Annotated in this window: 111 protein-coding genes, 1 tRNA gene and 2 pseudogenes (1 of these 114 running past the window's edge); 50 read left to right on the forward strand and 64 right to left on the reverse strand. The window is 67.8% G+C overall.

Annotation, left to right across the window (positions count from 1 at the left end):
• Positions 1 to 344, reverse strand: the 5' end (the start) of a protein-coding gene (locus C6A87_RS23790; protein WP_311114489.1) for a response regulator transcription factor. It extends 451 nt beyond the left edge of the window; the window shows 344 of its 795 coding nt (coding positions 1-344); the start codon lies at positions 342 to 344; its stop codon lies beyond the left edge, outside the window.
• Positions 345 to 522: 178 nt separating this feature from the next.
• Between C6A87_RS23790 and lmeA the strand changes: the two genes are divergently transcribed.
• From lmeA to C6A87_RS23855, 14 genes are all read left to right on the forward strand, one after another.
• Positions 523 to 1,317: a mannan chain length control protein LmeA gene (lmeA, locus tag C6A87_RS23795; protein WP_311114490.1), complete on the forward strand. Its 795-nt coding sequence runs from the start codon at positions 523 to 525 to the stop codon at positions 1,315 to 1,317.
• The gene (locus tag C6A87_RS23800; RefSeq protein WP_311114491.1) at positions 1,314 to 1,745 is read left to right on the forward strand and encodes a thioredoxin family protein; all 432 of its coding nucleotides are present in this window, start codon (positions 1,314 to 1,316) and stop codon (positions 1,743 to 1,745) included. Before lmeA ends, C6A87_RS23800 begins: the two co-directional genes overlap by 4 nt.
• A gap of 71 nt (positions 1,746 to 1,816) precedes the next feature.
• On the forward strand, positions 1,817 to 1,867 hold the full coding sequence (locus tag C6A87_RS29235; protein ID WP_396837116.1) for a hypothetical protein: 51 nt from the start codon (positions 1,817 to 1,819) through the stop codon (positions 1,865 to 1,867).
• A gap of 89 nt (positions 1,868 to 1,956) precedes the next feature.
• Entirely contained in the window at positions 1,957 to 2,412 is a 456-nt protein-coding gene (locus tag C6A87_RS23805) for a DUF4395 domain-containing protein (RefSeq protein WP_311114492.1), read from the forward strand.
• A 20-nt stretch (positions 2,413 to 2,432) separates the two neighbouring features.
• Entirely contained in the window at positions 2,433 to 3,266 is an 834-nt protein-coding gene (locus C6A87_RS23810; RefSeq protein WP_311114493.1) for a sulfurtransferase, read from the forward strand.
• A gap of 1 nt (position 3,267) precedes the next feature.
• Positions 3,268 to 3,570, forward strand: a complete 303-nt coding sequence (locus C6A87_RS23815; RefSeq protein ID WP_311114494.1) for a DUF1416 domain-containing protein — start codon at positions 3,268 to 3,270, stop codon at positions 3,568 to 3,570.
• 249 nt (positions 3,571 to 3,819) lie between these two features.
• A complete protein-coding gene (locus C6A87_RS23820; protein ID WP_311114495.1) occupies positions 3,820 to 4,140 on the forward strand; it encodes a DUF732 domain-containing protein in 321 nt (106 codons plus the stop codon).
• A 179-nt stretch (positions 4,141 to 4,319) separates the two neighbouring features.
• The gene (locus C6A87_RS23825) at positions 4,320 to 4,949 is read left to right on the forward strand and encodes an FABP family protein (protein WP_311114496.1); all 630 of its coding nucleotides are present in this window, start codon (positions 4,320 to 4,322) and stop codon (positions 4,947 to 4,949) included.
• 11 nt (positions 4,950 to 4,960) lie between these two features.
• Entirely contained in the window at positions 4,961 to 5,209 is a 249-nt protein-coding gene (locus C6A87_RS23830; RefSeq protein ID WP_396836936.1) for a hypothetical protein, read from the forward strand.
• A gap of 140 nt (positions 5,210 to 5,349) precedes the next feature.
• Entirely contained in the window at positions 5,350 to 6,135 is a 786-nt protein-coding gene (locus tag C6A87_RS23835; protein WP_311114498.1) for an SDR family NAD(P)-dependent oxidoreductase, read from the forward strand.
• Between the two features lie 170 nt (positions 6,136 to 6,305).
• Positions 6,306 to 7,496 (forward strand): lipid-transfer protein, encoded by a 1,191-nt coding sequence (locus C6A87_RS23840; RefSeq protein ID WP_003930387.1) that lies wholly within the window; start codon positions 6,306 to 6,308, stop codon positions 7,494 to 7,496.
• Complete coding sequence (locus C6A87_RS23845) at positions 7,493 to 7,942, forward strand: MaoC family dehydratase N-terminal domain-containing protein (protein ID WP_311114499.1); 450 nt, start codon at positions 7,493 to 7,495, stop codon at positions 7,940 to 7,942. Before C6A87_RS23840 ends, C6A87_RS23845 begins: the two co-directional genes overlap by 4 nt.
• Positions 7,939 to 8,355, forward strand: coding sequence for a MaoC family dehydratase (locus C6A87_RS23850; RefSeq protein ID WP_311114500.1), 417 nt, complete (start codon positions 7,939 to 7,941; stop codon positions 8,353 to 8,355). The genes C6A87_RS23845 and C6A87_RS23850 overlap by 4 nt, the downstream gene beginning before the upstream one ends.
• A 697-nt stretch (positions 8,356 to 9,052) precedes the next feature.
• Positions 9,053 to 9,664: a helix-turn-helix domain-containing protein gene (locus tag C6A87_RS23855; protein WP_311114501.1), complete on the forward strand. Its 612-nt coding sequence runs from the start codon at positions 9,053 to 9,055 to the stop codon at positions 9,662 to 9,664.
• 22 nt (positions 9,665 to 9,686) lie between these two features.
• Here C6A87_RS23855 and C6A87_RS23860 read toward each other — a convergent pair whose 3' ends face one another.
• Complete coding sequence (locus C6A87_RS23860) at positions 9,687 to 10,178, reverse strand: flavin reductase family protein (protein WP_311114502.1); 492 nt, start codon at positions 10,176 to 10,178, stop codon at positions 9,687 to 9,689.
• A 116-nt stretch (positions 10,179 to 10,294) separates the two neighbouring features.
• Entirely contained in the window at positions 10,295 to 11,236 is a 942-nt protein-coding gene (locus C6A87_RS23865; protein WP_311114503.1) for an alpha/beta hydrolase, read from the reverse strand.
• Between the two features lie 164 nt (positions 11,237 to 11,400).
• Here C6A87_RS23865 and C6A87_RS23870 point away from each other — a divergent pair, with 164 nt between their 5' ends.
• On the forward strand, positions 11,401 to 12,228 hold the full coding sequence (locus C6A87_RS23870; protein ID WP_311114504.1) for an SDR family oxidoreductase: 828 nt from the start codon (positions 11,401 to 11,403) through the stop codon (positions 12,226 to 12,228).
• Positions 12,229 to 12,252: 24 nt separating this feature from the next.
• Here the strand turns inward: C6A87_RS23870 and C6A87_RS23875 are convergent, their stop codons facing one another.
• The 12 genes and pseudogenes from C6A87_RS23875 to C6A87_RS23930 form a co-directional block, all read right to left on the reverse strand.
• Complete coding sequence (locus tag C6A87_RS23875) at positions 12,253 to 12,738, reverse strand: CAP domain-containing protein (RefSeq protein ID WP_311118062.1); 486 nt, start codon at positions 12,736 to 12,738, stop codon at positions 12,253 to 12,255.
• Between the two features lie 38 nt (positions 12,739 to 12,776).
• Entirely contained in the window at positions 12,777 to 13,106 is a 330-nt protein-coding gene (locus tag C6A87_RS23880; protein WP_311118063.1) for a DUF732 domain-containing protein, read from the reverse strand.
• Positions 13,107 to 13,123: 17 nt separating this feature from the next.
• Positions 13,124 to 13,696: a hypothetical protein gene (locus C6A87_RS23885; protein WP_311114505.1), complete on the reverse strand. Its 573-nt coding sequence runs from the start codon at positions 13,694 to 13,696 to the stop codon at positions 13,124 to 13,126.
• A complete protein-coding gene (locus tag C6A87_RS23890) occupies positions 13,693 to 14,232 on the reverse strand; it encodes a mammalian cell entry protein (protein WP_311114506.1) in 540 nt (179 codons plus the stop codon). The genes C6A87_RS23885 and C6A87_RS23890 overlap by 4 nt, the downstream gene beginning before the upstream one ends.
• Positions 14,196 to 15,629: an MlaD family protein gene (locus C6A87_RS23895; protein ID WP_311114507.1), complete on the reverse strand. Its 1,434-nt coding sequence runs from the start codon at positions 15,627 to 15,629 to the stop codon at positions 14,196 to 14,198. Before C6A87_RS23895 ends, C6A87_RS23890 begins: the two co-directional genes overlap by 37 nt.
• Position 15,630: 1 nt before the next feature.
• Positions 15,631 to 16,749, reverse strand: coding sequence for an MCE family protein (locus C6A87_RS23900; RefSeq protein WP_311114508.1), 1,119 nt, complete (start codon positions 16,747 to 16,749; stop codon positions 15,631 to 15,633).
• Positions 16,750 to 16,778: 29 nt separating this feature from the next.
• Positions 16,779 to 18,053 (reverse strand): MCE family protein, encoded by a 1,275-nt coding sequence (locus tag C6A87_RS23905; protein ID WP_311114509.1) that lies wholly within the window; start codon positions 18,051 to 18,053, stop codon positions 16,779 to 16,781.
• Complete coding sequence (locus tag C6A87_RS23910) at positions 18,053 to 19,363, reverse strand: MCE family protein (RefSeq protein ID WP_311118064.1); 1,311 nt, start codon at positions 19,361 to 19,363, stop codon at positions 18,053 to 18,055. The genes C6A87_RS23905 and C6A87_RS23910 overlap by 1 nt, the downstream gene beginning before the upstream one ends.
• Positions 19,360 to 20,403, reverse strand: a complete 1,044-nt coding sequence (locus C6A87_RS23915) for an MCE family protein (RefSeq protein WP_311114510.1) — start codon at positions 20,401 to 20,403, stop codon at positions 19,360 to 19,362. Before C6A87_RS23915 ends, C6A87_RS23910 begins: the two co-directional genes overlap by 4 nt.
• 16 nt (positions 20,404 to 20,419) lie before the next feature.
• Positions 20,420 to 21,758 (reverse strand): annotated as a pseudogene (locus C6A87_RS23920) (MCE family protein).
• Positions 21,759 to 21,762: 4 nt separating this feature from the next.
• A complete protein-coding gene (locus C6A87_RS23925; protein WP_396836937.1) occupies positions 21,763 to 22,557 on the reverse strand; it encodes an ABC transporter permease in 795 nt (264 codons plus the stop codon).
• Between the two features lie 56 nt (positions 22,558 to 22,613).
• Positions 22,614 to 23,324 carry an ABC transporter permease gene (locus tag C6A87_RS23930; protein ID WP_003930405.1) on the reverse strand — a complete coding sequence of 237 codons (711 nt, stop codon included), beginning with the start codon at positions 23,322 to 23,324 and terminating at the stop codon, positions 22,614 to 22,616.
• Between the two features lie 727 nt (positions 23,325 to 24,051).
• On the opposite strand from C6A87_RS23930, the gene C6A87_RS23935 reads away from it, so the two are divergent.
• The 6 genes from C6A87_RS23935 to C6A87_RS23960 all read left to right on the forward strand — a co-directional run bounded on the left by C6A87_RS23935 (position 24,052) and on the right by C6A87_RS23960 (position 33,071).
• Complete coding sequence (locus C6A87_RS23935; protein WP_311114512.1) at positions 24,052 to 25,506, forward strand: cytochrome P450; 1,455 nt, start codon at positions 24,052 to 24,054, stop codon at positions 25,504 to 25,506.
• 5 nt (positions 25,507 to 25,511) lie between these two features.
• Positions 25,512 to 26,513: a PDR/VanB family oxidoreductase gene (locus C6A87_RS23940; protein ID WP_311114513.1), complete on the forward strand. Its 1,002-nt coding sequence runs from the start codon at positions 25,512 to 25,514 to the stop codon at positions 26,511 to 26,513.
• Between the two features lie 223 nt (positions 26,514 to 26,736).
• Positions 26,737 to 27,789, forward strand: a complete 1,053-nt coding sequence (locus C6A87_RS23945; RefSeq protein WP_311114514.1) for an LLM class F420-dependent oxidoreductase — start codon at positions 26,737 to 26,739, stop codon at positions 27,787 to 27,789.
• Positions 27,786 to 29,714, forward strand: coding sequence for an NAD(P)/FAD-dependent oxidoreductase (locus C6A87_RS23950; protein ID WP_311114515.1), 1,929 nt, complete (start codon positions 27,786 to 27,788; stop codon positions 29,712 to 29,714). The genes C6A87_RS23945 and C6A87_RS23950 overlap by 4 nt, the downstream gene beginning before the upstream one ends.
• Positions 29,707 to 30,918, forward strand: coding sequence for an acetyl-CoA C-acetyltransferase (locus C6A87_RS23955; protein WP_311114516.1), 1,212 nt, complete (start codon positions 29,707 to 29,709; stop codon positions 30,916 to 30,918). Before C6A87_RS23950 ends, C6A87_RS23955 begins: the two co-directional genes overlap by 8 nt.
• A gap of 5 nt (positions 30,919 to 30,923) precedes the next feature.
• Positions 30,924 to 33,071, forward strand: a complete 2,148-nt coding sequence (locus C6A87_RS23960) for a 3-hydroxyacyl-CoA dehydrogenase NAD-binding domain-containing protein (protein ID WP_311114517.1) — start codon at positions 30,924 to 30,926, stop codon at positions 33,069 to 33,071.
• 58 nt (positions 33,072 to 33,129) lie between these two features.
• Here C6A87_RS23960 and C6A87_RS23965 read toward each other — a convergent pair whose 3' ends face one another.
• On the reverse strand, positions 33,130 to 34,677 hold the full coding sequence (locus C6A87_RS23965) for a long-chain-fatty-acid--CoA ligase (RefSeq protein ID WP_311114518.1): 1,548 nt from the start codon (positions 34,675 to 34,677) through the stop codon (positions 33,130 to 33,132).
• Positions 34,678 to 34,843: 166 nt separating this feature from the next.
• Between C6A87_RS23965 and C6A87_RS23970 the strand changes: the two genes are divergently transcribed.
• The gene (locus C6A87_RS23970; protein WP_311114519.1) at positions 34,844 to 36,043 is read left to right on the forward strand and encodes an acyl-CoA dehydrogenase family protein; all 1,200 of its coding nucleotides are present in this window, start codon (positions 34,844 to 34,846) and stop codon (positions 36,041 to 36,043) included.
• Here the strand turns inward: C6A87_RS23970 and C6A87_RS23975 are convergent.
• Both C6A87_RS23975 and C6A87_RS23980 read right to left on the reverse strand, forming a co-directional pair.
• Positions 36,022 to 37,572 (reverse strand): histidine phosphatase family protein, encoded by a 1,551-nt coding sequence (locus C6A87_RS23975; RefSeq protein ID WP_311114520.1) that lies wholly within the window; start codon positions 37,570 to 37,572, stop codon positions 36,022 to 36,024. The genes C6A87_RS23970 and C6A87_RS23975 overlap by 22 nt on opposite strands.
• A gap of 161 nt (positions 37,573 to 37,733) precedes the next feature.
• Positions 37,734 to 38,630, reverse strand: a complete 897-nt coding sequence (locus tag C6A87_RS23980; protein ID WP_311114521.1) for an alpha/beta hydrolase — start codon at positions 38,628 to 38,630, stop codon at positions 37,734 to 37,736.
• A gap of 167 nt (positions 38,631 to 38,797) precedes the next feature.
• Here C6A87_RS23980 and C6A87_RS23985 point away from each other — a divergent pair, with 167 nt between their 5' ends.
• Complete coding sequence (locus C6A87_RS23985) at positions 38,798 to 40,924, forward strand: acetate--CoA ligase family protein (protein WP_311114522.1); 2,127 nt, start codon at positions 38,798 to 38,800, stop codon at positions 40,922 to 40,924.
• 79 nt (positions 40,925 to 41,003) lie between these two features.
• Here the strand turns inward: C6A87_RS23985 and C6A87_RS23990 are convergent, their stop codons facing one another.
• Positions 41,004 to 42,851 carry an acyl-CoA dehydrogenase gene (locus tag C6A87_RS23990; RefSeq protein ID WP_311114523.1) on the reverse strand — a complete coding sequence of 616 codons (1,848 nt, stop codon included), beginning with the start codon at positions 42,849 to 42,851 and terminating at the stop codon, positions 41,004 to 41,006.
• Positions 42,852 to 43,095: 244 nt separating this feature from the next.
• On the opposite strand from C6A87_RS23990, the gene C6A87_RS23995 reads away from it, so the two are divergent.
• On the forward strand, positions 43,096 to 44,334 hold the full coding sequence (locus C6A87_RS23995) for a TetR/AcrR family transcriptional regulator (protein WP_311114524.1): 1,239 nt from the start codon (positions 43,096 to 43,098) through the stop codon (positions 44,332 to 44,334).
• 4 nt (positions 44,335 to 44,338) lie between these two features.
• On the opposite strand, the gene C6A87_RS24000 is transcribed toward C6A87_RS23995, so the two are convergent.
• The 10 genes and pseudogenes from C6A87_RS24000 to C6A87_RS24045 all read right to left on the reverse strand — a co-directional run bounded on the left by C6A87_RS24000 (position 44,339) and on the right by C6A87_RS24045 (position 53,437).
• Positions 44,339 to 44,743 carry a hypothetical protein gene (locus C6A87_RS24000; RefSeq protein WP_311114525.1) on the reverse strand — a complete coding sequence of 135 codons (405 nt, stop codon included), beginning with the start codon at positions 44,741 to 44,743 and terminating at the stop codon, positions 44,339 to 44,341.
• Position 44,744: 1 nt separating this feature from the next.
• The gene (locus tag C6A87_RS24005; RefSeq protein WP_311114526.1) at positions 44,745 to 45,815 is read right to left on the reverse strand and encodes a phosphotransferase family protein; all 1,071 of its coding nucleotides are present in this window, start codon (positions 45,813 to 45,815) and stop codon (positions 44,745 to 44,747) included.
• A gap of 19 nt (positions 45,816 to 45,834) precedes the next feature.
• On the reverse strand, positions 45,835 to 46,485 hold the full coding sequence (locus C6A87_RS24010; protein WP_311114527.1) for an SDR family oxidoreductase: 651 nt from the start codon (positions 46,483 to 46,485) through the stop codon (positions 45,835 to 45,837).
• Between the two features lie 22 nt (positions 46,486 to 46,507).
• Positions 46,508 to 46,609 (reverse strand): annotated as a pseudogene (locus tag C6A87_RS24015) (oxidoreductase); the annotation flags it as partial.
• On the reverse strand, positions 46,609 to 47,748 hold the full coding sequence (locus tag C6A87_RS24020; protein ID WP_311114528.1) for an acyl-CoA dehydrogenase family protein: 1,140 nt from the start codon (positions 47,746 to 47,748) through the stop codon (positions 46,609 to 46,611). The gene C6A87_RS24020 and the pseudogene C6A87_RS24015, both read right to left, overlap by 1 nt.
• Positions 47,741 to 49,144 carry an AMP-binding protein gene (locus tag C6A87_RS24025; RefSeq protein WP_311118065.1) on the reverse strand — a complete coding sequence of 468 codons (1,404 nt, stop codon included), beginning with the start codon at positions 49,142 to 49,144 and terminating at the stop codon, positions 47,741 to 47,743. The genes C6A87_RS24020 and C6A87_RS24025 overlap by 8 nt, the downstream gene beginning before the upstream one ends.
• A 169-nt stretch (positions 49,145 to 49,313) precedes the next feature.
• Complete coding sequence (locus C6A87_RS24030; protein ID WP_311114529.1) at positions 49,314 to 50,297, reverse strand: hypothetical protein; 984 nt, start codon at positions 50,295 to 50,297, stop codon at positions 49,314 to 49,316.
• Positions 50,298 to 50,319: 22 nt separating this feature from the next.
• Positions 50,320 to 51,174, reverse strand: coding sequence for an enoyl-CoA hydratase-related protein (locus C6A87_RS24035; protein ID WP_311114530.1), 855 nt, complete (start codon positions 51,172 to 51,174; stop codon positions 50,320 to 50,322).
• Between the two features lie 11 nt (positions 51,175 to 51,185).
• The gene (locus C6A87_RS24040) at positions 51,186 to 52,013 is read right to left on the reverse strand and encodes an SDR family oxidoreductase (protein WP_311114531.1); all 828 of its coding nucleotides are present in this window, start codon (positions 52,011 to 52,013) and stop codon (positions 51,186 to 51,188) included.
• Positions 52,014 to 52,555: 542 nt separating this feature from the next.
• A complete protein-coding gene (locus tag C6A87_RS24045) occupies positions 52,556 to 53,437 on the reverse strand; it encodes an aminodeoxychorismate lyase (RefSeq protein WP_311114532.1) in 882 nt (293 codons plus the stop codon).
• A 53-nt stretch (positions 53,438 to 53,490) separates the two neighbouring features.
• Between C6A87_RS24045 and C6A87_RS24050 the strand changes: the two genes are divergently transcribed.
• Positions 53,491 to 54,576: a folate-binding protein YgfZ gene (locus C6A87_RS24050; RefSeq protein WP_311114533.1), complete on the forward strand. Its 1,086-nt coding sequence runs from the start codon at positions 53,491 to 53,493 to the stop codon at positions 54,574 to 54,576.
• 146 nt (positions 54,577 to 54,722) lie between these two features.
• On the forward strand, positions 54,723 to 54,908 hold the full coding sequence (locus C6A87_RS24055) for a DUF3073 domain-containing protein (RefSeq protein WP_003930430.1): 186 nt from the start codon (positions 54,723 to 54,725) through the stop codon (positions 54,906 to 54,908).
• A 27-nt stretch (positions 54,909 to 54,935) separates the two neighbouring features.
• Here the strand turns inward: C6A87_RS24055 and purM are convergent, their stop codons facing one another.
• On the reverse strand, positions 54,936 to 56,009 hold the full coding sequence (gene purM, locus C6A87_RS24060) for a phosphoribosylformylglycinamidine cyclo-ligase (protein ID WP_311114534.1): 1,074 nt from the start codon (positions 56,007 to 56,009) through the stop codon (positions 54,936 to 54,938).
• 122 nt (positions 56,010 to 56,131) lie between these two features.
• Between purM and C6A87_RS24065 the strand changes: the two genes are divergently transcribed.
• Positions 56,132 to 57,112 carry an NAD(P)H-binding protein gene (locus C6A87_RS24065; protein WP_311114535.1) on the forward strand — a complete coding sequence of 327 codons (981 nt, stop codon included), beginning with the start codon at positions 56,132 to 56,134 and terminating at the stop codon, positions 57,110 to 57,112.
• Here the strand turns inward: C6A87_RS24065 and purF are convergent.
• Together purF and C6A87_RS24075 are read right to left on the reverse strand one after the other, a co-directional pair.
• Positions 57,109 to 58,647 carry an amidophosphoribosyltransferase gene (gene purF / locus C6A87_RS24070; protein ID WP_311114536.1) on the reverse strand — a complete coding sequence of 513 codons (1,539 nt, stop codon included), beginning with the start codon at positions 58,645 to 58,647 and terminating at the stop codon, positions 57,109 to 57,111. The genes C6A87_RS24065 and purF overlap by 4 nt on opposite strands.
• Positions 58,648 to 58,759: 112 nt before the next feature.
• Positions 58,760 to 59,158 carry a sterol carrier family protein gene (locus C6A87_RS24075; RefSeq protein ID WP_311114537.1) on the reverse strand — a complete coding sequence of 133 codons (399 nt, stop codon included), beginning with the start codon at positions 59,156 to 59,158 and terminating at the stop codon, positions 58,760 to 58,762.
• A gap of 160 nt (positions 59,159 to 59,318) precedes the next feature.
• On the opposite strand from C6A87_RS24075, the gene C6A87_RS24080 reads away from it, so the two are divergent.
• A complete protein-coding gene (locus tag C6A87_RS24080; RefSeq protein WP_311114538.1) occupies positions 59,319 to 59,753 on the forward strand; it encodes a PPOX class F420-dependent oxidoreductase in 435 nt (144 codons plus the stop codon).
• On the opposite strand, the gene C6A87_RS24085 is transcribed toward C6A87_RS24080, so the two are convergent.
• From C6A87_RS24085 to C6A87_RS24105, 5 genes are read right to left on the reverse strand one after another with little or no spacing between them, the layout of a single operon-like run.
• Entirely contained in the window at positions 59,677 to 60,351 is a 675-nt protein-coding gene (locus tag C6A87_RS24085) for a CPBP family intramembrane glutamic endopeptidase (protein ID WP_311114539.1), read from the reverse strand. The two genes, C6A87_RS24080 and C6A87_RS24085, sit on opposite strands and share 77 nt — an antisense overlap.
• Positions 60,351 to 62,072: an alpha/beta hydrolase gene (locus tag C6A87_RS24090; protein ID WP_311114540.1), complete on the reverse strand. Its 1,722-nt coding sequence runs from the start codon at positions 62,070 to 62,072 to the stop codon at positions 60,351 to 60,353. The genes C6A87_RS24085 and C6A87_RS24090 overlap by 1 nt, the downstream gene beginning before the upstream one ends.
• Positions 62,069 to 64,402 (reverse strand): phosphoribosylformylglycinamidine synthase subunit PurL, encoded by a 2,334-nt coding sequence (gene purL / locus C6A87_RS24095; protein WP_311118066.1) that lies wholly within the window; start codon positions 64,400 to 64,402, stop codon positions 62,069 to 62,071. The genes C6A87_RS24090 and purL overlap by 4 nt, the downstream gene beginning before the upstream one ends.
• A 43-nt stretch (positions 64,403 to 64,445) precedes the next feature.
• Entirely contained in the window at positions 64,446 to 64,787 is a 342-nt protein-coding gene (locus C6A87_RS24100) for a VOC family protein (RefSeq protein ID WP_311114541.1), read from the reverse strand.
• Between the two features lie 15 nt (positions 64,788 to 64,802).
• Complete coding sequence (locus tag C6A87_RS24105; RefSeq protein ID WP_311114542.1) at positions 64,803 to 66,065, reverse strand: M18 family aminopeptidase; 1,263 nt, start codon at positions 66,063 to 66,065, stop codon at positions 64,803 to 64,805.
• A 50-nt stretch (positions 66,066 to 66,115) separates the two neighbouring features.
• Between C6A87_RS24105 and C6A87_RS24110 the strand changes: the two genes are divergently transcribed.
• Positions 66,116 to 67,141 (forward strand): Dyp-type peroxidase, encoded by a 1,026-nt coding sequence (locus C6A87_RS24110; RefSeq protein ID WP_311114543.1) that lies wholly within the window; start codon positions 66,116 to 66,118, stop codon positions 67,139 to 67,141.
• Complete coding sequence (locus C6A87_RS24115) at positions 67,138 to 67,935, forward strand: family 1 encapsulin nanocompartment shell protein (RefSeq protein ID WP_311114544.1); 798 nt, start codon at positions 67,138 to 67,140, stop codon at positions 67,933 to 67,935. Before C6A87_RS24110 ends, C6A87_RS24115 begins: the two co-directional genes overlap by 4 nt.
• A 31-nt stretch (positions 67,936 to 67,966) precedes the next feature.
• On the opposite strand, the gene purQ is transcribed toward C6A87_RS24115, so the two are convergent.
• The 3 genes from purQ to C6A87_RS24130 are packed head-to-tail and all read right to left on the reverse strand — an operon-like array spanning position 67,967 to position 69,587.
• Complete coding sequence (purQ, locus tag C6A87_RS24120) at positions 67,967 to 68,641, reverse strand: phosphoribosylformylglycinamidine synthase subunit PurQ (RefSeq protein WP_311114545.1); 675 nt, start codon at positions 68,639 to 68,641, stop codon at positions 67,967 to 67,969.
• Positions 68,638 to 68,880, reverse strand: coding sequence for a phosphoribosylformylglycinamidine synthase subunit PurS (purS, locus tag C6A87_RS24125; RefSeq protein ID WP_311114546.1), 243 nt, complete (start codon positions 68,878 to 68,880; stop codon positions 68,638 to 68,640). Before purS ends, purQ begins: the two co-directional genes overlap by 4 nt.
• Positions 68,881 to 68,915: 35 nt before the next feature.
• Positions 68,916 to 69,587 (reverse strand): ATPase, encoded by a 672-nt coding sequence (locus tag C6A87_RS24130; protein ID WP_311114547.1) that lies wholly within the window; start codon positions 69,585 to 69,587, stop codon positions 68,916 to 68,918.
• 36 nt (positions 69,588 to 69,623) lie between these two features.
• Between C6A87_RS24130 and C6A87_RS24135 the strand changes: the two genes are divergently transcribed.
• Positions 69,624 to 70,274 carry an MBL fold metallo-hydrolase gene (locus C6A87_RS24135; protein ID WP_311114548.1) on the forward strand — a complete coding sequence of 217 codons (651 nt, stop codon included), beginning with the start codon at positions 69,624 to 69,626 and terminating at the stop codon, positions 70,272 to 70,274.
• A gap of 58 nt (positions 70,275 to 70,332) precedes the next feature.
• Here the strand turns inward: C6A87_RS24135 and C6A87_RS24140 are convergent, their stop codons facing one another.
• From C6A87_RS24140 to C6A87_RS24165, 6 genes are all read right to left on the reverse strand, one after another.
• A complete protein-coding gene (locus tag C6A87_RS24140) occupies positions 70,333 to 71,967 on the reverse strand; it encodes an FAD-binding dehydrogenase (protein WP_311114549.1) in 1,635 nt (544 codons plus the stop codon).
• 26 nt (positions 71,968 to 71,993) lie between these two features.
• The gene (locus C6A87_RS24145; protein ID WP_311114550.1) at positions 71,994 to 72,698 is read right to left on the reverse strand and encodes a DUF2334 domain-containing protein; all 705 of its coding nucleotides are present in this window, start codon (positions 72,696 to 72,698) and stop codon (positions 71,994 to 71,996) included.
• A 67-nt stretch (positions 72,699 to 72,765) separates the two neighbouring features.
• Complete coding sequence (locus C6A87_RS24150; protein ID WP_311114551.1) at positions 72,766 to 73,263, reverse strand: glutathione peroxidase; 498 nt, start codon at positions 73,261 to 73,263, stop codon at positions 72,766 to 72,768.
• A gap of 10 nt (positions 73,264 to 73,273) precedes the next feature.
• Positions 73,274 to 73,855 carry a TetR/AcrR family transcriptional regulator gene (locus tag C6A87_RS24155; protein ID WP_311114552.1) on the reverse strand — a complete coding sequence of 194 codons (582 nt, stop codon included), beginning with the start codon at positions 73,853 to 73,855 and terminating at the stop codon, positions 73,274 to 73,276.
• The gene (locus C6A87_RS24160) at positions 73,852 to 75,975 is read right to left on the reverse strand and encodes a S9 family peptidase (RefSeq protein ID WP_311114553.1); all 2,124 of its coding nucleotides are present in this window, start codon (positions 75,973 to 75,975) and stop codon (positions 73,852 to 73,854) included. Before C6A87_RS24160 ends, C6A87_RS24155 begins: the two co-directional genes overlap by 4 nt.
• Positions 75,972 to 76,877 carry a phosphoribosylaminoimidazolesuccinocarboxamide synthase gene (locus C6A87_RS24165; protein ID WP_311114554.1) on the reverse strand — a complete coding sequence of 302 codons (906 nt, stop codon included), beginning with the start codon at positions 76,875 to 76,877 and terminating at the stop codon, positions 75,972 to 75,974. Before C6A87_RS24165 ends, C6A87_RS24160 begins: the two co-directional genes overlap by 4 nt.
• Positions 76,878 to 76,929: 52 nt before the next feature.
• Between C6A87_RS24165 and C6A87_RS24170 the strand changes: the two genes are divergently transcribed.
• Positions 76,930 to 77,562: a hypothetical protein gene (locus tag C6A87_RS24170; protein WP_311114555.1), complete on the forward strand. Its 633-nt coding sequence runs from the start codon at positions 76,930 to 76,932 to the stop codon at positions 77,560 to 77,562.
• A gap of 21 nt (positions 77,563 to 77,583) precedes the next feature.
• Here C6A87_RS24170 and C6A87_RS24175 read toward each other — a convergent pair whose 3' ends face one another.
• Genes C6A87_RS24175 through purB form a run of 3 tightly spaced genes read right to left on the reverse strand, consistent with a single transcriptional unit; the run spans position 77,584 to position 80,827 of the window.
• Entirely contained in the window at positions 77,584 to 78,156 is a 573-nt protein-coding gene (locus tag C6A87_RS24175) for a DUF1707 domain-containing protein (protein ID WP_311114556.1), read from the reverse strand.
• A gap of 11 nt (positions 78,157 to 78,167) precedes the next feature.
• Entirely contained in the window at positions 78,168 to 79,400 is a 1,233-nt protein-coding gene (locus C6A87_RS24180; protein WP_311118067.1) for a cytochrome P450, read from the reverse strand.
• 8 nt (positions 79,401 to 79,408) lie between these two features.
• Complete coding sequence (gene purB / locus C6A87_RS24185) at positions 79,409 to 80,827, reverse strand: adenylosuccinate lyase (protein ID WP_311118068.1); 1,419 nt, start codon at positions 80,825 to 80,827, stop codon at positions 79,409 to 79,411.
• Between the two features lie 66 nt (positions 80,828 to 80,893).
• Between purB and relZ the strand changes: the two genes are divergently transcribed.
• A complete protein-coding gene (gene relZ, locus C6A87_RS24190; RefSeq protein ID WP_311114557.1) occupies positions 80,894 to 82,612 on the forward strand; it encodes a bifunctional ribonuclease/(p)ppGpp synthase in 1,719 nt (572 codons plus the stop codon).
• Here the strand turns inward: relZ and C6A87_RS24195 are convergent.
• Both C6A87_RS24195 and C6A87_RS24200 read right to left on the reverse strand, forming a co-directional pair.
• The gene (locus tag C6A87_RS24195; protein WP_311114558.1) at positions 82,609 to 84,045 is read right to left on the reverse strand and encodes an APC family permease; all 1,437 of its coding nucleotides are present in this window, start codon (positions 84,043 to 84,045) and stop codon (positions 82,609 to 82,611) included. The two genes, relZ and C6A87_RS24195, sit on opposite strands and share 4 nt — an antisense overlap.
• Positions 84,046 to 84,218: 173 nt before the next feature.
• Positions 84,219 to 84,818: a TetR family transcriptional regulator gene (locus C6A87_RS24200; protein ID WP_311114559.1), complete on the reverse strand. Its 600-nt coding sequence runs from the start codon at positions 84,816 to 84,818 to the stop codon at positions 84,219 to 84,221.
• 101 nt (positions 84,819 to 84,919) lie between these two features.
• Here C6A87_RS24200 and C6A87_RS24205 point away from each other — a divergent pair, with 101 nt between their 5' ends.
• Positions 84,920 to 85,750, forward strand: a complete 831-nt coding sequence (locus tag C6A87_RS24205) for an alpha/beta hydrolase (RefSeq protein WP_311114560.1) — start codon at positions 84,920 to 84,922, stop codon at positions 85,748 to 85,750.
• A 5-nt stretch (positions 85,751 to 85,755) separates the two neighbouring features.
• On the opposite strand, the gene purD is transcribed toward C6A87_RS24205, so the two are convergent.
• Positions 85,756 to 87,024: a phosphoribosylamine--glycine ligase gene (gene purD, locus C6A87_RS24210; protein ID WP_311114561.1), complete on the reverse strand. Its 1,269-nt coding sequence runs from the start codon at positions 87,022 to 87,024 to the stop codon at positions 85,756 to 85,758.
• Between the two features lie 116 nt (positions 87,025 to 87,140).
• On the opposite strand from purD, the gene C6A87_RS24215 reads away from it, so the two are divergent.
• Positions 87,141 to 88,394 carry a cytochrome P450 gene (locus tag C6A87_RS24215; protein ID WP_311114562.1) on the forward strand — a complete coding sequence of 418 codons (1,254 nt, stop codon included), beginning with the start codon at positions 87,141 to 87,143 and terminating at the stop codon, positions 88,392 to 88,394.
• Between the two features lie 121 nt (positions 88,395 to 88,515).
• Positions 88,516 to 89,109 (forward strand): TetR/AcrR family transcriptional regulator, encoded by a 594-nt coding sequence (locus C6A87_RS24220; protein WP_311114563.1) that lies wholly within the window; start codon positions 88,516 to 88,518, stop codon positions 89,107 to 89,109.
• Positions 89,110 to 89,112: 3 nt separating this feature from the next.
• Here C6A87_RS24220 and C6A87_RS24225 read toward each other — a convergent pair whose 3' ends face one another.
• Genes C6A87_RS24225 through C6A87_RS24245 form a run of 5 tightly spaced genes read right to left on the reverse strand, consistent with a single transcriptional unit; the run spans position 89,113 to position 93,888 of the window.
• Positions 89,113 to 90,339: a hypothetical protein gene (locus tag C6A87_RS24225; RefSeq protein WP_311114564.1), complete on the reverse strand. Its 1,227-nt coding sequence runs from the start codon at positions 90,337 to 90,339 to the stop codon at positions 89,113 to 89,115.
• Entirely contained in the window at positions 90,329 to 90,772 is a 444-nt protein-coding gene (locus C6A87_RS24230) for a carboxymuconolactone decarboxylase family protein (protein WP_003930465.1), read from the reverse strand. The genes C6A87_RS24225 and C6A87_RS24230 overlap by 11 nt, the downstream gene beginning before the upstream one ends.
• A gap of 8 nt (positions 90,773 to 90,780) precedes the next feature.
• Positions 90,781 to 91,638, reverse strand: a complete 858-nt coding sequence (locus C6A87_RS24235) for an NAD(P)-dependent oxidoreductase (RefSeq protein WP_311114565.1) — start codon at positions 91,636 to 91,638, stop codon at positions 90,781 to 90,783.
• On the reverse strand, positions 91,635 to 92,396 hold the full coding sequence (locus C6A87_RS24240; protein ID WP_311114566.1) for an SDR family oxidoreductase: 762 nt from the start codon (positions 92,394 to 92,396) through the stop codon (positions 91,635 to 91,637). Before C6A87_RS24240 ends, C6A87_RS24235 begins: the two co-directional genes overlap by 4 nt.
• Before the next feature lie 22 nt (positions 92,397 to 92,418).
• Complete coding sequence (locus C6A87_RS24245) at positions 92,419 to 93,888, reverse strand: aldehyde dehydrogenase (RefSeq protein ID WP_311114567.1); 1,470 nt, start codon at positions 93,886 to 93,888, stop codon at positions 92,419 to 92,421.
• A gap of 177 nt (positions 93,889 to 94,065) precedes the next feature.
• On the opposite strand from C6A87_RS24245, the gene C6A87_RS24250 reads away from it, so the two are divergent.
• The 9 genes from C6A87_RS24250 to C6A87_RS24290 all read left to right on the forward strand — a co-directional run bounded on the left by C6A87_RS24250 (position 94,066) and on the right by C6A87_RS24290 (position 101,491).
• Positions 94,066 to 94,662, forward strand: coding sequence for a TetR/AcrR family transcriptional regulator (locus C6A87_RS24250; RefSeq protein ID WP_311114568.1), 597 nt, complete (start codon positions 94,066 to 94,068; stop codon positions 94,660 to 94,662).
• Between the two features lie 77 nt (positions 94,663 to 94,739).
• Positions 94,740 to 95,945: a cytochrome P450 gene (locus C6A87_RS24255; RefSeq protein WP_311114569.1), complete on the forward strand. Its 1,206-nt coding sequence runs from the start codon at positions 94,740 to 94,742 to the stop codon at positions 95,943 to 95,945.
• A complete protein-coding gene (locus C6A87_RS24260; RefSeq protein WP_311114570.1) occupies positions 95,945 to 96,772 on the forward strand; it encodes an SDR family oxidoreductase in 828 nt (275 codons plus the stop codon). The genes C6A87_RS24255 and C6A87_RS24260 overlap by 1 nt, the downstream gene beginning before the upstream one ends.
• A complete protein-coding gene (locus C6A87_RS24265) occupies positions 96,769 to 98,130 on the forward strand; it encodes a cytochrome P450 (protein ID WP_311114571.1) in 1,362 nt (453 codons plus the stop codon). The genes C6A87_RS24260 and C6A87_RS24265 overlap by 4 nt, the downstream gene beginning before the upstream one ends.
• Before the next feature lies 1 nt (position 98,131).
• A complete protein-coding gene (locus C6A87_RS24270) occupies positions 98,132 to 98,338 on the forward strand; it encodes a ferredoxin (protein WP_311114572.1) in 207 nt (68 codons plus the stop codon).
• A 4-nt stretch (positions 98,339 to 98,342) separates the two neighbouring features.
• Positions 98,343 to 98,882 carry a nuclear transport factor 2 family protein gene (locus tag C6A87_RS24275; protein WP_311114573.1) on the forward strand — a complete coding sequence of 180 codons (540 nt, stop codon included), beginning with the start codon at positions 98,343 to 98,345 and terminating at the stop codon, positions 98,880 to 98,882.
• Positions 98,883 to 98,974: 92 nt separating this feature from the next.
• Positions 98,975 to 100,105, forward strand: a complete 1,131-nt coding sequence (locus C6A87_RS24280; protein ID WP_311114574.1) for an NDMA-dependent alcohol dehydrogenase — start codon at positions 98,975 to 98,977, stop codon at positions 100,103 to 100,105.
• 98 nt (positions 100,106 to 100,203) lie between these two features.
• A complete protein-coding gene (locus C6A87_RS24285) occupies positions 100,204 to 100,629 on the forward strand; it encodes a nuclear transport factor 2 family protein (RefSeq protein ID WP_311114575.1) in 426 nt (141 codons plus the stop codon).
• A 37-nt stretch (positions 100,630 to 100,666) separates the two neighbouring features.
• Entirely contained in the window at positions 100,667 to 101,491 is an 825-nt protein-coding gene (locus tag C6A87_RS24290; protein ID WP_311114576.1) for an SDR family oxidoreductase, read from the forward strand.
• A 1-nt stretch (position 101,492) separates the two neighbouring features.
• On the opposite strand, the gene C6A87_RS24295 is transcribed toward C6A87_RS24290, so the two are convergent.
• The 3 genes from C6A87_RS24295 to C6A87_RS24305 all read right to left on the reverse strand — a co-directional run bounded on the left by C6A87_RS24295 (position 101,493) and on the right by C6A87_RS24305 (position 103,925).
• The gene (locus C6A87_RS24295) at positions 101,493 to 102,413 is read right to left on the reverse strand and encodes a TIGR03619 family F420-dependent LLM class oxidoreductase (RefSeq protein ID WP_311114577.1); all 921 of its coding nucleotides are present in this window, start codon (positions 102,411 to 102,413) and stop codon (positions 101,493 to 101,495) included.
• 5 nt (positions 102,414 to 102,418) lie between these two features.
• On the reverse strand, positions 102,419 to 103,258 hold the full coding sequence (locus C6A87_RS24300) for a mycofactocin-coupled SDR family oxidoreductase (protein ID WP_311114578.1): 840 nt from the start codon (positions 103,256 to 103,258) through the stop codon (positions 102,419 to 102,421).
• 76 nt (positions 103,259 to 103,334) lie between these two features.
• On the reverse strand, positions 103,335 to 103,925 hold the full coding sequence (locus C6A87_RS24305; RefSeq protein WP_311114579.1) for a TetR/AcrR family transcriptional regulator: 591 nt from the start codon (positions 103,923 to 103,925) through the stop codon (positions 103,335 to 103,337).
• A gap of 113 nt (positions 103,926 to 104,038) precedes the next feature.
• Between C6A87_RS24305 and C6A87_RS24310 the strand changes: the two genes are divergently transcribed.
• Positions 104,039 to 105,319 carry a cytochrome P450 gene (locus tag C6A87_RS24310; protein WP_311114580.1) on the forward strand — a complete coding sequence of 427 codons (1,281 nt, stop codon included), beginning with the start codon at positions 104,039 to 104,041 and terminating at the stop codon, positions 105,317 to 105,319.
• Here C6A87_RS24310 and C6A87_RS24315 read toward each other — a convergent pair.
• Complete coding sequence (locus C6A87_RS24315) at positions 105,303 to 106,946, reverse strand: long-chain-fatty-acid--CoA ligase (protein ID WP_311114581.1); 1,644 nt, start codon at positions 106,944 to 106,946, stop codon at positions 105,303 to 105,305. The genes C6A87_RS24310 and C6A87_RS24315 overlap by 17 nt on opposite strands.
• 88 nt (positions 106,947 to 107,034) lie before the next feature.
• Between C6A87_RS24315 and C6A87_RS24320 the strand changes: the two genes are divergently transcribed.
• Positions 107,035 to 107,439, forward strand: coding sequence for an HIT family protein (locus C6A87_RS24320; RefSeq protein WP_311114582.1), 405 nt, complete (start codon positions 107,035 to 107,037; stop codon positions 107,437 to 107,439).
• Here C6A87_RS24320 and C6A87_RS24325 read toward each other — a convergent pair.
• Positions 107,422 to 108,921 (reverse strand): HAMP domain-containing sensor histidine kinase, encoded by a 1,500-nt coding sequence (locus C6A87_RS24325; RefSeq protein WP_311114583.1) that lies wholly within the window; start codon positions 108,919 to 108,921, stop codon positions 107,422 to 107,424. The genes C6A87_RS24320 and C6A87_RS24325 overlap by 18 nt on opposite strands.
• A gap of 18 nt (positions 108,922 to 108,939) precedes the next feature.
• Positions 108,940 to 109,656, reverse strand: coding sequence for a response regulator transcription factor (locus C6A87_RS24330; protein WP_311114584.1), 717 nt, complete (start codon positions 109,654 to 109,656; stop codon positions 108,940 to 108,942).
• A gap of 96 nt (positions 109,657 to 109,752) precedes the next feature.
• On the opposite strand from C6A87_RS24330, the gene C6A87_RS24335 reads away from it, so the two are divergent.
• A complete protein-coding gene (locus tag C6A87_RS24335; RefSeq protein WP_311114585.1) occupies positions 109,753 to 110,484 on the forward strand; it encodes a hypothetical protein in 732 nt (243 codons plus the stop codon).
• A gap of 41 nt (positions 110,485 to 110,525) precedes the next feature.
• Here C6A87_RS24335 and C6A87_RS24340 read toward each other — a convergent pair whose 3' ends face one another.
• A complete protein-coding gene (locus C6A87_RS24340; RefSeq protein ID WP_311114586.1) occupies positions 110,526 to 110,933 on the reverse strand; it encodes an HNH endonuclease signature motif containing protein in 408 nt (135 codons plus the stop codon).
• A 133-nt stretch (positions 110,934 to 111,066) separates the two neighbouring features.
• Between C6A87_RS24340 and C6A87_RS24345 the strand changes: the two genes are divergently transcribed.
• Both C6A87_RS24345 and treS read left to right on the forward strand, forming a co-directional pair.
• Positions 111,067 to 111,138 (forward strand) — tRNA-Thr (locus tag C6A87_RS24345).
• A gap of 91 nt (positions 111,139 to 111,229) precedes the next feature.
• Positions 111,230 to 113,491 (forward strand): maltose alpha-D-glucosyltransferase, encoded by a 2,262-nt coding sequence (treS, locus tag C6A87_RS24350; RefSeq protein ID WP_311114587.1) that lies wholly within the window; start codon positions 111,230 to 111,232, stop codon positions 113,489 to 113,491.
• Positions 113,492 to 113,496 lie beyond the last annotated feature (5 nt).

The following is a 113,496-nucleotide window of genomic DNA, read 5'->3' on the forward strand; positions in this document are numbered from 1 at the left end:
CCCCGGCGTCCCACCAGCAGCCGCAACCGGGCGTCGATCTCCGCGGGCCCGGTGCTGGGCAGCAGGATCTCATCGAGGCCCCATTCGACGTTCACGGCGACCAGCCCGCCCTCGTTGACCACCGCGACGACCGGCACCGATGTGCCCGTGGTGCCCAGCAGACGGCACAGGCCGCGGGCGGCCGCCAGATCCGTGCGCGCGTCGACGATCGCCACATCCGCGGTCCCGGCTTCGAGCAACGACGAGACCTCGGTCGGCGCGGTCCGGACAGTGTGCGCCAGCAGGGACAGCGAGGGCAGCACCGACTCGGGACGCGGGTCAACCGTCAGTAGCAAAAGATCCAACTGACCCCTCCAACCGCTGTGGAGTGCTCTCCCGGACAACGATGTCGCGTGGTGATATTCCAGATTCATGGCCGACACACGGCTGTTACCCAGCCGATAGCTATCTAACGATAGCGCGCCACCTGCCGGTAAGCCGCGCGGAACCGTGCCTTGCTTTCGCGTCGGCAACAATGACCGGGTGCGCAAGCTCGTAATCAGTGCCCTCGGGACCCTCGTCGTCGTCGCCCTCGGGTTGGTCGGCACCGACTTCGGCGCCGCGATCTACGCCGAATACCGCCTGGCCAGGAGCGTTCGCAGCTCCGCGGACCTCGACTGGGACCCGTCGGTGGCGATCCTGGGATTCCCGTTCATCCCCCAGGCGCAGCGTCACCACTACGACGAGGTGGAGATCAAGGCCAGTGGTGTAGATCACGGGGTCGTGGGTAAGGCGTCCCTGGAGGCCACCATGCACTCCGTCGGGCTCGGCGACTCGTGGCTGGTGCAACCGGGCGCGACCCTCACCATCGAGAAGCTGGAGAGCCGGATCATCATCGACTCCACGCACATGGGCCGCTACATGGGCATACCGGACCTGCTGATCGAGGCCCCGACCCGGGAGACCGAGGACTCCACGGGCGGGACCACCGAGTCGGGCATCTCCAGCAATCGCGGCGTCGTGTTCACCGGCACCCCGGACAAGGCGGGTTTCGACGAGCGGGTCAGCATCGCGGTCGACCTGTCGGTCACCGGACCGGAATCGACGACGCTGGTGGTGACCGCGACCGGCGTGCTCACCGAGCCGGGCACCGCCGACCAGGCCGTCCCCGACGACAAGCTGCCCGCGGTGCTGGCGGCGTTCTCGACGACTCTGCCGGGACAGAAGCTGCCGTTCGGCGTCGCCCCGACGACCCAGGGCGCGCGCGGATCCGACGTCATCATCGAAGGCATCGCCGAGGGAGTAACCGTCGACCTCGACGAGTTCCGTATGTCATGAGCGCCTCCTGGATCGCCGTCATCGCGGTGCTGATCGCCGCGTTCGGACTCGCCTTCGTGATCGGCAGGCTGTTGATGCTGCGCGACGGGTTGAAGAAGGGCGCCGCGCAGTGGCCCGCGCTGGACGACTCCGACGTCGAGGAACTGGGGCTGTCGCGGTCCGGGCCGACGGTCCTGCACTTCACCGCGGTGTGGTGCGGGCCGTGCGCGGGGGTGCGCCGGGTGGTCGATCAGGTGTGCGCGGACCTGCCCGGCGTCTCACATGTGGAGATCGACCTGGACGCCAAACCGGAGGCGGGACGCAAGCTTTCGGTGCTGTCGCTGCCGACGACGTTCATCTTCGACGCCGACGGCAGGCAGCGCTATCGGAGCTCGGGCGTGCCGACCGCCGCTGACCTGCGGGCAGCCCTGCAGGAGCTGTTGGCCTGAGCACCCCGTCGTTGGGTAAGCTGTCAGCCGTGTCAGCCCGCCTTGAGCTTCTGCTCACCAAGCGCCGCGCAGTGGATCTGTGCCGCGTCGCGGGTTGTTGCTGTTGTTGTTGTAGCTGCTGAGTAGCCGCGCCGTCCTTTCGCGCCACGCTCTGCGATCGGCCCTGTCGGGTCTGCCGCATCCAGCCATTCCAGACAACAGGAGCACGACTTTGTCCAATCTCACCGCAGCGGACGCGTCCGTCGACGTGCGCGGCCCACGGTTCGTCGCGTGGGTCACCACAGCGGTCCTCGTCGGCGCGCTGCTCGTGTCGACGCGCAGCGCAGTCGCGGCCGCGGTCATCCTCGCCGTGCAGACGGCGGTGTTCGCCGTCGGAGCGCTGCTCGGCCCGCGTCGGCACCCCTACGGCGTGGTGTTCGCCGCGCTGGTCGCGCCGCGACTGGCCGCGACGACGGAACGCGAACCGGTCGCCCCACTGAGGTTCGCGCAGTTGGTCGGGTTCGTCTTCGCCGCCGCCGGCGCCCTCGGGTTCGCCAGCGGTCTCGTGCCGCTGGGTTTGGTCGCCACGGGCTTGGCGCTCGTGGCAGCACTGCTCAACGCAGCCTTCGGTATCTGTCTGGGCTGTCAGCTCTATCCCCTCCTCATGCGCTTGACCCCCACCCGATAGCAACCGAAAGGATCCACCACATGGCACGCTCCGACGTCCTGGTCTCCACCGACTGGGCCGAGAGCAATCTCGACGCGCCGAACACCGTGTTCGTCGAGGTCGACGAGGACACCAGCGCCTACGACACCGGTCACATCCCGGGCGCCATCCGGCTCGACTGGAAGAAGGACCTGCAGGATCCGGTGAGGCGCGACTTCGTCGACGCCGCGCAGTTCTCGAAGCTGCTCTCCGAGCGCGGCGTCTCCAACGACGACACCGTGATCCTGTACGGCGGCAACAACAACTGGTTCGCCGCGTACGCGTACTGGTACTTCAAGCTGTACGGCCACGAGAACGTCAAGCTGATCGACGGCGGCCGCAAGAAGTGGGAACTCGATGCCCGCCCGCTGTCCAAGGATCCGGTGAGCCGACCGCAGACCAGCTACTCGGCCAAGGAGCCCGACCTCAGCATCCGCGCGTTCCGCGACGAGGTGATCGCCGCGATCGGCACCAAGAACCTGGTCGACGTGCGCTCCCCTGATGAGTTCTCGGGCAAGATCCTGGCCCCGGCCCACCTCCCGCAGGAGCAGAGCCAGCGTCCCGGCCACGTCCCCACGGCGATCAACGTGCCCTGGAGCAAGGCTGCGAACGAAGACGGCACCTTCAAGTCCGACGAGGAACTGGCCAAGCTGTACGGCGAGGCCGGCCTGGACGGCTCCAAGGACGTCATCGCGTACTGCCGCATCGGTGAGCGCTCGTCGCACACCTGGTTCGTGCTGCGGGAGCTGCTGGGCCACAAGAACGTCAAGAACTATGACGGTAGTTGGTGCGAATACGGTTCCCTGGTGGGAGCCCCGATCGAGTTGGGAAGTTGATATGTGCTCTGCACCCAAGCAAGGACTGACGTTGCCCGCCGGCGTTGACCTGGAGAAGGAGACGGTCATCACCGGCCGTGTCGTCGACGGGTCCGGCCAGGCGGTCGGCGGCGCGTTCGTGCGTCTGCTGGACAGCTCGGACGAGTTCACCGCCGAGGTCGTCGCGTCGGCGACCGGGGATTTCCGGTTCTTCGCCGCCCCCGGCACCTGGCACCTGCGTGCGCTGTCGCCGGCCGGCAACGGCGACGCCAGCGTCGCGCCGTCGGGTGCGGGGATCCACGAGGTCGACGTCAAGGTCGCCTGACGGAGTTAGGCAGTCAGGCCCCGCCTGACGGAGTCAGGCAGTTTGCAGTCCCGCCCGGCCGGGCGCCGCGGTATCGGCGCCCGGCCAGGCGGTTGCTTTCTCACACCACGTGCTGGTCGCACAGTGCCGCTTTTGCTGCGAAAACCCTGCACGTTCTGCTGTTGTGGGCGAAAATACGGTCAACACCACGACACGGCGAGTCGCACGTCCGCTTTGGCGACCGCCGCGCACAACCGCATAGGACCGACCATGAAGATCACGATCGCCTGTGCCACCTCGGCGGCCTTCGCTGCTGTCGCCCTGATCGGCGCACCCGCGGCTCTCGCGGCGCCTGAGGACGACTTCCTCATCAACATCTCCGCCGCCGGCATCACCTGGCCGACGGACAAGACCCCCCAGGTGATCGAGACCGGCCGCGCGGTCTGCCAGGACTGGGGCACTGGCGCGTCGCTCGACGAGGAAGTCACAGATCTGACCAGCGTCACCGAATGGTCCGACTACCAGGCCGTCTACTTCATCGGCGCTGCGACCGGCGCGTTCTGCCCCGAGTACGAATGGAAGGTCAGCTGACCTTCGCACCTGACCGGCCGCCGAGAGTTGTTTTCGTCCGGCGGTTAAACTTTTCGGCGTGGTGCTCTTCTTCGAACTTCTTCTCGTCGCGGCCGTTGTGGTGATCACGTGGTTCGCGCTGTACGCGGTGTATCGCCTCGTCACCGACGAGTCGTGATCCCGCGCCCGCGGACAGCGACATGACTTCCGGCGACGACGCGGTCGCAGCAGCCGCCGAACGGGCCAGGGTGACCGCAGCGCGGAACATCCCGGCGTTCGGCGACCTGCCGGTGCCCGCTGACACCGCCAACCTGCGTCAAGGCGCCGATCTGGACGACTCGCTGCTGGCTCTGCTGCCGTTGGTGGGTGTCTGGCGCGGCGAGGGTGAGGGCCGCGGCGCGCACGGTGACTACCGCTTCGGCCAGCAGATCGTCGTGTCTCACGACGGCGGCGACTACCTCAACTGGGAGGCGCGCTCGTGGCGGCTGGACGACGACGGCGAGTACGACCGGCCCGGCCTGCGCGAGACCGGCTTCTGGCGGTTCGTCGCCGATCCCGGCGATCCCGGTGAGTCGCAGGCGATCGAGCTGCTGCTGGCACACTCCGCGGGTTACATCGAGCTGTTCTACGGCCGTCCGCTGAACCAGTCCTCCTGGGAGCTGGTCACCGACGCGCTGGCCCGCAGCAAGTCCGGCTTGCTCGTCGGCGGCGCCAAGCGGCTCTACGGGATCATCGAGGGCGGCGACCTGGCGTACGTGGAGGAACGCGTGGACGCCGACGGCGGCCTGGTTCCTCATCTGTCCGCGCGGCTGGCGAGGTTCGCCGGCTAGTGCGTCGTCTTGTGATCGCAGTGATCGCCGCCGCGGGTGCGGTGGCCGGCTGCGCGACACCCGCGGAGTCCCCCGCGCCCTCGACGCCGAGTTCGGCGGTGCCCAGCGTCGGTCACGGCTCGTTCGCGTACTGCCTGGGGCAGCACGGGGTGCCCGCAGTGGCCGGTCCGGTGTCCGCCCCGCCGCCCGGGGTGGACGCGGCCGCGTGGGAACAGGCGATGGCGGAGTGCTCATCCCTGGCGCCCGGTCCCGCCGACTGAACAGCGTTCGCCACACTCTCCCCCTGTGGTAGAACAGTAATTCACAATCACTCACCGCAACGGTGACTTCGTCGACTTTTCGACAGTTCCTGCGCGAGCCGTGTGGCGCTGATTCAGTTGACAGACAGAGGGAGCGATCGATGCCTCAGAATTCATTCGCCGTTGTCATCGGGGGCGCCTCGGGTATCGGTGCGGAGATATGCCGCGAAATGGCCGATCACGGATACGCGGTTGTCATCGGCGACCGGAACCTCACCGCAGCGCAGTCGCTGCTCCCCCAGCTCGCCGGCGAGGGTCATGCCGCCGCAGAGCTGGACGTCTCCGATGAGGCAAGTGTCGCAACGTTCTTCGAGTCCCTGCAGGATCGGACCGATCGCTTCGAGGTGGCCGTCAACTGCGCGGGCATCACGGCTCTGGGCCTCGTCACCGAACTGCCGGTGGCCAAGTTTCGCCGGGTGGTCGACGTCTGCCTCACCGGCGCCTTCCTGGTCGTCCAGTACGCCGGGCGCCACATCGCGGACGGCGGCGCGATCATCTCCCTGAGCTCGCTCAACGCCCGCCAGCCTGCCGTAGGCATGGCCGCCTACTGCTCGGCCAAGGCCGGCCTGTCGATGTTGACCCAGGTCGCGGCCCTGGAGCTCGGCGCCCGTGGCGTCCGGGTGAATGCGATCGCCCCCGGGCTGGTTCGTACGCCACTGACCTCCGGAGCGCTCGGGGTTCCCGGGGTCGAGCGCGAGTACGTGGAGAACGTGCCCCTCGGACGACCGGGAACTCCCACCGAGATCGCCGAGGCGGTTCTGTATCTCGCTGGGGCGCAATGGGTCACCGGTGAGGTACTGGACATCAACGGCGGCGCCCACATGATGCGCTACCCGAACGTGCACGCCCACTTCGAGCGAGCCACCCAGGTCGCCTCCCCGGCCTGACGCCACCCCGGCACCCCCGGCCACACCCTGGCCGGGGCTTCTCGCCGCCCGCAACCGGCCTCCAAGTTATCCGCGATATCAGCCGTATCCTGTCAGCAGTAGTTGCGATTCCCCCGATACTGTTCATATAGTTAGTTTTCATTCTAGTTGTCTCGAACATGAGGGTGGAGATGCAGCGCACTGTATGCGTGGCGGGGGTCGGCATGACCCCGTTCGCCAAGCCGAGTAAGAGTCGGAACTATCAGGAGATGGGCGCCGAGGCGGCTCGCGCGGCACTCACAGATTCCGGGCTGGACTACCAGACCGTGCAACAGGCTTACGTCGGCTACGTCTACGGGGACTCGACGTCCGGCCAGGCGGCCCTGTATCACCTTGGCCTGTCGGGAATTCCGGTACTCAACGTCAACAACAACTGTTCGACCGGTTCGTCGGCGCTGTGGCTGGCCCGCCAGGCGGTGGCGTCGGGAGCGGCCGAATGCGTTCTTGCACTCGGCTTCGAGCAGATGCGCCCGGGCGCGCTCGCCGCGGTGTGGGACGACCGCCCGAGCTCTACCGGCAAGTTCGAAGAAGTCGCGTCCAGCCGCCCCGGCGCCGACCCGTCAGCCCCGATGGCCGCACAACTGTTCGGTGGCGCCGGCGTGGCGCACATGGAGCGTTTCGGCACCAAACCCGAGACCTTCGGCCGCATTTCGGTGAAGGCCCGCCAGCACGCGGCCCGCAATCCGTTCGCCGTGTTCCGTGATCCGGTCACGCTGGACGAAGTCATGTCCTCCCCGACGATCTGGGGCCCGCTGACCCGCTTGCAGTGCTGTCCCCCCACCTGCGGCGCAGCCGCCGCCGTGGTGTGCAGCGAGGAGTTCGCCCGTGCGCACGGGATCGATGACACAGTGCGCATCCGGGCGCAGTCGCTGGTCACCGATCTGCCCGGCGCCTTCGACGGCGACGACATGCGACGGGTCGTGGGCTACGACATGACGGCCAAGGCCGCCGCCGACGTCTACGAGGCAGCCGGCATCGGGCCCGAGGACATTCCGGTCGTCGAGTTGCACGACTGCTTCACCACCAACGAGCTGATCACCTACGAAGGACTCGGGCTGACCCCCGAGGGCACGGCCGAGAAGTTCATCCTCGACGGGGACAACACCTACGGCGGCCGTGTGGTCACCAATCCCTCGGGCGGCCTGCTGTCCAAGGGGCACCCGCTCGGCGCGACCGGTCTGGCGCAATGCGCCGAGTTGGTCTGGCAGTTGCGCGGCCAGGCCGGCGACCGTCAGGTGGAGGGCGCTCAGCTCGCCCTGCAGCACAATCTCGGCCTCGGTGGGGCCTGCGTCGTCACTCTGTATGAAAGGACATCCCGATGAGCGCCGAGTCCCTCAAGGGCTATCAGTGGCCGGAGAGCACGGTCGACGTCGAACGCGGCCGGGTCGCCATGTTCGCCAACGCGATCGGTGAGACCGACCCGGTCTACTTCGACGTCGACGCGGCCAGAGCGGCGGGCCATCCGGATCTGCTGGCACCTCCGACGTTCGTCTTCGGGCTCGACCTGGAGCATTCCGACACCCTCGGCGTCCTCGCCGCTCACGGGGTGGACCTGTCGGCAGTGCTGCACGGCGAGCAGCGCTTCACCTATCACCGTGACGTGCACGCCGGGGACACATTGTCCCTCAGTGCGGAATTCACCGACTACTACTCGAAACGCAACGGCGCCCTGGAGTTTCTCGTGCGCCGTTCGCAGCTGACCTCCGGCGGCGATCTCGTCGCCGAGATGGAAAGCGTGTCCGTCATCAGGAATGGAGCGCCGTCGTGAGCACCGATACCAGCGAGATCCAGGCCGGAACCGAACTGCCCCCGCTGGAGGTGGCCCCGATCTCACGGACCACCTTGGCCTTGTTCGCCGGCGCTTCGGGGGACCACAACCCGATCCACATCGACATCGACGCAGCGAAGGCAGCGGGTTTCGACGACGTCTTCGCCCACGGCATGCTGTCGATGGCCTACCTGGGCCGGCTGGTCACCTCGTGGGTCCCTCAGTCGCGGCTGCGCGCGCTGAGCACCCGGTTCACGGCCATCACCCCGGTTCTCGCGCAACCGACATGCAGTGGGACGGTGACCGGCGTCGAGGAGGTCGACGGCGAAAAGCGGGCCACGATCGATGTGAAGATCACCCTCGCGGACGGCACGGTCACCCTCAGCGGTGAGGCGGTCGTCGCGGTCTCCTGATCGCAGCGCACCGCCCCGCTCGGCGTCGCAGTACCGGCACGCCCTGGAAGAGTGAACTATAATCTTGGTTCACTCTTCCAGGACCGCGCATCCGCCCGACCGGCGGAAAAGGGAGGAACGCCGACGTGGCGCAACCCGTTCGCCAGCACGCGCGAAGTTCGGTACGCAAACTGCAGTTGTCCCAGGCTGCCGCCCGCCTGTTCACCGACCGCGGCTACCACAACGTGAGCATGGATGATGTCGCCTCGGCCGTGGGGCTCACCGGCCCGGCGCTGTACCGCCATTTCCGCAAGAAGCACGACATTCTGGCGCAGGCGATCTCCGAGCAACTCGCCGCTGTCGAAGCGGTGGCGGTGCATGCGGTCGAGTCGGGACTCCCGCCGGACGAGCGCGCGGCGATGTTCCTGTCCGAGCTCGCCGATCTGGTGCTCGATCGTGAAGAGGTCCTGCTGTGGAAGCGTGAGCGCAGGCAACTGTCCGAGGATGAGCAGAACCAGTTCCGGGTGAAGCTCAACGAGGTCCTGCGACTGACGGTGCAGGCGCTGGGGATCGGTGACGGCGAACAACCCTCCAGTGACGCCGAATTGCGGGCATGGAGCGTGTTGGGGATCTACTCCAGCGTCGCCCCGGCGCGCAAGCGACTCGAGGACGCCGCCGCCAAGCGGCTCCTACAGGCCGCCGCCCAGGGCGTCCTACTGTGCGACATCGACGGTGCGACAACGGCTTCCAGACTCCCGGTACCCACCCAGCGTCGCCCCCCGGCCGGCGGGAACGCATCCTGGCCACCGCCACCCGCCTCTTCCACGCCCAGAGCTACCACGCGGTCGGTATCGAAGAGATCGCCGCCGAGTCCGAGACCGCGATCGCGACGTTCTACCAGTACTTCAACGGCAAGGCCGAGCTGCTCGCGGCGGTCCTCAACCGCGGCGCCGAGGGCCTGCACTACGTCACCAACCACCGGCTGCCGTCGGCGACCACGCCGCAGGAAGCCCTCGACGTCATCGCCTGCACCCTGATCGAGTTGGCTCTCGGTCCGCACCAGCCGATCCTGGCCATCCTCGCCGCAGATCTGATCTATCTCCCGGAGAAGGCCCAGGAGGCGATCCGGATGAGCGAGCGTGAGTACATCGACGAGTGGGTCGCCGCAATCCTCGGGGTGCGCCCCGAGTTGTCGGCCCCGTACGCGCGCCTGCTGGCACAGGCCGCGATCGGGCTCGTCACCGACATCACACAGACGCCGAGCATGCGCAACCGGCCTGGCATCGCCAACGAACTGCACCGCCTGGTCACCGCCGTACTCGCGGCCTAGACACTCGGCAGCGCCGGGCGCCTCACCCCAGGATCTGGTGGGTCCCGAATGTCCGGTCGTGGTAGGTCAGCGGTGCGGTGGAACGACTTTCGACCACCCGCACCTCGCCGATGACGACGACGTGATCGGCCGCCTCGACGGCCTGGGCCACATCGCAGGCGAACCAGCCCGCGGCACCGGTCAGACGCGGCACACCACCGGCGAGTGACCATTCGACGTCGGCGAACTTTTCCCGCCCCTTGCGGGCGAAGCAGGCGGCGAGGTGCGATTGATCGTGTCCGAGCACGTTGACGCCGAAGCTGCCTGACGACTGGATGATCGCCAGCAGGTCAGAGCCCCGGTCGAGACTCACGAGCAATGACGGCGGCGACATCGACAGGGACGCAAAGGCACTCACGGTGGTGCCGTGCGGACGCTGTCCGTCCATCGCCGTGATGACAGCCACGGGTGTGCACACCGAGGCCATGGCGTCCCGGAAAGCGTCCCTGAGCGACTCGATGTCCGTCACGGCCATGACGGCCTCCTCACCTTGATTCGAGATTGACACGATCGTACATAATCGCAATTAACATTTACAGATGGATGACCATGTTGACCGCTTGCGAGACGCGTCATTCGCATATTGAGCGGTCACACCGTGCCGGGCGCAGGGATCGCGCCGGCGACGAACTCACCGATCTCGCCGACCGCGCGTGCGGCGCGCGGCATGGACGACGCGAACATGGTCCATGCGTGGCACACCCCGGCGTAGACCGACAGCGTCGAGTGCGACCCGTCCCGCACCATGCCGTAGTGCAGTGCCTTCGCGTCGTCGAGCAGCACTTCACGATCGCTGGCCAGGATGAGCGTCGGCGGCAGCCGATCGAACTGACCGAACACCGGTGAGACGAGTGGGTCGCGTGGGTCGTGGCCGGCCAGATACGCAGCGGCCAGCGCCTTCACCGAACGGCGGGAAATGGCGACATCCGCGTCGGCGTGCACGTCGAAACTCTCACCGGAGGCGGTGAAGTCGGCCAATGGCGAGACCAGCACGGCGCCGGCCGGAAGCGGCGTCTGCTCGTCGCGCGCGCGGATCATCGAGGCGACCGTCAGGCCGCCGCCCGCCGAATCACCGGCCAGCACCCAACGATCGCCGAAGGTCTCGGCGGCCCAGTCCATCACCGCAGCAGCGTCGGTCAGAGGCGCCGGGAACGGGTTCTCCGGCGCCCGGCGATAATCGGGCACCACGACCGGATGCCCGCACGCCTTCGACACCGCCGCAGCGACGCCGCGGTACCCGTGCGCGGACCCCATCACGTAGCCGCCGCCGTGCAACCAAACGACGCACGCGCTGTCGTCGCCGGTGCCGGCACACGCGTCGACCCGAACGGCGGGGACTCCCCCGGCGGACATCTCGACGACCATGACGTCGTCGGCGAGCCCTTGGGCGATCATCATCTCGTCGAGGCTCTCGCGCATCTGAGGCAGTGGGCGGCGCCCGTCCCCGAAAACCCGGGCGAGTTCCTTCTCCGCATGCTCGAGCGCGTCGGCGTCGGCCTCCGCCCAATCCTCGTCAGCAAGCGATAAACCCATGTCGACACACCACCTGTCCTCGTTGACACCAGGGATATGAGAAGAATTGAAACTAACTCATTTCTCATTCTAACTTGTCAGAGCATCATTGACTGTCCCCTAACGTGAAGTTAGCCTTCACGCGAAGCGCATCGCAGCGTGTAGACCGACCGGAAGAGGAAGAGATGTCACGACTGTCCGACAAGATCGCGCTGGTGACCGGCGCAACGACCGTGGACCCGGGCGGACTGAACATCGGCGGCGCGGCTGCCACCCGGCTGGTGAGCGAAGGCGCCCGCGTGGTGCTCGCCGACATCAACATCGACGGCGCGGCGGCACTCGCCGACCAACTCAACGAGAAGTACGGACCCGACGTCGCGACTGCCGTCCATGTCGACCTCCGCGACGAGACCGCGATCCAGGCCCTGGTGGCCACCGCCGTCTCCACCTTCGGTGGACTCAACGTCCTGTTCAACATCGCCGGGGTGTTCCCCGCCGGTGACGGCGATGTGGCCACCATGCCGATCGAGGTGTGGGACGACGTGATGGCCGTCAACGTCCGCAGCGCGATGCTCACCACCAAACACGCACTGCCGCACCTGCGGACGGGCGGCGGGTCCATCGTGAACACGGCATCGACGCATGCGTTCGCCGGCGACACCAGCCTGACGGGTTACGGCGCCACCAAGGCGGCGCTGCTGGCACTGACCAAGTACACCGCGACCCAGTACGGCCGCGAGGGTGTGCGGTGTAACGCCATCTGCCCCGGCACCACGACAACCCCGCCCGCGCAACATCTTCCGACGTCCGTCACCGACATCTACCGGCGCCACACGCTGGCGCCGGATCTCAACGCGCCCGACGACCTCGCCAAGGTCTACGCGTTCCTGGCCTCCGATGATTCCCGTGGGATCAACGGCGAGACGATCCGTGTCGACGGAGGCCTGCTGGCGCATCAGCCGTTCGTCCCCGACATGAACGCGCTCGGCGCCGCCACCGCGACCTCCCAGTGACATCGCGCCGTGTACGGCCGGCCGTCAGTCCGGCCAGCCGTACACGGCGACGACCACCGTGCGGTCCAGGCTGTTCTCCGACCAGACGCCGATCTTCGTGTGCGCGCAGTCGGCCATGATCGCGTGGTAGGCGGGGTTGTAGTACCAGAGGTTGATCAGCTCGATTCCGCTCATCGCCAGTGCGGGGTGGATCGCCACGGTCTGTGCGACCGCACCCCGGAAGCCGGCAGCCTCGGCGCGCTGTTGCGGAGTGGACCCGTCCGTGCCGACGTCGGCATTCAGGTTGCGGTTGCCCATCAGGTCGCGCGCGTGCCATTCGGCGGCCAGCAGCAGCTCCGGACTGACGTTCAGATCGTTCTCACAGCCGGCTTGGCGCTGCACGGCGTACACGTTCTCGACCACGCTGCTGTTGAACCTTCGATTGTCGGCGGTTGCCGTGGGCATCGTGGCTCCCGCGGCGACCACGAGGCAGGCCGGAAGTGCCATGACAGTCGCGAGTCGGTAGGTCATCTGCATCATGTCAACCTCGTTCGACGCTGGTGTGGTGGTCAGGGGAATGGACGGTAGCGGGCAGCCGAGTTGCGCAGCGCTTGTATGGATTCCGGGCACAGCTCGTTGGCCGCCTGCCCGAGCAGATACGAGGCCTGATAGTCGTCGGCGGTCCGGAAGTCGGCCCGCACGTCGGCGATGAGCTCGGGGTAGGTCCGGCCATCGGCGAGCTTGCGACAGATGCCGTGGCCGTATTCGAGCGCGGCGTCGGCGCCGGCGAAGTCGTAGCCGGGCGCGAGCGTGACACTAACCAGGTAGGCGACGTCGTCAGCATGGGCCGCCGGTGCCGGGCCCGCCACCGCGGCGAGCGCCGAGACACCCAGCGCCATGGCCGCGCCGGAGCGGATCAGACGGGTTCGAATCCTGCGATCAGCCATGTGTTTCCGACCCTTTCCATCTCGACGTGCGCGCTGGACCGGGTTTCGGTCGGAGGTTCGGTGCCCACCGTCGTCGTCTGGTCGATGTACACCAACACGCGTGCGCGGTCTGCGTCTGCGGACACCAGCGCGGCCGCAGGCACCGCGGCCACCGCCGAGATTCGTTGTTCCTCGGCCCCGGGGGCGACGACGTCGTTGATCAACGTGGTGTACTCCGTGCGGAACTCACCGGTCATGCGCTCGCCGGCGGCGGTCAGATCCTCCCGCACGCGGTCCGGTCGGTAGGACAGCATCGCCACGACGCCTTCCGTGGCCGCCGCCACCGGTGCGGCGGCGGCGCCGCCCGACGGCACGGCCGAATCTAGCTGCCATTTCAGGAATCCCACGCCGAGCGCAGCCGCTACCACAATCAGCGGCAAGACCAGGTACGCGACCGCCCGGACCACTGCGGGGTGACGTGCCTGCCCCGCGGCCGCAGCATCGTCGACAGGCGCGTGATCGCTGACGGTGTCGTCCCCGATCTCATCGATGCGCGGCGTCATGAGACGAACTGCACGTCGGACACGCGGGCGCTGTCGCCGCTCTGTTGCACGCCGATGCGCATCCGCCACACCGTCGGGACCTGTTCCGCTGCCTCGTGACTCGACATCTTTACTGACATGACGACCAGCACTTGGGCGCCGTCACCCTCGTGCGACTCCAAGGCCGCCGAGGTGACGGACCCTTCGGAGGTGGACCGGGCCTGCCTGACGACCTCGGCGAACGGCTCAGCCCGTTTCTGGAAGTCGTCGTGGAATGCCCCGGTCGACGAGTCCAGGATCCGTTTGATGTCCTCGTCGACGGTGGCGTGCCGAATCGTGGTCAGGTTGATCGCGCCTTGGCGTGCGGTCTCGACGAAGCGCCTCTGCTGGGCCACGTCCCGGCGTTCGTCGACCAGCCGATAGCCCATCCAGCCGCCGAGGCCGGCCAGCGCCACCAACGCCACTGCACACAGCGCCGCAACCCAGTGCAGCCCCGAAAAGCGGTGCGGCAATGCCGGAGTCACCTTCCCGGCGGGGGGATCATCATGCTCTGCCATGTCCTGCCTTCTGTCTGGGGCGCCAGGTCCGCCTGGGTGTAGATCTTGCCGTCCGGCGCCACGTACTCACCGGTGGCCGGGTCGTACTCGGCCACCGCGATCGGTGCGGGGTGGGGCGCGGCGGCCGGCGGCGGCAGCTGCGGGATGTCCTGGCCGGACAGCGTCGCGTTCGGGTCGCCCTTCCAGTTGAAGCCGTCGTTGAGCGGCACGTACTCCTCGTCGCTCTCGCACATCTTCACCGTCGGCGCCCGCTTGCCCGGCCGCGTGATGCACGGGTAGTTCCGGTTGCCGCGCACCACATTCCACGAATCCTGCGGTATCCGGCAGTACAGGTCGCCCGGCGGCAGATCTGCGGATGTCTCGACGTTCGGGGTCAGTTGCTGGTCCACCGGCAGGAACCCGGTGGTGCATGGCGGCGGCAGGTTCAGGTTGAGGTTGAAGCTCACGTACAAGCCGGGTGAGGCGCGCTTGGAGTCCTTGTTCGCCAGCAGCGCGCCCTGCAGACCGGCGACCAGTTGGGGTTCCAGGACCAGTATCTGTTCGATGGCGGGCTGATAGACGACGGCGACTTCGCCGATGCTGACCAGGTTGGCCAGCAGCACGGGCAGGGTCGGCTTGAGTCGATCGAAGAGCTGACGACCTTCCTCGGCCGCGTCGCCGCCGCGTTCGAGCAGTCCCGCCACCGCCGGGTCGGCGTCGCGCACCTGGCCGGTCAGGTCGGCCAGATGCGACGCCCAGGCATTGATCGAGTCGGCGGTCTGCGCTTGGGAGTCCATCAGCGGCTTGGCCTTGTCGATCAGTGTGATCAGCGAGTCCAGATTCGCCCTCGCGTCCGAGGCCAATTGCGTGGATCCCTGCACGATTCGGGACAGTTCCGGGCCGAGGCGGCCGACGGCCGTGTAGCTCTCGTCGACCACGGTCTTGACGTTGTCGCCGGGGATCGCCTGGATTCCCCGGTTCGCCGCGTCGAGGAGTGCGTTGATCGGCGGCGGCGTCGTCGTGCGGTCGACAGGAATGACGTCGCCGTTCTTCAGTGGTGGCGCACCGGCGCTCCTGGGGACCAGCGCGACGTACTGTTCGCCGATCGCCGACGCGCTGTGCACCTCCGCGGTGAGGTCCGACGGGATGTCGGTCCCAGATTCCAGCGACAGCACCGCCTCCACCCCGCCGTCGTCGGTCAGTCGCACCTCCGTGACACGCCCGATCCCGGTGCCCCGGTACGTGACATTCGCGGTCTGGTACAGACCGGCGGCCTGCGGGAGTTGCACGACGACCGTGTACTGCCCGATCCCGAGCATCGCCGGCACCTTGATGTAGCCGAACGCCATGACCCCGCCTGCGACGAGCGCAACGAGCGCGAAGACGGCGAGCTGCAACTTGATTCGTCTGGTCAGCATGTCACGGCCCCTGGTTGAACTGGTAGGGCGCGACGAGCGGGTTCCCAGCGGTGTACGGACTCGGCAGCTGACCGATCGTGCGTCCCCACTGCATCTCCAACTCGGTGAGATCCCCTTCGAATCGTGTGCCGTTGAGCAGACCGTCCCCTAACCGGCTCAGCGTCAGGTCGAAGATCACGTCGGTGTTGAGATAGTCCCCGCGCACGATCGTGTCGATGCTCTCGATCGGCCACGGGAAGGTGGCCAGCAGGCTCAGCGAACGCGTCATGTCCGGTCCGGCGTCGGCGAGGGAACCGAGCACCGGGCCGATGGCCTTGATCTCGGCCACCAGGTTCTGTTTGGTCTGGTTGACCGCATCCGCGGTCAGTGCGCTGAACTTGCCGAACCCGTCGACCGCGTCGGTCAGTTCCTCACGGTTGTCGCTGAGAACCTGCAGCGCGTCCGGGATCGTTCGCAATGCGTTGTCCAACACCGGTTTCTGTTCGGCGAGCTGCCCGACCAGGCTGTTGAAGCTGTCCGTCGCGGCGATGATGTCCTCGGTCTGGGTGTTCAGCCTTCCCACGAACAGGTCCGTCTGTTCGATCAAGCTGCGCAGTTCGCTCTCCCGGCCCGTGAACGCCGTGGCCAGCGCCGCGGTGATGTCCTGCACCTGGCCGACCCCACCACCGTTGAGGAGCAGCGACAATGCCGCCAGCGTCTGGTCGGTGCTGGGATAGGTCGCCCCGGCGTCCAGCGGTATCAGAGAACCGTCCGCCAGCCTGCCGTGGGGGGCGGCGTCGGCCGGTGGCGCAAGCTCGACGTGCAACGAGCCCAGCAGGCTGGTCTGGCCGACCGTGGCCGTCGTGTTCGCCGGCAGCTCCACGTCGCCGTTGAGCCGCATGGTGACCAGAGCATGCCAGTCCTGTCGTTCGATCCTGGTGATCGTGCCGACGTTGACGTCACCGACGCGCACCCGCGAGTTGGGTTCGATGGTTCCGATATCGGGCAGTTGGGCCTGCACCACGTACGAATCGGGGCCGCCGCCTTCGGTACCGGGCATCGGCAGCGAATTCAACCCACGCCATTCACAGCCGGTCAGCACTGTCGCCGCGGTGACTGCGATGACCGCGATTCGTCTCATGCGGCGCGCATCTCGGTTAGCAGACACCGTCATTCCCCCGTTCCGGGCAGCAGCAGTCCAGGCAGTCCGGCCGCGGGGTCCGCGGCGGAGACCGATGCCGGTGAGGGCGCGGGCGACGGCGCCGGCTGCGGTGGGACGTAATCCGGCCGCAAACGGTCCTCGCTGTAGGTCAACTCGTTGGGTCGGGCCTGCTGACCGACGAACAGGTTCTCGCCCAGCGGCGGGAAGTTCATCTGCCGGTTCTTCACGATCGGGGCGAGGTACTGCGCGCACAACTTCGACGAGTACACGGCGTTCACCCGTGAGGCGGCCTCGACCGCGCCGCACAGGAATTGCACCGGATCGGCGAGGTTGTTGACCGCCAGCATGCCGGTCAGGGCCGCCTGGGACGGCTGGTAGACGTTCGCGAAGTTCTGCGCGGCATTCGGAAATGCGTGCAGCGCCTGCTCGATGTCGTCCAGGCCACCGTGGACCGCGGACGAGATGGCGGCCAGCTTGTCAGTGGCCAGTCCGGCTGCGTCCCGGTTGTCCCTGACGAACTGGGTCGCCTCGGCCACCACCGCGTTGAGGTCGTCGACGGCATCGCCGACCGCGCCCGGATCATCGGCGAGCAGTCCGGTGACGGCAGCCATGTTGCGGTTGAGCTGGGCCAGCAGGTCCGAGCTGTCCTCCAGAGCGTTCACCACGACCGCCAGGTTCTTCAGTGTCGCGAACGTGTCCTCGCTGTGGTCTCCCAGTGCCGACAGAGCGCGCGCCATCGTCGTGACCGTTTCACGGATGGTGGCCCCCTGCCCACGCAGGTTGTCCGCCGCGGTGTTGACGAACTCACCGAGGGTGCTCACACCACCCGGCTGGCTCGGCTCCAGCGCGTCGGTCAGCTTTTCGAGCTGCGCCCGAAGGTCGTCCCATTCCAACGGAACTGCCGTGCGGTCCAGTGGGATGACTGCGTTCTCGGCCATCACCGGGCCGGTCTCGTAGGCCGGGGTCAGCTGAACGGCGCGCGCCGTAACCAGTTGGGGGGACACGATCACGGCTTTCACGTCGGCCGGGACCTTGTACTTGGCGTCGACCCAAAACGTCACCTTGACCCGCTCCGGTTCCGGCTCGATGGTCTCGATCGCCCCCACCGGCACGCCGAGGATGCGCACCTCGTCACCGGTGAACAGCCCGTTGCTGTTGTCGAAGTAGGCGGTGACATGAGTGCGCCCCGCGTGGTCCGCGGCACGCACCACCACCACACCTGCGACGACCACCACCACCGCGAGCGCAGCCATCAACACGGTCCGCAGCGTTCGCTTGCGCATCACTGTCCTCCTGCCGAGACCACAGGCGGAGCCTCGTTCGGCGCGGGCACCAGCACAGGCGCCGGCGTGGGCACCGCCGACGGCTGCTGTCCGCTCGGCCAGAGCGCGGGCGGTCCGGGGGCCGGGCCGCCGGGCGCAGGCGCCGGATCGGGTTCCCGGTACGGATACCGGGGATCTCCGGGGTTCCCGGTGATCGCGTCGGGGACCGTCAGGTGAGGCGCTCCGCCCTGGCCGGTGCGGGGGAACGGGACGGGCAGCGCCGGCGTGCCGGGCTGTCCGGTCTGCGGATCCGAGAGTTGTGAAGGCGGAAGCACATTGGGATCAAGGCCGAGATCGGAGAATGCCGCATCGATGAAGGGTTGCACCAGCTGACCCGGGAGATTGGCCAGGTACGCCTTGAAGAACGGCCCCGATCCGACCGTCTCCCCGAGGCCCATCGTGTACTGGTTGAGGTACTTGATCGCCAGCATGACGCGTTCCTTGCGGTTGTCGACGATCGTCAGCACCCCGTTGAGCTTGTCCAGCGCCGGTCGCATCTGTTCGCGGTTCTCGTCGATGAAGGCCGACAGTTGCTGCGCAAAGACCGACAGGTTTCGTGAGATCTGCTCCAGCGCGGCGCTCTGCCCGCGAAGTTCGGCCAGCAGCGCGTTGCTGTTGGCGACGAGTCCGGCGATCTCGTCCGCACGCTCGGACAACACCCCCGTGGCTCTGCTCGCGTTGCTCAGCAGCGTGCGCAGTTGGTCGTCACGCTCACCCAGGGTCTGGGAGAAACGTCCCACCCCTTCGACGGCCGCCCGCAGATCCGGCGGCGTGTCCTGAAACGTCTCGGCCAGCGTGGCCAGCGCACCGGACACCGAGTCGGTGTCCAACCCGCTGATGGTGGCCGACAGATCCCCGAGCGCGTCAGGCAGCTGATAGGGAGATCTGGTCCGCGCCAGAGGGATCGGCGCGTCCAGAGCGCCGGAACCACGCGGGGTCACCTCCAGGACCTTCGAGCCGAGCAGGCTCTTGGTCCTGATGTGGGCTTCGGTCAGCTCACCGAGGTGGACCTCGTCGTCGACATCGAAATCGACGCGGACCTGGTTGCCGTCCAGCTCCACCGACGACACCTGCCCGACCCGGAAGCCGGCCACCTGGACCGGGGCTCCGGTGCGCAGGCCGCCTGCCTCGGCGAAGTAGGCCGAGTAATCGTCGGTCGAGGAACTGAACGGCAGCTTGTCGTACTGCAGGGCCAGTAGCGCCGTGCCTGCCGTGACGGCGATGCCGGCCATACCGATCAGGAACGGGTTGCGTTCGGCGAAGGGTTTCATCTCGGCGCGCACCGCCCTGTCGTCTGCTCGGCAAGTTTCACGTAGACCGGTTGTCCACCTTTTCCGTTGAGCTTCAGCGACATCGAGCACAGATACTCGGGGATGAAGTCACCGCGGCTGCCCAGCCGGGAGAGCTTCTTGTAGGCGTCGGGGAGCATGTCGAGCAGTCCGTCGAAGTACTCGTGATCTGCGAGCACCAGGGAGGTCGTCCGGTCGGATTGCGCGACGGCCTCCTTGAAGGGCTCCCGTGCCTGCATCAGCAGATCGGCGACGGTGGCCGACGCCTCGTTGGTGTAGGCGACCGCGTTGGCGACGTCGGCCTTCCGCTCCTCCAGGCCCGCAACCAGTTCCGACAGTGCGTCGACCGATTTGGCGAACTGCTCGGTCTGCCCACCGAAGGATCCCAGTACCGCGTTGAGATTCCCGATCACCTCGCCGATCAGGGCGTCCCGATCGGCCAGGGTGTTGGTGACCAGCGCGGCCTGGTTCAGGAAGGACCGGATGGTGACGCCCTCCCCCTGGAAGGCCTGGATCAGGGCCGTCGACAGAGTGTTCACCTGGTCGGGATCGAGTGCGCGGAACAGCGGCCTGAACCCGCCGAGAAGCGTGTCGAGGTCGAGCGCCGGTTCAGTGCGGTCGACGGGGATCACCTCTGTCGGTTCGAGTTTGCGTTGCCCGTCCTGTGATCCCTGCAGCAGTGCCATATAGCGATCGCCGATCGGGTTCTCCCAGCGGACCTGGGCTTTGGACCCGTCGGTGAGGTTGACGGAGGGGTCCGCGGAGAACTCGACCACGGCGTGCGCGCCGGAATCCCCGGAGGCGTTCACCGAGATCTTCTTCACCTGGCCCACCTCGACACCGGCGATCCGGACGAAATCGTTGACCTCCAGTCCGCTCACATCGGTGAACTCGGCCCGGTAGATCTGCTCGGTCGAGAAGCGCAGGTTGGCGAAGACGGCCATCAGGCTGAAGACCGCGACGACACACAGGGCGACGAACACGGTCAGATTGACGACTACACGTCGCAGGCTGGATCTCACTGCTGTTCCTCGATGCTCATGGCGCCCCGGGGGCGGGCGGCACACCCGGCCAGAGGGGCGTCCCGTCCGGTCCGTACAGCGCCGCGCCGTACGGTGCGCCGCCGGGATGGGCCAGGCGCCGGTCCGGGTGCCGGACCTCCGGGGTGACGGATCCTGGGCGGCTCCGGTACGGCCTTGGTGACCGGGTAATAGTTGGCCCAGCCCGGGAATCCGATGCCGGGGTTGGGCCGGATGTCCAGGCCGGTCCCGAAGCCGGTGTCGGTCACCAGGTATCGCACCGGGAAGTCCTTGCTGACATCGGGCAGGGAACCACAGCCCGGTTTGCCGCCGGGGCCGCCCTTGGCTGCGACCTTGGGAAGGTGCTGGGGATACCGGTACGGGTCGTCGCCCAGAAGCAGGCCGACGTCCTGCACCACCGACCGGCCGTTGCCGCCGATGCTGTCGTAGGCGCCGTTGTCGAGCGCGAATTTCGCACCCTGGAGCAGACAGGTGTAGATCGGGTCGTACTTCAGCAGCAGAGTCGTGGTCGGCTCAAGGATATTGATGCCGTTGATCAGATTGTCCCGGTTGGGGGCGATGAGATCGATTCCGCTGTTCGAGAATCCGATGGAGCTCAGCAAGAGTGCGTCCAGATCCTGTGCGTGCTCGGTGATGGTCTCGCCGGTGACGGACGCGGCGTCGAGAGTCGCCAGGATGTCCTGTGCCGCCGAACTGTAGGCGTCGCTGACGTCGCGCAACGACGTCCAGTTCTCCCCGACACGATCCATCCTCGGATTGATCGCCAGCAGAACCTCATTGGCGTCCGTCGTGGCCCGCCCGATGCGCTCGCCCTGACCGCGGACCCCGTCGGCGACCGCGGTCAGCACCGCGCTGAGCTTCGACACGTCGATCTGATTCAACAGCCCGACCAGATTGTCGAACACCGTGTTCACCTCGGTGGGCACGTTGCGTGACTGCAGCACCGCGCCGGCCATGAGCCGTTGCGTGCTGGGCTGATCCGGGTAGATGAGGTCGACGTACTTGGCGCCGAAGGCAGTGGTGGTGGCGATCTCCGCCTCGACGTTCGCCGGGATGTAGCCGGCCTTGTCCGGGTCGATCTCCAGTTTCAAAGCGACGGTGGGTTTTCCGCCCGCGATGCCGGCTACCCTGCCCACCTCTACGCCGCGCATCTTCACCTTGGCGCCCGACTCCATGACCAGACCCGAGCGGTCCGAGGTCAGGGTCACCGGCACATACCGGCGGAAGGTGCCGGCGAAGGCCGCCGAGCAGACAAGGACCAGACCGATGACCGTCGCGAACAGCGCGGCCGTCCACCACAACGGGTGGATCCTTCCTCGATGACTACTGTGCGCCACGGCTCTACCCGGCCAGGTGGAAGTTGCCGGACTGGCCGTAGATGGCCAGCGAAAGGAATAGCACGACCAGCACCGCTGCGATCAGCGAGGTGCGCACCGCACGACCGACCGCCTCGCCGACTCCGGCGGGGCCGCCGGACGCGGTGAACCCGTAGTAGGTGTGCACGAGCATGATGACGACCGCCATCACCACGGCTTGGAAGAACGACCAGATGATGTCGGTGCCGTTGAGGAAGGTGGTGAAGTAGTGGTCGTAGACGCCCGAGGACTGTCCGTAGATCACGATCGTGCCGAACCGTGCCGCCCAGAAGGCCGACAGCACCGCGACGCAGTACAGCGGAATCACCACGATCACGCCCGCCAGGACCCGGCTCGACGCCAGGTAGGCCACGGAGCGCACGCCCATCACCTCCAGCGCGTCGATCTCCTCGTTGATCCGCATCGCGCCGAGCTGAGCCGTGGCCCCCGCGCCGATGGTGGCGGCCAGACCGATTCCGGCGATCACCGGGCCGATCAGCCGGACGTTGAAGTAGGCGGACGCGAATCCGGTCAGGGCTTCGACTCCGACCTCGGCGAACTGGTTGTATCCCTGCACTGCGACCAGCGCGCCGGTCGACAGCGTGAGGAAGCCGACGATCACCACCGTGCCGCCGACGACTGCCAACGCACCCACGCCCAGACTCATCTGGGCTATCAGGCGCAGCAGCTCCTTCTTGTAATGGACGAGAACGTCTTTGGTGGATCCGAGCGTCTGGAAGTAGAACTGCGCCTGAGTCCCGATCCGGCTCAGGCCGTCCATCCAGCCGGCGAAGGTCCGCTGAAGCCGTGGATTAAGTCTGCTCGGGCTGCCCGCGTTCACAGCGTCGCCTTGATACCGACCGCTGACGCGATGATGTTGATCGCGAACAGTGCGACGAACGTGAACACCACGGTCTCGTTGACCGCGTTTCCGACACCCGCGGGTCCTCCGCCGACGGAGATGCCCTTGTAGCAGGCGATCAGACCCGCGGCCAGACCGAACAGCGCGGCCTTGATCAGCGAGATGACGACGTCGTCAACGCCGGTGATCACGGTGAGGCCGCTGACGAAGGCGCCCGGCGTCACGTGCTGGACGAACACCGAGAAGACGAATCCTCCGACCAGTCCCACCAGGATCACCACCGACGACAGCAGGGTCGCGACGAACGTCGCGGCCAGCACGCGGGGAACCACCAGAGTCTGGATCGGGTCCACACCCATCACCCGTAGCGCGTCGAGTTCGTCGCGGATCGTCCGTGCGCCGAGATCGGCGCACATCGCCGTGGCACCGGCTCCCGCCACCACCAGCACGGTGACGACGGGACCGATCTGCGTGACGGTCCCGTACGCCGCGCCGGTTCCGGCGAAGTCGGCGGCACCGAACTCCAGCAACAGGATGTTGAACGTGAAGATCAGCAGCACGGTGAACGGGATCGCCAGCATGAGCGTCGGCACCAACGACACCCGTGCGACGAACCAGGATTGTTCGAGAAACTCGCGCCACGCGAACGGTCTACGCGGGATGCACACCAGCGTGTCCAGTGCCATCGCGAAGAAATCGCCCAGCGCCCGAACGGGTTTGGCGGCACGCGCCGACGAGACAGCGGTCAGTCCGGCGTCGATGCGTGACCGCGAGGTTGCTTCCGTCTTCTCAGCGGTGGTCACGTCAGCTCTGACCCGGCCCTACGGCGGTCACCACGTGAGGCAGCCGGCACGATCCTGGTTGTGAAGAACAGTTCTGCATTCTCTGGATCAACCTGGGCCTTTCAATCCTGACCGATCACACGTCGCGGCCTAAGTGGCTTCAATCACATCTGTGATCGGCGATAGCATCGCACACCCCATTTTTGACCGTCAAGCAGGGCGACTCGGACGTCACGCCGGGTGTCGAGGTCGGGCAATCGTAGGACCTGCCATATTTGCGGCTTCACCTCGTAATATCGCTCGCCAGCGGCACTCCCTCCAGTCTGCTGAGGCCGCGCGGAGAGGTTTGCGGTCGCACCCATCTTGTGAATTTGAGTTCTGCGCAGTCTGGACCCACGTCGGTAGCCGTGCCGGGGCAGGCCGGCAATCGGCAGTCCCACTCCCCCGGATTTCGTCGGTTAGTAGTGGCTATGGCCCATGCCGAGGGCACACCGGACCCGGACAGCCGTGGGCCGGAGATCGCCGAGAGACCTGGCCCGATGTTGATCCCCCAGGGCTCGATCCCGGGCCGACACCGAGCCGGGAGCAACGCGCTTCTCAGAACTGCAATTAACTGCGGACTGAGCTGACCGTGCCCACCCAGCCGAGCCGATCAATCATCAGCAACCGCCACATCGAAGCTATAATGCCGTTTATCAGCCAATCTATAAAACTCGGCAATCTCCTTATCGCGGCGGCTGCGCGATACGTCCGGCCGACCTTGACGGCCGACAAAACTCTATGTGATGCTATCGCCAATCACACTTGTGACCGAGATCATCCGATTCGACGGTGTGGTGCGAACTTCCAAGGAGGACTCAGCGTGACGACCAGTGAGCAAACGTCGGAAGTCCAGTCCAGCGCTCCAGAGGCGGACTCCTCGTCGGCACCGGTATTTCCGTTCACGCGGACCTGCCCCTTCGCGCCCGCGGACGACTACGCCGATGGCGGCTCGATCCGCAAGGTTTCGTTCAAGAACATCGTCCCGGCCTGGCTGGTCACCGACTACAACGACGTCAAAGCGGTGCTCGGCGATCGCCGCTCCAGTGTCCGGAACATCCCCGACCCATCCCGGGGCGACGAGGGCGGCGAGCCCCTGCCGGGCTTCTTCGTCGCGATGGATCCGCCGGACCAGACCCGGCTGCGCAAGATGCTCTCCCGCGAGTTCACCCCACGACGCATGGAAGCCATGCGGCCCGCGGTGGAGCGGATCACGAACAAGCTGATCGATCAGATGCTCGAGCAGGACGGGCCGGTCGACCTGGTCCAGGCCCTGGCGCTCCCGTTGCCGTCCTTGGTGATCTGCGAATTGTTGGGAATCCCCTACGACCGGCACGATTGGTTCCAGGAAGAGACAGTGAAGTTCCTGCGTCTCGACACCACACCGGAAGAGGCGGCCGAGACGGTCGCATCGGTGATGGGGTATCTCGGAGAACTGACCGTCTCCAAGATGGACGATCCCGGCGACGATCTGATCAGCTTGCTGCTCAACCACGTTCGCAGCGGCGACCTGACAATCCCCGAGGTGGCCGGCATGGCCGCGTTCCTGCTGATGGCCGGGCATGAGACGACCGGCAACATGATCTCGCTGAGCACGTATGCCCTGCTGGAGCATCCCGATCAACTCGAACTGCTACGCCAGGACCCATCCCGGGTGCCTGCTGCGGTGGAAGAGCTGCTGCGCTTCCTCGACATCATCGGAAATCTGCCGCGCTACCTGACCGAGGACATTGAGCTCGCCGGTCAGACCATCCCGGCCGGCGACATCGTCATGGTGGCCATGGACAAGGCCAACCGCGACCCCAAACAATTCGAGGATCCGGACACGCTGAACATCCTGCGCACGGACGCCAAAGGCCACGTCGCCTTCGGGCACGGCATCCACGTGTGCCTCGGCGCCCCGCTCGCCCGCGTGGAATTACAGTCCGTGATCAGCACGCTGTTCAGCCGCATCCCGACACTCAAGGTCGCGGTCCCCTCCGACGAGATCCAGGTGAAGACCGAAGCCAAGATCTTCGGGCTGAAGTCGCTGCCCGTCACGTGGTAGACCGCATGGCCAGCGTTGACTGCCGGGAACAGGCAAGCACCGTGCGCCTGGTCATGCGGGAGTACGAGGCCGACGTCATCGTCGTCGACAAGGATGTCATCGCCGACGGCGTCGCCGCCCTGACGCTGAAAGAGGTCGGGGGCCACCCGCTCCCGGAGTGGACACCCGGTTCACACATCGACCTCATCATGTCCTCCGGCCTGGTACGCCAGTACTCGCTGTGCGGTGATCCCGCAGATCGGCACACCTGGCGCATCGCAGTGCTCCGCGAGCCCGATGAACGCTCCCGCGGGGGATCGACTTACGTGCACGACATCCTCGAGCAGGGCGCCGAGATCCGCATTCGGGGTCCTCGCAACCACTTCCAGCTGGCGCCGTCGCCCAACTACCTGTTCATCGCCGGCGGCATCGGCATCACCCCGATCCGGGCGATGCTGACCGAGGCAGAGGCGGCGGGCGCGAACTGGAAGCTGTTCTACGGGGGCCGCAGCACCGCATCCATGGCCTTCCTCGATGAACTGGCCCCTTACGGTGACCGGGTCGAATTCTGGGCGCAGGATCAGCGGGGGCTGCTTGATCTGGAGCACATCCTCGGCACCCCGCAAGCGGACACCTTGGTGTATTGCTGCGGTCCGCAGGGTCTGCTCGCCGCGGTCGAAGACCGCTGCACGGCCTGGCCCGCCGGGGCGCTGCGACTGGAACGCTTCAGCTCCAGCACTGTCGAGAGCGAATGGGTCAATACCCCCATCGAGGTCGAATTGGCCCAGCAGGGTGTGACGTTGGCCGTGCCCGCGGACCAGTCTGTGCTCGAGGCGATCGAGGCGCACGGTGTCGACGTGATGTCCTCGTGCCAGTCCGGCATGTGTGGAACCTGCGAAACACCGGTCATCGACGGCATTCCCGAACACCGCGATGACGTCCTCACCCACGAGGAACGCGAACGCAACGACTGCATGATGATCTGCGTGTCCCGCAGCCGTGGGAGCAAGCTGGTTCTCGACATCTGACCCTCATTCATGCCAGAACGCCGGCGGGCCCCGTGGACGGGCTTCGCCGGCGTTTCGCATTCCCCCCTCAATCGCATTCAATAAGAATGCCGACTAACATTTTCGGCCTATATGGCTGTATATTGCTATCTAGTAGTCGAGCTTCTCTGAAGTTTGCACTCACGACGGCCGCGGTCGCAGCTACCGAGGAGCGGTCGTGTTCGACCCCGGAAAGGCGCCGCCAATGCGTATCGGAACCGTCCTGGACTTCGGGAGGCCGATGGCCGACGTCGGAGACGAAATCGCCGCGTGGGAGGAGGCCGGGCTGTCCTCGGTGACCCTGGGCGAGGCGTACTCGCTCGACGCGCCAACACAACTCGCCTATCTTGCGGCGCGCACGCACTCCGTCGAGTTGGCGACCGGCGTCCTGCCACTCGACACCCGCACCCCGTCACTCATCGCGATGACCGCGGCCGGACTGGATTACGTCTCGGCCGGCCGGGCCCGCCTCGGCCTCGGGCCTTCCGGCCCCCAGGTCGTCGAGGGATTCCACGGGCTGCCCTTCGAAGGTGTCCTCGGTAAGACCCGCGAGACCATCGAGATCCGCCGGTCCGTGTGGCGGCGTGAGGCACTGCAGCATCGGGGCCGGTACTACCAGGTTCCGCTGGCGCCGGGCCGCGGGACAGGCCTGGGCAAACCGCTCAAGCTCATCAATCGCCCTGTGCGCAACCAGATTCCGATCTCCATCGCATCGCTGGGACCGCGGATGGTGGAACTGACCGCCGAGATCGCCGACGGGTGGGAACCGATCTTCTTCTACCCCGAGAAGCTCCACGAAGTCTGGGGCGAGGCGCTGGGCAACGGCGCCGCCAAACGGTCCGCCGACCTGGCTCCCCTGGAGATCATCGCGCGGGCACCGGTGGCCGTCACCGACGGTGATCCCTCCCCCTGGGTGCAGGCCGCCAAACCCCAACTGGCGCTGTACGTAGGTGGAATGGGCTCCCGCGAGAAGAATTTCTACAACGAATTGGTGTCCGCGTACGGATTCGCCACAGAGGCCGCCACCATCCAGGATCACTTCCTGGCCGGCCGTGTCGCCGAAGCCACCGCCGCGGTGCCCGACGAACTGGTGCACGCCACCGCGCTGATCGGGAACGCCGACCACATCCGCCAACGGCTCACCGCACTGCAGCAAGCAGGCGTGACCCTGGTCAACATCACCCCCATGGCAACCGACCCCGACGAACGTCTCGACGCGGTCAAAACCGTTGCTGCCCTTGGTAAGGAGATCTCATGAGTGAAACCCTCGACGCCAACGTCGCCCTCAATGCCGACGAACTCCGCGACGCTCTGGTAGAGGCCAATGTGCCCTGCCTGATCGGCGTGCTCTATCAACTGACCGGCGATGGCCGCTGGTTGGAGGAGCCATACCGGATCGCGCCCACCATGGGGTTCGAAAGCCATGACGACGGCGGGCTGCCCGCCGAGCGTGTCGACGAGATTCGAGCGGCCGCCTTCACCGCGATCACGGACTGGAGCACCGGAACCCCGGCCGCTTCCCCGGCGCCGAACGGCGCGGAACTGATCAAGCTGATGTCCGCGGTGATGGGCGAACCGGTCGGCGAGAAGTACGTATCGCTGGCCGCCGAGCAGCTCGGGTTCGCGCCGTACGTCCCCGACGACGTCACGGATCGCTGTGCGGACACCGGATTCTCGGCCATCGTCGTCGGCGCCGGTTTCTCCGGTCTGGCGGCGGCTGTTCACCTCAAAAAGGCCGGCATCCCGTTCCGGGTGCTGGAGCGCAACGACCACGTCGGCGGTACCTGGTACGAGGCCAACTACCCCGGTGCCCGCGTCGACGTCCCGAACGACCTCTACTCCTACTCGTTCTTCCACCGGGAATGGAGCCAGAACTTCGCCCAACCCGACGAGATCCGGCAGTACATCGACGACCTCGTCGCGCATTTCGGCCTCGCCACCCACATCGAGACGGGTGTCACCGTCGAGGGGGCCCAGTGGGATGCGGACACCCAGGAATGGGTGGTCCAGACCAGCCACGCCGGGGGTACCGAGACCATCCGCGCCAAGGCACTGATCACCGCCGCCGGGCTGCACAACACCCCCAACATCCCGCAATTCCAGGGACTTTCGGACTTCGCTGGCGAGGTGGTGCATTCGGCGCGCTGGACCCCGGAGGCCGAGTACCGCGGGAAGAAGGTCGCCGTGGTCGGTGCGGGCGCCAGCGCCATGCAGGTGGTGTGCAAGATCGCCGAGGACGTCGAGCACATGGTGGTCGTCCAGCCCGAACCGCACTGGATCACCCCCAACGAACAGTACTTCCGCAAGCAGCCGGCCAGCCGGCACTGGCTGTACCGCCACGTGCCGTACTACCGGGCGTGGTCACGGTTCCGGCTCTACTGGATCTACACCGAGCGCAACTACCCCGCGCTGCGGGTGGACCCGAAGGCGGCGGAGAAGGGCAAGCTGGTCAGCTCGCTCAACGACGCGTACCGGCGGAGCTTCATCGCGTACCTGAGCGAGCAACTCGAGGGCCGCGAGGATCTCATCGAGAAGTGCACCCCGGCGTACCCCCCGTTCGGCAAGCGCCTGCTGATGGACAACGGCTGGTTCGCCACCCTGCGCCGCCCCAACGTGACCCTGGTCGCCGAGGGCATCGATCACCTGACCGAACGCACCCTGGTGACCGCGTCCGGCGAGGAGCACGAGGTCGACATGCTGATCCTGTGCACCGGGTTCCAGCAGCAGCGCTACCTGTATCCGATGGAACTGCGCGGGCGCGACGGCGTCGAACTCCGGGAGTCCTGGAGCGACGACAACGCCCGGGCATACCTCGGCATCACCGCGCCGGGATACCCGAACCTGTTCTTCCTCTACGGTCCGAACACCAATCCCCCGGGCGGGAGTTGGTTGACCATCGCCGAGGCTCAGGTCCGCTACGTCGTGGAGATGCTGACCCAGATGGTGCGCGACGACGTCGCGGCCGTCGAATGCCGGCCCGAACCGTTCGAGGACTACAACCGCGACCTCGACGACACCAACGACGCCATGGTCTACGCCATGGACGGCGTACAGAACTACTACCGCAACAGCAAGGGCCGCGTCGTCACCAATTCACCGTGGGCGGTTCCCGATTACTTTGCCCGCACGTCCCAGCCGAACCTGGCGGACTACACCATCACCCGAGGAAGCACACATGTCTGACGAAGCGTTCATCTACGAGGCGATCCGTACCCCGCGCGGTAAGCAGCGCGGCGGCGCCCTCAACGAGGTCAAGCCGATCAGTCTCGTCGTCGGTCTGGTCAATGAGATGCGAATCCGATTCCCGCACCTGGACGAGACCATGATCTCCGATCTGATCCTGGGCGTGGTGTCCCCGCTGGGCGATCAGGGTGCCGTGCTGGCCCGTACCGCCGTGCTGGCCGCCAAGTTGCCCGACACCACCGGCGGTGTGCAGATGAACCGGTTCTGCGGATCCGGATTGGAAGCCGTCAACACCGCCGCGCAGAAGGTGCGTTCGGGCTGGGACGACCTGGTGCTCGCCGGCGGCGTGGAGTCGATGAGCCGGGTCCCGATGGGTTCTGACGGCGGCGCCTGGGCCAACGACCCCGAGACCAACTATGCGGTGTCCTTTGTGCCCCAAGGCATCGGCGCCGACCTGATCGCCACCATCGAGGGCTTCTCCCGCGAGGACGTCGACGCCTACGCGGTGCGCAGCCAGCAGCGCGCGGCCGCGGCCTGGTCGGGTGGCTACTTCGCCAAATCGATCGTGCCGGTCAAGGATCAGAACGGCCTGGTCATCCTCGACCACGATGAGCACATGCGGCCTAACACCACCCTGGAGAGCCTGGGCAAACTCAAGCCCGCGTTCATCGACATCGGCGCCATGGGTGGCTTCAACGAAGTCGCGCTGCAGAAGTACCACACGGTCGAGAAGATCAACCACGTCCACCACGGTGGCAACAGCTCGGGCATCGTCGATGGCGCCGCCCTGCTGCTGATCGGATCCGAGAAGGCCGGCGTGGCACAGGGACTGACTCCGCGGGCACGCATCGTCGCGACGGCCACCAGCGGCGCGGACGGCACCATCATGCTGACCGGGCCCACCCCGGCCACCCGCAAGGTGCTCGACCGGGCCGGGCTGACCGTCGACGACATCGACCTGTTCGAACTGAACGAGGCCTTCGCCTCGGTGGTGCTCAAGTTCCAGAAGGACCTGGGCATCCCGGACGAGAAGCTCAACGTCAACGGTGGCGCCATCGCGATGGGCCACCCACTCGGCGCCACCGGCGCCATGATCACCGGAACCATGGTCGACGAACTCGAACGCCGCGGCGCCAAGCGTGCACTGATCACCCTGTGCATCGGCGGCGGCATGGGCGTGGCCACCATCATCGAGAGGGTTTAACCGCAATGACCGAGAATACGATTCAGTGGGACAAAGATGCCGACGGCATCGTCACCCTGACGTTGGACGACCCGACCGGCTCGGCCAACGTGATGAACGACCATTACCGCGAGTCGATGCACAACGTGGTGAATCATCTGGAGGCAGAGAAGGATTCGGTCACCGGCGTGGTACTCACCAGCGCCAAGAAGACCTTCTTCGCCGGTGGTGATCTCAAGGGCCTGATCAAGCTCGGACCCGAGGATGCCGCGGCGGCGTTCGAGCTGGCCGAGTCCGCCAAGCGTGATCTGCGCCGGCTGGAGACCCTCGGCGTGCCGGTGGTGGCGGCTATCAACGGTGCCGCCCTCGGTGGCGGCCTGGAGATCGCGCTGGCCACCCACCACCGCATCGCCGCCGACGTGCGCGGAGTGGTGATCGGCCTGCCCGAGGTGACCCTGGGGCTGCTGCCCGGCGGTGGCGGCGTGGCCCGCACCGTGCGCATGTTCGGTGTGCAGAAGGCCTTCACCGAGATCCTGTCGACCGGCGCCCGGTTCAGCCCGGCCAAGGCCAAGGACATCGGTCTGGTCGACGAATTGGTCGGCAGCGTCGAGGAATTGGTACCCGCCGCCAAGTCGTGGATCAAGGCGAATTCGGAGGCGCACACCCAGCCGTGGGATACCAAGGGCTACAAGATGCCCGGCGGCACTCCCTCTTCGCCGGGCCTGGCAGCCATCCTGCCGTCCTTCCCGGCGACGTTGAAGAAGCAGCTCAAGGGCGCCCCGGTGCCCGCGCCGCGGGCCATCTTGGATGCCGCGGTCGAGGGTGCGCAGGTCGATTTCGACACCGCCTCGCGCATCGAGAGCCGCTACTTCGTGCAGCTGGTGACCGGGCAGACCGCGAAGAACATGATCCAGGCGTTCTTCCTCGATCAGCAGTCCATCAGCGGCGGCGCCTCGCGCCCGGAGGGCATCGGCTCGACCCCGATCACCAAGATCGGCGTACTGGGCGCGGGCATGATGGGCGCCGGTATCGCCTACGTGTCGGCCAAGGCCGGCTACGACGTCGTACTGAAGGACGTCACGATCGAGGCCGCGCAGAAGGGTAAGGCCTACTCGGAGAAAATCGAGGCCAAGGCGGTCAGCCGCGGGCAGACCACTCAGGAGAAGTCCGACGCGCTGCTCGCCAAGATCGCCCCGACCGCGGATGCGGCCGATCTGGCCGGTGTCGATTTCGTGATCGAGGCGGTGTTCGAGGACGAAACCCTCAAGCACAAGGTGTTCGGCGAGATCGAGGACATCGTCGAACCCAACGCCATCCTCGGCTCGAACACCTCCACGCTGCCGATCACCGGTCTGGCGGCCGGCGTGAAGCGCCAGGAGGACTTCATCGGCATCCACTTCTTCAGCCCCGTCGACAAGATGCCGCTGGTGGAGATCATCAAGGGCGAGAAGACCTCTGACGAGGCGCTGGCCCGGGTGTTCGACTACACCCTGGCGATCAAGAAGACCCCGATCGTGGTCAACGACAGCCGCGGGTTCTTCACCTCTCGGGTGATCCGGACCTTCGTCAACGAGGCCATGGCGCTGCTGGGCGAGGGCATCGAACCCACCACCATCGAGCAGGCCGGCGGACAGGCCGGCTACCCCGCGCCTCCGCTGCAGCTGCTCGACGAGCTCAACCTGGAACTACTGCAGAAGATCTCGATCGCCTCCAAGGCCGCGGCCGCGAGCGAGGGCACGACCTACGTCGAGCACCCGGGTGAGCTCGTGGTCGAGAAGATGATCGAGATCGGTCGTCCGTCGCGCCTGAAGGGTGCGGGCTTCTACGAGTACGTCGACGGCAAGCGGGCCGGGTTGTGGCCGGGCCTGCGGGAGACCTTCAACTCCGGCAGCACCACGATCCCGCTGCAGGACGCCATCGACCGCCTGCTGTTCTCCGAAGCCCTGGAGACGCAGAAGTGCTTCGACGAGGGTGTCCTGAAGACCAGTGCCGACGCGAATGTCGGGTCGATCCTGGGCATCGGGTACCCGGCCTGGACCGGTGGTTCCGCGCAGTACATCGTCGGCTACGAGGGTCCCCACGGTGTCGGTAAGGCCGCGTTCGTGGCCCGGGCCAAGGAGCTGGCCGCCCGCTACGGCGACCGCTTCACCCCGCCCGCCTCGCTGGAAAGCTAGCGGCACAACGTCAAAAGCCCCCGGCACCTGCCGGGGGCTTTTGCGTTGCTCACGATGCTCAGTTGACGGAGCGGGACTCGCCGTCCCAATAGCGCTTGCGCAGGTCGACTTTCGACACCTTCGCCGCCGCGGTCAGCGGCAGCGCGTCGACGAAATCGACGGTTCGCGGGGCCTTGTACCGCGCGATCAGCGACCCGCAGTGTTCCCGCAGTTCCTCGGCGGTCGTCGTCGCACCGTCGTGCAGGACGACCACGGCATGGACCCGCTCACCCCAGTCGGCGTCGGGCACACCGATCACCGCGCAGGTGGCCACGCTCGGATGCTGTGCCAGCGCGTTCTCGACCTCTGCGGAGTACACGTTCTCCCCGCCGGTGACGATCATGTCCTTGATCCGGTCGACGATGAACAGATACCCGTTGTCGTCCAGGTAGCCGCCGTCGCCCGTGTGCATCCAACCGCCGCGCAGCGCCTGCGCGGTCTCCTCGGGCCGGTTCCAGTAGCCGAGCATCACGTGCGGGCCACGCGCTGCGACCTCACCGACCGTGCCGCGCGGCACCTCGTTGCCGTCCTCGTCGACGATCTTCACCTCGGCGATCGGCACCGCCCGCCCCGCTGATCTCAGCAGCGCGGGATCCAGGTGTTCCTCGGCGGTCAGCACCGTCGTGGTCGGGGCCAACTCCGTCATGCCGTAGGCCTGGAGCAGCTTCGCCTGCGGTAGCAGCCGCATCGCCCGCTCCAGCACTGCCTGCGAGATCGGCGAAGCGCCATAGATCAGATGCTTGAGGCTGGACAGATCATGGCGTGCCGCTGCCGGCGAATCGACGAACATCTGAATCATCGTGGGGGCCAGGAACATATCGGTGATCTGGTGCTGCTCGATCGCCTCCGCGACCGATTCCGGGGTGAAGCCCGGCAGGATGACGTGGCTGCCGCCGACGACGTTGCGGGCCAACCACCCCGACCCGTCGGCCAGGTGGAACATCGGCGCACTGTGCAACAGTCGGCCACGCGGTGCGAGGAACTGCCCGGTCGCCAGCGCCCCCAACGCCGCCGCCATCAAATTGGCATGGCTGAGCATGACCCCCTTGGGCGTGCCCGTCGTGCCGCCGGTGTAGTAGATCGCCGCCAGCGCGTCCCCACCCCGACGGGCGTCCGGCACCGGATCATGCGCGGCGATGATCTCCTCGAAGCCGAGCACACCGTCCGGGCGGGGCCGATCGCCGGTGTGGATGTAGGACCGCACCGTCGGGGCCAGCACCCGCAAATCGTCCACCATGTCGAGGAAGGCGTCGTCGACCACCAGCACCACGGCACCGGCGTCTTCGAGTGAGAACGCGATCTCGTGGACGCTCCAGCGAGTGTTCACCGGCACCGCGACCGCGTCCGCCCAGGGCACCGCGAAGAGGAAGTCGTGGTAGGCGTCGTTGTTCTGCGCCAGCAGTGCGACGCGGTCATCGGTCGCCACACCCAGACCGTGGAACGCCGCCGCCAATCGGGCGGCACGGTCCGCACTCTGGGCCCAGGTCCGGATGCGCTCACCGAAGATCGTGGCCGGCAAATCGGGGGTCTGCACCACCGCGCGGTGCAAAGCCTGTGTCAGGTACATGGTTAGTACTCATTTCAGTCTGATTGGCGTCGCTTTAGGCGTCTGGCCTGCATACAAGCGACTTGACATTAGCATTAATTTCGTTACTTTAGTCACATGCGGTGCGTTATCGCCTTGATCTTGAGGCATGCGTTCGCTCTGATCGACACCCGCAGAAAGGCATGACATGACAGAGACGCTGACCCGTGACGCCGACACCGACTCGCGGCTGGACGACTACCTGCAGCGCGTGCGCGCCATCACCCCGTTGATCCGGTCCGAAGCCGAGGCCATGGAGCGTGCGCAGACGCTGAGCGACGCCGTCCGCGATGCGCTCACCGAGCAGAACCTGCACCGCATGCTGATCCCGACCGAATTCGGCGGCGGCGGATTGCTCCCGAGTGAGGGTCTGCGTGTCTACGAAGAGATGGCCAAGGCCGACGCGTCGACCGCATGGGCGTTCATGGCGACCTCGTGGTCGACCGCCGAGGTGCTCGGCTACCTCGAGCCCGAGGTGGCCAAGGACCTGATGAGCCGGGACGAGGACTTCCGCGTCGCCGGACAGCTGCTCCCCCGATACCCGGCCACGCAGGTCGAGGGGGGTCTGATCGTCGAGGGCAACTTCGCGTTCGCCAGCGGATCGGACCACGCCACCTGGATCGGCGCCGGCGTGTTCGTCGCCGACGAGGACGGTAACGCGATCCTCGGCGAGGATGGGCAGCCGCAGCCCCGCGTCGCCATGTTCCCCAAGGCCGAGGTCGACCTCAAGCAGAACTGGGATGTCTGGGGCCTGGGCGCCACCGGCAGCCACGACTACCGGGTGGACAAGAAGTTCGTCCCCAACGAGCACACCATCGTCACCTTCGGCGGCACGCCCTACCGGTCGGAGACGATCTACAAGCTGTCCAACGAGTTCGTCGGCCCGCTGCCGCACGTCCCGGTCGTGCTCGGTATCGCGACCCGCGCGCTGGAACTGCTTGCCGCGGTGGCCCTCAAGAAGTTCCGGCCTAACTACGGCGGCCCGATCGGCGAGGCCGACATCTTCAAGATCGAGTTCGCCCGGATGGAGGCGCTGCTGCACGCCGTCCGGCTCGCGTTCTACGACCTCGTCGAGTCGGCCGAAGCCACTGTGGACGCCGGCCATACCCGCACCCCGGAACAGATGGCCCGGATGCGCCAGCAGCTGGCCTGGAGCCATGAGGCCATGGACACCATCGTCGGCTTCGCCCACCGCTGGAGCGGCAGCCAGAGCATCGGCCGGACAAGCACACTGGGCCGGTACGTGCGCGATATGCAGGTGGCTACCCAGCATCTGCTGGTGGATCCGAAGTTCTTGGCCGACGCAGCGACCGACCTGCTGCCCATCTACGCCGCGGCCGGGGCCTGAGCCCAGCCACGGCGCGCCGAGATTGCATTCCATGCGGCGCTCTGCGCCTGACAAGCGCATGGAATGCAATTTCGGCGAGAGATTGAAGAAGGCGCCCAATCACCGAGGTGATTGGGCGCCTTCGTCTTTCGGTTTCGGATCTCAGCTCTCGCTGTCGCCGCCGTCTCCGCCGTCGTCCGCTCCGGCGTCGGTGTCCGCGTCGGACTCCGAGCCGGAATCGTCGGTGCCGGAGTCGTCATCGCCGGTGTCGGTGCCCGTGCCGGTGTCGGCGCCAGCGCGGCCTCGGCTTCCGCCGTGCCCGAGTCTGCCTCAAGGTCCGCCTCGGAGGCCGGGTCCTCGATGCTGTCCTCGGCCTCGGACTCGTCGGTCGAGTCGACACCGCCGGTCGGCTCGGTGTCGCCGGACTCCTCGACATCGTCACGAGTCGCCTTGACGGTGCTCACCGCGGCCGTGCGTGCCGACGAAACGACCTCGGGGGCTTCGTCTTCGCCGACCTCAGGTGTCGCCGCGAGTTCTCGGGGACTCTCGGATTGCGGCGTCTCCGTGGATGCCGTCACCGCCGCCGGAGACGACGCACCGCCTGCCGGCGTCGACCGCGTGACAGCCTTGGTGACCCGAGCGATCCACTCGGCCCGCACCGCCCGCTTGTACTTGATCACGGAGATCTTCGCATTGCTGATGCCCTGGTTGAGGGCCGTGCGGATGGTCACGGTGTCCCGCGTCGCGAACGCCTCCCGAATCGACTGGACCACCGCGCTCAGCTGTTTCTTCAGCGTCTGCCGTTGCAGCTTCACCTCGGCCCGGAACGTGCGCTCGGGGCTGAACTGCCGGCCGTCCCAGCTCACCAGCTTCCAACCGTCCTCGGCATTTCCCTCGATCACCACGTCCGCGGTGTTTCTCAGCGAGGCTCTCAGCAACTCCATCTTCTGCGCTGCGGTGAGGTTGTCGACGTTCATGAACGTCCAGAACATCATCGCTGCACCGTGCGAGAAGACAACGGCATTGCGATCACCGTTGTCGTACATGGCTTTCAAGGCCCCGCCCATCCTGGCGTCGAATTCGTGGCCGTCGATGGAACCGGGAATTCGCGCGTCCAGGTCGCCCTGAAGCGCCCATGCCAGCGGCGCCAGCATGTAGCCGCTGGAAGCCTCGCTTTCCGGTGTCCCTTCGTAGATGCCGGCCTCGATCTCCTGGAGGCCCGGCAGCACGGTGATGGGCAGGCCCAGGTAGCGCGACATCGGGGCCGCGGTCAGCTGGGTCCTGACCATCGACGACGCGTACACGGCGTCATAGTTCTTGTCGCCGAGCCGGGCGGCGACCGCTTCTGCCTGTTGGTAGCCGTTCTCGCTGAGTATCGGCCCCGGCGTGGACGAATCGATGCTGCCGGAGGCGTTTCCGAGAGACTGACCGTGACGCACGAACGTCACCCGCATCAGTTCCGCGGCGGCGGCCGGGAGCGCCGTGCCCACCAGCAGGGCGAACGCCGTGAGGACGGCGCCCAGATACACGTACAGCGAACGTCTTCGCACTCCCGGTCTGGTTCCGGATGCAGGGTTCATACTTTCTCCTTCGGTTGATGGGCACCACAGTTCCGCACGGGCACAGGGTGTTTCTGCCCTGAGTCGGGCAGCGTCGGTCGGCCTGCACGCACGCGGCGGCAGGCAGTGCGGTGTTACCGCTGAGGTGTGGGCTAGAAGACGAGGTGCTTCCGGATGAACGCCCCTGCTTCATCGGCCGCCTGACGGCCCTCGGGCAGGATCGAGGAGAACAACGGCCACACGTGCACCATGTCGTCGTACTCGGACACCGCCGCGGTACCACCGGCGGCACTCATCGCGGCCGCCGCGCGGCGCGAGTCGTCGAGCAGCACCTCGGTGGAACCGACGAGGAAGAGCGACGGCGGGAGTCCGCCCAGTTGGGCGAACACCGGCGAGGCGAGCGGGTCCCGCGGATCGTGACCCTGCAGGTATGCCTCCCCCAGGTTCGCGATGGAGCCACGGGAGACGGCGATGTCACTGCCGTCGTACAGGTCGACGCTCGCACCGCTCGCGGTGAAGTCCAGCAGCGGTGAGACAAACACCGCCGCCGCGGGCAGAGGTGCCCCGCGGTCGCGCAGGACCGTCAGCGCAGCGAGCGTCAGCCCGCCGCCCGCGGAGTCTCCCCCGACCACGACACTGTCCGCGCCGTAGGTGGACACCAGGTCCGTGAGTGCCGCGACACCGTCGTCGACGGCAGCGGGAAACTTGTTCTCCGGAGCGCGCCGGTAATCCGGCAGCACGACCGTCACCCCGGAAGCGCGCGACAGGGTGTGGCCCAGCTCCTGGAATCCCCTGGCGCTGCCGAGGACGTATCCCCCGCCGTGGAACCACACGAGCACCTTGTCGCGGGTGGCGCCGTCGGCGGTGACGGACAGCACCGGGATTCCGCCGGCCATGCCCTCGACGGGTTCGACCCCTGCCGGAAGGGGGAACTGCAGCAGCAGCTCGTCGTAGGCAGTGCGCAGGTCGTCCACTGTCGCGGTCGCAGGGTCCGGGAAGCCATTCACGTACATGTCCTCGACCCGCGCCAACGCCTCGGTTCTCGCCATTGATCCTCCGAAGTGAGCTCGCCGTCCCGACGGATCACACCGCCGGGATGACGGCGATGTTAATAGCGAGACCTAACTTCCGGAAGCTTTTGCAGGATATTGTGGCAATTTCAAGCTCAGACGACCATAATCGAAGTTCACTCATTGCAATCGGAGGGCCAGCAGCCATGACCGTCGTCTCCCACGGCGAAGCATCCCGCACCGGATCGGGCGAGCAGCGCACCCGTAGTCCGCTCGAGCGGCTGATGAACCCCACGACAGTGGCCGTCGTCGGGCTCAGCGACAAGTCCCCGGTGGCCGGGTTCATCGCCCCGACGCTCAACAGCGAGGCCGAGGTCCACTTCGTCCATCCCACGGCCGAGACCGTGCTGGGAGTGCCCGCGCACCGCACCCTCGGCGACATTTCCGGCCCCATCGATGCCGTGCTGTCGGTGATGTCGGCGGAGCGCACCGTGGCACTGGCGGAGGAATGTGCGGACCTCGATTGCGGCGGCCTGGTGGTGTACGCGGCAGGGTTCTCCGAGCTCGGCGCCGAAGGAGCCGAATTCCAGCGCAGGCTGGTCGAGGCCGCCGAGCGTGGCGGCATGGCCGTCGTGGGACCCAACAGTCTGGGCTACATCAGCGTGCCCCGCAGTCTGCACCTGACGGCCTCGGCCGACTACCACCCGAACGCGGGTGGTATCTCGATCGTGTCCCACAGTGGCGCGATGATCGGCGGTATCGCCATCGCCGCGCGGCAACGCACCGGCGTCGGGATCTCCCGGCTGATCTCGGCAGGCAACGAGGCGACCACGGACATCGCGGACTACCTCGATTTCCTCGCCACCGACCCGGACACCACCGCGATCGGTCTGGTCGTCGAGGGGATACGGCGCCCGGCGGAGTTCTTCCGCGCCGCCCGCCGCTGTATCGCCGCGGGTAAGCCGATCGTCGCGGTCAAGCTCGCCCGCAACGCGCGCACGCAGCAGATGGCGGCCTCGCACACCGGCGCGCTGGCCGGCAGCGCGTGGGCCTATGACGTGTCCTTCGAACACGCAGGCATCCAGCTCGCCTACGACCTCGAGGAACTCGTCGACAGGCTCGCTCTGGTCAGCCAACTGGACCCGGCGCTGTGGAACCCGGTGCAGCGCATCGGCGTCGTCGCAGGCACCGGCGGCTTCGCGTCCCTGGCGTTCGACGTCGCCACCGCGGAGGGGCTGACGCTGCCGCCGCTGGACAGCCTGGCCGAGTGGGTCGCGTCGACCATCCCCGGCATCACGGTCCCGAATCCGTTGGACACCACCGGCTTCGGCGCGACATTCTGGACCGACATCGTGGACCGCTATGTCGGTTCGGACGAACTCGACGCGGTGGTGTTCGTCAACATGTGGAGCGACTCCCCGCTGTACCGGCGCCTCATCGACGACGTCGCCGCCGCAGCCCGGCGCTATCGCAAGCCGGTGGCGATCGCTGCCGGGTCCGGCGCGGTCGGCGAGTTCGCCACCGAGGTGGTCGGCGACGACGGGGTTGCCGCACTCGGCTACGGGATCCGGGGGACACTGCGGGGCCTGCACACCCTGGGGGCGTTCGTCCGGGCTCGGCAGTCCGCCGGTGACGTCGTCGAGGCACCCGCCCCGATCGCCCGTCCGGCGACCCACATCACCGATGCCGGTGGCAGCCGGTTCCTGCCGTTCGCCGAAATCATGTCGCTGCTGGACCGTTTCGGGATCCCCACCGCGCCCTACGCCGTGATCAGCGGAGAGGATCCGGTCAGCGCACCGGCTTTCGCGGGTCCGTACGCGGTGAAACTGGCCGACGTCGCCCACCGCACCGAACTCGGCGCCGTGGCGTTGAACGTGTCGGCCGCCGACCTGCCCGAGGCGGTCGCCCGGATGCGCGGCATCGCCGGTGACCACGCGGTGTCACCGGTGGTGGCGGTCCAGTCGATGACCGCCTCACGCGGCGAACTGCTGATCGGGATCGACGGCAGCAGCGAGCTGGGTCCGATGGTGATGCTGGGCCTGGGCGGCATCTTCGTCGAGGTTCTGCAGCGCATCGGTGGGCGGCCGGCGCCGTTGACCAAGGCCGATGCCGAGGCCCTCATCGAGGAGTTCCGCGATCTGCGGCTGCTGCACGGATTCCGCGGATCGCAGCCGTGGCACCTCGATCAGCTGGCCGAGATACTGGTCGGGCTGGGCAATCTCGCCGCGGCCGGGCACCGGTGGATCGAATCGCTGGACGTGAATCCGCTGCTGGTCACCGAGGACGGTCTGGTGGCGGTCGACGCGCTGTGCATCGTCCGCGACGACGCCTAGCCACCGAAGCCCACACGAAAAAGCGCCGCGGCCGGTTCACACCGGCCGCGGCGCTTTTTCGTTCAGTGTTGGAGGTCGCTCAGAAGGCGGCCTCGTCCAGCTCCATCACGAAGTTGTCGACCGTCATCGCGGCTGCCCGTTGGGCGGCGACGGTCGGCAGCACCTCGCGCGCGAAGAAGCGTGCGGCACTGACCTTCCCGCGGTAGAACGCAATGTCGGAGGTTCCCGGGGCTGATGCCAGGGCGCTCTCGGCGATGCGGGCGCTGCGCAGCAGCAACCACGCCACGACGACATCACCGAGGACGTAGAGCAGGCGGGTCGCGTTCAGGCCGACCCGGTAGATGCTATCGGCACTGTCCTGAGCGGCGGCCAGGTCGGCGGTCATCTTGGCGACGATCGCTTCCACGTCGGCCACCGCCTGGGCCAGCAGTGCGCGTTCGGCGGCCAGATCGCCGGCCGGGTCCGATGAGCCCGCGAAACTCCTGATCTCGGTGAGCAGATGGGACAGCGCCCGGCTCCGGTCACGAACCACCTTGCGGAAGAACAGGTCCTGCGCCTGGATCGCCGTCGTGCCCTCGTAGACCGTGTCGATCTTGGCGTCGCGGACGTACTGCTCGATGGGATAGTCCCGCAGGTAGCCCGACCCCCCGAAGGTCTGCAGCGACTCGGTGCCCAGGATCACCCAGGACCGTTCCGACCCGTAGCCCTTCACGATCGGCAGCAGAAGATCGTTGACGGACTCGGCCAGACCGGTGTCGTCGCCTGCGGCCGCCTTCACCGCGATCTCGTCCTGCCAGGACGCGGTGTAGAGGATCAGCGAGCGCATCCCCTCGGCGTAAGCCTTCTGGGTCAGCAGCGAGCGCCGGACGTCCGGATGACGGGTGATCGTCACCCGCGGGGCAGACCTGTCCGAGGTCTGGGTGAGGTCGGCGCCCTGCACCCGCTGTTTGGCGTACTCCAGCGCGTTCAGGTAGCCGCTCGACAGCGTGGCGACGGCCTTGCAGCCCACCATCATGCGCGCATCCTCGATGACCTCGAACATCTGGGCGATACCGTCGTGCACCTCACCGAGGAGCCACCCGCGGGCCGGCTCGTCGTCGCCGAGCGTCACCTCGCACGTGGTGGACACGTTCATGCCCATCTTCTTCTCGACGTTCGTGGCGTAGGCGCCGTTGCGCTCACCCGTGAGTTCACCGGTGTCGAGGTCGAAGTGGTTCTTGGGGACCAAGAACAGGCTCAGACCTTTCGTCCCCGGCCCGCCGACGCCGTCCACCCCCACCGGCCTGGCCAGGACGAGGTGCAGGATGTTGTCCGCCAGGTCGTGTTCGGCTGCGGTGATGAACCGCTTCACGCCGTGGATGTTCCAGGTGCCGTCCGCGTTGGCGACCGCCCGGGTCCTACCGGCTCCGACGTCGGAGCCGGCATCCGGCTCGGTCAGCAGCATCGTTGCGCCCCAACGATTGTCGACGGCGATCTGGGCGATCTTCTTGTCCCGCTCGGTGCCGTGCCGGTAGATCACCCGGGCTGCGGTCGGGATGCCGACGTACGTCCACAGCGCCGGGTTGGCTCCCAGGACGAACTCGGCCAGCGCCCAGTTGAGCGAGTTCGGCGCACTGGTGCCGCCCAGTTCGGGCAGCACACGCAGCCGCCACCACTCGGCATCCATCCACGTCTTGTACGTCGCCGCGAACGACGGCGTCATCGTGACCGTCTTGTCGACCGGGTCGTACACCGGCGGATTGCGATCGGCGTCCTCGAACGACTCGGCGAGATCCTCACGCGACAGCCGTTCGACCTCGCGAAGGATGAACTTCGCAGTGTCGAGGTCGATCTCGGAATAGGGGGCAACACCGAAGACTTCCTCCCGTTCGAGCAGCTCGAACAGGTTGAACTCGATGTCACGCAGATTGGTCTTGTAATGGCTCATCAGGAGTGCCTCTCACGTTCTGTCGGCCTGCCGGACCACCGAAGACGGTCGCTGAATGGGCCCTGGTACCGGGACGGCGGAATCCGTGAACCATAACTCCAGCGCGCGGGGCTGGTCAATATGCCGTTATAGTGCAGGTATACGGGACGGAGTAAATCTCAAATATGCCCTTCGGGACGCAGGTGGGCCGGCTGCGCGGGGATGCGAAACTGGACGCATGGTCCAGCCGATCGGAAAGCGTGAGATGACAGGACCGACTGCCGAACGCGTGGAGTCCGTGAAGGCGACCCTGCGGAAGTCTGCACGCGGCAGCCATCGGACCGAGCAGGTGGCGCGGGCGGCCGCCCACCTGTTCCAGGACTACGGCTACCAGAATGTCAGCATCGACCGGATCGGCGCGGCCGTCGGCCTGACCGGCCCCGCGGTGTACCGGCATTTCAAGGGCAAGCACGAGATTCTGGTGCACGCGTTGATGAGCCAGGTGCGACTGGTCGACGAACTCCACTCCGCGGCGACCGAGCAGGGCACGACACCCGAAGAGCGCTTGCATCTGCTGATTGCCGGACTGGCGGACCTGACGGTCAACGGCAACGAAGCGACCCTGTGGCGTCGGGAACAGCGCCATCTCGCCGACGTCGAGCGGAAGGTGTTCCGGCGCCACTTCACCGACAACCACGAACGCATCGCCGCACAGATCCTGGCCCACAAACCCGACCTCGGCCAGCAGAAGGCCGATCTCCTCGGGTTCGCGGTCCTGGCAATGTATTCCAACACTCCGGACATCCGGGGCACCCTGCCTGCCGATCGCCTGCAGGAGATCCAGACCGCCATCGCATGGGCGATCATCGACTGTCCCCTTCCCGATACCGACCCGGCCGCCACCGTGACCACGGCGCCGATGCCCCGCCGGCCCGCAGGCCGCCGTGAGCGCATCATCGACGCGGCCGCACGCCTGTTCAACGAGCGCGGCTTCTACGACGTCCACATCGACGACATCGCCAGAGAGTCCGAGATGTCGACCGCCACGCTGTACCAGCACGTGGCGAGCAAGACGGAGGTGCTGCGCGCCGTCCTGGAACGCGGTGCGGAGGGTCTGCTCTACGTGACCGCCGACGCCCTGGCCTACGCCACGGGCCCCGAAGAGGCACTCGACGCGCTGATCGAGACCTACATCCGGCAGGCGGTGGGCCCGTACGGCCGGATCATGCACATCCTCGCAGCGGACCTGCTGTACCTACCCGAAGACGAGCAGCAGGCGCTGCGCAGCGCGCAGCGCGAATACCTGGCCGAGTGGGTGGAAGTCATCGAGGCGCTGTCCGGCGGTCTGACGCCCCACGACGCCCGCGCGCTCACGCAGGCCGCCATCGGTGTCGTCACCGACATCACCCAGAACCCGGACCTCCGCCGACGGCCTCAGCTCGTCGAGGAGCTCACGGCCGTCGTCCACGCCATGGTGCTGCCGCCCGGACTCGAACCGGCCTGATGCGCTATGCCGGCAGTCCCGGTAGCAGACCCCGCGAGATCTCGACCGCGATGTCGTCGGCGCTGAACGCCGCGACCGCCCGGACGACGGCGGGGTCGACGCCGCCGGCATATGCAGCCGCCAAACGCTCTCCGACGATCCGGCGTTCGGTCCGCAGCGCGTCGAGGCCGTCGCCGGAGCCGTCCGGCTGTGCCCCCACCGCGGTCGCCAGCTCGCGGGTCCGCGCGACCGACGCCGACACTTCGGCAGCGTCCCAGGACAGCCGCCGGTTCAGGTTGTCCAGCATCTCGATCACCGCGTGCAACTCGCCGCGGGCGGACTCCGACTCGACCGCGGGCAGCACCTTCTCGACCAGCGTCTGCCGGACGGTCTTCTGCACTTCGTCGAGATCCATTGCGTATACGGTCATCTCACGCTCCCCATTCTCCGTCACGGAGCATCTGATTGAGCCATCCGAGGCTGTAGTAGATGCTGTGGGCCATGTTCGCGTACCGGAGTTCGGGACGGTCGCCACGCTCGTAGATCGCCACGGCCTGCAGACATCCGATGGCGGTCTTGGTCAGCGACTGCACCGCCCACCAGGTCAGGCTCGCCGGGTCCGGACGCCATTCGGCGGCCGCCGCGTACTCGTCGAGGAACTCGTCGATGCCGAGCAGCTTGCACGCCAGCGGCGACCGGCCACGAGAGGTGCGCTGGAAGAACCAGGCGAGGTCGGCGATCGGATCGCTGAAATGGGCGGTCTCCCAGTCCAGGATGCCGATCAGGCTGCCGTCCTGCGGGTGCACCACCAGGTTGCCTACCCGGAAATCGTTGTGCACCAGGGAAACGCGCCCCGACACCTGGTCGGCGCGGTGATCCAGCCAGGCCAGCGCGAGGTCCAGCACCGGGATCCGGACGGACGCGACCTCGTCGTAGGTCTGCCGCCATTGCCGGTTCTCGACACGTCCGGTGTCTGCGGCCGCCGGCGGCGGGTCGAGCTCGGGCAGGGTCAACGACTCCGGTGCGGCGGCGTGCAGCCTGGCCATCTCGCGTGCCACCCGGCGGCCGAGTGCGGCCCGGTCCCCGGGGTCGGTGATGACCCGCGTGACGCTGTGCGGCATCGGGACGACGCCGACGAGGCGTTCCATCACGAAGAAGCCGCGGTTGCCCGGTTCCCCGACACGGTGTGCGACCACCCCGGGCACCGGCAGCCCCAGGCCGGCGGCCGCGCGCAGCAGCGCCACCTCGCGCGCCACGTCGTAGCTGCCCACGATCCCGCTCAGCGGTTCACGTTTGACCGCGAACGACGCGCTCTGGTCCTGACCCCACGTGGCGGTGACCAGATAGGTCTCCCACGAGTTGCCCTCGCCGCGCTGGTCGACGTCGACCAACTCGACCTTGCGTCCCCCGGCCACCTGCGCCGCGAGCACCGCCGTCAGTTCCGCCAGGAACGCCGATGTGCCGTCAGTCATGGCGGTCTCGCCTTCCACCGTCGCTGTCATGATGATCGTCCTCCAGGTCCTAGACGACGCTGACCGAGCGGCCGCCGCCGTCCACGGTGATGCGCTGGCCCGTCACATATTCCGCGTCGGCGGACACCAGGAAGGCCACGGCGCCCGCCACGTCGGCGGGCGTGCAGACCCGGCCGAACGGATAGCGCGCCGCCAGGTCCTCGATCGACCCGCCGCCGGTCGCGGCCTTCACCAGGCGCCGACCCATCTCGGTCTCCACCAGGCCGGGCGCGACGATATTGGCCCGGATGTTGTGTGCGCGTTCTTCTTGCGCGAGCGTGCGGACGCACATCTCCATCGCGGCCTTGGCCATCGTGTACGGCGCCGACAGAGCAGGCGCCTCGCCGACGGTGCTGCTGGAGATCATCACCACGTCGCCGCGGCCCGCCGCGCGCATGTCGGGCAGCACCCGCTGGATCAGATGGATGGGACCCAGCGCGTGCACCCGGAGCAACGACATGAAGTCGGCCACCGGAGTGTCGGCGACAGGCTGCCCCTTGCTCGCGGTGCCCGCGTTGCTCACCACGAGGTCGACCGGACCGAGGTCGGCGCGCACCGCATCGACCATCGCGTCGACGGCGGCCTCGTCGTCGATCGCCGCGCCGTAGGCCTTGGCCCCCCCCGGCGGAAACGATCTGGGCCACAACCTCGTCAGCGGCACCGGAATCGCGCCGGTAGTTCACCGCCACTGCGGCGCCATCGGCCGCGAGGCGTAGCGCGATACCGCGCCCGACGCCGCGCGAGCTGCCGGTCACCACTGCCACACGTCCGTCCAACCGGGACATCAACCCACCACCGCTCGTCCGACGAGGTCCTTCATGACCTCGTTCGCTCCGCCATAGATCCGCTGGATGCGCGCATCACGCCACATCCGGGCGATCGGATACTCCTCCATGTAGCCGTAGCCACCGAACATCTGCAGCACCCGGTCCAGGACGTCCCATTGCAGATCCGTCGCCTTGTACTTCGCGCCGGCCGCTTCGGCCGCGGTGAGTTCACCGTCGTTGAGCGCGAGCACACAACGGTCGACGTACTCCTGCAGGATCGCGATATCGGTGTGCATCTCGGCGATCTGCATGCGGACCGACTGCAGCTGCGCCAGCGGTCCCCCGAACGCGTTGCGCTGGCGGGCGTGGTCGAGCCCCAACTCCAGGGCATGCCGGGCCGATGCCACGGCCGCGACCGCGATCGACAGCCGTTCCCGAGGCAAATTGGCTATCGCGCAACCGAATCCGCGTCCCGGTTCGCCGACGATGTTCGACACCGGCACCCGGCAGTCGTCGAAGAACAGTTCCGCGGTGTCCTGCGCCTTGCGGCCGATCTTGTGCATGGGCCTGCCCCGCTCGAACCCGGGCGTCCCGTTCTCGACGGCCACGAAGGTGGTGCCCCGGCCGTCACGCTCCCCGGTGCGCACCAGCACGATCGCCAGATCGCAGGTCGCCCCGCTGGTGATGAATGTCTTCTGCCCGTTGATGACCAGGTGGTCGCCGTCGCGCCGCGCGCTCGTCGCGATCGCCGCCAGGTCGGACCCGGCACCGGGCTCGGTCAACCCGAGCGCGGTCACGCACTCGCCACCGGTGAACGCCGGCAGCCACCGTTGTTGCTGCTCGGGGGTGGCCAGGTCACGCAGGTACGGCACGATGATGTCGTTTTGCATCGAGAAGAGGTCGCCCGCCATGCCGGAGGCGACGACTTCTTCGGTCATCACCGCGTTGTAGCGGAAGTCCTCGATGCCAAGACCGCCGTACTCCGGGGCGAACTCGAAGCCCAGGAAGCCGTTCTCACCGGCGGCGCGGATGAACTCGCGGGCCACGGTGCCTGCGTCCTCCCACTCCTCGATGTGGGGGACGGCGGCGTGGTCGATGAACGCGCGGAACGCTTTCCGGAACGCCTCGTGTTCCTCGGTGTAGAGGGTCCTACGCACTCGACTTCTCCTCCTGCTCCTGCCAGTACTTGTCGCGCAACTGACGCTTGTACAACTTGCCGGTCGGCAGCCGGGGCATCTCTTCGATGAAGTCGAACGACTTGGGGCACTTGAACCTGGCCAGGTGATCCAGGCAGAACGCGCGCAACGTCTGCGCGAGTTCGGGAGTTCCGCCGCGCGGGTCGACCGGCTGGATCACCGCTTTCACGGCTTCCCCGAAGTCCTCGTCGGGAACTCCGAAGACCGCGGCGTCCATCACATCGGGATGGGTGATCAGCAGGTTCTCGATCTCCTGCGGGTAGATGTTCACCCCGCCGGAGATGATGACGAAGGCCTGGCGGTCGGTGAGGAACAGGTAGCCCTCTTCGTTCAGGTATCCGATGTCGCCGATCTTGGACATGGTGCCGCTGGGATCCTGGGCTTCGGCGGTCTTCTCGGGATCGTTGAGGTACTCGAAAGAGCTGTTGCCGCCGCGGAACCAGATGTTCCCGGCAGCGCCGACAGGCAGCTCGTTGCCGCCGTCGTCGCGGATCACGATCTCGCCGAAGAACGCCTTGCCGACCGTCCCGGGGTTGGCCAGCCACTCCTGCGGGGTGCAGCCGCACGTGCCGTTCGCCTCGGTCCCGCCGTAGTACTCGTAGATCACCGGACCCCACCAGTCCAGCATGTCCTGCTTGACCTGCCGGGGACACGGCGCTGCTCCGTGCACGACCGCCTCCAGCGAGGAGTAGTCGTACTTTTCCCTGATCTCCGTCGGCAACTTCAGGATTCGCGAGAACATCGTCGGCACGACCATGGTATGGGTGGCCCGGAACTCCTCGATCAGGGACAGGAACTGTTCGGTGTCGAAGCGTTCCATCACGATGTTGGTGGCGCCCAGTCGCAGACCGATCGAAATGCTCGACTGCGGCCCGGAATGGTAGAGCGGCGCAGTGGACAGAAACGTCATGCCCTCGCGCATCCGGAACAGGCGTTTGCCCATCTCCTCGATGCCGAGTTGCTCGTCGGGGGATACATCGGGGAGGTGACGTTTGACGGCCTTGGGTCGGCCCGTGGTGCCCGACGAGTAGAACATCGGAGTGCCGAGACGTTCGCCGTCACCGGGTGTCGGCGGATACTGCTCGATCACCGCGGAGAGACTCTCGAAGGGCGCCGGTGGCGCGTCGGCACCGATCACCAGCCACTGCTCGACCTTCGGGCACAGCTCCGGGAAATGCTGGGCCACAGCGAATTTCGCCGCAGTGGTGATCACCAGCCGTGCACCACAGTCATCGACGATATAGGCCGCTTCCTCCACCGAGAGGAAGGAGTTGATCGGCGTGTAGTACAGCCCGCACCGTTCCGCGGCCGGCATCGTCACGATCATGTCGAGGTGGTTCTCGGCGAAGAGCGCGATGTGGTCGCAGCGTTTGAGCCCGAGTGCGCGGAAGTGGCGGCCACCCGATTGGCGCGCTCGTCGAACTCGCGGTAGGTGAGGGTCTCCCGACTGCCCGCCATGATCAGCGCGGGACGATCGGGATTCTCGCGAACGTTGCGTGAGGGATACATGTCGGCTCCGGCTCCCGCTAGCTGAGGGGGCGCAGGAACTCGGCGATGCCCCAGCCGCCCTGGCCGTTGGCGTACCGGACCGACATCTGGCCCATTCGCGCGGCGCGGTCGGCGGTGCGCTGGGTCACGGGGACGAAGTGGTTGATCGTCCCGTCGAGCACCATCGTCGGCAATCCGTCAGCGGTGATCACCGCGGTGTTGCGGCCGGAATATGTTGCCTCTCCGGCATAGTCGGTGTAGACGGTGTAATCCCGGATCGGATGGAACACGCCGTCAGGCGTGATGACGACCCCGCCCGATGCCCGTACACCGTTGGGCTCGAACTCGCCGTATGCCGTGATCGCCGTACCGTCGACCAGCCAGGCGGCCAGCCATTCGCCGTTGTAGGACGCCCACTCCCGTGGTCCCCACGAATGGTCCCGGAACGACGTGGCCTTGTCCACCTGCCAGGTCGTCCCCCCGACGCGTACCGACCCGCTGACGTGACCGAACTGTTCGTAATGGTCGGTGGCGATCTGCGAACTGCCGGGGGTGCAGTCACCGTCTTCGGCAATGGTGAACATCGGCACCGAGGCCTCGAACGTCAGCGCGATCTCACACTCCAGCGACGGCGAGTTCTTCAGCGCCTGCCTGCCCCGCTCGGCCAGCAGCGACGGGGTGCTGATCAGCGCAACGGTGTTGCGGTAGTTCACCTCCCACGTGCGCGTGGCCTCCTTGGGCACGATCTCAAGCCCCTGGGTCGCCCAGCGGTCGTTGGTCTCGTTCGGCTGACGACCGGCGCGCAGGGCGATCCGGCCGCCGGGCAGTGTCAGCTGCACCGTCGCCTCGGAGTAGCCCATCGTCGGCCGGTTCCCGATACGCATGAGCGCGCTGACTTCGCTGACGGGGTCGACGAAGTTGACGTAGACGCTCTCGTTGTAGTTGGCGATGCCCGCCGGATCGTGGGTGAATTCGGCGTCTGTGCCGTACTGGCATGCGGTGAACGGCGCTGTTGAGTCCATGCGGGCCTCCGGTTCGGAATGGTCAGAAGTAGTCGGCGGGATCGTCGTCCAGCGGCGGGAAGACCGCGGGACGGCGTTCCAGAAACGACATCACGCCTTCGTGGACGTCGGCGGTGCGCAATCGACTGGCGTACACCCTTGATTCGTCCTCACATGCCGACCGCGGCGTCGCATGCCCCCAGCTGCGGCCGAGCAGCCGGCGCGACAGCGCGACCGAGGCCGGCGACGTGTCGGTGACGAAGACCCGCGCATAGGCCATCGCCTCGTCGAGCACGGCGTCGGCCGCGACGACGCGGGTCAGCAGCCCGGCCTCGTAGGCCTCGGCCGCGCCGAAGACCCGCCCGGACAGCACCCAGTCGGTGGCTCTCGTCAGGCCGACCAGCCGCGGCAGGAACCACGACGACGCGCTCTCGGGGACCACGCCGCGCCGGGTGAACACGAACCCGAAACGCGAGCGCTCGCCGGCGATGCGCACGTCGGTGGCGGCCATGATCGACGCTCCCCCACCGACCGCGTCGCCGTTGACGGCGGCGATCACCGGGGTACGCATGTCGAACAGCCGCTCACTGACCCGGCCGCCCGGTTCGCGGTAGCCCGTCGGCGTGTGTCCGGGGGCGTCCTCCTGGAGCGCCTCCAGCAGGGTGTCCGGGCCGGTGAGTTCCGCGCCGACGCAGAAGTGGTCCCCGGCTCCGGTCAGCACCACCGCACGGACTGCCGGATCCCGGTCGGCGATGTCGAGGGCATCCCAGAGATCACGCAACATCTGGTTGCGCAACGCGTTTCGGCGATGGGGTGCGTTGAAGCTGATGACCGCGACACCGTCGTCGAACCGGTAGTCGATCTCCTCGTAGGCCGGCGGTTGCCGATGGTCGGTCACCGCTGCCCCGCTCACGCTCCGCCGCTGCAGACCAGCGTCTGCGCGGTGATGTAGCTGGACTCGGGAGCGCACAGCAGGTACACCGCGCCGGCGGCCTCTTCGACCTCGCCGCCGCGACCCAGGGCGATGCCCGCCGTGACGGTCTCGTAGACCGCCGGGTTGACGCCGACCTTGATCTCACGCCCGGCGACGTCGATGGTCTTGGCCTCGGTGGTCACCGCGGTCAGCCGGGTGTTGATCACGCCGTAGGCGATGGCGTTGACGGTGACGTTGTAGCGGCCCCACTCCTTGGCCAGCGTCTTGGTCATGCCGAGCAGGCCGGCCTTGGCGGTGGAGTAGTTGACCTGACCCGGGTTGCCCTGCATGCCCGAGATGGACGAGGTGTTGACGATGGCGCGCCGCGACGCGGTGCCGTTCTCGGCCTTCTCCTTCTTGGCCAGACCGGAGATCACCGGCTGGGCGGCCCGCAGGATGCGGAACGGCGCGGTGAGGTGCACGTCGATGATGTCGTTCCACTGCTGGTCGGTCATCTTCTGGATGACGTTGTCCCAGGTATAGCCGGCGTTGTTGACGATGATGTCCAGCCCGCCGAAGTTGTCGACGGCGGTTGCGACGAAGCGGTCGGCGAACTCGGGATCGGTGACGCTGCCGGTGCACGCGACGGCCTGCCCGCCCGCTGCCTCGATCGCGGCCACGACTTCCTGGGCGGGGTCGGCATCCAGATCGTTGATGACCACCCGGGCGCCCTCGGCGGCCAGCTTCTCGGCGACTGCGCGCCCGATTCCACGCCCCGATCCGGAGACCAGCGCTACCTTGCCGTCGAGCTTTCCTGCCGCCACTTCAGCGTCCTCTCATCACCAACACAACAAATGTGAAGTGAAGATTAACTTCACGATGACGAAGGGTCAACCACCATCTGTACTGGCTGTTTAGCAAGCACGTAAATCTTGACTATGGAATCTGTCGGCGCCCGAACGCGCGTGGGAACAGTTCACCGGGCACGCAGGCGCCGCCAACAGGGCCGATGCGGATCTCGCTATCGTCGGGGGATCGTCACCCGACGGACAGGCCGGGGGTCGGGTCTCCGTACGCGCGCGGCCCCGGGCATGGCCGATCACCCACGTCGAGGCATTTATGCAGGTCCTGACATGGAACGGCCCCCGAGCTTTTGTTCCTCGGTCGGACAAGACCGAGGGGCTCGGGGGCCGGGTGACTGCGGGGAATTCGCCAGCGCGCACAGGTGCGTCGAGCGCTTTCCCTGGTGCTGCTAGCTCGCAGCCACCTCACATGTCCATAAGTCAATCAATTTCTCGGACCACCTCCTTCCCTGTGTACAGGCGACCGTACTCGCGGTTGAGGTGGGCGACAAGGGATTTAGCGCTCAGCGATCGCTGTGGATGGCCGCGTCGATCAGCGCGGCGAGTTCACCGTCCAGCGGTGCTGCAGGTAACGGCGCGCCGTCGAGGGTGTGTACCCGTGCGGCCAGCGTGATACTGGAGACCAGCCAGACCCCTTGGGCGGCGACCAGGTCGGCGGGCCGCAGAGCCTGGTAGTCGCAGTCGTAGCCCTTGTTGCGCGCGACCTCGAACAGCGCCTGCTGGGTGGTACCGCGCAAAATCGGATACCACGGGGGCGGTGTCAGCAGGCACGTCCCGCCGTCAGGCGATGCCGTCGCGATGACGACGGTCGAGCGGGGCCCCTCGAGGATGTGCCCGTCGGTGCTGACGAAGATGACGTCGCCGGCGCCGTGCCGTTCTGCGTGCCGCAGCGCCGCCATGTTCACCGCGTACGACAGCGTCTTCGCGCCGGCCAGCAGCCACGGCATCGCGTCGATGCCGTCGGCGGGCAGGCTGCGTTGCAGGGTCATCGCGGCCACCCCGTCGCGTCGCACGGCGGCGACGCGTGACGGCAGCGGGCCGACCGTCGCATATGCGGTGGGCGTCGAACCGTGTTCGCGGCCCCGGCTGTACACCAGCCGCAGCACGCCCTCGTCCGGTCCCGCGGCCAGCCAGCAGTCCACCGCGACAGCCACCGCCGCCCGCCACTGCCCGGCGTCCGGCTCGGGCAGATCGAGGAGTCGGGCGGAGTGCGCCAGCCGGTCCAGGTGGGCACCCAGCAGGCACGGCCCGCCGTCGCGCACCAGCAACGTCTCGAAGATTCCGTCACCGCGCACCGCCGCGAGGTCGTCGGCGAACAGCAACGGCGCCTGCGGGTCGTGCAGCTGCCCGTCGAGGGTGACGACGACGCCCGGATGGTCAGCCATGGGGCATCAGCGTAGCCGCGCTTCGCTCCGCCGCCGACTCGTACAGTTGGATCATGTCTGCCGTTCCCGCCCCCGATCCAGGACCCGACGCCGGAGCGGTCTGGCACTACGGAGACCCGCTCGGCGAGCAGCGCACCGCCGCCGAGGGGGCCGTCGTGGTCGACCGGTCCCACCGCGCGGTGATCACGATCACCGGCGCCGAGCGCCGGTCGTGGCTGCACACCGTGTCCAGCCAGCACGTCAGCGAGCTCCCCGCTGGCGCGGTGACCGAGAATCTGAGCCTGGACGGGCAGGGCCGTGTGGAAGATCACTGGCTGCAGACCCAGCTCGACGGGCGCACAGTGCTCGACACCGAGCCTTGGCGCGGTGAGCCGCTGCTGACCTTCCTGCGCAAGATGGTGTTCTGGGCCGACGTCGCCGTGGAGTCCGCGGACCTCGCAGTGTTGTCCCTGCTGGGCCCCGGTGTCGCCGATCCTTCGGTGTCCGCCGCGCTCGGCCTGTCGGCACTGCCCGACCCGGCGACCGCGGTGGAACTGCCCGGCGGCGGCTTCGTCCGGCGCCTGCCCGGCACGTCGGTCGAGGTCGACGTCGTGGTGCCCAGGTCCGAGCTCGCCGGGTGGCGGGACAAGCTGGTCGCGGCCGGGGTTCGGCAGGCCGGCGTGTGGGCCTACGAGGCGCACCGGGTCGCGGCCCGCCGACCCCGCCTGGGCCTCGACACCGACGAACGCACCATCCCGCACGAGGTCGGCTGGATCGGCGGCCCGGGTGTCGGAGCCGTGCACCTGGACAAGGGGTGCTACCGGGGCCAGGAGACCGTGGCACGCGTGCACAACCTCGGCAAACCGCCGCGGATGCTGGTCCTGCTGCACCTCGACGGCTCCGCCGACCGGCCCGCCACCGGGGATCCGCTGCTCGCCGGTGGCCGCACCGTCGGCCGGTTGGGCACCGTCGTGGACCACGTCGACGAGGGCGTGATCGCATTGGCTCTGCTCAAGCGCGGCCTGCCGACGGACACCGCATTGACGACGGGCGGGGACGTCGAGGTGCCCGCAGCCATCGACCCCGATTCGGTGGCCACAGTCGACGGAATGGGCGCCGGACGTCTCGCCGTGGAGCGGCTGCGCGGCGGCGCGAGGTGATCGCGCACGACAGGCGGCGCGCTCCCGTAGGGCCTGCCAGCACCACACCGCGAAGCACGGTAAGCTGACCGCAGGACAATAAACACACTCAGATCGGAGCCGCCTAGTAATTGGGCCGCTCCGTTATTGCGCGAGGGGGTTCCCCCATGGGCCGCGGCCGGGCAAAGGCAAAGCAGACCAAGGTTGCACGTGAGCTTAAGTACAGCTCACCCCAGACCGATTTTGAGCGGCTACAGCGCGAGCTGTCGAACGCTCCCGACAACGACCGCCTGAACGGCAGCGACACGCTGTCCGACGACGGCTGGTCGGACGAGGACGACTGGCGGCGCTGAGGCCGCCAGTCCCCCGTCCGGGGAGCGTCAGAACCTGGGGTGCTGGCCCACGAGCGTCGCTCGCGGCCCTTCCTTACTTCCCTTGTTGATGGTTCCGAGGGTCCAGCACTGCAGGTGACGGGCGGTAAGGATGGCCAGCGCGCGATCGGTGTCCTCCGGCGCGACGATGGCAACCATCCCGACCCCCATGTTGAAGGTCTTCTCCATCTCGGCCTGCTCGATACGGCCGCGCTGGGCGATCATCCCGAACACCGGTGCCGGCGTCCACGTGCCCCGGTCCAGTTCGGCGACCAGCCCGTGCGGGATGACCCGCTCAAGGTTTCCGGCCAGTCCTCCGCCCGTGACGTGGCAGAACGTCCGCACCTGGGTCTCGGCGGCCAGCGCCAGACAATCCTTGGCGTAGATCCGTGTCGGCTCCAGCAGCTCCTCACCGAGCGTGCGGCCGAACTCCTCGACGTGACCGGCGAGGTTCATGTGGTCGATCTCCAGCAGCACATGCCGGGCCAGGGAGTAGCCGTTGGAGTGCAGGCCCGTCGAGGCCATCGCGATGACCACGTCCCCGGGCCGCACCCGGTCCGGGCCGAGCACGTCGTCCGCCTCGACCACGCCGATGCCGGTGGCCGAGATGTCGTAGTGGTCGGGGGCCATCAGGCCGGGGTGCTCGGCGGTCTCGCCGCCGAGCAGCGCGCAGCCGGCCAGCACGCAGCCGTCGGCGATCCCGGAGACCAGCTCGGCGACCCGCTCGGGTACGGTGCGCCCCACCGCGATGTAGTCCTGCAGGAACAGCGGTTCGGCCCCGCACACGACGAGGTCGTCGACGACCATCGCGACGAGGTCGATGCCGACCGTGTCGTGCTTGTCCATCGCCTGCGCGACAGCCAGCTTGGTGCCCACCCCGTCGGTGGACGAGGCCAGCAGCGGCTCGCGGTAGTCGCCACGCAGGGCGAACATGCCGGCGAAGCCGCCGAGTCCGCCCCTGACCTCGGGCCGGGTGGCCTTCTTGGCAAGGGGTTTGAAAAGCTCGACGGCGCGGTCACCGGCTTCGATGTCCACACCTGCCGACGCGTAGGAAATGCCGTGTTGTTCGGCGCGCTCGATCATCGCAAGCAAGGCTACCCGCGCACGCGCGGCAGATCGCTGCCAGTATGCGTTGAACGCCGACGGGATGGCCCGGACTCGTGAACGCGGGTTTGCCACGCCACGGAAGTGGACATCCCCGCGCCATGCCCGCTGAGCATGTCCGTTGCGTTGTCACGGGCGCGACCGGTTACATCGGTGGCCGCCTGGTGCCCGCCCTCCTCGACCGCGGCCACGCCGTGCGGGCGATGGCCCGCACGCCGGCGAAGCTGGACCGTGCCGAATGGCGGGTCCGTGCCGAGGTGGTGCGCGGTGACCTGACGGACCCGGAATCGCTGGTGGCGGCGTTCGAGGACACCGACGTCGTCTACTACCTGGTGCACTCGATGGGCACCTCGAAGGATTTCGTCGCCGAGGAAGCGCAGTCCGCACGCAACGTGGTCGACGCCGCGAAGAGGGCCGGCGTCGGGCGGGTGGTGTACCTGAGCGGTCTCCATCCCGACGGCGTCGAACTGTCCCGCCACCTCGCGTCGCGCACCGAGGTCGGTGACATCCTCATCGACTCCGGTGTCGAGACCGTGGTGCTGCAGGCAGGCATCGTGATCGGCTCGGGGTCCGCGTCGTTCGAGATGATCCGCCACCTGACCGACCGGCTGCCGGTGATGACGACGCCGAAGTGGGTGCACAACCAGATCCAGCCGATCTCCATCGACGACGCGCTGCATTACCTGGTCGAGGCCGCGACCGCGGCGGTGCCGGAATCGCGGACGTGGGATGTCGGCGGGCCGGACGTACTCGAGTACGGCGATGCGATGCAGGTCTACGCCGACATCGCCGGGTTGCACCCGCGGAGGTTCCTGGTGTTGCCGTGGCTGACCCCGACGCTGGCGAGCCGCTGGGTGAGTCTGGTGACGCCGATTCCGTCGGGGCTGGCACGGCCGCTGGTCGAGTCGTTGGAGTGCGACGCCGTGATCCACGAACACGACATCGACACGGTGATCCCGCCGCCACCGGACGGTCTGACGGGCTATCGGGACGCGGTCAGCCAGGCGTTGCAGCAGGACGGCACCGCCGCCAAGGGCGGCCGGCGGCACTTGGTGAGGTTCAGCCCGGCGGCTGGGACTTAGGGCCTTCTCAGCGCGGAGGCGTTGTCGTTGTCGTTGACAGACTTCAGCGGAATCCCCGTGCGGGCGGCGGTCTCCAGCATGTGCTCGATGACGTTCTTGCCCAGCGCGGTCTCACCGGGCAGCTCGATCGGATAGTTGCCGTCGAAGCACGCTGAGCACAACCGCGACGCGGGCTGCTCGGTGGCGGCGATCATGCCCTGCTGCGAGATGTAGCCGAGCGAATCGGCGCCGATCGCGTGCCGGACGGCGTCGAGCATCTCGTCCTCGTCGGCCTCGGCGTTGGAGGCGTTGGCGATCAGCTCGGCCGGGGTGGCGAAGTCGATGCCGTAGAAGCACGGCCACTTGACCGGAGGCGACGCGATCCGGACATGCACCTCCAGCGCGCCGGCTTCCCGCAGCATCCTGATCAACGCGCGCTGGGTGTTGCCGCGGACGATCGAATCGTCGACGACGATCAGCCGCTTGCCGCGGATCACCTCTTTGAGCGGGTTTAGCTTGAGCCGGATACCGAGCTGCCGGATGGTCTGCGACGGCTGGATGAAGGTGCGGCCGACGTAGGCGTTCTTCATCAGGCCCTGGCCGAACGGGATACCGGACCCCTGGGCGTACCCGACCGCGGCCGGGGTGCCCGATTCGGGGACGCCGATCACCAGGTCGGCGTCGACCGGCTTCTCCAGCGCCAGCCTGCGGCCGATGTCGACACGGGTGGCGTGCACCGACCGGCCGCCGATCGTGCTGTCCGGGCGGGCCAGGTAGACGTACTCGAAGACACACCCCTTGGGTGAGGGCGGGGCGAACCGGGTGGAGCGCACGCCGTCGGCGTCGATGGCGAGCAGCTCACCGGGTTCGATGTCGCGGACGAACGATGCGCCGACGATGTCCAGTGCGGCGGTCTCGGAGGCGACCACCCAGCCGCGGTCCAGCCGGCCGAGGGACAGCGGCCGCACACCGTACGGGTCACGCGCGGCGTACAGCGTGTTCTCATCCATGAAGGTCAGGCAGAAGGCACCGCGCACGGTGGGCAGCAGTTCCAGCGCAGCCTGTTCGAGCGAGGAGTCCGCCGCGCCGTGGGCGAGCAACGCGCCCAGGATGTCGGAGTCGGTGGTGGCCGTCGCCGCGCCGCGGTTGCTCAGCAAACCCTCGTCACGGGCGCGGGCGGCGAGTTCGGCGGTGTTGACCAGATTGCCGTTGTGGCCCAGGGCGACCCCGGTGCCGGCGGCGGTGTTGCGGAACACCGGCTGCGCGTTCTCCCACGTGGTGGAGCCGGTGGTGGAGTAGCGGCAGTGCCCGACGGCGACGTGGCCCTGCATGGCGGCGAGGGTCTGCTCGTCGAACACCTGGCTGACCAGGCCGAGATCCTTGAACACCAGCACCTGCGAGCCGTCGGCGACCGCGATGCCAGCCGCCTCCTGCCCTCTGTGTTGCAGCGCGTACAGACCGTAGTAAGTGAGCTTTGCCACTTCCTCGCCGGGCGCCCAGACCCCGAATACTCCGCACTCTTCCTTCGGATCGTTCTCAAGCTGGTCGGCGGTCACGATCAGGCTGCTCCCTGGGGCTGTGGGTGACGTCGTCAGTCTACGGTGCTGTTCCGCGAAAAGCGGAATCCCGGCGACGGTGTGGTCAAGGGAACAACGAAGATTCGCGGGCTCACATTCCGTCGGCGGCAATGGTGACCACGGGCAGTGCGGCGGCTATCTCGGCTGCCCGCGATCCCGACATCTGCAGCGCCCCGGCCGCGGCGGCGTCCGCGACCGACAACAGCCCGGTCGCCAGCAGCAGCCAGGTGCGGGGGTCGGTCTCGATCACGTTCGGCGGATTGCCGCGGGTGTGCGTGGGGCCGGCGATGCACTGGACGGCGACGAACGGCGGGATGCGCACTTCCACCGACGATCCCGGCGCGACAGCGGCCAGCGTGCGAGCGGTCGTCCGGACCGCCTCGGCGATCCGCGCCCGGTCCGGGGTCGCGCGGTCGTCGCGCAGCCACTGCGCCACGGCGGCCACCGCGGCGCGGGTCTTCGCCGGGTCGGCGTTGCGGCGGGCGGCCATCAGCCAAGGGTCTCAAATCACGGTCGGCGATGCGCACACGCCCCCGACTCGCCGGAACGACCGGTGCCGCAACGAATCCCTCCGCTGCGGCGCGGGCTACCTCGCCTCTGACCGGTAATGTCTTGACCTCAATGCCTGTTGAGGTTTTACGTTGGGCGGCATGACCTTCACCACATTCGAAATCGAGTTCATGGAGCAGGCCGACGTGGGCAGACTGGCCACCATCCAGCCGGACGGCACGCCCCAGAACAGCCCCGTGGGCTTCACCTTCAACGACCGGCTGGGCACCATCGACATCGCCGGCTATCAGATGTCGCGCAGCCGCAAGTTCCGCAACATCGCGCAGAACAACAAGGTGGCCTTCGTCGTCGACGACATCCCGTCAAGGGATCCGTGGCGGGTCCGCTGCCTGGAGATCCGGGGCACCGCCGAACAGGTGCTGCTGGACGAGCCCCCGCGCGAACCCAACGGGGAGCCGCTGGATGGCGCCGTCATCCGCATCACCCCGCGTCGGGTGATCAGCTTCGGGATCGACGACCAGAAGACCGAGCCGCACCAGCTCGTCGCCCACGTCCGGAACGTCGACGGCGGCTGACGGCCAGCGCGGCGACCGCCCCGGCCTCGTTGACGGCGAGGTGGGCGATCATCGGTGCGGCCAGGCTGCCGGACTCGTCGTAGAGCCACGAGAAAAGCCACCCGGCGGCGCCGGTGACCAGCACCGTGCCGACGACCGGAGTTCCGGAGCTTCGCGCGTCGGGGATGTGGGACAGGCCGAACGTCGCCGCCGCGACGAGCCGCCCGACGCGGACCCCGAAGGCCCGCTCAGCGGCGGTGCCTGCCGCCGCGCGGTAGGCGGCTTCCTCGGCCCACACCGTGCCGACGGGGATGCGCAACAACAGCCAGCGGCCGGCGTCCGGCGGCCGCGCTCCTGCGGCCATCGCGTCGCGCACCGCCGGGATCGCCGTCGCGGCGGCGACGCTCGCCAGCACGGGCACCGCAGCCGCGCCGCCCCACCGCAGACCCGCCCACAGCGTGGGTGGCCGCAATCCCAGCAGAGGGCGGGCCAGCAGGGCCATCGCGGTGCCGAACACCGCCTGCGGCAACGGGTTCCACCGCGGCGGGATACGCAGTTTGACCGCGCTCCAGGCGAGCACCACAGCGGCCAGCGCCGTCGCGCGCAGCCGGTCGGCCATCAGGCGTCGCCGCTCTCGGTTTCCGTTTCCTCCAGCGCGATCCGGATCCTCTCGGTGTCCGCCCTGGTCCACCCTGGCGGGGCCGCGACCGCCGCCCAGCCGTCGACGATGAAGTCGCCGTAGTTGTGGCCGTGGCCGCCCGGCACCGACACGGCGTTGGTCATGTCGGCGGCGACCTGCCAGAAGGTGACGATCGGGTACCAGCGCATCGACGCGGTGCGGTCCCGCCCCGGTGGTTCGGAAAGCCAGTCGGGCCGGGTGAACAGCAGATCCTCCGACCACCACACGATCGGGTCGGACGGATGCTGCAGGAACAGCACCCGGGTGCCGTCCCACGGGGCCGCGGCGTCGGCGGCGATCTGCTCGGCGTCGTTGCCCTGCGAGAAGCGCACCGTGCGCCCGTTGTCGTAGCGCGGTTCGACCTCGGGGGTTCCGGGGTCGCGGCGCTCGGTGATGCCGCGCCACAACGGGCTGGCGTTGGGTGGGCCGACCCACAGCACCGAGGAGAACCCCTTGCGGGAGATGTCGGGCAGCCAGTCGAAGGCGCCCTGCCCGGCCATCGAGCCCAGGCTCTCGCCGTAGAGCAGCAGCCGCGGGCGACGGTCGGGCGGCAACTCGGCCCACCGGTCACGTACGGCGTCGATCATCGACCGGCCCGATCGCATCGACTTCTGCTGATCGCCGAGGAACGAAATCCAGCTCGGCAGATAGGAATACTGCGACCCGACGATCGCGGTGTCGCCGTTGTACATCATCTCCAGCGACTTCGAGGCGATCGGGTTGATCCACCCGGTACCGGTGGTCGGTGCGATCACCAGGACCTGGCGGTCGAATGCGCGGGTGCGCTCCAATTCGCTGAGCAGTACCGCCATCCGCGCTTCGTCGGTGTCGGCGGTCTGCAGGCCGACGTAGACCCGGATCGGCTCCCGGGCGGCCCTGCCGTTGATGCGGGTGAGCTCGTCGGCGCGGAGACCACCGGCGACGAAACTGCGCCCTTGGTGCCCGAGGGTGTCCCAGTCGGCGAAAGACTCTGGGCTGCCTGATCTTTCAGGGCGGTCAGGCTGCAGCACACCGTCTGCGGTGGTGAGGTTCTGCGGCTGGAACACCCAGTTGGCGCCGGCGAGGAAGCCACGCACCAGCACGCCGTTGACCAACGTGATCACCAGCACCACCACCACCGCGGTGCCGATGAACAGCGCGATCTCGTCGGACAGCCGCCAGCGCCGGATCAGGTACCGGGCCATCGTCCTGATGAGGTCCAGCACCACGCGGGCCCCCGCCACGCAGAGACCGCCGACGACGGCGGCGAGGGCGAGCGTGCGCAGGTAGCTCGACGTCGCCGGCCCCTCGATGCCCATCAGGGCCGACACCTGCCGCTGCCAGGCCGCGGCGGGGATCACCATCAGCACGCAGGCGCCGACCGACGCGGTGACCGTCACAACCTTGAGCACGGCGGCCAGCCGCCTCGGAGGCGGCCACCATTCCCGGCCCGCCAGCAGGAAGCGACGGACCATCCTGGCGAGGAACACGCCGATGCCGTAACCGATGGCGGCGTTGAGGCCGCCGATCAGCCCCTGGAACAGCCAGTCCCGGGGCAGCAGGGACGGCGTCAGCGACAGGCAGAAGAACAGCGCGCTGAACGCGATGCCGGTGAAATCGAGGCGTAGCAGGCGCCACGCCCACAGGTATGCGGGGTTTTTCTCGGTGTCGCTACCCGTCACCCGAACAACCCGGGCAGCACGCCCTCCGACGTGCGCCGCAATTCGCCGAGTGTCACCGTGAACTGACCCTGCACCTCGACGGTGGGTTCGCTGCCGTCCGGACCCGCGTCCACGACACCGATACGGGTGGCCGGCAGGCCGCGGGCCTCGCACATCGCGACGAACCGGCTCTCCTCGGTGCGCGGCACCGCGACGAGCGCCCGGCCCGCGGATTCGGAGAACAGCAGCACGAACGGGTCGCTGTCGGCGGGAAGGACGATGCGGCAACCGGTTTCGCCGGCCAGCGACGCCTCCACCACGGCCTGGATGAGACCGCCCTCGGAGAGGTCGTGCGCCGCCGAGATCAGCCCGTCCCGCGAGCCGGCGGTGAGCACCTCGGCCAGCAGGCGTTCCCGCTCCAGGTCGACCTTGGGCGGCACGCCACCGAGATGACCGGCGGTGACCTGCGCCCAGATCGACCCGTCGAACTCGTCCCGGGTGTCGCCCAGCAGGATCAGCGTCTCCCCCGGTTCGTTGCCGAAACCGGTGGGGATACGCCGCTTCACGTCGTCGATCACGCCGAGCACACCGACGACCGGGGTCGGCAGGATCGCGGTGCTGCCCGTCTGGTTGTAGAAGCTGACGTTGCCTCCCGTCACCGGAATGCCAAGGGCGGCAGCGCCATCGGCGAGTCCGCGGACAGCCTGGGAGAACTGCCACATCACGCCGGGATCCTCGGGCGAGCCGAAGTTCAGGCAGTTGGTCACCGCCACCGGGGTGGCGCCGGTGACCGCGACGTTGCGGTAGGCCTCGGCCAGCGCGAGCTGTGCCCCGGTGTAGGGGTCGAGCGCGGTGTAGCGCCCGGAGGCGTCGGTGGAGATCGCGATGCCGCGACCGGTCTGCTCGTCGACGCGCAGCACGCCGCCGTCGGCGTGCTCGGCCAGCACCGTGTTGCCGCGCACGTAGCGGTCGTACTGCTCGGTGATGAACGCGCGGCTGCACAGGTGCGGGCTTCCGAGCAGCTCCAGCAGCGTCGCACGTAGTTCCTCACCCGTCGACGGGCGCTTCAGCGACGCCGAGGTGTCGGCGACGAGCGCGTCCTGGCTGTCCGGACGCTGCACGGGCCGCTCGTACACGGGGCCTTCGTGGGCCACGGTGCGCGGCGGCACGTCGACGACGGTCTGGCCGTGCCAGGTGATCTCCAGACGGCCGCTGTCGGTGACCTCACCGATGACGGTGGCAAGCACATCCCACTTGCGGCAGACCTCCATGAACGCATCGACGTTGTCCGGCGTGACGACCGCGCACATCCGCTCCTGCGACTCGCTGGACAGGATCTCGGCGGGGGTCATGTTCGCCGCCCGCAGCGGCACCTGGTCCAGTTCGACCTTCATGCCGCCGTCGCCGGCGGAGGCGAGTTCAGAAGTGGCGCACGACAATCCGGCACCACCGAGGTCCTGGATACCGACCACGAGATCAGCGGCGTAGAGCTCCAGGCAGCACTCGATGAGCACCTTCTCGGTGAATGGGTCGCCGACCTGGACCGACGGCAGCTTCTTGCGGCCCGCACTTCTCGATGGTCCAGCTCCGCCTTCGGCTTCGTGTCCGCCCGCCTCGTCGCCCCCGAACGTCTCCGACGCCAGCACCGAGACGCCGCCGATGCCGTCGAGGCCGGTGCGGGCGCCGAACAGGATGATCTTGTTGCCCGCGCCGGAGGCGAAGGCCAGCTTCAGGTCCTCTTTGCGCAGCACGCCGACGCACAGCGCGTTCACCAGCGGGTTGCCCGCGTAGCTGGCGTCGAACACCGTCTCGCCGCCGATGTTGGGCAGGCCGAGCGAGTTGCCGTAGCCGCCGACACCGCGCACCACGCCGTCGAGGACGCGGCGGGTGTCGGGTGCGTCCGCGGCGCCGAAGCGCAGCTGGTCCATCACTGCGACCGGCCGGGCGCCCATCGCCATGATGTCGCGCACGATGCCGCCGACGCCGGTCGCCGCGCCCTGATAGGGCTCGATGTAGGACGGGTGGTTGTGGGACTCGACCTTGAAGGTGGCCGCCCATCCGTCGCCGATGTCGACGACGCCGGCGTTCTCACCGATACCGGCGAGCATGGTCTCGCGCATCTTCTCGGTGGTGGTCTCACCGAAGTAGCGCAGGTGCACCTTCGAGGACTTGTAGGAGCAGTGCTCGCTCCACATCACCGAGTACATCGCCAGCTCGGCGTCGGTCGGACGCCGGCCGAGGATTTCGCGGATCCGCTCGTACTCGTCGTCCTTGAGCCCCAGTTCCCGGAAGGGTTGGGGCTGGTCGGGAGTGGCGGCAGCCCGCTCGACGGTGTCTACCTCTTGGGTCAACCCAGACGTCACCGCGCCAGTCTAGCCAGGGCGCCGGTGCGACTCAGGCCACACAGAAGGCGTTGCCCTCCGGGTCGGCCAGCACCACCCATTCGAACTCGGGGCCGAAGTTGTTCCGGTCCGTCTCGCGCGCACCCAGTCCGACCAGTCGCGCCACCTCGGATTCGCGGTCCTCGGCGTGGAAGTCCAGGTGCACCTTGTTCTTCCCGGGGGTCGGGTCGGGTACCCGCTGGAACCCGAGGTTGGGTTCACCGTCGCGCACCACCATGACGAACTCACCGGGCGCGACGGCGTTCACTTCTCCACCCACCGCCTCGGCCCACCAGTCGGCGAGCGCGTCGGGATCCACACAGTCGAAAGTGACCATCTCAATCTTCAGCGACATGCGCCCGACCCTAAATCAGGCCGGTGACAAGAACGCCTGCAATGCCGCCGAATAATCGGCCACATCGGCGGCGCCCATCACCTCACGCGCCGAATGCATCGCCAGCTGCGCGGCGCCGACGTCAACGGTGGGGATGCCGGTGTTGGCCGCGGTCATCGGACCGATGGTCGACCCGCACGGCAGGTCGGCGCGGTGTTCGTAGCGTTGCAGGTTCACCCCGGCCTGCGCACACGCCAGCGCGAACGCCGCGGCCGTCCGCCCGTCGGTGGCGTAGCGCAGGTTGGGCTGCACCTTGAGCACCGGGCCGGCGTTGACCTCGATCAGATGGCCGGGCTCGTGCCGTTCCGGATAGTTCGGGTGGGTCGCGTGCGCCATGTCCCCCGACGCCACCATCGAGGTCGGCAGCCGTCGCAGGAAGTCCTCGCGGCTTCCGCCCGCGGCCAGCGTGATGCGCTCCAGCACCGTCAGCAGCAGCTCCGACTGGGCGCCGTGGTCGGACTGCGAGCCGACCTCCTCGTGATCGAAGAGCACCAGCACCGGCACCACACCGCAGCCGGGATCGGCCGCCAGGAACGCCTCCAGCCCGGCGTAGCAGGTGGCCAAGTTGTCCAGACGTGGCGCACTCACCAGCGCGTCGTCGGCGCCGACCAGCCGCGACGGGGTCAGGTCGTGGGTCATCAGGTCGAAGCCCAGCACGTCGTCCTCGTCGACCCCGGTCTCGTCGGCCACGAACCCCAGGAACGAGCGGGATCGGTCACCGACCCCCCACACCGCGTTGACGTGCCGCTGCGGGTTGAGCTCGACGCCCTTGCGGTCCTCGGACAGGTGGATGGCCAGCTGCGGGACCCGCAGGATCGGCTCGTCCACCCGGACCAGCGTGTGCCGGATCGTGTTGCCCTCCCGCACCGACAGCCGCCCGCTGATCCCGAGGTCGCGGTCCAGCCACGAGTTCAGCCAGGCGCCGCCGTACGGCTGCAGCGCGACGACCTGCCAGCCGGAGACGAACCGGTCGGGGTGCTGCTTGACCCGCAGGTTGGGGCTGTCGGTGTGGGCACCGACGATCCGAAACGGGAGCGCGCGGTCGTCCTCGCCTGTCCGCCAGGCGATCAACGATCCGGCGCGCACGGTGAAGAACTCGCCGGCGCCCGGCCACGGATCGCTCTCGGAGAGCTCGGTGAAACCGGCGGCGAGCAGACGGTCCGCGGCGGTGCGGCAGACGTGGAACGGCGACGGTGAGGCGTCGATGAACTCGCACAGACCCTGGGGGCTAGCAGGCATCTTTTCATCTTCGCCGATCGGCGCCCCCGATCTTGATTTAGGGTCGAACCGTGCCCGCCCCACTGCCCCAGCCGGTGCTCGCGCCGCTGACCCCGGCGGCGATCTTCCTGGTGGCCACGATCGACGACGGCGGCGAGCAGACGGTGCACGACGCGCTCGGGGACATCGCCGGGCTGGTGCGTGCGGTCGGCTTTCGCGATCCCGCCAAGCGGCTGTCGGTGGTGACCTCGATCGGCTCGCAGGCCTGGGACCGGCTGTTCTCCGGACCCCGGCCGGTCGAGTTGCACCCGTTCGCCGAACTCGACGGCGACCGCCACCACGCGCCGTCGACGCCGGGCGACCTGCTGTTCCACATCCGTGCCGAGACGATGGACGTGTGCTTCGAGTTGGCGACCAGACTGGTCGCCGCGATGGGGGTGATCACCGTCGTCGACGAGACCCACGGCTTCCGGTTCTTCGACAACCGTGACCTGCTGGGCTTCGTCGACGGCACCGAGAACCCGGACGGGCCGCTGGCCGACAGCGCCACCCGGATCGGGGACGAGGATCCCGACTTCGCCGGGGGCTGCTACGTCCACGTGCAGAAGTACCTGCACCTGATGGACTCGTGGAACGCGCTGTCGACCGAGGAGCAGGAGCGGGTGATCGGCCGCACCAAACTCGACGACATCGAACTCGACGACGCGGTCAAGCCGGCCAACTCCCATGTCGCGCTCAATGTCGTCGAGGACGAGGACGGCACCGAACTCAAGATCGTGCGGCACAACATGCCGTTCGGTGAGGTGGGGACGGGCGAGTTCGGCACCTACTTCATCGGCTACTCGCGCACCCCCGCGGTCACCGAGCGGATGCTGCGCAACATGTTCATCGGCGACCCGCCCGGCAACACCGACCGCATCCTGGACTTCTCGAAGGCCGTAACCGGTTCGATGTTCTTCACCCCGATCACAGATTTTCTGAACGACCCTCCCCCGCTTCCTGATTCGGCGACGGAGACCGCGCAACCCGCCGCTGAGGAACGCGGCGGATATGCGGGATCACTGGCGATCGGCAGTCTGAAAGGACAACCGCAATGAACAACCTGTACCGGGAACTGGCACCGGTCACCGATGCCGCGTGGGCGCAGATCGAGGAGGAGGCCACCCGGACGTTCAAGCGGAACATCGCGGGCCGTCGCGTCGTCGACGTCAGTGAGCCGGGCGGTCCGGTGACCGCGGGAGTGAGCACCGGCCATCTGCTCGACGTGGCGGCCCCCGGCGACGGCGTTGTCGCCCACCTGCGCGCCAGCCAGCCGCTGGTCCGGCTGCGGGTTCCGTTCACCGTCAACCGGATCGACATCGACGACGTCGAGCGCGGATCGCAGGACTCGGACTGGGATCCGGTCAAGGCGGCCGCTAAGAAGCTGGCGTACGCCGAGGATCGGGCGATCTTCGAGGGTTACCAGGAAGCGCAGATCCGCGGTATCCGCAATTCCAGCTCGTGCCCCAATCTGGCGCTGCCCGAGGACCCCCGCGACATCCCCGACGTGATCAGCCAGGCCCTGTCGGAGCTGCGACTGGCCGGCGTCGACGGACCGTACAGCGTGCTGTTGTCGGCCGAGGTCTACACCAAGGTCAGCGAGACCACCGCCCACGGTTATCCGATCCGGGAACACCTGAGCCGACTGGTCGACGGAGACATCATCTGGGCCCCCGCCATCGATGGCGCCTTCGTGTTGTCCACCCGTGGTGGGGATTTCGACCTACAGCTGGGCACCGATGTCTGCATCGGCTATCTGTCGCACGACGCCGAGACCGTGCAGCTGTACCTTCAGGAGACGCTGACGTTCCTGTGCTACACCGCGGAGGCCGCCGTCGCGCTCAGCGCCTGAGCACCTGCCCCCCTTGCCGCGAGCGTACGTGTCAGGACACCAGAACTGCGTCCAGTGCGGAGTAGAAGATGCCCAGGCCGTCGTCGGACGGACCGGTCAGCGCCTCGGTGGCGTGCTCGGGATGCGGCATCAGGCCGACGACGCGACCGTTGGCCGAGCTGATGCCTGCGATGCCCCGCATCGAGCCGTTGAGGTTCTCGCGGTAGCGGAACACCACCCGGCCGTCACCCTCCAGTTCGTCGAGCACGTTCTCGCTCGCGACGTAGCGGCCTTCCCCGGACTTCAGCGGGACCAGCAGGTCGGCGCCCAGCTCGTAGCGGCTGGTCCACGCGCTGGTGTTGGACGCGACCTCCAGCCAGGTGTCGCGGCAGATGAAGTGCAGGCCGGCGTTGCGGGTCAGCGCACCGGGCAGCAGACCTGCCTCGCACAGCACCTGGAAGCCATTGCAGATGCCCAGCACGGGCATGCCACGGCCGGCGGCCTCGACCACCTCGCCCATCACCGGCGCGAACTTGGCGATGGCGCCGGCGCGCAGATAGTCGCCGTAGGAGAAGCCGCCGGGGACGACGACCGCGTCGACACCCTTGAGGTCGGCGTCGGCGTGCCAGAGGCTCACCGGTTCGGCGCCGGCGAGCCGGACCGCCCGGGCGGCGTCGATGTCGTCGAGCGTGCCCGGGAAGGTGATCACCCCCACCTTGGCGGTCATGCCCGGTCTTCCCGGGTCACGGTCCAGTCCTCGATCACGGTATTGGCGAGCAGCGATTCGGCGATCTCGGCGAGCTTCGCGTCGTCGATGTCACCGTCGATCTCCAGCTCGAAACGCTTGCCCTGCCGCACATCTGAGATGCCCTCGAACCCGAGCCGGCCCAGCGCCCCGACGATCGCCTGTCCCTGCGGATCCAGGATCTCCGTCTTCGGCATGACGTTCACCACCACTTTTGCCACGGCGTCACTCTACCTGCGGCGACACCGGCACCGCTTCACCGGCATGAGCCCAGATATGCCGCACACAGCGGGAACGCCATCGCGTCGAGCACCTGTGTGTCCGACGCCACCCCGCGCCACTCGACCGCGGCGGGCAGCGTCGTCCACAACGTGAGCTCGACCAGGGAACTACTGGCCGGGTCGGCGACCAGATAGGTCCGCATGACGCGGCGGCCGGCGTCGCTGATGACACTGACCAGCTGCATGGCGTCGTTGGTGGTCAGCGACGGCGACACCTTCGGCGCGGTCAGGTGGCACGACGCCAGTGACATCCGCGCCCACTCCAGCGTCTGCAGGGCGGTCCGCCCACCGGTGACGACGTCGCCGCGCCAGTGCAGCACCTGGACGTGCAGGTTCCAATGCCCCGGCGCGTTGGCGATCCGGGACCGGGCGGCCACGACGTAGTCGCGCGGGTCGTCGACGCGTGCGGGGCTCGCGCACCAGGACTCGAACTCGAACCGCGGCGCGGTCACCGCCACCGCGAGGCGGGCCATCCCGGGCCAGCGGTACACCGGGTGCAGCGGCACCGCGCCGGACTCGATCCACGCCACGTCGGGGATCGCGTCGCAGACCGGCGGGCACACGCCCGGGACCGGACGCGCGATCCCGGGCGTCACGGCAACCCCGAACACCGCGACCGCCAGCGCCATCACCACACGTGCGTACACCTGCACCCCCCTGAACCCTGAGCGCACAATATAGGGATGCAGCTCACACATTTCGGCCATTCCTGCCTACTGGCGAGCTTCGACGGCGCTGCCGGGCAGACCACGGTGCTGTTCGATCCGGGCAACTTCTCGCACGGGTTCGAGGGCATCACCGGTCTGGACGCGATCCTGATCACCCACCAGCATCCCGACCACGTCGATACTGCGCGCCTGCCCGCGCTCCTCGAGGCCAATCCGCAGGCCGCGCTGTATGCCGATCCGCAGACGGCGCAACAACTCGGTGGCCGCTGGCAGGCGGTCAACGTCGGCGACGAGCTGTCGATCGGCCATCTCACGGTGCGCGGCGCCGGTGGCGTCCACGCCGTCATCCATCCGGAAATCCCTGTCATCGACAACATTTCGTATCTCGTCGGCGACGGCGAGCACCCGGCCAGGTTCATGCATCCCGGCGATGCGCTGTTCGTTCCCGACGAACCGGTGGACGTGCTGGCCACCCCGGCCGCGGCGCCGTGGTTGAAGATCTCCGAGGCCGTCGACTACCTGCGCGCAGTGGCGCCCACCCATGCCGTGCCGATCCACCAGGCGATCATCGACCCGATCGGCAGGCCCATCTTCTACGGCCGGCTGTCGGAAATGACCGACACCGACTTCCAGGTGCTCGAACAGGAGAGCGCCACCCGGTTCTGAGCGTGAATCCGGCGCGCTCGAGCACCCTAGGTGTCGCGTTTCGCGCCGGATACGCCGGTCAGGCGACGTCCCTCGCGGCAGCGCGGCCCGCGGCACGGCCGGAGAACACGCACCCGCCGAGGAAGGTGCCCTCCAGCGATCGGTAGCCGTGCACGCCGCCGCCGCCGAATCCCGCGGCCTCCCCGGCGGCGTACAGACCCGGCAGCACCGAGCCGTCGCCGCGCAGCACCCGCGAGTCCAAGTCGGTCTGCAAGCCGCCCAACGACTTTCGCGTCAAGATGTGCAGCTTGACCGCGATCATGGGCCCGGCCTTCGGGTCGGTCAAACGGTGCGGGGCCACCACCCGGCTGAGTCTGTCCGGCAGGTAAGCCCGCGCGCCCCGGATCGCGGTGATCTGGCCGTCCTTGGTGAACCGGTTGCTCACCTCCCGGTCGCGCGCGGTGACCTCGGCTTCGACCACGTCGAAGTCCAGCGGCACGACGTTGGGCACCGCGTTCATCTCGGTGACGAGCGCGCGCAGCGTCGGCGCGGTGACGAAGTCGACGCCCTTGTCCACGAACGCGTGCACCGGGGCGGGCCCCTTGAGCCCGCGTTCGAGCACCGCACGGATGCTGCGGTTGGTCAGGTCGGGGTTCTGTTCCTCGCCGGACAGCCCGAACTCCTTGGCGATGATGCGGGAGTTCAGCACGAACCAGGTGTAGTCCTGGCCGGTCTGGGCGATGTACTCCAGCGTGCCGAGCGTGTCGAACCCCGGGTACAGCGGCACCGGCAGCCGTTTGCCGTGCGCGTCCAGCCACAGCGACGACGGCCCGGGCAGGATCCGGATGCCGTGCCGCGGCCAGATCGGGTCGTAGTTGGTGATGCCTTCGGTGTAGTGCCACATCCGGTCTTTGTTGACGACGCTGGCGCCTGCGCTCTCCGAGATCTGCAGCATGCGGCCGTCGACGTGCGCGGGCACCCCGCTGAGCAGTTGTTCGGGCACCCGTCCCATCCGCGTGGGCCAGTACTTGCGCACCAGGTCGTGGTTGCCCCCGATACCGCCGCTGGCCACGATCACCGCCTGCGCCCGCATCTCGAAGTCGCCGACGACCTCGCGGGAGGACGGCGCACCCCGCACCGCCGTGGACGGTTCCAGGACGGCGCCGCGCACCCCGACCACCGCCCCGTCCTCGACGATCAGCTCGTCCACCCGGTGCCGGTGGACGAAGCGCACCCGCGGGGCCCCGGTCAGCCGCCGCGCGAAGATGTCGACCAGCGCGGGCCCGGTGCCCCAGGTGATGTGGAAGCGCGGCACCGAGTTGCCGTGCCCGTTGGCCCCGTACCCGCCGCGTTCGGCCCAGCCGACCAGCGCGAAGGTCTGCAGGCCGCGGTCGCGCAGCCAGCTGCGCTTTTCGCCCGCGGCGAAGTCGACGTAGGCGTGGGCCCACTGCCGTGGCCAGTGGTCCTCGGGCCGGTCGAACCCGGCCGAACCCAGCCAGTCCTGCAGCGCGAGCTCGTGACTGTCCCGGATGCCCATGCGCCGCTGCTCGGGGCTGTCGACGAAGAACAGCCCGCCGAACGACCAGAACGCCTGACCGCCGACGTTGGCCTCGTTCTCCTGGTCGACGATCACCACGCTTCGGCCGCGCTCGGCCAGCTCGCACGCTGCGACCAGACCTGCCAGCCCGGCGCCCACCACGATGACATCAGCCATGAGGCCAATGTAGTCAGCCGAGGGTCCTAGGCGGCCGAGGTCAGCGCAGGTCCGGGCCGCCACCGGTAGACCGTGGGCGCGCACGAGTGCAGCATCGCCAGTTCGACGGCGTCGAGCACCGTCTGCCGGGGACCCGGGCGGCTCAGCTGCCGGGCCGACACCGCCAGCCGCACCGTCCCGCCGCGGCGCGCCGTGCGTTCGGCGGCCAGCACCAGCGTGCGGCACCACCACGGTTCGGCGAGGAAGCCCCCGCCGATGCCGAGCACCCGCGCGCGCACGGTGCGCCCATCGACCAGGTCGGTGATGCCCGCCAGCCCAGCCAGGACGCGGAACCCGTTGCGGGGCAGCGCCTTGACCGCGCCCGGGGAGACGTTCCAGCCGGGAGCGGCGAAGATCCGGGTGCGCAGGTCCAGATGCTCCATGATCCTGTCCGCGGCCATCAGCCGCAGGTTCGCCTCGTGCGCGGGCAGCGTGGCGAACTCACCTCGGCGCGCTGTGGTGGCGGCCTCGTCGAATCCGTGCAGCACGACGGCGTCGCCGTGCCTGCGCCGGTCGATCAGCCAGTCCACGGTGCCCGTGTCCCGGTCCAGCCGGTACCCGCCCTTGAGACGCGGTGACACCAGCAACGACACCGGCACGCCACGGTCGTCGAGTGCATCGCAGAACATGGCGACATCGCCGAGGGTCCGGTCTCTGATCCCGGAGATGGACACGATCAGTTGTCCTGCCACGACCGAAGTGTCGCAAGGCGACATGTCCTGGAGGTGGCCGACACCGCGCGCCCAGGTGTCGCTTCGGCTAGCGGGGCAAGACGTCCTCGATGGCCGAGATCACCTCGGGGGCGTCCGGGGCGGTGCGGGGGCGGAAGCGTCTGATGACCGCGCCGCCGGGGGCGAGCAGGAACTTCTCGAAGTTCCACTGCACGTCGCCGGCCTCGCCGTCCTCGTCGGCGGCTCGGGTCAGCTCGGCGTACAGCGGATGCCTGCCGGGGCCGTTGACGTCGGTCTTCTCCAGCAGCGGGAACGTGACGCCGTAGGTCGTCGAGCAGAACGCCTGAATCTCCTCGGCGGTGCCGGGCTCCTGTCCCATGAACTGGTTGCAGGGCACGCCGATCACCGTGAGTCCGCGCTCGCGGTAATCCTTCGCGAGCTGTTCGAGCGCGGTGTATTGCGGTGTCAGACCGCATTTGGAGGCGACGTTGACCACCAGCGCGGCGCCGTCGGTCAACTCCGCGAGCGTGGTGGGCAGGCCGTCCAGGGTGGTGAGCGGGATGTCGGTGATCGCAGCGTCAGTCATGGCGCCGACGCTACTCGCCGGTGGCCTCGGCAGGCCGGTTCGGGGTGAACAGCATCCGCGCCACCCGTTCGGCGGTGGCGACCGGGTCGGCGTCGGTGGCGATCGCCTTGTTGAGCCACAGCATCGCGAAGCCGTGCGCCAGTGACCATGCGGCCAGCTCGGCGGCGTGCGGATCCTCACCGGCGCGCGGATCGTCGAGCGTGCCGACCCCGGACGCCAGCTCGGCGCCTGCGGCCGCCTGCGCGGCGATCAACTCCGCATTGTGCGGATCGATCAGCGAACGGTCGAACATCACCTCGAAGTGGCCGGGATGCTGCACCGCGAAGCCCACGTAAGCCCGTGCCGCGTCGAGGAATTCCGGCCGGGCCTGGTCCAGCGCGGCGGCCAGCATCTGCCACCCCTGCGTGGCCAGTGCGGTGAACAGGCCGCGCCGGTCGGTGAAGTGGTGCGCCGGGGCGGCGTGGGAAACGCCTGCGGTGCGGGCCAACTCGCGCAACGAGACGCCGTCGGCGCCGCGTTCGGCGACCAGCGCGGCGGCCTGGGCGAGGATGACGGCCTTCAGGTCGCCGTGGTGGTAGGAGCCGCGGGTCATCTGGCGCCGGCGACGTCCAAGATCCAGGCGTACTGGAACGCGGTCTCCTTCCACCGCTCATAGCGTCCGCTGATCCCGCCGTGCCCGGCGTTCATCTCGGTCTTGAGCAGCACCCGGTCCGAGTCACGGGCCGGGTCCTGCTGCGCGTGGCGCAGCGCGGCAACCCATTTGGCGGGTTCGACGTAGTACACCCTGGTGTCGTTGAGCGAGGTCATCGCCAGGATCGCCGGGTAGCGTTTCGGCTCGACGTTCTCGTACGGCGAGTAGGACTTCATGTAGCGGTAGACCTCGGGGTCCTCCAGCGGGTTGCCCCATTCGTCCCATTCGGTCACCGTCAGCGGCAGTGACGGGTCCAGGATGGTGGTCAGCGGGTCGACGAACGGTACCGCGGCCAGGATGCCGGCGAACAGGTCGGGCGCCATGTTGGCGACCGCGCCCATCAGCAGCCCGCCCGCGCTGCCGCCGTAGGCCACCATGCGCTCCGGTGTGGTCACGTCGGTGCCGACGAGATGGCTTGCCACGGCGATGAAGTCGGTGAAGGTGTTGCGCTTCTCCAGCAGCTTCCCGTGCTCGTACCACGGCCGTCCCAGCTCACCGCCGCCGCGGACGTGGGCCACCGCGAAGATCATCCCGCGGTCGAGCAGCGACAGCCGCGCGATGGAGAACCGCGGGTCCTCACAGGACTCGTAGGCTCCGTAGCCGTAGAGCAGCACCGGCGCCGGGTGTTTGAGGCCGGCCCGGTGGATGATCGAGATGGGCACCCGTGCGCCGTCGGGGGCCACCGCCCAGTCCCGGCGCTCGACGTAATCCTCGGGACGGTAGTCGCCCAGTACGGGCTGTTCCCGCAGCAGCGTGCGCTCGCCGGTGGCGAGGTCGAGATCGTAGATGCGCACCGGGGTGACGAACGAGGTCGCGCCGATCCGCATCTTGGGCGCGCTCCAGTTCGGGTTGGCCGAGAGCCCGACCGACATCAGTTCGGAGTCGAACGTGATGTCTTGGGCCTCACCGTATCCGGCGGCCCCGATCGGCCACAGCTGGATGCGCGGCAGCGCGTCCTTGCGGTAGCTGACCACGAGGTGTTCGCCGAACGCGTCCACGGCGTCGAGTCGGACGTCGGCCCGGTGTTCGATCAGGGTGTGCACGTCGGTCGGATCGGTGACCGGCGCTTCGACGAGGGTGAAGTTCTCGGCGCCGTCGTTGTGCAGGATCAGGAACCGGTCTTCGCCGCCGACGACGGCATGGTCGACCGAGTACTCGACGGATTCGCGGCGCGGCCACACGGTGGTGAACTCGGCCTGCGGATCGGCGGCGTCGGCGTAGCGCAGTTCGGAGGTGACCGCGCTGCCCGCCGCGATGATCACGTACTTGTTGCTGCGGGTGCGGCCCGCCGCGACCCAGAACCGTTCGTCGGGTTCGTGGAAGACCCGCTCGGCGGGCAGCCCCGAACCCAGCCGGTGACGCCACACCGTGTCGGGCCGCCAGGCGTCGTCGACGGTCACGTAGTAGACGGTGCTGTTGTCGGCGGCCCAGGTGGCGCCGGCGCCGATGCCGACGATCTCGTCCTCGTAGCGCTCGCCGGTGCGCAGATCCTTGAATCGCAGCGTGTACCGCTCGTCACCCTTGACGTCCACGGAGTAGGCCAGGATGTGTCCGTCGATGCTGACGGTGGCCGCACCGAGGGAGAAGAAGTCGTGCCCCTCGGCCTCGACGTTCTCGTCGAGCAGGACCTGTTCGCCGGGGATCTCGGTGTTCTCGTCGAACACCGGCGGCGTCCAGTCGTCGGGATCTGTGACAGGGCAACGGCATTGCACTCCGTACTGCTTGCCCTGGAAGCTGCGCCCGTAGTACCACCAGTCGCCGCGGCGGGTCGGCACCGACAGGTCGGTCTCCTTGGTGCGGGCCTTGATCTCGTCGAAGATGCTCTGCCGCAGCGGCGCGAGGTCCTCGGTCACGTGTTCGGTGAAGGCGTTCTCGGCTTCGAGGTAGTCGATCACCTCCTGGCTGGACTTGTCCCGCAGCCATTCGTACGGGTCGACGAACACGTCACCGTGGTGTTCGCGAACGGTGTCGATCCGCTTGGCCACCGGCGCCGCGGGGCCTGTCGTCGGGCTTGAAGTCATGCGCGGCCGCCGATCCAGTCGTCGAACCGAAGACCCGAAATACGTTCGTAGGCTTCGATGTAGCGTGCCCTGGTGGCGTCGACGATGTCGGGCGGGAGCGGCGGCGGGGCTTCATCGCCGCGGCGGTCCCAACCGGAGTCCGGCCCGGTGAGCCAGTTGCGCACGAACTGCTTGTCGAAGCTGTTCTGCACGTGTCCCTCGGTGTAGTCGTCGGCGCGCCAGTAGCGCGACGAGTCCGGCGTGAACACCTCGTCGGCGAGCTTGAGCTCCCCCCGGGCGTCGACGCCGAACTCGAACTTGGTGTCGGCGACGATGATGCCCTTGGTCAGCGCATGCGCGGCGCCCTGGCTGTAGGTCCGCAGCGTGCGCTCGCGCAGTTCGTCGGCGCGCTCGGCCCCGATCAGAGCGACGACGTCGTCGAAGGTGATGTTCACGTCGTGCTCACCGAGGTCGGCCTTGGTGGCCGGGGTGAACAGCGGCTCGGCGAACTTGCTGGCCTCCACCAGGCCCGGCGGCAGCGGTATGCCGCAGACCGCCCCGGTCTCCTGGTAGTCGAGCAGTCCCGAGCCGGTCAGGTAGCCGCGGGCCACCGCTTCCACCGGGAGCATCTCCAGTTGTTCGACCACCAACGCGCGGCCGAGCACCTCTTCGGGGATGCGCTCGTCGTCGGGCGGGCCTGCCAGGTGGTTGGGCACCTCGGCGACCCGGCTCAGGTAGTCGAAGAAGAACACGCTCATCGCGGTCAGCACGCGGCCCTTGTCGGGGATCTCGGATTTTAGGATGTGGTCGTAGGCCGAGATCCGGTCCGTGGCGACGAAGAGCAGGTGCCCGTCGTCGACGCGGTACAACTCACGGACCTTGCCGCTGGCCAGATGCTGGTAGTCGGACAGAGCGGGACGCATCGGGCCAGCCTATCGGGCCGCAGAAACGCGGCTGTGTGCTGTGATCGATCCCATGACATCTCGGTGGATCCCCTACGCGACGACCCCTGGCCGGTTGTTGTGGCAGCTGGTCAGCGACATCGTGGTGGTCGTCTGGACCGCGATCTGGGTGTGGGTGGGCGTCGCGGTGCACTCGGCGGTGTCGACGGTCGCCGAGTTCGGCTACCAGTTGGAGAGCGGGGCCAACGGGGTGGCGGGCAACCTCGACTCCGCCGGGAGCAGCGCCGGTGACGTGCCGTTGATCGGTGGCACCATCGGCGGCCCGTTGACCGCGGCCGGCGATGCGGCACGGGAGATCGCCGGTGCAGGCCAGACGCTGGGGGTGACCGCAGGCTGGCTGGCCTGGCTGCTGGCTCTGGCGGTCGCGGCGCCGCCGGTGCTCGCGCTGATCATGCCGTGGCTGTTTCTGCGGGTGCGGTTCTTCCGGCGCAAGTGGACCGCGGTGACGCTGTCCTCGACCTGGGCCGGGGAGCAGTTGCTGGCGCTGCGGGCGCTGGCCAACCGGCCGCTGCCCAAGCTCGCCGCGATCAGCACCGACCCGGTCGGCGCGTGGCGGGAACAGGACCGCGTGGCGATCCGGGGGCTGGCCGCGCTGGAGCTGAGGGCCTCGGGCATCCGGGCGGCCAACCTCACACGCGCCGAGTGAGCGGCTGGCGCCTCTGCCCTGCTACTTGAGCAGCCGCTTGAGTGAGGTCCCGAACGGGTGCCGGGCGGTCACCGAGCCGAAGCGCACCCGGCCGGAGACGACCACATGCAACCGGCGGGACACGGGGCTGGTCGTCACTCGCAGGGAGGTGGACGCCGCGATGTTGACGAGGCCGTTGAGGTCGGCGGTCGCGCCGTCGGGCAGGATCAGCTCTGTCGAGCTGCAGTAGTCGTCGATGTCGATGTACACCACCGGACCGGTCAGCACCGCCGAGGTGAAATCCAAAGTGGTCGAACACATCCGGGTGGACAGCCGCAACCGGCCCGGCACGGTCCACTGCCCTTTACGGGTGATGCTCGACATCCATCCGCCCAGCACCTCCGGCGGCGCCTGCGTGGGGCGGCGACGGACGTGGGGAAGGTCGGCGATCACGGTGTCGAGTTCGCGGCGGGTCCGCGCCGCGAGCACGACGTCGACCCGCTGGGTGTACTCGTCGAGGGTCAGCATGCCCTGTCCCACCGCGTGCTCAAGGATCTGTGTCACCGCTGCACGATCGGCATCCGACGCTCTGATGTCGGGTTGTCGAGGGTCCATGTGGTTCGAGCTTAGGCTGACGCGGTCAGCTCGACCACCAGGTGGCGGATGCCGGTGTGCCGGTTGCTGCGCGTCCACTCCACCGGCCGACTCAAGGTGACCGACTCGAAGCGGCGCAGCAGCTCCTCGAAGATCACCCGCAGCTCCAGCCGGGCCAGGTTGGCGCCCAGGCAGTAATGCACGCCCTGCCCGAAACCCAAGTGCGGATTGGGCTTACGGGTGATATCGAACCGGTCCGGGTGGTCGAATACGGCGGCGTCGCGGTTGGCCGAAGCCTCCCACACCAGCACCTTCTGGCCCGGTTCGATGTTCTGGCCACCCAGCGTGGCGTGCCGGGTCGCGGTGCGCCGCTTCGACGGCGACGGAGAGGTCCAGCGCACCATCTCCTCGATGGCCGTCGGCAACGCCGCCGGGTCCTGGCGGAGCGCCAGGTAGGACTCGGGGTTCTCGACCAGTGCCAGCAGCCCGCCGGCGATGGCATTGCGGGTGGTTTCGGCGCCCGCGCTGAACAGCAGGTTGAAGAACAGGTAGCTCTCCAGGTCGGACAGCTCCGGATCGGCGGAGTTCACCACCAACGACAACATGTCGTCACTCGGTCGGGCCTTCTTGGCCGCGATCAACTCCTGGCCGTATTCGAACATCCTGGAGCCGGCCTCCTCGACCGACAGCCGGGTGATCGCAGCCTTGCGCGACCCGCCGAAGTCGAAGCTGGGCTCGATCGCCTCGAACAACCAATGCCGTTCGGACTCAGGGACTCCGAGCAGGATGCAGATCATCTGCATCGGCACCTCGGCGGCGACGTCGACCAGAAAGTCAACCGGCACTCCGGGATCGACCTCGTCGAGCAGGCGCCCTGTACGGGCCCGGAGATCATCCTCGACGCGGCGGATCATCCGCGGGGTCAGCCCCGAGCTGACCAGTCGGCGCACCGCGGCGTGCCGCTCGCCGTCCATCATGTTGAGCAGCTGACCGGCGATCGGCAGGTCCTGCAGCAGGGTGCCGCCGAAGGGGCGCCCGCCACCGGTGACCGACGAATAGGTGTCCGGGTCGCGCAGCACCGCAAGGGTTTCGGCGTGGGTGGCCACCGACCAGAAGCCCTCACCGTCCGGGGTGTTCTCGGTCGGCTCGTGCCAGTAGACGGGCGCGTGGGCCCGATGCCGCGCGAACAGCTCGTGCGGAAACCCTGCGGCGAAGTTGTCCAGATCGGTGAAGTCGATCGCAGGCAATGGACCCAGCGCCCCGATCGATGAAGTCACAGAATCGCGCCCGAGGTGTACTCGGCGGCTCCGGGGAACCGCGCGATCAGGTCGTCGACGGCCGCGGCGACGCGGTCGACCTGGTCACCGGCGGCGCCGGTGAAAGCCTGCTTGTCGGCCAGCGCGGCGTCGAGCGCCGGGCGGTCCAGCGGCAGTCGCGGATCGGCGGCCAGCCGGTCCAGCAGGTCGGGTTCGGCGCCCTTCTCCCGCATCGCCAGCGCCACCGCGACAGCGTGCTCCTTGATCACCTCGTGTGCGGTCTCGCGGCCGACGCCGGCGCGCACCGCGGCCATCAGGATCCTGGTGGTGGCCAGGAACGGCAGATAGCGGTCGAGCTCACGCTGGATCACCGCCGGGTAGGCACCGAACTCGTCGAGCACGGTCAGGAACGTCTCGGTCTGCCCGTCGAGGGCGAAGAACGCATCCGGCAGCGCGACGCGGCGCACCACCGAGCAGAACACGTCGCCTTCGTTCCACTGCGCACCGGCGAGCTCGGCCACCATCGAGGCGTATCCGCGCAGCACCACCTGCAGACCGTTCACGCGCTCGCACGACCGGGTGTTCATCTTGTGCGGCATCGCCGACGAACCGACCTGGCCCGGGGCGAACCCCTCGGTGACCAGTTCGTGGCCGGCCATCAGCCGGATGGTGTGGGCCAGCGAGGACGGCCCGGCACCGAGCTGCACGAGCGCGGACACCACGTCGTAGTCGAGGGAGCGCGGATAGACCTGGCCGACACTGGTGAACATCGTGGAGAACCCCAGGAAGGCGGCGACCCGCGTCTCCAGTTGGGCCAGCCGCTCGGTGTCCCCGTCGAACAGGTCGAGCATGTCCTGCGCCGTGCCCATCGGGCCCTTGATCCCGCGCAGCGGGTAGCGGTCGATCAGCTCGATGACCCGGTTCAACGCGACCAGCAGCTCCTCGGCCGCCGACGCGAATCGCTTGCCCAGCGTGGTGGCCTGCGCCGCGACGTTGTGGCTGCGGCCCGCCATCGCCAGGTCCCGGTAGAGGGTGGCGCGCTCGGCCAGCCGGGCGAGCACCGCGATGCCGTGGTCGCGCACCAGTTGCAGCGAGCGCCGGATCTGCAGCTGTTCGACGTTCTCGGTGAGGTCCCGGCTGGTCATGCCCTTGTGCACGTGTTCGTGCCCGGCCAGCGCGTTGAACTCCTCGATGCGCGCCTTCACGTCGTGGCGCAGCACCCGCTCCCGCGTTGCGATGGAGGCCAGGTCCACGTCCTCCAGCACCCGCTCGTAGTCGGCGATCACCCCGTCGGGGACGTCCACGCCGAGCTCGGCCTGGGCCTTCAGCACCGCCAGCCACAGCCGCCGCTCGGCGACGATCTTGGCTTCCGGCGACCAGATCGCCACCATCTCTTCGCTGGCATACCGGTTGGCCAGGACGTTCGGGACAGGCACGGGAGCACTCACGAACACACAGCCTATCGGCCGCTGGTCCAGCGGAGAATGAGGCACAGTAGGCGCATGCACTTCGTCGGGCTCGACCTCGCATGGGGCGAGAAGAACCAAACCGGCGTCGCGGTGATCGACACCGACGGCCGCCTGCTGCACGTCGGGGCGGCGCACGACGACGACAGCATCGTGGCCACGCTGGCGCCGTTCGTCGCCGACGAGTGTCTGGTCGCGATCGACGCGCCGCTGATCGTGAAGAACGCCACCGGCCACCGGCCCGCGGAGGCGGCGTTCAACCGCGACTTCCAGCGGTTCGAGGCGGGCGCCCGGCCCGCGTTCACCGACCGTCCCGAGTTCCGGCACCCCCGCGCCGCCCGGATCGCCGCACGCCTTGAGCTGAACGTGGATCCGTCGTCGGGGGCCCCGCGCCGCGCGATCGAGGTCTATCCGCATCCCGCCACGATCGTGCTGTTCGAGCTGGAGAAGACGCTGAAGTACAAGCGTGGCCCGTTCGAGGACCGGCAACGCGAACTGCTGCGCCTGATGACACTGATCGAAGGACTCGACGACGCCAGGCCGCGGCTGCGCGTCGATCGCAGCGTGGCGTGGGTGGAGCTGCGCAGACGGGTGGAGGCCGCCACCAAACCGAGCCAGCTCGACCGCGACGAGGACCCGGTGGACGCGGTGCTGTGCGCCTACGTCGCGATGTACTGGTACCACCGGCCACAGGACGTGACGGTCTACGGGGACGTCGCGTCGGGGTACATCGTCACCCCGTCGCTGCCCCCGGGCCGGCACCGGCGGAACTCACGAGCGCGCCGGATGCCGCGGTCGGCCGCGCCCTCCCCGGCCGTCGCCGAGTACGAGTCCCGGCGTCCCGGACTGGTCGCCGCGACCGACCACTACCTCGGGCTGGTCACCGGGCTGCTCGACGAGGCAGGCATCAACTACCTGTCGGTCACCGCGCGAACCAAGACCGTCGAGTCGTTCGCGGCGAAGGCCGACCGTCGCACCGCCGACGGCGAACCGCTCTTCCGCGAGCCGCTGGTCGAGATCACCGACCTGATCGGGTTGCGGGTCATCACCTATCTGCGCGAGGACGTCGACACGGTGGCCGACCTGCTGGCCGAGGAGATGCGGCTGCTCGACGACCGCGACATGGGGCAGGAGACCGCACGCGAGGGCCGGTGGGGTTACGCCAGCAGGCATCTGCTCGTCGGGGTGGAGGGGGTGCAGCAGCCCGCATCGATCCAGGTGCGCACCGTGCTGCAGCACGCATGGGCAGAGTTCGAGCACGAGATCCGTTACAAGGGATCGATTCCGGCCGCCCACGCACCCGATCTGGACCGCCGGTTCACCCTGGCCGCCGGGCTGCTCGAACTGGCCGACCGGGAGTTCTCCGCGGTCCGCGAACGGCTGCGCACCGCGACGCCGGAGGTCACCGAGATCACCGACGATCCCCGGATTCCGACCGCGGTGCTGGCCACCTACCTGGGCAACCGATTCCCCGACGCGGGCTGGTCGCGCACCGACCACTATGCGTGGATCGCGGGGCTGCTGCTGGATCTGGGCATCGAGTCGATCGACGCGCTGGACACCGTCCTGGCCGGGGTGGACACCGGGGCGGTCAACGCCGCGATGGACTACCGCTACCCCGCGGGTGCGGTGCGCCGGCTCGACGACGCACTGCTGGCGCAGTTCGGCCGCCGCTACCTCGAGCTCGACGGCAATGCGCACCGGACGACGTTGCTGGAGAACCGGTTACAGCGGCTCACCGAGAACCTCGGCTAGGTCGGGCCCGAGCCCAGGTGGGTCGGATCGGTGATCCGGGCGTCCCGGATGCCGAGCTGCTTGTTGATCTTCTGGGTGACGAAGAACAACACGACGCCCACCGCGACCAGCACCCCCGCGACGAGGTACTGCTGAGAGGGCCGGCCGGACAGCGGGGTGACCAGATACAGCGACGTCAGGAAGCCGACGACCGGCAGCGCCGTCGGGGTCTTGAAGTGCCCACCGGCCTGGCGGACGTCGCGGCGCAATACCAGCACCGCGACGTTGACCACCGCGAACACGGCGAGCAGCAGCAGGCTGGTGGTGCCGCCCAGCACCGAGATCGCATTGCTGCTCGCGGCGGTGGACACGTAGATGATCAGCCCGAACGCGATCACCGTCGTGAACAGGATCGCCACCCACGGTGAGCGCCGCGTCGGATGCACGGTGCCGAGCACCGAAGGCAACACGCGCTGACGGGCCATGCCGTAGATCAGCCGGCTGGCCATCAGCATGTTGATCAGCGCGGTGTTGGACACCGCGAACATCGTGATGAACGGCAGGATCGTGTCGATCGGCAGCCCTGGCGCGCCGGCTCGGACGACCTCGACGAGTGGGGTGTCGCTCTCTTCGAGCTTGCCGATCGGCACCAGCGCCACCGCCACGATCGAGATGAGCACATAGACCACGCCGGCGATGGACAGCCCCGACAGCAGGATCTTCGGGAACGTCTTGACCGGATCCTTGGTCTCCTCGGCCATGTTGACCGAGTCCTCGAATCCCACCATCGCGAAGAACGCCAGCGAGGTGGCCGCCGAGATCGCCAGGAAGGTGCTCTTGTCCTCGGCGGTCTCGAACGCGACGATCCGCGAGAAATCGACGTCGCCGCCGCCGGTGAAGGCCCACATCCCGACCAGGATCACCACGACCAGGCCGGTGATCTCGACGATCGTCAGGACGACGTTGAGCTTGACGCTCTCCCCCACGCCCCGGTAGTTGATGGCGGCCAGCGCCGCCATGAACAGCAGGGCCAGCACCGCGACCCCGAGCTTCGGCGCCTCGGTCCCCACGCCCTCGAAGAAGTTCGCCGCGAAAGCTCTGGAAGCCGTTGCCGCAGAGGTGATTCCGGAGCACATCACGACGAATGCGACCAGGAAGGTGATGAAGTGGATGCCGAACGCCTTGTGTGCGTACAGCGCCGCGCCTGCGGCCTGCGGATACTTCGTCACCAACTCCAGGTAGCTGAACGCGGTGATGGTGGCGACGCTGAACGCGATGAGGAACGGCAGCCACGCCGCGCCGCCGACCTCTCCTGCCACGTCGCCGACGAGGGCGTAGACACCGGTGCCCAGGATGTCGCCGACGATGAACAGCAGCAGCAGGCCGGGTCCCATCACCCGTTTGAGCTCGGGCTGCTTGTCGGGGGCGCCCCGGCCGGTGACCGCTTCTGACATCACGCCTCCCTGACTTGTCCCGAAACGTTCATCATCGGCCAGTCCGGCCGGGCGCGCAGCGGCTATGCGGTAACCGGCCGGGTTCCGTCCCGCGCCGGTGATCTCGCAGACCACACCGAGGATTCCGGTATTTCACCCTGTCCCAGGTAACCACCGGAAGCGAGAAGCAAACGCTAGTTGAACGGGGCCAGCACGTCGATGACGTCGATCAGGGTGGCCCTGGCCGTAGCGCGTGGCCCGTCACCGTCGCCGACCAGCGCCGCCACCACCGCCCCGTCCACGGCACACACCAGCGCGGTGACCAACTCGGCGCGCACCGAGCGCCCCGACCGTTCGACGACTTCGACGACGGCCTCGCTGCGCTGTCTGAGGATGCGCCGTTGGATGTCGCGCAGGCCGGGCTGACGGGCGCAGGCGATGTAGCGCTCGTAGCGGGAGATCATCTGCTCGGTAACCCGTTCGGGGTTGTCCCCGACCAGAAGGTCCACCAGGATGTCCGCGGTGGACTCGGCCCCGCGGCGGCGCCGCGACAACGTCTGCACCCGGCTGCGCAGTTGCTCACTCTCCCGGGTGCCGACGTGCTCCACCGCCTTGGCGATGAGGTCCTCCAGCGAAGAAAAGTAGTACGTGGTCGAGGCCAGCGGCAGCCCGGCCCTGCGCGCCACGGCGCGATGCCGGACCGCGTCGAAGCCACCTTCGCAGAGAAGGTCGGCGGCTGCGCTGACCAGCGCATACCGTCGACGTTCTCCCTTGGGAGTGACCGCTGCCGTCACCTAGGGGATCCTGCCAGTCACGGGGTCCCGACACCGGGCTTTCGGCGAATCACCGGCGCGGGCCGGGCTGCGCCGGCGCGGTGGGCACCCGCGTCGATGGCATGATGTCGCGAATGCCGACCCTCAACCGCCGGGACGTGATGTCGCTGGGCCTGCGCGCGGGCATCGCGGCCGCCGGGATGTCGGCGCTGGGCGGCACAGTGGCGTCAGCCGCGCCCCCTGCCGCCACCCGGGTCGCGGGTTCGTTCGCGTCGGCGGCGCGCGGTGGGGTGACCACCGACTGGGTGATCGCGCGTCCGCCGAACCAGACGGCGCCGCTGCGTCCGGTAATCCTGTTGCACGGCAAGGATTCCGCTGCCCACACGGTGATGTCGATGGGCGTCGAGCAGTTCCTCGCCGACGCGACGCGCGCGGGTCTGCCGCCGTTCGCGATCGCCGCGGTCGACGGCGGCAACGGGTACTGGCACCGGCGTGCCTCCGGCGACGACTCCGGGTCGATGGTGCTCGAGGAGTTCCTTCCGCTGCTGGCCGCCCAGGGCCTCGACACCTCGCGGGTGGCCTTCCTGGGCTGGTCGATGGGCGGGTACGGGGCGATGTTGCTGGGCGCGCGCCTCGGTGCGGCCCGGACCGCCGCGATCTGCGCGGTCAGCCCCGCGCTGTGGACGGCACCGGGTGCCGCGGCGCCGGGGGCGTTCGACGGCGCCGCCGACTACCAGGCCAACAGCGTGTGGGGTCTACCCGCGCTCAACGAGATTCCGCTGCGCATCGACTGCGGCTTCGACGATCCGTTCTACGCCGCCACCCGGGAGTTCGTCGCACAGCTCGCCACGCCGCCGGCGGGCGGCTTCTCCCCCGGCGGGCACAACGCGACGTTCTGGTCGTCACAGCTGACCGGCGAGCTGAGCTGGACGGCACCGCTGCTGACGGCTTAGAGCGCTTAGAGCGTGATCCGGCCTTCGGCCGCAGCCAGACCGATGTCGCGCCGGAAGTGACTGCCCGGCAGGCGGATCCCTTCCGTCGTCCGGTAGGCGTCGGCGCGTGCGGCCGCCAGGTCCGCACCGGTGCCGACCACCGTCAGCACCCGTCCGCCCGAGGACACCAGGCTGCCGTCCTCAGCGCGCGCGGTGCCGGCGTGCAGGACGCCGGGCTGGTCGGCGCCGTGGATGACGTCGCCGACCCGGGGCCTGCCCGGATAGTTCTCCGCGGCCAGCACGACCGCGACGGCCGAGCAGGGCTGCCACTGCAACGGGGGTTGGCCGGCCAGCTCGCCGGTGGCCGCGGCGCGCAGCAGTTGCCCCAGTGGCGATTCCAGCAGCGCCAGCACGGCCTGGGTCTCCGGGTCGCCGAAACGACAGTTGAATTCGATCACCGAGGGACCGGCGGAGGTGATCGCCAGCCCGGCGTACAACAGGCCCGAGAACCCGCTGCCTCGCCGGACCAGTTCGGCGGCAACGGGTTTGACGATCTCGTCGACGATGCGCTCGGTCACCTCGGCGGGCAGCCACGGCAGTGGCGTGTAGGCACCCATCCCCCCGGTGTTGGGTCCGCTGTCCCCGTCGCCGACCCGCTTGAAGTCCTGGGCGGGCAGCAACGGGACCACCGTCTCGCCGTCGACCACACAGAACAGGGACACCTCGGGACCGTCGAGGAACGATTCCAGCAGCACCGGATGCCCCGCGTCGAGCAGGCTCGCGGCGTGGGCACGCGCGGCGTCGCGGTCCGCGGTCACCACCACGCCCTTGCCCGCCGCCAGTCCGTCGTCCTTGACCACCCAGGCGGCGTCACCCGCGGCCGGTCCGAACCGGTCCAGCGCGGCGTCCAGGTGGCCGGGGTTGTCGACGATCTCGCTGGTCGCGGTGCGCACCCCGGCGGCGGTCATCACGTCCTTGGCGAACGCCTTGGACCCCTCGATGCGCGCGGCGTCCTTGGACGGCCCGAAACAGGCGATGCCGGCCGCGCGCAACGCGTCGGCCACCCCGAGCACCAACGGCACCTCGGGTCCGATCACGACGAGGTCGGCGCCGATGCGCCGGGCCAGCGCGGTGACGGCCTCCCCGGACGTGACGTCGACGTCGTACTGGTCGGCCACTGCCGCGGTCCCGGCGTTGCCGGGCGCCACCGACAGCGCGTCGACCTCGGGGTCTCGGCGCAGTGCGAGCAGCATCGCGTGTTCACGGGCTCCGGAACCAACCACCAGGACGTGCACAGACGCCCACCCTAGTGGCATCGCCGTATGGACTCACCATGTCCTCGGGCATACATTTGGTGCTGTAAGTGTATGGTCGAGCGAAAGTGCCGTACGTCACGCCAGGAGGCGACCCGATGACCGCGACCCAGAGCTGTCCGTTCCCTCCCCAGGGCGCTCCGCGCCTGCCCCTCGGATACGACTTCACCGACCCCGATGTGCTGCTCAGGGGCATTCCGGTCACGGAGTTCGCCGAGCTGCGCAAAACCGCGCCGGTGTGGTGGAACGCGCAGACCGAATCGATCTTCGACGACGGCGGCTACTGGGTGATCTCGCGGCACGAGGACATCAAGGCGATCTCCCGCGACGCGAATCAGTGGTCGACAAACGCCAAGGGCGCGGTGATGCGCCTTCCCGACGGTGTCACCGCCGAGCAACTCGACCTGACCAAGGCGCTGCTGATCAACCACGACGCGCCTGAGCACACCCGGCTGCGCAAGCTCGTCTCGCGACTGTTCACCCCGAGGGCGATCGCCGGCATGGAGGCCAGGCTCGCCGACGCCGCCCGCGAGATCGTGCGCCGCGCGGCCGAGAAGGGCAGCGGCAACTTCGTCGACGACGTCGCGATGCCGCTGCCCCTGCAGGCCATCGCCGACCTGATCGGCGTCCCCGAACAGGACCGCGAGAAGCTCTTCCACTGGTCGAACGCGATCATGAACACCGACGACCCCGACTTCGACGCCGATCCGACGATGGCCAACGCCGAGTTGATGGGCTACGCCTACACCATGGCCGAGGAGCGCCGCCGCTGCCCGGCCGACGACATCGTGACCCGGCTGGTCCAGGCCGATCTCGACGGGGAATCGATGGGTGAGGTCGAGTTCGCGTTCTTCGTGATCCTGCTCGCGGTGGCAGGAAACGAGACCACCCGCAACGCGATGACCCACGGGATGAACGCATTCCTCGACCACCCCGACCAGTGGGAGCTGTTCCGGCGGGAGCGCCCGGACACCGCGATCGACGAGATCATCCGCTGGGCCACCCCCGTCCACTGCTTCCAGCGCACCGCGCTCGACGACGTCGAAGTGGGCGGCGTGACTATCACCAAGGGCCAGCGGGTGGGCCTGTTCTACAGCTCGGCGAACTTCGACGAAGACGTCTTCGAGCGCCCGTTTGAGTTCAACATCCTGCGAAACCCGAATCCGCACTTGGCCTTCGGCGGCAACGGCGCACACTTCTGCATCGGCGCCAACCTGGCCCGGATGGAGATCAAGCTGATGTTCCAGGAGATCGCCGACCAGATTCCCGACATCACCAAGCTGGCCGAACCGCAGCGGCTGCGCTCGGGGTGGATCAACGGGGTCAAAGATCTGCAGGTCACCTACCGGTAGTCACGCCCGTCACACAGATCCGCGGTTGTCAGAGGTCTACTCGCACGTCTGCTGCACACCGCGGATAGCTGGGACAGCTGGGGCGTGGAGGCCCCCGGACAGGTGGCCTACAGTTTCGTGCGTGCGCACCCACGGTTGGTCAGGAGCCAAGCCGGCCTCCGACGAGGAGGCCGTCGCGCGCATCCTCGCCGCCGCGGGCAAGGTGATCGAGGAGCGCGGCGCCGACTTCAGCATCTCCGACGTGGCCCGCACCGTCGGGGTCACCCGGCAGACGGTGTACCGCTACTTCTCCAGCACCGAATCGCTGCTCATCGCGGCCGCAGTGCACGCGGTCGACGGTTTCCTGGACCGGCTGGCCGCGCACCTTGCCGGCATCACCGATCCCCCCGAGGCCGTTGCCGAGGCGGTGGCGACCGCGCTGGAATGGCTGCCCAGGGAGAAGTACATCGGCCTGATCATGGTGCCCGGCGGCTCCAGCCACGTGCAGTCGGTGACCTCCGACATCGCGCTGCGCTTCGCCCGGGACATGGTGGGCCGCCTCGACGTCGACTGGGCGGCGTACGGGTTCGACGACGCCGCGCTCGATCAGCTCTCCGAGCACCTGCTGCGCGTCATCCAGTCCTTCGTGATCGACCCCGGCCGCCCGCCGCGCACCGGTGACGCGCTGCGCGCGTACCTGCGCCGGTGGGTCGGCAACGCGGTGCTGCCCCGCTGAACCTCAGACCACGGTCAGCGGCAGCGACTTCCGGGTCTCGAACTCCCACGTCGCGCCGCTGCTGAACTTGCACACCTCGACCTCGGGCAGTTCCCTGGCCGCGGTGTCGGTCTCGATCACCCGGACCGTCCAGTCGGTCTCGGTGCCGGAGACCTCGGCGCGCAGGTGCGGGTCCACCGCCTGCACGATGGCCTGCAACGGCAGATCGGCTGCGGGCGAGACCAGCGAGATCCAGGAACCGTCCTCGTGCGCCGCCGACGCACGCACGTGCACGAAGCCCGGATCGATGTCGGCCTGCACGTAGGCGGCGGGGTTCAGCAACGGGTGCAGCTCGAGCACCCGCAGCGCACCTTCGACGTCCTTGGACAGCTTGAGCGCCCGGTGGATCCGTTCCGCGGCCACCCCGGCGATGCCGATCAGCTGTTTGGTGCGGATGGTCCGGGCCAGCGCCGCGTCGTCCTTGGCTCGCTTCTCGACCGCGATCGTGAACGACTTCACCAGCAGGTGCATCTGCAGGCACACCTCGTCGGCGATCCGGACCAGCGCCGAATGCGAGAAGGCACCGAAGTCGACGTCGGCCAGCAGCGGCCCCGAATAGTCGGCCATGCCTTCGTCATTCGGGTCGATCGGATCCAGCTCGGTGTGGTAGGCCCGGGTGGCGCCGACGACGTCCATCGCGGGGATGAACGGAACCTCGGGATAAGACTCGTCGATGATGACCGTCCACCGGCAGTGTGGATGCTGATCGGGCGATGACCTGGGCGGCCGGTGGATCGGCCGGACCTGGGCCTTGCGGTTGGTGGCCAACGCGGTGGCGTCGAAGGTGGGATCTTCGATGTCGTGGCACATGCCTTTGACGTAGTCCTCGCCCATGGGCTCGACGTCCATGAGCGCGCCACAGTGATCGAGGTAGAACTCGCCGTGCCAGCGGTCGTGCACGATGTAGCGGAAATCCATGAACTGCGGTGGCGCACCGATGTCGAGCTGCAGGCCTTTGAAGAGCGTGAAGATGTCGACGCCCTCGTAGTTGAGCGCCTTCTGCATCCGCTTGGTGTAGAGCGGGCTGGATGCCGCCCACTCCTCGATCGCGATCTGCAGCATCTCCTCGCGACCGAAATTGCTGATGCACCAGGCCATCCCGGAACGGTCGATCAACTGACCGATAAGCAGCAGCTCCGGAACCAGGGTCGCCAGCTCCTCGCGCGACAGCGCGGCGAATCTACTCGTCATCGAGGGTCTTCCCCGTGCTCATCTTCACGGCGGCGTTGACATTGGCTTTTTTGTCTTCTCCCCCACCGGCTTCGGCAGCCTTTCTGCGCTTGGCGGCGACCTTGCCCACCACGCCGTTGAGCCCGGAACCACGGGGGAAGCCCACGTAATGGGTGAGGAAGATCGCCATCTCCTTCAGTTCTTCCTCACTCAGTTCACCGTTGGCCAACGCGGCATTCACCTGGACCTCCGCCAGCCCCTGTTCACCGAGAGCGGTCACGATGGCCAACGTCATCAACCGTTTGTCGCGCATCGACAGTCCCGGGCGGGTCCAGATGGTGCCGAAGAGGTGATCGACGGTCAGGTCGAAGTACGGGTCACCCTCTATATTCGGCATCTCCCATGAATAGACCTCGTTCATCTTCTTGAGGCCCTTCTTGCGAAGCTCGTCCATCTCTACTCCTACTCCGTCGTCGAAGGCGTATGCGGCACGCCCAGTCCGGCAGCCAGATCCCGCAGCGCGATCTCGGCCAGCGGCAGGTCCACCCCGGTGGACTCGCCGAGTCCGAGCGCCAGGCGCAGGTCCTTCTCGCCGAGACCGCGGGTATGGACGAACATGTCGTACAGAAAGTGTTCGGGTGTCAGCGGTTTCATGTCGTCGCGGACCATGATCGCTCCGGGGCCGCCACTCTGCGCGTCGCTGTGCCGCACCACCCGGCCCAGCTTCTGCAGATCGATTCCCGAGGCCTCGGCCAGCCGCATCGCCTCGCACGCCGCCGTGAAGCCGACGAACGTGAGCATGTTGCGGGCCAACTTCATCCGGGTGCCGGCTCCGGGCTCGCCGGCGCGCACCACCATCGACGCCCACTGCTTGAACACCGGCTTGACCCGGTCATAGATGTGCTGGTCGGCGCCCACCATCACGGCGAGCTCACCCTTGTCGGCCGCGCCCGCGCCACCGCTGACCGGAGCGTCGACGATGTGGATCCCGCTGGGCTGCAGCTGCTGCGCCAACTCCGCGGCAGTCTCCGGTTCGATCGTCGAGTGGATCGCGATGACGGTGCCGGGCTCCGCGTGCGCGGCGAGTTCACCCACCACCTCGCGCACCTGCGCATCGTTGAGCACGGTCACGCTGATGACGTCGGCCACCGAAACCGCTGCGACGTTGTCCGCTGGGCTGGCGCCGAGCTCGACCAGCGGGGTCATCGCCTCGGTGCGCACGTCGAAGACGATCAGCCCGCCGGGCCAGTCGACGAGCCGTTTGGCCATCGGCGCGCCCTGGTTGCCCAACCCGATGTAGCCCAGTTTCACATCACTCATCTGATGATCTGTCCGCCATCGACATTGAAGATCTGCCCGGTCACCCACTTCGCCTGATCCGACAGCAGGAACAGGCACATACCGGTCAGATCGTCCACCTCGCCCATGCGCGACAACGGGATTCCCTTGACGATGTCGGCGACCATCTCCTGCGGGGTGGTGGTCCGATTGGCCTCGGTGTCGATGGGTCCCGGCGCGATCGCGTTGACACGGATGTTCTGCCCGCCGAGTTCGGTGGCCAACTGCTGGGTCAGGCCGTTGATCCCGACCTTGGCCAGGCCGTAGAAGTTCGAGTACAGCCACGCCGCGGTCGACGACTGGTTGACGATCGCTCCGCCGCCGCGTTTGGCCATCTTGCGGTACACCGCGCGAGTGCACACCAGCGCGCCGTCCATGTTCACGCTCATGAACTTCTTGTAATAGTCCCAATCGACGGTGATCAGGAAGTCGAGCTTCATCCCACCGAAGATCGCGGCATTGTTGACCAGGTAGTCGATGCCGCCGAACTCCGAAAGGGTCAGCGCGGCCATCTCTTTGGCCGAGTCGGGATCGGACACGTCGACCCGGACGGCCAGCGCGTTCCCGCCTTCGCCCTTGATGCCGTCGGCGACCTTCTGCGCACCTTCGGTGTTGATGTCGGCCACCACGACCGCGGCGCCCTCACGGGCCAGCGCTTCGGCGTAGGCCTGACCGATACCGCCGCCGGCCCCGGTGACGATGGCCACCTTCTCGTTGAACTGATCTCCATAAAGGCCCATGCACAAGCCCTCCGTTTCTCTTTTAGTTCGCCGCTGTGGCGATCGCCTTGATCTCGAGGTACTCCTCGAAACCGGCGAGCCCCATTTCCCGGCCGATGCCGGATTGCTTGTAACCGCCGAACGGCATGTCCGCCGAATACCAGACGCCGCCGTTGATGTTGACCGTGCCGACCCGCAGTCGGGCCGCAACGCCGTTGGCCCGCTCCAGGTCCGGCGAGAACACGGTGCCCGACAGGCCGTAGGGCGAGTCGTTGGCGATGCGCACCGCGTCGTCGTCGCCGTCGTGGGCGATCACCGTCAGCACGGGCCCGAAGATCTCCTCGCGGGCCACCTTGGCGGTGTTGTCGAGGCCGGCGATCACCGTCGGCTCGATGAAGAAGCCCCTGTCGCGGTCGGCGGGACGTCCGCCCCCGCACGCGAACCTGCCACCCTCGGCGATCGCGGAGTCCAGGTACCCCTGGATCCGGTCGCGCTGCCGTTCCGAGATCACCGGTCCGCACACCGTGCCCGGTTTCGTCGGATCACCGGGCTTCATGCCGCCCATGGTCGCCGCGGCCGCCTCGACGGCTTCGTCGTACCGGGCGCGGGGAACCACCAGGCGGGTCGTGATCGCGCACCCCTGCCCGGCGTGCATCGACGCGGTGAACGCCGCCATCGAGCACGCACCAGCCAGGTCCGCGTCGTCGAGGACCAGGAAGGCGGACTTGCCGCCGAGCTCGAGGAACACCTTTTTCAGGGTGGCCGAGCCGTCGGCCATCACCGCACGGCCCGTGGTGGTCGACCCGGTGAACGAAACCATGTCCACCCGCGGGTCTTTCGACAACAGCGCGCCGACACTGTGGTCGCTGGAGGTGACGATGTTGATCACCCCGGCGGGAAAGTCGGTGTGCTCGGTGATCAGCTCGCCGAGCACCGCGGCCACCCATGGTGTGTCGGGAGCGGGCTTGAGCACCAACGTGTTTCCGGCGGCCAGCGCCGGGCCGATCTTGGCGAGGTTGATCTGGTGCGGGAAGTTCCACGGTGTGATCGCCCCGACCACTCCGACGGCCTCGCGGGCGATCGTGCGGTGCGTCTTGATGCCCATGGGCGACGCGATCCCGAGGTCGGTCGTCCACTGGTAGGCCTCGGCGGTGTCGGCGCAGAACGTCAGATCCTCGACCGGGCCTTCGAGCTGCGCTGCCGACGTGAGCATCCGCGGGGCGCCGACCTCGGCCATCGTCAGCTCTCGCAGGTCCTCGACGTGGTCCCGCATCGCCTGCTGCAGCTGCCGGATGCAGCGCACCCGCAGCGCGGTGTTCGTGGCCCAGTCCGTCTCGTCGAAGCTGCGGCGGGCCGCGCCGATCGCCGCGCCCATGTCCTCGGTGTCCGCGTCGGCGGCCACGCCGAGGGTCTCCTCGGTGGCGGGATTGACGGTGGGGAATGTGCCCGAGCTTCCGGGGACGAGCTTGCCGTCGATGAGCAGACGGCTTTCGCGATCGGCCAGGATCGGCATCCGACCTCCTGTATCTGGATTCCTGGACAACTGTCCGATGGAGTTCCTCCGAACCATAGCCGCAGATCTCGGCGGCAGGCAAGGATCGGAGCCGACCTGGCATGGCTGCAGGCCCCTTACCGTGCGGCTTCACCGCGACGCTTGCCTGGCGCGCGCATCGTCGGCTAGCTTGGACAGGTGTCCAGCGATGCTGTAGCTCCGCTCACAGGTGAGCCGACGCATCCGCCACGCAACCGTCGGCAGGAAGAGACGTTCCGCAAGGTCCTCGCCGCCGGGCTGGAGATGCTGCGGGAGTCCTCCTATGCCGACCTGACCGTGCGCGCCGTGGCGGCGCGCGCCAAGGTGGCCCCGGCGACCGCCTACACCTACTTCTCGTCGAAGAACCACCTGATCGCCGAGATCTACCTGGACCTCATCCGTCAGGTCGACTACTTCACCGACGTGAACGACAGCAAGGTGGTCCGCGTCGAGAAGACGCTGCGCAGCATGGCCCTGATGGTCGCCGACGAGCCCGAGGTCGCGGCCGCGTGCACCACCGCGCTGCTGTCCGGCAACGACCCCGCCGTGCGCACCGTCCGCGAACGCATCGGCGGCGAGATCCACCGCCGCATCCGGGCCGCCGTCGGCCCGGACCCGGACCCCCGCACGCTTGCCGCCCTCGAGATGACGTTCTTCGGCGCGCTGGTCAACGCCGGCAGCGGAGCCTTCACCTACCACCAAATCGCCGACCGCCTCAGTTATGTGGTCGGCCTCATCGTCGGAGACGATAAATGAGCCTCATCGTCGGAGACGATAAATGAGCCTGAGTGTTGGAGACGACAAATGAGCCTGAGCGTCGGAGACGATAAATAGTGACGATCAGCGAGGTGCGACTCGACCCGTACGACTACGCGTTCCACGAGGATCCGTACCCGTACTACCAGCGGCTGCGCGACGAAGCCCCGCTCTACCGCAACGAAGAACTCGGGTTCTGGGCGCTGTCCCGGCACGCCGACGTGCTGCAGGGCTTCCGCAACAGCACCACGCTGTCGAACAAGTTCGGGGTGTCGCTGGATCCGGCGTCGCGCGGGCCGCACGCGTCCAAGACGATGTCGTTCCTGGCCATGGACGACCCGAACCACCTGCGGCTGCGCACGCTGGTGTCGAAGGGCTTCACCCCGCGGCGAATCCGCGAACTGGAGCCGCGGGTCACCGAAATCGCGGTCCAGCACCTGGACGCGATGTTGGAGCACGCCGGGGACGGAACCGTGGACTACGTCGACGAGTTCGCGGGCAAGCTGCCCATGGACGTGATCTCCGAGCTGATGGGCGTGCCCGTCGCCGACCGGGTTCAGGTGCGGGCGTGGGCGGATGCGGTGATGCACCGCGACGAAGGCGTCACCGACGTGCCCGACTCGGCCATCGAGGCGTCGCTGAACCTGATCGTCTACTACCAGGAGATGGTCGCCGAGCGGCGCAAGAAGTTCACCGACGACCTGACCTCGGCGCTGTTGGAGGCCGAGATCGACGGTGACCGGCTCACCGACGACGAGATCATCGGCTTCATGTTCCTGATGGTCATCGCGGGCAACGAGACCACCACGAAACTGCTTGCCAATGCGGCGTTCTGGGGACATCGCTACCCCGACCAGCTGGCACCGGTCTACCAGGATCTGGAGCGGGTGCCGCTGTGGGTCGAGGAGACGCTGCGCTTCGACACGTCGAGCCAGATCCTGGCTCGCACCGTCGCCGGCGAGCTCACGCTCTACGACACCACGATTCCCGACGGCGACGTGGTGCTGCTGCTTCCCGGTTCCGCACACCGTGACGAGCGGGTGTTCGACAACCCGGACGACTACGTCATCGGGCGCGAGATCGGTTCCAAACTGATGAGTTTCGGCAGCGGAGCCCACTTCTGCCTCGGTGCGCACCTGGCGCGCATGGAGGCACGGGTGGCGCTGGCCGAGTTGTTCAAACGAATCCGCGGGTACGAGGTGGACGAGGCCAACGCCGTCCGCGTCCACTCCAGCAATGTGCGCGGATTCGCCCACCTTCCGATCCATGTGGAGATCCGCTGATGCCCCGTTTCGATCCGTTACCCGACCGTCGCCCCGCCCTGGTCGCCGGCGCCTCGTCCGGCATCGGCGAGGCAACGGCGATCCGGCTCGCCGCGAACGGTTTCCCCGTCGCACTCGGCGCCCGCCGGGTGGAGAAGCTCGAAGAGATCGTCGACAAGATCCGCAAGGACGGCGGTGAGGCGATCGCCATGCACCTCGACGTGACCGATCCCGACTCGGTGAAAGCCGCTGTGGAGCAGACGACGTCGCAGCTCGGCGAGATCGAGGTACTCGTCGCGGGTGCGGGCGACACCTACTTCGGCAAGCTCGACTCGATCAGCACCGAACAATTCGAGTCGCAGGTGCAGATCCATCTGATCGGCGCCAACCGGGTGGCCACCGCGGTGCTGCCCGGCATGATCGAGCGTCGGCGCGGTGACCTCATCTTCGTGGGATCCGATGTGGCACTGCGACAACGCCCCCACATGGGCGCCTACGGTGCGGCCAAGGCCGCGCTCGTCGCGATGGTCACCAACTACCAAATGGAGCTCGAGGGCACCGGGGTCCGTGCGTCGATCGTGCACCCCGGCCCGACCAAGACCTCGATGGGCTGGAGCCTGCCTGCCGAACTGATCGGTCCGGCGCTGGAGGACTGGGCCAAGTGGGGCCAGGCCCGGCACGACTACTTCCTGCGCGCAGACGACCTCGCGCGCGCCATCACGTTCGTCGCCGAGACGCCGCGCGGTGGCTTCATCGCGAACATGGAACTGCAGCCCGAAGCTCCGCTCGCGGAGATCAAGGACCGCCAGAAGCTCACCCTCGGCGAGGAAGGCAACACCGGAGAATGACGACGCTCCAAGATGTCCCCCGCGTCTCAGGCGGAGAGGACGAGGAACACGGCCACCTGGAGGAGTTCCGCACCGACCCGATCGGCCTGATGAAGCGCATCCGCGAGGAATGCGGCGACGCCGGCTGGTTCCAGCTCGCGGGCAAACAGGTGGTGATGTTGTCCGGCGCGGAGGCCAACGAGTTCTTCTTCCGTTCCAGCGACAGCGAACTCAACCAGGCCGAGGCCTACCCGTTCATGACGCCGATCTTCGGCGAGGGTGTGGTGTTCGACGCCGACCCCGAGCGGCGGGCCGAGATGCTGCACAACACCGCGCTGCGCGGCGAGCAGATGAAGGGCCATGCCGCCACCATCGAGGCCGAGGTCAAGAAGATCATCGCCGACTGGGGCGATGAAGGCGAGATCGAACTGCTCGACTTCTTCTCCGAACTGACCATCTACACCTCGACGGCGTGCCTGATCGGGCTCAAATTCCGCGAGCAACTCGACAGCCGGTTCGCCCACTACTACCACCAGCTGGAGCGCGGCACCGACCCGCTGTGTTACGTCGATCCGTACCTGGACATCGAGAGCTTCCGCATCCGCGACGAGTCGCGCGTCAAACTCGTTGCGTTGGTTCAGGACATCATGAACGGTCGGATCGCCAACCCGCCCAAGGGCAAAGAGGACCGCGACCTGCTCGACGTGCTGGTCTCGATCAAGGACGACGAGGGCAACCCCCGCTTCACCGCCAACGAGGTCACCGGCATGTTCATCTCGCTGATGTTCGCCGGCCACCACACCAGCTCCGGCACCTCGTCCTGGACTCTGATCGAGTTGCTGCGCCACCCCGAGTTCTACGCGAAGGTTCAGCAGGAGCTCGACGACCTCTACTCCGACGGTCAGGAGGTGAGTTTCCATGCGCTGCGCCAGATCCCGAACCTGGACAATGCGCTCAAGGAGACCCTGCGCCTGCACCCGCCGCTGATCATCCTGATGCGGGTGGCCCAGGACGAATTCGAGGTCGCAGGCCACCCCATCCACAAGGGCCAGATGGTGGCCGCCTCCCCGGCGATCTCCAACCGCATCCCGGAGGACTTCCCCGATCCGGACGCCTTCGATCCCAGCCGCTACGAGAAGCCGCGCCAGGAAGATCTGATCAACAGGTGGACCTGGATCCCGTTCGGCGCAGGCAAACACCGTTGTGTGGGTGCGGCGTTCGCGCAGATGCAGATCAAGGCGATCTTCTCGGTGTTGCTGCGCGAGTACGAGTTCGAGATGTCTCAGCCTTCGGAGAGCTACCGCAACGACCACTCCAAGATGGTCGTGCAGCTCGCTCAGCCGGCCAAGGTGCGCTACCGCAGGCGAGCAAGGGCCTGACATGGGTTGCTACCGGGTGGTGCTCGACGAGGACCTGTGCCAAGGCCACGCGATGTGCGAGCTGGAGGCTCCCGACGTGTTCACGGTGCCCAAACGCGGCGTCGTCGAGATCACCGACCCCGAACCACCTGACGAGCTCCGCGACGCGGTGGAGCTCGCGGTCGAGATGTGTCCCACCCGAGCACTGTCCATCATCGAGAAGGAGTGAAGTAATGGCGTCACGCGAGCAACTGGAGGATTGGGTCCAGCGCTGGCTCACGGCCAACCAGGACGCCGAGAAAGCCGGTGACTGGAAGCCGCTGGCCGAGTTCTACACCGACGACGCCACCTACGGCTGGAACATCGGGCCGAAGGAAGACGTGATGTGCGTCGGCAAAGACGAGATCCGCGACGTGGCGCTGGGCCTGGAGATGGAAGGCCTGGAGAACTGGGTCTACGAGTACCAGCGGACCCTGATCGACGAGAAGCAGAACGAGATCGTCGGCTTCTGGAAGCAGATCGCCAACAAGAGCGACGGCACCCGCGCCGAGATCTACGGCATCGGCGGCAGCTGGTTCCGCCTGAACGACGAGTTGCTCATCGAGTGGCAGCGCGACTTCTTCGACTTCGGCCACGTGGCCAAGGGGTACGCGAAGCTGATCGAATCCGGCGACCTCACCCCGGCCATGCAGAAGCGCATCGAGCGGTCGTTGTCCGGCGAGAAACTGCCCGGCTACTACCCGATCGGCCAGGCTCCTGTCCAGATCTGGTAACACCCACCCAAGCGGTTGATCGGGGTAGACGTGATGTGGCTAACTAGAGCCTCTAGTCTGGTCACCAGATGCTCTAGTCGAAAGCAGGAGAGATGAAGACCAAAGGCGCTCTGATCTGGGAGTTCAACCAGCCGTGGACGATCGAGGAGATCGAGATCGGCGACCCCGTCAAGGACGAGGTCAAGATCCAGATGGAAGCCTCGGGCATGTGCCACTCCGACCACCATCTGGTCACCGGCGATATCCCGATGGCCGGTTTCCCGGTGCTCGGTGGCCACGAGGGCGCAGGCATCGTCACCGAGGTGGGGCCCGGAGTGGAAGGCCTTGAGCCCGGCGACCACGTGGTGCTGTCGTTCATCCCGTCCTGCGGGTCCTGCCCGTCGTGTCAGGCCGGTATGCGCAACCTCTGCGACCTGGGCGCGATGCTGCTGCAGGGCACCGCGGTGTCGGACAACACCCACCGCATCCACGCCAAGGACGGCACCCCGGTCATCCCGATGACCCTGCTCGGCACCTTCAGCCCGTACATGGTCGTACACAAGAGCTCGGTGGTGAAGATCGATCCGTCAATCCCGTTCGAGGTGGCCTGCCTCGTCGGCTGCGGTGTGACCACCGGGTACGGCTCCGCGGTGCGCAGCGCCGACGTCCGGCCCGGCGACGACGTCGTCATCGCCGGCATCGGCGGCGTCGGCATGGGTGCGCTGCAGGGCGCCCTGAACGCGGGCGCGCGCAACATCTTCGCGATCGACCCGGTGGAGTGGAAGCGCGACCAGGCGCTCAAGTTCGGCGCCACCCACGTCTACCCCGACATCGGCAGCGCGATGATGGGCGTCGCCGAGACCACCCAGGGCCGGATGGCTTCCAAGACCATCATCACCACCGGTGAGCTCAAGGGCGAGGAGATCGACAACTACCTCAACATCACGGCCAAGGGCGGCACCTGCGTGGTGACGGCGGTGGCCAACATGGCCAGCTCGGACGTGACGCTGAACCTGTCGATGCTCACCCTGCTGCAGAAGAACCTGCAGGGCACCATCTTCGGTGGCGGCAACCCGCACTTCGACATTCCGCAGCTGCTGTCGATGTACAAGGCGGGCCGGCTCAACCTCGACGACATGGTCACCCGGCAGTACAAGCTGGAGCAGATCAACGACGGTTACCGGGACATGCTCGAGGGCAAGAACATCCGCGGCATCATCCGCTACACCGACGCCGACAGGTAATCCCCGATCTTGCGCCGAAATTGCATTCCGGGAGGCGAAGTACGCGTAAAGCCCTCCTGGAATGCAATTTCGGCGAAGGTCGTCGCTGAAGGAGCCACATGACCACCGATCTAGCCCCCGTCGTCGCAGCGTCGCAGAACTCGTGGCGCTGCGTACAGTCCGGCGACCGCGAGGGCTGGCTGGCCCTGATGGCCGACGACGTCGTCATCGAAGACCCCATCGGGGAGGCCGTCACCAACCCCGACGGCACGGGCGTACGCGGCAAGGACGCCGTCGCGGCGTTCTACGACGCGAACATCGGCCCCAACCAGTTGCGCGTCACCTGCGAGGAGACGTTCCCGTCGAGCAGTCCGACGGAGATCGCCTACATCCTGGTGCTGGAGACCACGTTCCCGAACGGGTTCGTCGCCACCGTGCGCGGCGCGTTCACCTACCGGGTGGACGACGCGGGACTGATCACCAACCTGCGCGGCTACTGGAACATGGACGCGATGACGTTCTCGCAGAAGGACAGCACGGATTAGCCCGGGCTCGTCCGGGCTCCTGGCCGGCCGGGGCGCGGTGGTCGTCGGCGGCACCCGCGGCGTCGGTCTCGCCGTCGCCGAGCTACTGGCCGCCCACGGCGCAGGCGTGGTGGTCAACGGCCGCGACGCAGAAACGGCCGAGCAGGCCGCACAACGCATCCCCGGCGCCGTCTGCCACCCCGGTTCACCTGCCGACCCGGCGGTCGCCGACGCGCTGATCGACACTTGTCTGCGCGAGTTCGACCGCATCGACGTGCTGGTGAACTGTGCCGGCACCGCCGAGCCCGCCGGATCCTCCATCCTGAACGTCACCTCCGGCCAGTTCCAGGAGCTGATGGACGCCCACCTGGGCACCGCATTCCAGACCTGCCGCGCAGTGGCCCCACGGATGGCGCGGCAGGGCTCCGGCGCCATCGTCAACACCGGTTCGTTCGCGTTCCTCGGCGACTACGGCGGCACCGGCTACCCGGCGGGCAAGGGCGCTGTCACCAGCCTGACGCTGGCGGTCGCGGCCGAGCTCAGGGAGCACGGCGTGCGCGCGAACGTGGTGTGCCCGGGCGCCAGGACCCGGCTGTCGACGGGCGCGGACTACGAAGCCCACATCACCGAACTCAACCGCCGCGGCCTGCTCGACGAGGTCAGCTACCAGGGCGCGCTGGACGCCGCCCCGCCGGAGTACGCGGCACCGACCTACGCCTACCTGAGCAGCGACCTTGCCACCCATGTGACAGGCCAGATCTTCATCGCCGCAGGGGGATTCGTCGGTCGCTTCGACCGGCAGCAGCCGTCGCTGGTGGCCTACCGCGACCATCACGGCGAGCCGCCGTGGAGCGTCGAGGAGATCGCCGCTCAGATCGGCTAGGTCAGGGCAACTGCGGCTTGATCTCCTCGATCACCCATTGCGCGTAGTCGAGGTACTCGTCGACGCCGCCGACCCTCGGGATCGGCACCGCGCTGACGGTGACCCCCTGCTCCCCCAGCCAGCTCAGCTTGTCGACGATCTCGGCCGCGCTCATGCCTGGGCGCGCATGCGGATCCTTCTGCGCGACATGCCCCTCGCCGACGCGGTTGGTGCCGAGACCGTGCACGACGTCGAACGGGCGGCCGTCGTAGTCGGACTGGGATTTGATGAACTCCACCCGCTCGGCGATCTGTTCGGGCGGGGTCAGGAACGACCACCACCCGGACGCGTACTTCGCCGCCCGGCGCAGCGCCGCATCGGCGTCCCCACCGATCCAGATCGGCAGATGCGGCTTCTGCACGGGTTTGGGCTCGAACGCGACCTCGTCGAACGAGACGTACTTTCCCTGGAAGCTCGGTGTCTCGCTGGTCCACAGCTCCTTGATCGCCGCCAGGTACTCGTCGGCGATCCGGCCCCGCTCACGGAACGGGACCCCGAGCGCCTCGAACTCGCCCTCGAGCCAGCCCACCCCGAAGGTCACCATCATCCGGCCGCCGCTCATCCAGTCCGCGGTGGCCAGCGCCTTGGCCAGCACGATCGGATGCTGCAGCGGCAGCACGGTGATGCACGAGTTGAGCCGGATCCGGTCGGTGGCGCCGGCGAGGTAGGCCTGTGCCACGGTGGATTGCAGATAGTGCGGACCCGACAATTCCACATGTTCGGTCGGGATCACGAAATGCTCAGGGACAGCGATCATGTCGTAACCCCAGGCATCCGCGCACTTGGCCATCCGGGTCTGGTCCGCCCCGGTCACCGAGGCCTCCCACGGCTGCGACATCGCAGGCAGCCGCAACATGTGCGGCAGCGCGAAGACGAGTTGCATCCGCGCTACTTCAGCATGCTGCCGGCGTCGACGGTCATCGGCAGACCGGTGACGTAGCGGGCCTCGTCGGAGGCCAGGAACAGCACGGCGTTGCTGATGTCGCGCGGTTCGACCCAGCCGACCGGCAGCACATGCATGAACTGAGCGGCCACCGCCAGATCGTCGGGGCCCGGATTCTCCAGGTCCGGCCGGAACAGCTTCATGGTGCCCTCGTTCATGAACAGGGGTGTGTTGACGTTGGTGGGGTGCACCGAGTTCACCCGGATGGAGTGCTGGCCCAGTTCCACTGCGAAGGTCCGCATCAGCCCGACCACGCCGTGCTTGGCGGCGATGTAATGACCGGTGTGCGGGTAGGCCTTCAGCCCGCCGACCGAGCTGGTGAGGATGATCGATCCACCGCGGCCGCCGGAGAGTAGGTGCGGCACAGCGGCTTTGACCGACTTCCAGACTCCGGTGAGGTTGACATCGATCATGTCGGTCCAGTCTTCTTCGCTGGTGTGGTCCAGCGTCTGCCCGCCGTTGCCGATGCCGGCGTTGGCGACCACGATGTCGAGGCGGCCCAGTTGCTCGACCCCGGAGTCCACCGCGGCCTTCACTGCGGCGTAGTCACGCACATCGACCTCGGCGGTGACGATCCGGCGGCCGGTGCCCTTCACCAGGTCGACGGTCTGAGCCAAATCGTCCGGCGTGGCGGGCGGGATGTCGGTGTGGGTGCTGATCGGCCCGCACACGTCGATCGCGATGATGTCGGCGCCTTCCTCAGCCAGTCGCACAGCGTGGCTGCGCCCCTGCCCGCGCGCCGCACCCGTGATGAATGCGACTTTGCCCTCGACCCGACCGCCCATGTGCGCACCTCGATTTCGCTCTGTTCCACCAACATTTGTCGATCGATCAGGAGCGTGACACCGATCACCGCAACTGTCAACCACCTCCCAGAGAGGTCAGCAGTTTCAGGCTGCGGTCGACGTAGTCGCGCATCTGGTCATGACCCAGCGTGACCCCGACGGCGCTCTCGTTGCACAGACTGCGCGCGACCTGCGCGATCAGCATCGAGATGACCACCGGCGGATGGCGGTCCAGGTCGACACCGTGGGCACGCAACGCGACCGTCACCGCCGCGGTCTCGATGTCCCGCACGCGTTCGGCATAGGCACGCAGCTCGACCCGAATCGCCTTGCGGTGGTTGGCCAACGCCATGAACTCGGTGTTGAGGCCGGTCCTGCTGGGATCGCTGTTGATCACCCACAGCGCCCGCAACGGATCGTCGTTGGTCAGCGCCGCCCTCATGTGCTCCAGCGAGCTCTCGGCGCCGGCGCGCAGCACCTCGACGAACAGGTCGTCCATCGTCGGGAAGTAGTAATAAACCAGGGCCTGCTTGACCCCGGCCTCGGCGGCCACCTTGCGGGAGGTCGCCGCGGCGTAGCCCTCCTCGCGCATGATCTTCGCGGTCGCCTCGATAAGCCGCTGACGCGCGGTGGCGTCACTGCCACGAGCCTTGGGAGGGGCGGACATTCAGCGACTGTCCGAGCCGGAATTGCTTGACCGTGCATCGAACACCGTGGTAAGCATGGCTCATTCTAGCAGCCTGATCGATCGATCAGGCAAGCGAAAGGACGGCCGCGCCGATGACCGATCTCGCCTCCGTGGACTTCTTCTCCGACTATGAGCTGAGCCAGGATCCGTACGCCTACTGGGACCATCTACGCGAGCAGAACCCGGTGTACCGGGAGCCCCACCACGGCGTCTACGCCGTCACCGGCTACCAGGAGGTCATGGCCGCGTTCAAGGACCACGGGTCGTTCTCGGCGGTCAACGCGATCGGCGGGCCGTTCCCCCCGCTGCCGTTCGTGCCAAAGGGTGACGACATCAGCGAACAGATCGAGGCGCATCGTCACCTGTTCCCGATCTACGAGCACATGGTGGTGATGGACCCACCCGCCCACGAGCGGGCCCGGTCCCTGCTCAACAAGCTCCTGACGCCGCGCCGGCTCAAGGAGAACGAGGACTACATGTGGTCACTCGTCGACAGCCAGATCGACCTGTTCATCGGCAAGGGCCGGTGCGAGTTCCTGTCCGAGTACGCCAAACCCTTTGCCACTTCGGCGATCATCGATCTTCTCGGGGTGCCGGACGAGGATCGGTCCGAGTTCCTGGCCGCGCTGGGCGCCGAGCAACCCGACGGAGCCCGGGTCGGCGCCCTCGACGGGCAACCGGTGGGCCTGGACCCGCTGCAGTACCTCGACGACAAGTTCGCCGGCTACCTCGCCGAGCGGCGCCGCGAGCCCCGCGGTGACGTGCTGTCGGGCATGGCGACCGCCGTCTACCCGGACGGTTCGACACCGGAACTCCTCGAGGTGGTCAAGCCCGCGACGTTCCTGTTCGCCGCCGGGCAGGAGACGGTGACCAAGCTGCTCAGCGCGGCCGTCAGGACGCTCGCCGAACAACCGGAGCACCAACAGATGCTGCGTGAACAACCGGATCGCATCCCGACGTTCATCGAAGAGTCGCTGAGAATGAACGCACCGACCAAGGTCGACTTCCGCCTGGTCCGCAAGACCACCACGCTGGGCGGAGTGCACCTGAAGGCCGGCAGCATCGTGATGCTGTGCCTCGGCGCGGCCAACCGGGATCCGCGCAAGTTCGAGGATCCGCACGAGTTCCGTCCGGACCGCAAGAACGTCCGCGAGCACATCGCGTTCGGCCGCGGCATCCACACCTGTGCCGGGGCCCCGCTGGCCCGGGTCGAGGGGCAGATCACCGTCCGCCGACTGCTGGACCGGATGAGCGAGATCAGGATCGACGAGTCGGCCCACGGACCGGCCGGTCAGCGCAACTTCCCCTACGACCCCACCTTCCTGCTCCGCGGGCTCTCCGCGCTGCACATCGAATTCACCGCTGCTGGTTAGCATCCCGGTACTGCTCGCGCAGCTTCAGTTTGAGCACCTTGCCGGTCGCGGTGTGCGGCAACTCGTCGACGAACACCACGTCGTCGGGCAGCCACCACTTGGCGACCTGGCCGGACAGATACTCCAGGATCTCCTCCCGGGTCGCGTCCTGCCCGGCGCGCAGCACCGCGACCAGCAGGGGGCGTTCCTGCCACTTCGGGTGCGGCACACCGATCACCGCGGCCTCGGCGATCGCGGGATGGCCCATCGCCGCGTTCTCCAGGTCGATGGAGCTGACCCACTCCCCGCCTGACTTGATGACGTCCTTGGTGCGGTCGACCAGGTGCAGGTACCCGTCGGGGTCGATGGTGGCGACGTCACCGGTCGGGAAGAAGCCCTCCGCGTCGAGCTTGTCGCCACCCTCACCCTTGAAGTAACCGCTGGCGATCCACGGACCGCGGACGAAGACCTCACCGAAAGCCTTTCCGTCCCAAGGGACCCGGTCTCCGGACTCGTCGACGATTTTGAGCTCCACCCCGAACACGCCGCGACCCTGCTTGAGCTTGACCGCGCGCTGCTCCTCGACCGGTAGCCCGGCGTGCTTGGGCAGCAGCCGGCCGACCGCGCAGATCGGGCTGGTCTCGGTCATCCCCCAGCCCTGGCCGCCCTCGGCGCCCAGATCCTGCTCGATGCGATCCAGCATCGACCGGGACAGCGCGGAGCCGCCGATACCCGCCCACTCCAGTTTCAGCTCGTGCGGGTCGATCTCGGGATGCTCGTCGAGGTAGGAGAACAGCATCAGCCACACCGTCGGCACGCCCTGCATGATCGTGACACTCTCATCGCGCAGCAGCCCGTACACGCTCTCGCCGTCCAGGTGCGGCCCGGGCAGCACCAGCTTCGCCCCCACCATCGCAGCGGAATACGGCGTGCCCCAGGCGTTGGCGTGGAACATCGGCACCACCAGCAGCAGCGTGGTGGCGCTGTTGATGTCGAACGTATCGCGCGAGAGCGACAGCATCGCGTGCAGCACGGTCGAACGATGCGAGTACAGAACACCTTTCGGATTTCCGGTGGTGCCGGAGGTGTAGCACAGCGACGAGGCGGTGCGCTCGTCGAACTCCGGCCAGTCGTAATGGGTCGATTGCCTGCCGACGAGGTCGTCCCAGCACAGCAGCCGCCCGTCCGGAATTCCGGGGAGGTCGGGCATGTGGTCGCGGTCGGTCATCGCGACATAGGTCTCGACCGTGGTCAGTTCGCCGGCCACCTGTGCGACCAGCGGGGCGAAGGTGATGTCGAAGAACAGCACCCGGTCCTCGGCGTGGTTCACGATGTAGACGATCTGCTCGGCGAACAGTCGCGGGTTCACGGTGTGCATGACCGCGCCCGATCCGGACACCCCGAAGTACAGCGCGAGGTGGCGATCGCTGTTCCAGGCCAGCGTGGCGACCCGGTCGCCTGGCCTGATGCCGAGTTCGACCAGTGCGTTGGCGACCTGCTTGGAACTCTCGTTCGTCTGGCGCCAGTTGGTCCGCCGGACGGGGCCTTCAGGCAGCCTCGACACGATCTCGGTGTCGCCGTGGAACGCCGCGGCATGCTCGATCAGCGAGGAGATCATCAGTGGACGGTCCTGCATCAATCCCAACATGCCGACAGGCTAGAGCGAATCGGGCGCGCTGGGGCGCCACTTCCGGCGTTGTTGCGCGCCGAATCCGCCTGCTGGAATGCTCGACGGCATGGCGACCGTCTTCACCAAGATCATCAACCGCGAGCTGCCCGGGCGATTCGTCTACGAGGACGACGACATCGTCGCGTTCCTGACGATCCAGCCGATGACGCAGGGGCACACCCTGGTCGTCCCGCGCGCCGAGATCGACAACTGGCACGACATCGACCCCGCGGTGTTCGCGCGGGTCATGGAGGTCTCCCAGCTCATCGGCAAAGCCGTGTGCAAGGCGTTCGACACCGAACGGTCGGGGCTCATCATCGCCGGGCTGGAGGTGCCGCACCTGCACGTGCACGTCTTCCCCGCCCGCAACCTGTCGGACTTCGGCTTCGCCAACGTCGACCAGAACCCGTCGCCGGAGTCCCTCGACGAGGCGCAGGCCAAGATCAAGGCCGCGCTAGCCGACCTGGGCTGAGCTGACCGGCACCTCGGCGTCGGGGATCGCGTCCGCGATCCGCGGCAGGGTCACCCGGAATCGCGAACCGTGACCGGGCGCAGTGGTCACGGTGACCCGGCCGCCGTGCGCGTAGACCAGCGAGTCGACGATCGACAGGCCCAGGCCGGTCCCACCGCTGGCCCGCGCCCGGGACTCGTCGGCGCGGTAGAAGCGCTCGAAGACCCGCTGCGCGTCCTCCGGCCGCATGCCCGGTCCCTCGTCGCAAACCTCCAGGACCGCGGCATCGCCCTCGGTGCCGACCCGCACGGTGACCGCCGCGGTGTCCGGGGTGTGCTGCAACGCGTTGGCGACCAGGTTGGACAGCACCTGACGCAGACGCGCCTCGTCGCCGAGCACCTCCGGGGTGCCTGGTCCGTCGAACACCTCCATCCGGATGCGGCGGGACGGGGCGATCGACTGGGCGTCGTGCACCGCATCGGTGGCCAGTGCGAGCAGGTCGACCCGGTGCCGATCCAGTGGACGCTGCGCGTCCAGCCGGGCCAGCAGCAGCAGGTCCTCGACCAGCAGGCCCATCCGCCGCGATTCACTCTCGATACGGCTCATCAGCATTTCGACGTCGCGGGCCGCGCCCTGGCGGTACAGCTCGGCGAAACCGCGGATCGTCGTCAACGGGGTGCGCAGCTCGTGGCTGGCGTCGGTGATGAAGCGGCGCATCCTGTCCTCAGAGCTGCGCGCCTGCTCCGCCGAGGATTCCGAGGACGCCATCGCTTGCTGGATCTGGGCGAGCATCCCGTTGAGCGCCAACGACAACCGGCCCACCTCGGTACGCGGGTCGCGTTGGGGAACGCGTCGGTCCAGCTGGCCGGCCGCGATCGCGGCGGCGGTCTGCTCCACCTCCGCGAGCGGTCGCAGGCTGCGGTGCACCACGGCGTATCCGGCGATGCCGAGGACCAGCAGCACCGCGGTCCCGATACCGAGCTGGGTGTAGACCAGCGACCGCATGGTCGATTCCACGTCCGACAGGTCGATGGCCACGGTGATCAGCTCGCCGAACTCCCCCCGCACCGTCATCGCGCGCCATTTCACATCGGGGTCGTCGACCGTCCCGACGGTGACCGGGTGGGGTCCGACGTCGTTGCTCGGGGGCAGCATCGGCTCGTGCTTACGGTCGTTGACCACCATCCAGACATTTCCGTCGGGATCGATGCCGCGCACGTAGAAGTCCGACGGCGGCCGCGCCGGGTTCGGATCGTCGACGGTGACCGTCGGCATCCGGCGCGGCACCTGCGCCCAGCCGCGGGACGCGTCGAGCAAGGTGTCGTCGATGCGGTTCATCATGCTGTGCTGCATGATCGTGGTCACCGCTATCCCGGACGCGAGCAGCCCGCAGGCCACCAGCAGCAGCGTGGCGGCGACAAGCGCTACCCGAAGCGGAATTCCCCGACTGAAGCGACCCGGCACTCTCCCATTGTCAACGGTCGGAGCGTCACCGCCACCCATAACTGTTCGCACGAACCCTTATCGGGGCTCCCGAAGGACATAACCGACACCCCTCAGCGTGTGCAGCAACCGCTTGTCGCCAGTGTCGACCTTGCGCCGCAGGTAGGACACGTAGGACTCGACGACGTTCACGTCGCCGCCGAAGTCGTAGCGCCACACGTGGTCGAGGATCTTCGGCTTCGACAGCACGGTCCCGGCGTTGATGATGAAGTAGCGCAGCAGGGTGAATTCGGTCGGCGACAGCGACACCGGTTCGCCCGCCTTCCACACCTCGTGGGTGTCCTCGTCGAGTTCGATGTCGGCGAACGTCAGCCGCGACGGGCGGGGTTCCTCGGCGCCGCGCCCCGACCTGCGCAGGATCACCCGCAGCCGGGCCACCACTTCTTCCAGGCTGAACGGCTTGGTCACGTAGTCGTCACCGCCCAGCGTCAGCCCGGCGATCTTGTCCTGCAGTGAGTCGCGGGCGGTCAGGAACAGCGCGGGTGCGTCGATGCCGTCGGCCCGGAGCCGGCGCAGCAGCCCGAAACCGTCCATCCCGGGCATCATGACGTCGAGGATGATCGCGTCCGGTCGCACGTCCCGCGCCTTGTCCAGCGCGGCGGGACCGTTGGAGGCGGTGTGCACCTCGAACCCCTGGAACTTCAGGCTCACGGACAGCAGTTCGACGATGTTGGCCTCGTCGTCGACCACCAGGACGCGAGCCTCGGGGATGTTCTCCGGTACCGGCATGGCCATAGCCCTCAACTGTTCACCGCCTCACTTGGAAATGTACTGCGGGCCAGCTGTGCACTTCCTGTGAGTTTGTGCTTGCGCGATCCATAGACTGACTGGATGAACCTCGGCAAATCCCTCACCGACCTCGCGTTCGCGCCGGTGCGGGCGGGGCTGGCCGTCGCCGAAGCCGGTCTCGGGATGGCCAGCGGCGCGCTGGACATCGCGAACCGCACACTCGGCGATTCCAAGGACGGCGTCCGGCAGCCGACGTCGGTCGCGTCGATGCTCGGTGTGCAGGACGCGGTGGATCGCGCCAACCGGCTGGCCCGGCTGATGGACGAGGACCAACCGCTCGGCCGCGCCCTGGCTCCGGACGGCCCGATCGACCGGCTGCTGCGGCCCGGCGGCGTGGTCGACCGCCTCACCGCGCCCGGCGGCGTCCTCGACCGGCTCACCGAAGAAGAGGGTGGGCTGATGCGCACCCTCGAACCCGGTGGCCTCGTGGACCAGCTGCTGGCCGAGGACGGCCTCGTCGACCGGCTGCTCGCCGAGGACGGGGTGGCCGACCGGTTGTTCGCCGAAGGCGGCGTGGTCGACACGCTGACCGCGCGCAACGGCCCGCTCGAGCAGCTCACCGCCGTCGCCGACACCCTGAACCGGTTGGCACCCGGGCTGGAGGCACTCGAGCCCACGATCGAGGCGCTGCGCGAGGCCGTGATCGTGCTGAGCCAGGTGGTCAACCCCCTGAGCAGCATCGCCGACCGCATCCCGTTGCCCGGCCGGCGCCCGCGCGGCCGGCCGATGTCGCGCCCGGTGACGTCACAGCGGATTATCGACGTCGAGGAGTGAGCCGACTCGCGCGGTGACGCGTCGGCGAGGCCGCCGGACCTTCAATACGACAGACCGCCGGCGTATCGCCGGCGGCGGTAGTAGCGCCCGCTACCCCGGTTCCGCGCCTTGTAGGTCGGCAGCTGGCTGTCGCAGTTGGGACAGATGAGTCGCAGATTCTCCCGACGGTCATTGCCGGAATCTCCGTCGATGTGGTCGACGATCAAGGCCAGGGGCGCGCCGTTCCACCGATCGATGATGCCGCAGACGGCACAGCGTCCACCCTGTTGCTCGTGCAGGTAATCCCGAACGTAATGGCCCTGGTAGGACGTGCGACCGCACACGCCGGTCGCGAGCCAGGCCTCCAACAACAAGCGCCGTCGGTGTGCCTGTTGGCACGTATTGGTGCAGAACACCTTCCGCCGTTGGCCCTGGATCTCACCACCACACCCCAGGCATGTCGTCGGCACACCTCGACGCTAGCCGCGAGCACCGACGACTCAGGGGGCATTCCGCATGGCTGACGACGCGGCGGGATCGTCGCAGAGGATTATCGAAGCCGGCGGCGAAGCCGATAAGATCTGGCACGTCCCCGCGGGACATGCCTCCTTAGCTCAGTGGTAGAGCAACGCTCTTGTAAAGCGTAGGTCGTCAGTTCAATCCTGACAGGGGGCTCGCCAAAACCTTCGCTGCAGTTTCAACATGGCCCGGACCCGGCAATACTCGGTAGCGGTCGTACGAAAATCAACCTTGCGAAGGCGGAACCTTGTCCCAAGCCGTGGAGTCGGAACCCGAAGACCAGGGCAGTGATTCTCCAGAGACGCCCGAGCTGAATTTCGACGAACACCTGCACCCCGCCCGGCCGCGGTCGCTGAGGTTCCGGCCGCGTGTGCGTCAGCCGTTCACCCGCCGCTCGCTGGCCCGCGACGGCTCCCCGACCGGCGACAACCCGGCCTATGTGTCGTGGCTGATCAGCCAGTCGATGCTGGCCGACGCCAACCAGATCAGCCAGCAGTTCTCCGGCCAGGGCTCGATGTGGCAGAACCCGTATGCCACGCCCAGCCCGCGCGGCGCGGTCGAGACGGCCTCGGTGTGGTTCACCGCCTACCCGTTGTCGCTGATCACCCGGTCCAACGAGTCGTTCCTGAAGGCGATGGCCGACCCGGACATGTGGAAGGCGTTCGCCGATATCGGGATCGAGGCTGTGCACACCGGACCGGTCAAGCGGGCGGGCGGGATCTCCGGTTGGGACCTGACCCCCAGCGTGGACGGTCACTTCGACCGGATCAGCACGGAGATCGACCCCGCGTTCGGCACGGAGGAAGAGTTCCGTCAGATGTGCGGCACCGCCAACTGGTACGGCGGCACGATCATCGACGACATCGTGCCGGGCCACACCGGTAAGGGCGCCGACTTCCGGCTCGCCGAGATGAAGTACGCCGACTACCCCGGCATCTACCACATGGTCGAGGTCGATCCGCGGGACTGGGAGCACCTGCCGGAGGTGCCGCCCGGCGCGGACTCGGTGAACATCGACCCCGCGACCGAGGAGTGGCTGGACAAGGCCGGCTACATCATCGGCCGGCTGCAGCGCGTGATCTTCTACGCAGAGGGCATCAAGGAGACCAACTGGAGCGTCACCCGGCCGGTCGTCGGCATCGACGGTGTCGAACGCCGCTGGGTGTACCTGCACTACTTCAAGGACGGTCAGCCGTCCATCAACTGGCTCGACCCGTCGTTCGCAGGGATGCGGCTGGTCATCGGTGACGCGCTGCACTCGCTGACCGACCTGGGCACCGGCGGACTTCGCCTGGACGCCAACGGTTTCCTCGGTGCGGAGAAGACCGCCGCTGAGGAGAGCGCAGCCTGGTCGGAGGGGCATCCGCTCTCGGAGGCGGCCAACCATCTGATCGCGAGCATGGTGCGCAAGGTCGGCGGGTTCACCTTCCAGGAGCTGAACCTCACCATCGACGACATCCGGGAGATCGGTGAGGCGGGCGCGGACCTGTCCTACGACTTCATCACCCGACCCGCGGCACACCACGCACTGGCCACCGCCGACACCGAGTTCCTGCGCCTGACTATGCGCACCACGCTCGAGCACGGCGTCGACCCGGCGTCGCTGGTGCACGCGCTGCAGAACCACGACGAACTCACCTACGAGCTGGTGCACTGGTCGAACGGGCACCGCGACGACCTCTACACCTACAAGGGCGAGGAGATCACCGGGGAGGTGCTGGGCGAGACGGTCCGCCGGGATCTCAGCGATCGGCTGACCGGCCCCAACGCCCCGTACAACCTGGTGTTCACCACCAACGGCATCGCGTGCACCACCGCGACGGTGATCGCGGCGACGCTCGGCGTCACCGCGCTGGACGACATCGTCGACGAGGAGCAGATCGACCGGGTCCGCCGGGCGCACCTGCTGCTGGCGATGTTCAACGCGCTTCAGCCGGGGGTGTTCGCGCTGTCGGGCTGGGATGTCTGCGGCATGCTCACGCTGCCGGCGTCGCAGATCCCGGAGCTGCTGCGCGGCGGGGACACCCGCTGGATCCACCGCGCCGCGCACGACCTGATGGGCGTCAATCCGACCGCGACGCAGTCCCCGGCGGGGATGCCCAGAGGCCGAAGCCTCTACGGCTCCATCCCGGACCAGCTGGCCGACGACACCAGTTTCCTGCGCCAGCTGCAGGCGATCCTGAAGGTGCGTTCCCACTACGGCATCGCCACCAGCCGCCAGATCGACATCCCCGAGGTGTCGCACCGCGGCATGCTGGTGCTGGTGCATCAGCTCGCCGACGAGGGTCTGTACCAGTTGACGGTGCTCAACTTCGCCAACGAGCACGTCGCAGGCACGGTGCGCTCGCTGAAGCTGCCGCCCGGCAGCGAGGTGTCGGACATGTTCTCCGGGAAAGCACTGGCCACCGTCGACGATCTGCACAGCTTCGCTCTCGAGCTCGGCGCACACCAGGGGTTGTCCCTGCTTGTCCAGGCTCCCGACGGACTCGGGGACGCGGACGCAGGCTGACGGTC

The sequence above is a fragment of the Mycobacterium sp. ITM-2016-00317 genome (assembly GCF_002968295.1).
Lineage (GTDB): Bacteria > Actinomycetota > Actinomycetes > Mycobacteriales > Mycobacteriaceae > Mycobacterium.

Coding starts and splice junctions, on each gene's coding strand:
- C6A87_RS23800 (WP_311114491.1), top strand. CDS start 1,314: ATGAGCGCCTCCTGGATCGCCGTCATCGCGGTGCTGATCGCCGCGTTC.
- C6A87_RS23810 (WP_311114493.1), top strand. CDS start 2,433: ATGGCACGCTCCGACGTCCTGGTCTCCACCGACTGGGCCGAGAGCAAT.
- C6A87_RS23815 (WP_311114494.1), top strand. CDS start 3,268: ATGTGCTCTGCACCCAAGCAAGGACTGACGTTGCCCGCCGGCGTTGAC.
- C6A87_RS23820 (WP_311114495.1), top strand. CDS start 3,820: ATGAAGATCACGATCGCCTGTGCCACCTCGGCGGCCTTCGCTGCTGTC.
- C6A87_RS23825 (WP_311114496.1), top strand. CDS start 4,320: ATGACTTCCGGCGACGACGCGGTCGCAGCAGCCGCCGAACGGGCCAGG.
- C6A87_RS23835 (WP_311114498.1), top strand. CDS start 5,350: ATGCCTCAGAATTCATTCGCCGTTGTCATCGGGGGCGCCTCGGGTATC.
- C6A87_RS23840 (WP_003930387.1), top strand. CDS start 6,306: ATGCAGCGCACTGTATGCGTGGCGGGGGTCGGCATGACCCCGTTCGCC.
- C6A87_RS23845 (WP_311114499.1), top strand. CDS start 7,493: ATGAGCGCCGAGTCCCTCAAGGGCTATCAGTGGCCGGAGAGCACGGTC.
- C6A87_RS23860 (WP_311114502.1), bottom strand. CDS start 10,178: ATGGCCGTGACGGACATCGAGTCGCTCAGGGACGCTTTCCGGGACGCC.
- C6A87_RS23865 (WP_311114503.1), bottom strand. CDS start 11,236: ATGGGTTTATCGCTTGCTGACGAGGATTGGGCGGAGGCCGACGCCGAC.
- C6A87_RS23870 (WP_311114504.1), top strand. CDS start 11,401: ATGTCACGACTGTCCGACAAGATCGCGCTGGTGACCGGCGCAACGACC.
- C6A87_RS23875 (WP_311118062.1), bottom strand. CDS start 12,738: ATGACCTACCGACTCGCGACTGTCATGGCACTTCCGGCCTGCCTCGTG.
- C6A87_RS23880 (WP_311118063.1), bottom strand. CDS start 13,106: ATGGCGCTGGGTGTCTCGGCGCTCGCCGCGGTGGCGGGCCCGGCACCG.
- C6A87_RS23885 (WP_311114505.1), bottom strand. CDS start 13,696: ATGACGCCGCGCATCGATGAGATCGGGGACGACACCGTCAGCGATCAC.
- C6A87_RS23890 (WP_311114506.1), bottom strand. CDS start 14,232: ATGGCAGAGCATGATGATCCCCCCGCCGGGAAGGTGACTCCGGCATTG.
- C6A87_RS23895 (WP_311114507.1), bottom strand. CDS start 15,629: ATGCTGACCAGACGAATCAAGTTGCAGCTCGCCGTCTTCGCGCTCGTT.
- C6A87_RS23900 (WP_311114508.1), bottom strand. CDS start 16,749: ATGAGACGAATCGCGGTCATCGCAGTCACCGCGGCGACAGTGCTGACC.
- C6A87_RS23905 (WP_311114509.1), bottom strand. CDS start 18,053: ATGCGCAAGCGAACGCTGCGGACCGTGTTGATGGCTGCGCTCGCGGTG.
- C6A87_RS23910 (WP_311118064.1), bottom strand. CDS start 19,363: ATGAAACCCTTCGCCGAACGCAACCCGTTCCTGATCGGTATGGCCGGC.
- C6A87_RS23925 (WP_396836937.1), bottom strand. CDS start 22,557: ATGGACGGCCTGAGCCGGATCGGGACTCAGGCGCAGTTCTACTTCCAG.
- C6A87_RS23930 (WP_003930405.1), bottom strand. CDS start 23,324: ATGGCACTGGACACGCTGGTGTGCATCCCGCGTAGACCGTTCGCGTGG.
- C6A87_RS23940 (WP_311114513.1), top strand. CDS start 25,512: ATGGCCAGCGTTGACTGCCGGGAACAGGCAAGCACCGTGCGCCTGGTC.
- C6A87_RS23945 (WP_311114514.1), top strand. CDS start 26,737: ATGCGTATCGGAACCGTCCTGGACTTCGGGAGGCCGATGGCCGACGTC.
- C6A87_RS23950 (WP_311114515.1), top strand. CDS start 27,786: ATGAGTGAAACCCTCGACGCCAACGTCGCCCTCAATGCCGACGAACTC.
- C6A87_RS23955 (WP_311114516.1), top strand. CDS start 29,707: ATGTCTGACGAAGCGTTCATCTACGAGGCGATCCGTACCCCGCGCGGT.
- C6A87_RS23960 (WP_311114517.1), top strand. CDS start 30,924: ATGACCGAGAATACGATTCAGTGGGACAAAGATGCCGACGGCATCGTC.
- C6A87_RS23965 (WP_311114518.1), bottom strand. CDS start 34,677: ATGTACCTGACACAGGCTTTGCACCGCGCGGTGGTGCAGACCCCCGAT.
- C6A87_RS23970 (WP_311114519.1), top strand. CDS start 34,844: ATGACAGAGACGCTGACCCGTGACGCCGACACCGACTCGCGGCTGGAC.
- C6A87_RS23980 (WP_311114521.1), bottom strand. CDS start 38,630: ATGGCGAGAACCGAGGCGTTGGCGCGGGTCGAGGACATGTACGTGAAT.
- C6A87_RS23985 (WP_311114522.1), top strand. CDS start 38,798: ATGACCGTCGTCTCCCACGGCGAAGCATCCCGCACCGGATCGGGCGAG.
- C6A87_RS23990 (WP_311114523.1), bottom strand. CDS start 42,851: ATGAGCCATTACAAGACCAATCTGCGTGACATCGAGTTCAACCTGTTC.
- C6A87_RS23995 (WP_311114524.1), top strand. CDS start 43,096: ATGACAGGACCGACTGCCGAACGCGTGGAGTCCGTGAAGGCGACCCTG.
- C6A87_RS24000 (WP_311114525.1), bottom strand. CDS start 44,743: ATGACCGTATACGCAATGGATCTCGACGAAGTGCAGAAGACCGTCCGG.
- C6A87_RS24005 (WP_311114526.1), bottom strand. CDS start 45,815: ATGACAGCGACGGTGGAAGGCGAGACCGCCATGACTGACGGCACATCG.
- C6A87_RS24030 (WP_311114529.1), bottom strand. CDS start 50,297: ATGGACTCAACAGCGCCGTTCACCGCATGCCAGTACGGCACAGACGCC.
- C6A87_RS24045 (WP_311114532.1), bottom strand. CDS start 53,437: ATGGCTGACCATCCGGGCGTCGTCGTCACCCTCGACGGGCAGCTGCAC.
- C6A87_RS24050 (WP_311114533.1), top strand. CDS start 53,491: ATGTCTGCCGTTCCCGCCCCCGATCCAGGACCCGACGCCGGAGCGGTC.
- C6A87_RS24055 (WP_003930430.1), top strand. CDS start 54,723: ATGGGCCGCGGCCGGGCAAAGGCAAAGCAGACCAAGGTTGCACGTGAG.
- purM (WP_311114534.1), bottom strand. CDS start 56,009: ATGATCGAGCGCGCCGAACAACACGGCATTTCCTACGCGTCGGCAGGT.
- C6A87_RS24065 (WP_311114535.1), top strand. CDS start 56,132: ATGCCCGCTGAGCATGTCCGTTGCGTTGTCACGGGCGCGACCGGTTAC.
- C6A87_RS24075 (WP_311114537.1), bottom strand. CDS start 59,158: ATGGCCGCCCGCCGCAACGCCGACCCGGCGAAGACCCGCGCCGCGGTG.
- C6A87_RS24080 (WP_311114538.1), top strand. CDS start 59,319: ATGACCTTCACCACATTCGAAATCGAGTTCATGGAGCAGGCCGACGTG.
- C6A87_RS24085 (WP_311114539.1), bottom strand. CDS start 60,351: ATGGCCGACCGGCTGCGCGCGACGGCGCTGGCCGCTGTGGTGCTCGCC.
- C6A87_RS24100 (WP_311114541.1), bottom strand. CDS start 64,787: ATGTCGCTGAAGATTGAGATGGTCACTTTCGACTGTGTGGATCCCGAC.
- C6A87_RS24105 (WP_311114542.1), bottom strand. CDS start 66,065: ATGCCTGCTAGCCCCCAGGGTCTGTGCGAGTTCATCGACGCCTCACCG.
- C6A87_RS24115 (WP_311114544.1), top strand. CDS start 67,138: ATGAACAACCTGTACCGGGAACTGGCACCGGTCACCGATGCCGCGTGG.
- purQ (WP_311114545.1), bottom strand. CDS start 68,641: ATGACCGCCAAGGTGGGGGTGATCACCTTCCCGGGCACGCTCGACGAC.
- C6A87_RS24135 (WP_311114548.1), top strand. CDS start 69,624: ATGCAGCTCACACATTTCGGCCATTCCTGCCTACTGGCGAGCTTCGAC.
- C6A87_RS24140 (WP_311114549.1), bottom strand. CDS start 71,967: ATGGCTGATGTCATCGTGGTGGGCGCCGGGCTGGCAGGTCTGGTCGCA.
- C6A87_RS24150 (WP_311114551.1), bottom strand. CDS start 73,263: ATGACTGACGCTGCGATCACCGACATCCCGCTCACCACCCTGGACGGC.
- C6A87_RS24155 (WP_311114552.1), bottom strand. CDS start 73,855: ATGACCCGCGGCTCCTACCACCACGGCGACCTGAAGGCCGTCATCCTC.
- C6A87_RS24160 (WP_311114553.1), bottom strand. CDS start 75,975: ATGACTTCAAGCCCGACGACAGGCCCCGCGGCGCCGGTGGCCAAGCGG.
- C6A87_RS24165 (WP_311114554.1), bottom strand. CDS start 76,877: ATGCGTCCCGCTCTGTCCGACTACCAGCATCTGGCCAGCGGCAAGGTC.
- C6A87_RS24170 (WP_311114555.1), top strand. CDS start 76,930: ATGACATCTCGGTGGATCCCCTACGCGACGACCCCTGGCCGGTTGTTG.
- C6A87_RS24175 (WP_311114556.1), bottom strand. CDS start 78,156: ATGGACCCTCGACAACCCGACATCAGAGCGTCGGATGCCGATCGTGCA.
- relZ (WP_311114557.1), top strand. CDS start 80,894: ATGCACTTCGTCGGGCTCGACCTCGCATGGGGCGAGAAGAACCAAACC.
- C6A87_RS24195 (WP_311114558.1), bottom strand. CDS start 84,045: ATGTCAGAAGCGGTCACCGGCCGGGGCGCCCCCGACAAGCAGCCCGAG.
- C6A87_RS24205 (WP_311114560.1), top strand. CDS start 84,920: ATGATGTCGCGAATGCCGACCCTCAACCGCCGGGACGTGATGTCGCTG.
- C6A87_RS24215 (WP_311114562.1), top strand. CDS start 87,141: ATGACCGCGACCCAGAGCTGTCCGTTCCCTCCCCAGGGCGCTCCGCGC.
- C6A87_RS24225 (WP_311114564.1), bottom strand. CDS start 90,339: ATGACGAGTAGATTCGCCGCGCTGTCGCGCGAGGAGCTGGCGACCCTG.
- C6A87_RS24230 (WP_003930465.1), bottom strand. CDS start 90,772: ATGGACGAGCTTCGCAAGAAGGGCCTCAAGAAGATGAACGAGGTCTAT.
- C6A87_RS24235 (WP_311114565.1), bottom strand. CDS start 91,638: ATGAGTGATGTGAAACTGGGCTACATCGGGTTGGGCAACCAGGGCGCG.
- C6A87_RS24240 (WP_311114566.1), bottom strand. CDS start 92,396: ATGGGCCTTTATGGAGATCAGTTCAACGAGAAGGTGGCCATCGTCACC.
- C6A87_RS24245 (WP_311114567.1), bottom strand. CDS start 93,888: ATGCCGATCCTGGCCGATCGCGAAAGCCGTCTGCTCATCGACGGCAAG.
- C6A87_RS24260 (WP_311114570.1), top strand. CDS start 95,945: ATGCCCCGTTTCGATCCGTTACCCGACCGTCGCCCCGCCCTGGTCGCC.
- C6A87_RS24265 (WP_311114571.1), top strand. CDS start 96,769: ATGACGACGCTCCAAGATGTCCCCCGCGTCTCAGGCGGAGAGGACGAG.
- C6A87_RS24270 (WP_311114572.1), top strand. CDS start 98,132: ATGGGTTGCTACCGGGTGGTGCTCGACGAGGACCTGTGCCAAGGCCAC.
- C6A87_RS24275 (WP_311114573.1), top strand. CDS start 98,343: ATGGCGTCACGCGAGCAACTGGAGGATTGGGTCCAGCGCTGGCTCACG.
- C6A87_RS24280 (WP_311114574.1), top strand. CDS start 98,975: ATGAAGACCAAAGGCGCTCTGATCTGGGAGTTCAACCAGCCGTGGACG.
- C6A87_RS24285 (WP_311114575.1), top strand. CDS start 100,204: ATGACCACCGATCTAGCCCCCGTCGTCGCAGCGTCGCAGAACTCGTGG.
- C6A87_RS24295 (WP_311114577.1), bottom strand. CDS start 102,413: ATGCAACTCGTCTTCGCGCTGCCGCACATGTTGCGGCTGCCTGCGATG.
- C6A87_RS24300 (WP_311114578.1), bottom strand. CDS start 103,258: ATGGGCGGTCGGGTCGAGGGCAAAGTCGCATTCATCACGGGTGCGGCG.
- C6A87_RS24305 (WP_311114579.1), bottom strand. CDS start 103,925: ATGTCCGCCCCTCCCAAGGCTCGTGGCAGTGACGCCACCGCGCGTCAG.
- C6A87_RS24310 (WP_311114580.1), top strand. CDS start 104,039: ATGACCGATCTCGCCTCCGTGGACTTCTTCTCCGACTATGAGCTGAGC.
- C6A87_RS24315 (WP_311114581.1), bottom strand. CDS start 106,946: ATGTTGGGATTGATGCAGGACCGTCCACTGATGATCTCCTCGCTGATC.
- C6A87_RS24320 (WP_311114582.1), top strand. CDS start 107,035: ATGGCGACCGTCTTCACCAAGATCATCAACCGCGAGCTGCCCGGGCGA.
- C6A87_RS24325 (WP_311114583.1), bottom strand. CDS start 108,921: ATGGGTGGCGGTGACGCTCCGACCGTTGACAATGGGAGAGTGCCGGGT.
- C6A87_RS24330 (WP_311114584.1), bottom strand. CDS start 109,656: ATGGCCATGCCGGTACCGGAGAACATCCCCGAGGCTCGCGTCCTGGTG.
- C6A87_RS24335 (WP_311114585.1), top strand. CDS start 109,753: ATGAACCTCGGCAAATCCCTCACCGACCTCGCGTTCGCGCCGGTGCGG.